The sequence below is a fragment of the Streptomyces sp. NPDC059875 genome (genome assembly GCF_042731085.1).
Taxonomy (GTDB): domain Bacteria; phylum Actinomycetota; class Actinomycetes; order Streptomycetales; family Streptomycetaceae; genus Streptomyces.
In genome coordinates, this window is record NZ_JBHWJZ010000001.1 from 291,658 (window position 1) to 407,000 (window position 115,343).

General features: G+C 71.5%; 80 protein-coding genes, 1 tRNA gene and 4 pseudogenes (2 of these 85 only partly in view). 46 read left to right on the plus strand and 39 right to left on the minus strand.

The genetic code is table 11. From position 1 onward, the window contains the following. From ACFV9D_RS01170 to ACFV9D_RS01180, 3 genes are all read right to left on the minus strand, one after another. Nucleotides 1–133, minus strand: the beginning of a protein-coding gene (locus ACFV9D_RS01170; protein ID WP_385138975.1) for a WecB/TagA/CpsF family glycosyltransferase. 638 nt of this gene lie to the left of the window's left edge; only the first 133 of its 771 coding nucleotides appear in the window; the start codon lies at nucleotides 131–133; its stop codon lies off the left edge, out of view. 59 nt (nucleotides 134–192) lie between these two features. Further along, nucleotides 193–837: a hypothetical protein gene (locus tag ACFV9D_RS01175; RefSeq protein ID WP_385138979.1), complete on the minus strand. Its 645-nt coding sequence runs from the start codon at nucleotides 835–837 to the stop codon at nucleotides 193–195. Between the two features lie 158 nt (nucleotides 838–995). Further along, a complete protein-coding gene (locus tag ACFV9D_RS01180; protein ID WP_385138982.1) occupies nucleotides 996–1,934 on the minus strand; it encodes a glycosyltransferase in 939 nt (312 codons plus the stop codon). A 535-nt stretch (nucleotides 1,935–2,469) separates the two neighbouring features. On the opposite strand from ACFV9D_RS01180, the gene ACFV9D_RS01185 reads away from it, so the two are divergent. From ACFV9D_RS01185 to ACFV9D_RS01195, 3 genes are all read left to right on the plus strand, one after another. After that, nucleotides 2,470–5,085, plus strand: coding sequence for an AAA family ATPase (locus ACFV9D_RS01185; protein WP_385138985.1), 2,616 nt, complete (start codon nucleotides 2,470–2,472; stop codon nucleotides 5,083–5,085). A gap of 170 nt (nucleotides 5,086–5,255) precedes the next feature. Beyond that, nucleotides 5,256–6,395: a non-hydrolyzing UDP-N-acetylglucosamine 2-epimerase gene (gene wecB, locus ACFV9D_RS01190; RefSeq protein WP_385138988.1), complete on the plus strand. Its 1,140-nt coding sequence runs from the start codon at nucleotides 5,256–5,258 to the stop codon at nucleotides 6,393–6,395. Continuing rightward, entirely contained in the window at nucleotides 6,392–7,531 is a 1,140-nt protein-coding gene (locus tag ACFV9D_RS01195; RefSeq protein WP_385138991.1) for a hypothetical protein, read from the plus strand. The genes wecB and ACFV9D_RS01195 overlap by 4 nt, the downstream gene beginning before the upstream one ends. Nucleotides 7,532–7,572: 41 nt before the next feature. Here the strand turns inward: ACFV9D_RS01195 and ACFV9D_RS01200 are convergent, their stop codons facing one another. Further along, nucleotides 7,573–8,295, minus strand: a complete 723-nt coding sequence (locus ACFV9D_RS01200) for a sugar transferase (protein ID WP_385138994.1) — start codon at nucleotides 8,293–8,295, stop codon at nucleotides 7,573–7,575. A 318-nt stretch (nucleotides 8,296–8,613) separates the two neighbouring features. On the opposite strand from ACFV9D_RS01200, the gene ACFV9D_RS01205 reads away from it, so the two are divergent. The 5 genes from ACFV9D_RS01205 to ACFV9D_RS01225 are packed head-to-tail and all read left to right on the plus strand — an operon-like array spanning nucleotide 8,614 to nucleotide 23,607. Further along, entirely contained in the window at nucleotides 8,614–10,065 is a 1,452-nt protein-coding gene (locus ACFV9D_RS01205) for a hypothetical protein (protein ID WP_385138997.1), read from the plus strand. A 4-nt stretch (nucleotides 10,066–10,069) separates the two neighbouring features. Next, nucleotides 10,070–14,143 carry an ATP-binding protein gene (locus ACFV9D_RS01210; protein WP_385139000.1) on the plus strand — a complete coding sequence of 1,358 codons (4,074 nt, stop codon included), beginning with the start codon at nucleotides 10,070–10,072 and terminating at the stop codon, nucleotides 14,141–14,143. After that, nucleotides 14,136–17,759, plus strand: a complete 3,624-nt coding sequence (locus ACFV9D_RS01215; RefSeq protein ID WP_385139003.1) for an AAA domain-containing protein — start codon at nucleotides 14,136–14,138, stop codon at nucleotides 17,757–17,759. Before ACFV9D_RS01210 ends, ACFV9D_RS01215 begins: the two co-directional genes overlap by 8 nt. Then, nucleotides 17,756–20,989, plus strand: a complete 3,234-nt coding sequence (locus tag ACFV9D_RS01220; protein ID WP_385139006.1) for a hypothetical protein — start codon at nucleotides 17,756–17,758, stop codon at nucleotides 20,987–20,989. Before ACFV9D_RS01215 ends, ACFV9D_RS01220 begins: the two co-directional genes overlap by 4 nt. Then, nucleotides 20,986–23,607, plus strand: a complete 2,622-nt coding sequence (locus tag ACFV9D_RS01225; protein WP_385139008.1) for an ATP-binding protein — start codon at nucleotides 20,986–20,988, stop codon at nucleotides 23,605–23,607. The genes ACFV9D_RS01220 and ACFV9D_RS01225 overlap by 4 nt, the downstream gene beginning before the upstream one ends. A 32-nt stretch (nucleotides 23,608–23,639) precedes the next feature. Here the strand turns inward: ACFV9D_RS01225 and ACFV9D_RS01230 are convergent, their stop codons facing one another. Next, nucleotides 23,640–24,194: a DoxX family membrane protein gene (locus ACFV9D_RS01230; RefSeq protein ID WP_385139011.1), complete on the minus strand. Its 555-nt coding sequence runs from the start codon at nucleotides 24,192–24,194 to the stop codon at nucleotides 23,640–23,642. Between the two features lie 175 nt (nucleotides 24,195–24,369). Here ACFV9D_RS01230 and ACFV9D_RS01235 point away from each other — a divergent pair, with 175 nt between their 5' ends. The 3 genes from ACFV9D_RS01235 (at nucleotide 24,370) to ACFV9D_RS01245 (ending at nucleotide 26,916) form a co-directional block, all read left to right on the plus strand. Further along, entirely contained in the window at nucleotides 24,370–25,767 is a 1,398-nt protein-coding gene (locus ACFV9D_RS01235) for a dipeptidase (RefSeq protein ID WP_385139014.1), read from the plus strand. Next, nucleotides 25,764–26,375: an HdeD family acid-resistance protein gene (locus ACFV9D_RS01240; protein WP_385139017.1), complete on the plus strand. Its 612-nt coding sequence runs from the start codon at nucleotides 25,764–25,766 to the stop codon at nucleotides 26,373–26,375. The genes ACFV9D_RS01235 and ACFV9D_RS01240 overlap by 4 nt, the downstream gene beginning before the upstream one ends. A 118-nt stretch (nucleotides 26,376–26,493) precedes the next feature. Continuing rightward, nucleotides 26,494–26,916 carry a DUF350 domain-containing protein gene (locus ACFV9D_RS01245; RefSeq protein WP_385139020.1) on the plus strand — a complete coding sequence of 141 codons (423 nt, stop codon included), beginning with the start codon at nucleotides 26,494–26,496 and terminating at the stop codon, nucleotides 26,914–26,916. Between the two features lie 5 nt (nucleotides 26,917–26,921). Here the strand turns inward: ACFV9D_RS01245 and ACFV9D_RS01250 are convergent, their stop codons facing one another. After that, nucleotides 26,922–27,395 (minus strand): hypothetical protein, encoded by a 474-nt coding sequence (locus ACFV9D_RS01250; protein ID WP_385139022.1) that lies wholly within the window; start codon nucleotides 27,393–27,395, stop codon nucleotides 26,922–26,924. Between the two features lie 229 nt (nucleotides 27,396–27,624). Here ACFV9D_RS01250 and ACFV9D_RS01255 point away from each other — a divergent pair, with 229 nt between their 5' ends. Continuing rightward, entirely contained in the window at nucleotides 27,625–29,643 is a 2,019-nt protein-coding gene (locus ACFV9D_RS01255) for a sigma-70 family RNA polymerase sigma factor (RefSeq protein ID WP_385139025.1), read from the plus strand. A gap of 10 nt (nucleotides 29,644–29,653) precedes the next feature. On the opposite strand, the gene ACFV9D_RS01260 is transcribed toward ACFV9D_RS01255, so the two are convergent. Beyond that, a complete protein-coding gene (locus ACFV9D_RS01260; RefSeq protein ID WP_385139028.1) occupies nucleotides 29,654–31,177 on the minus strand; it encodes a glycoside hydrolase family 71 protein in 1,524 nt (507 codons plus the stop codon). A gap of 592 nt (nucleotides 31,178–31,769) precedes the next feature. Here ACFV9D_RS01260 and ACFV9D_RS01265 point away from each other — a divergent pair. Beyond that, the gene (locus ACFV9D_RS01265; RefSeq protein WP_385139031.1) at nucleotides 31,770–33,245 is read left to right on the plus strand and encodes a sugar transferase; all 1,476 of its coding nucleotides are present in this window, start codon (nucleotides 31,770–31,772) and stop codon (nucleotides 33,243–33,245) included. 18 nt (nucleotides 33,246–33,263) lie between these two features. Here ACFV9D_RS01265 and ACFV9D_RS01270 read toward each other — a convergent pair whose 3' ends face one another. After that, the gene (locus ACFV9D_RS01270) at nucleotides 33,264–34,229 is read right to left on the minus strand and encodes a GDP-L-fucose synthase family protein (protein WP_385139034.1); all 966 of its coding nucleotides are present in this window, start codon (nucleotides 34,227–34,229) and stop codon (nucleotides 33,264–33,266) included. Nucleotides 34,230–34,354: 125 nt separating this feature from the next. Here ACFV9D_RS01270 and gmd point away from each other — a divergent pair, with 125 nt between their 5' ends. From gmd to ACFV9D_RS01285, 3 genes are all read left to right on the plus strand, one after another. Next, on the plus strand, nucleotides 34,355–35,368 hold the full coding sequence (gene gmd / locus ACFV9D_RS01275; RefSeq protein ID WP_385139037.1) for a GDP-mannose 4,6-dehydratase: 1,014 nt from the start codon (nucleotides 34,355–34,357) through the stop codon (nucleotides 35,366–35,368). 222 nt (nucleotides 35,369–35,590) lie between these two features. After that, a complete protein-coding gene (locus ACFV9D_RS01280; RefSeq protein ID WP_385139040.1) occupies nucleotides 35,591–38,311 on the plus strand; it encodes a LamG-like jellyroll fold domain-containing protein in 2,721 nt (906 codons plus the stop codon). 81 nt (nucleotides 38,312–38,392) lie between these two features. Beyond that, complete coding sequence (locus ACFV9D_RS01285) at nucleotides 38,393–39,073, plus strand: hypothetical protein (RefSeq protein ID WP_385139043.1); 681 nt, start codon at nucleotides 38,393–38,395, stop codon at nucleotides 39,071–39,073. Here the strand turns inward: ACFV9D_RS01285 and ACFV9D_RS01290 are convergent. Together ACFV9D_RS01290 and ACFV9D_RS01295 are read right to left on the minus strand one after the other, a co-directional pair. Continuing rightward, on the minus strand, nucleotides 39,052–40,185 hold the full coding sequence (locus ACFV9D_RS01290; protein ID WP_385139418.1) for a glycosyltransferase: 1,134 nt from the start codon (nucleotides 40,183–40,185) through the stop codon (nucleotides 39,052–39,054). The genes ACFV9D_RS01285 and ACFV9D_RS01290 overlap by 22 nt on opposite strands. A 5-nt stretch (nucleotides 40,186–40,190) precedes the next feature. Then, on the minus strand, nucleotides 40,191–40,727 hold the full coding sequence (locus tag ACFV9D_RS01295; RefSeq protein WP_385139046.1) for a WcaF family extracellular polysaccharide biosynthesis acetyltransferase: 537 nt from the start codon (nucleotides 40,725–40,727) through the stop codon (nucleotides 40,191–40,193). Between the two features lie 157 nt (nucleotides 40,728–40,884). Between ACFV9D_RS01295 and ACFV9D_RS01300 the strand changes: the two genes are divergently transcribed. Beyond that, on the plus strand, nucleotides 40,885–42,393 hold the full coding sequence (locus ACFV9D_RS01300) for a hypothetical protein (RefSeq protein ID WP_385139049.1): 1,509 nt from the start codon (nucleotides 40,885–40,887) through the stop codon (nucleotides 42,391–42,393). On the opposite strand, the gene ACFV9D_RS01305 is transcribed toward ACFV9D_RS01300, so the two are convergent. From ACFV9D_RS01305 to ACFV9D_RS01315, 3 genes are read right to left on the minus strand one after another with little or no spacing between them, the layout of a single operon-like run. Then, nucleotides 42,366–43,610 carry a hypothetical protein gene (locus ACFV9D_RS01305; protein WP_385139051.1) on the minus strand — a complete coding sequence of 415 codons (1,245 nt, stop codon included), beginning with the start codon at nucleotides 43,608–43,610 and terminating at the stop codon, nucleotides 42,366–42,368. The genes ACFV9D_RS01300 and ACFV9D_RS01305 overlap by 28 nt on opposite strands. Continuing rightward, nucleotides 43,607–45,337: a lipopolysaccharide biosynthesis protein gene (locus ACFV9D_RS01310; RefSeq protein ID WP_385139053.1), complete on the minus strand. Its 1,731-nt coding sequence runs from the start codon at nucleotides 45,335–45,337 to the stop codon at nucleotides 43,607–43,609. Before ACFV9D_RS01310 ends, ACFV9D_RS01305 begins: the two co-directional genes overlap by 4 nt. Then, complete coding sequence (locus ACFV9D_RS01315; RefSeq protein WP_385139421.1) at nucleotides 45,334–46,539, minus strand: glycosyltransferase family 4 protein; 1,206 nt, start codon at nucleotides 46,537–46,539, stop codon at nucleotides 45,334–45,336. Before ACFV9D_RS01315 ends, ACFV9D_RS01310 begins: the two co-directional genes overlap by 4 nt. A 195-nt stretch (nucleotides 46,540–46,734) precedes the next feature. Here ACFV9D_RS01315 and ACFV9D_RS01320 point away from each other — a divergent pair, with 195 nt between their 5' ends. Next, a complete protein-coding gene (locus ACFV9D_RS01320; protein WP_385139056.1) occupies nucleotides 46,735–47,217 on the plus strand; it encodes an adenylyltransferase/cytidyltransferase family protein in 483 nt (160 codons plus the stop codon). Here the strand turns inward: ACFV9D_RS01320 and ACFV9D_RS01325 are convergent. The 4 genes from ACFV9D_RS01325 to ACFV9D_RS01340 all read right to left on the minus strand — a co-directional run bounded on the left by ACFV9D_RS01325 (nucleotide 47,198) and on the right by ACFV9D_RS01340 (nucleotide 51,758). After that, nucleotides 47,198–47,920, minus strand: a complete 723-nt coding sequence (locus tag ACFV9D_RS01325) for a CDP-alcohol phosphatidyltransferase family protein (protein ID WP_385139058.1) — start codon at nucleotides 47,918–47,920, stop codon at nucleotides 47,198–47,200. The genes ACFV9D_RS01320 and ACFV9D_RS01325 overlap by 20 nt on opposite strands. An 89-nt stretch (nucleotides 47,921–48,009) precedes the next feature. Beyond that, the gene (locus ACFV9D_RS01330) at nucleotides 48,010–48,708 is read right to left on the minus strand and encodes an ABC transporter ATP-binding protein (RefSeq protein ID WP_385139060.1); all 699 of its coding nucleotides are present in this window, start codon (nucleotides 48,706–48,708) and stop codon (nucleotides 48,010–48,012) included. 41 nt (nucleotides 48,709–48,749) lie between these two features. After that, nucleotides 48,750–50,228, minus strand: a complete 1,479-nt coding sequence (locus tag ACFV9D_RS01335; protein WP_385139063.1) for an ABC transporter permease — start codon at nucleotides 50,226–50,228, stop codon at nucleotides 48,750–48,752. A 264-nt stretch (nucleotides 50,229–50,492) separates the two neighbouring features. Continuing rightward, the gene (locus ACFV9D_RS01340; protein ID WP_385139066.1) at nucleotides 50,493–51,758 is read right to left on the minus strand and encodes an ROK family protein; all 1,266 of its coding nucleotides are present in this window, start codon (nucleotides 51,756–51,758) and stop codon (nucleotides 50,493–50,495) included. 67 nt (nucleotides 51,759–51,825) lie between these two features. On the opposite strand from ACFV9D_RS01340, the gene ACFV9D_RS01345 reads away from it, so the two are divergent. After that, on the plus strand, nucleotides 51,826–52,389 hold the full coding sequence (locus ACFV9D_RS01345) for a winged helix-turn-helix transcriptional regulator (RefSeq protein ID WP_385139068.1): 564 nt from the start codon (nucleotides 51,826–51,828) through the stop codon (nucleotides 52,387–52,389). Beyond that, nucleotides 52,386–53,306 (plus strand): ketopantoate reductase family protein, encoded by a 921-nt coding sequence (locus tag ACFV9D_RS01350; RefSeq protein ID WP_385139071.1) that lies wholly within the window; start codon nucleotides 52,386–52,388, stop codon nucleotides 53,304–53,306. The genes ACFV9D_RS01345 and ACFV9D_RS01350 overlap by 4 nt, the downstream gene beginning before the upstream one ends. 23 nt (nucleotides 53,307–53,329) lie before the next feature. Here the strand turns inward: ACFV9D_RS01350 and ACFV9D_RS01355 are convergent, their stop codons facing one another. From ACFV9D_RS01355 to ACFV9D_RS01370, 4 genes are all read right to left on the minus strand, one after another. Beyond that, on the minus strand, nucleotides 53,330–54,607 hold the full coding sequence (locus ACFV9D_RS01355; protein ID WP_385139073.1) for a sugar ABC transporter permease: 1,278 nt from the start codon (nucleotides 54,605–54,607) through the stop codon (nucleotides 53,330–53,332). Continuing rightward, on the minus strand, nucleotides 54,604–55,383 hold the full coding sequence (locus ACFV9D_RS01360; RefSeq protein ID WP_385139076.1) for an ATP-binding cassette domain-containing protein: 780 nt from the start codon (nucleotides 55,381–55,383) through the stop codon (nucleotides 54,604–54,606). The genes ACFV9D_RS01355 and ACFV9D_RS01360 overlap by 4 nt, the downstream gene beginning before the upstream one ends. Nucleotides 55,384–55,425: 42 nt before the next feature. Next, nucleotides 55,426–56,511 carry a substrate-binding domain-containing protein gene (locus ACFV9D_RS01365; RefSeq protein ID WP_385139079.1) on the minus strand — a complete coding sequence of 362 codons (1,086 nt, stop codon included), beginning with the start codon at nucleotides 56,509–56,511 and terminating at the stop codon, nucleotides 55,426–55,428. A 151-nt stretch (nucleotides 56,512–56,662) separates the two neighbouring features. Beyond that, nucleotides 56,663–57,112, minus strand: coding sequence for a MarR family winged helix-turn-helix transcriptional regulator (locus ACFV9D_RS01370; protein WP_385139082.1), 450 nt, complete (start codon nucleotides 57,110–57,112; stop codon nucleotides 56,663–56,665). A 137-nt stretch (nucleotides 57,113–57,249) separates the two neighbouring features. Between ACFV9D_RS01370 and ACFV9D_RS01375 the strand changes: the two genes are divergently transcribed. The 3 genes from ACFV9D_RS01375 to ACFV9D_RS01385 all read left to right on the plus strand — a co-directional run bounded on the left by ACFV9D_RS01375 (nucleotide 57,250) and on the right by ACFV9D_RS01385 (nucleotide 63,461). Then, entirely contained in the window at nucleotides 57,250–58,734 is a 1,485-nt protein-coding gene (locus ACFV9D_RS01375) for an MFS transporter (protein ID WP_385139084.1), read from the plus strand. Between the two features lie 180 nt (nucleotides 58,735–58,914). Beyond that, on the plus strand, nucleotides 58,915–61,029 hold the full coding sequence (locus tag ACFV9D_RS01380; RefSeq protein WP_385139087.1) for a SpoIIE family protein phosphatase: 2,115 nt from the start codon (nucleotides 58,915–58,917) through the stop codon (nucleotides 61,027–61,029). Further along, nucleotides 61,026–63,461 carry a SpoIIE family protein phosphatase gene (locus ACFV9D_RS01385; protein ID WP_385139090.1) on the plus strand — a complete coding sequence of 812 codons (2,436 nt, stop codon included), beginning with the start codon at nucleotides 61,026–61,028 and terminating at the stop codon, nucleotides 63,459–63,461. Before ACFV9D_RS01380 ends, ACFV9D_RS01385 begins: the two co-directional genes overlap by 4 nt. 1,112 nt (nucleotides 63,462–64,573) lie before the next feature. On the opposite strand, the gene ACFV9D_RS01390 is transcribed toward ACFV9D_RS01385, so the two are convergent. Further along, nucleotides 64,574–65,005: a hypothetical protein gene (locus tag ACFV9D_RS01390; protein ID WP_385139093.1), complete on the minus strand. Its 432-nt coding sequence runs from the start codon at nucleotides 65,003–65,005 to the stop codon at nucleotides 64,574–64,576. Nucleotides 65,006–65,084: 79 nt separating this feature from the next. Between ACFV9D_RS01390 and ACFV9D_RS01395 the strand changes: the two genes are divergently transcribed. Both ACFV9D_RS01395 and ACFV9D_RS01400 read left to right on the plus strand, forming a co-directional pair. After that, nucleotides 65,085–65,765 (plus strand): helix-turn-helix transcriptional regulator, encoded by a 681-nt coding sequence (locus ACFV9D_RS01395; RefSeq protein ID WP_385139096.1) that lies wholly within the window; start codon nucleotides 65,085–65,087, stop codon nucleotides 65,763–65,765. A gap of 277 nt (nucleotides 65,766–66,042) precedes the next feature. Then, on the plus strand, nucleotides 66,043–67,425 hold the full coding sequence (locus tag ACFV9D_RS01400) for an FAD-binding oxidoreductase (protein WP_385139099.1): 1,383 nt from the start codon (nucleotides 66,043–66,045) through the stop codon (nucleotides 67,423–67,425). Between the two features lie 20 nt (nucleotides 67,426–67,445). On the opposite strand, the gene ACFV9D_RS01405 is transcribed toward ACFV9D_RS01400, so the two are convergent. After that, nucleotides 67,446–67,808 (minus strand): TOBE domain-containing protein, encoded by a 363-nt coding sequence (locus ACFV9D_RS01405; protein WP_385139102.1) that lies wholly within the window; start codon nucleotides 67,806–67,808, stop codon nucleotides 67,446–67,448. Between ACFV9D_RS01405 and ACFV9D_RS01410 the strand changes: the two are divergent. Beyond that, a pseudogene (locus tag ACFV9D_RS01410) lies at nucleotides 67,808–68,116 on the plus strand (tyrosine-type recombinase/integrase); the annotation flags it as partial. The gene ACFV9D_RS01405 and the pseudogene ACFV9D_RS01410 overlap by 1 nt on opposite strands. A gap of 99 nt (nucleotides 68,117–68,215) precedes the next feature. Here ACFV9D_RS01410 and ACFV9D_RS01415 read toward each other — a convergent pair. Beyond that, nucleotides 68,216–68,289, minus strand: a tRNA-Pro gene (locus ACFV9D_RS01415). A gap of 173 nt (nucleotides 68,290–68,462) precedes the next feature. On the opposite strand from ACFV9D_RS01415, the gene ACFV9D_RS01420 reads away from it, so the two are divergent. Then, the gene (locus ACFV9D_RS01420) at nucleotides 68,463–68,933 is read left to right on the plus strand and encodes a DUF309 domain-containing protein (protein ID WP_385139105.1); all 471 of its coding nucleotides are present in this window, start codon (nucleotides 68,463–68,465) and stop codon (nucleotides 68,931–68,933) included. A 15-nt stretch (nucleotides 68,934–68,948) separates the two neighbouring features. Here the strand turns inward: ACFV9D_RS01420 and ACFV9D_RS01425 are convergent, their stop codons facing one another. The 3 genes from ACFV9D_RS01425 to ACFV9D_RS01435 form a co-directional block, all read right to left on the minus strand. Further along, on the minus strand, nucleotides 68,949–70,199 hold the full coding sequence (locus ACFV9D_RS01425; RefSeq protein WP_385139107.1) for a cytochrome P450: 1,251 nt from the start codon (nucleotides 70,197–70,199) through the stop codon (nucleotides 68,949–68,951). A 74-nt stretch (nucleotides 70,200–70,273) separates the two neighbouring features. Then, complete coding sequence (locus tag ACFV9D_RS01430) at nucleotides 70,274–70,648, minus strand: DUF488 domain-containing protein (RefSeq protein WP_385139110.1); 375 nt, start codon at nucleotides 70,646–70,648, stop codon at nucleotides 70,274–70,276. Between the two features lie 29 nt (nucleotides 70,649–70,677). After that, nucleotides 70,678–71,292 (minus strand): TetR/AcrR family transcriptional regulator, encoded by a 615-nt coding sequence (locus ACFV9D_RS01435; RefSeq protein WP_385139113.1) that lies wholly within the window; start codon nucleotides 71,290–71,292, stop codon nucleotides 70,678–70,680. Between the two features lie 149 nt (nucleotides 71,293–71,441). Between ACFV9D_RS01435 and ACFV9D_RS01440 the strand changes: the two genes are divergently transcribed. The 8 genes from ACFV9D_RS01440 (at nucleotide 71,442) to ACFV9D_RS01475 (ending at nucleotide 82,465) form a co-directional block, all read left to right on the plus strand. Further along, nucleotides 71,442–72,263 (plus strand): phosphatase PAP2 family protein, encoded by an 822-nt coding sequence (locus ACFV9D_RS01440; RefSeq protein WP_385139116.1) that lies wholly within the window; start codon nucleotides 71,442–71,444, stop codon nucleotides 72,261–72,263. Continuing rightward, nucleotides 72,260–73,378: a DMT family transporter gene (locus ACFV9D_RS01445; RefSeq protein ID WP_385139119.1), complete on the plus strand. Its 1,119-nt coding sequence runs from the start codon at nucleotides 72,260–72,262 to the stop codon at nucleotides 73,376–73,378. The genes ACFV9D_RS01440 and ACFV9D_RS01445 overlap by 4 nt, the downstream gene beginning before the upstream one ends. A 123-nt stretch (nucleotides 73,379–73,501) precedes the next feature. Then, on the plus strand, nucleotides 73,502–74,176 hold the full coding sequence (locus ACFV9D_RS01450; protein WP_385139122.1) for a MerR family transcriptional regulator: 675 nt from the start codon (nucleotides 73,502–73,504) through the stop codon (nucleotides 74,174–74,176). 52 nt (nucleotides 74,177–74,228) lie between these two features. Beyond that, nucleotides 74,229–75,239 carry an SPFH domain-containing protein gene (locus ACFV9D_RS01455; RefSeq protein WP_385139125.1) on the plus strand — a complete coding sequence of 337 codons (1,011 nt, stop codon included), beginning with the start codon at nucleotides 74,229–74,231 and terminating at the stop codon, nucleotides 75,237–75,239. After that, complete coding sequence (locus ACFV9D_RS01460) at nucleotides 75,236–76,129, plus strand: hypothetical protein (RefSeq protein WP_385139128.1); 894 nt, start codon at nucleotides 75,236–75,238, stop codon at nucleotides 76,127–76,129. The genes ACFV9D_RS01455 and ACFV9D_RS01460 overlap by 4 nt, the downstream gene beginning before the upstream one ends. Nucleotides 76,130–76,383: 254 nt before the next feature. Further along, a complete protein-coding gene (locus ACFV9D_RS01465; RefSeq protein ID WP_385139131.1) occupies nucleotides 76,384–77,250 on the plus strand; it encodes a GNAT family N-acetyltransferase in 867 nt (288 codons plus the stop codon). Nucleotides 77,251–77,704: 454 nt separating this feature from the next. Further along, a complete protein-coding gene (locus ACFV9D_RS01470) occupies nucleotides 77,705–79,402 on the plus strand; it encodes a S8 family serine peptidase (protein WP_385139424.1) in 1,698 nt (565 codons plus the stop codon). Nucleotides 79,403–79,606: 204 nt separating this feature from the next. Further along, complete coding sequence (locus ACFV9D_RS01475; protein ID WP_385139134.1) at nucleotides 79,607–82,465, plus strand: AAA family ATPase; 2,859 nt, start codon at nucleotides 79,607–79,609, stop codon at nucleotides 82,463–82,465. A 24-nt stretch (nucleotides 82,466–82,489) separates the two neighbouring features. On the opposite strand, the gene ACFV9D_RS01480 is transcribed toward ACFV9D_RS01475, so the two are convergent. After that, nucleotides 82,490–83,302, minus strand: a complete 813-nt coding sequence (locus ACFV9D_RS01480) for a caspase domain-containing protein (RefSeq protein WP_385139137.1) — start codon at nucleotides 83,300–83,302, stop codon at nucleotides 82,490–82,492. 105 nt (nucleotides 83,303–83,407) lie between these two features. Between ACFV9D_RS01480 and ACFV9D_RS01485 the strand changes: the two genes are divergently transcribed. From ACFV9D_RS01485 to ACFV9D_RS01495, 3 genes are all read left to right on the plus strand, one after another. Further along, the gene (locus ACFV9D_RS01485) at nucleotides 83,408–84,304 is read left to right on the plus strand and encodes a DNA/RNA non-specific endonuclease (protein WP_385139140.1); all 897 of its coding nucleotides are present in this window, start codon (nucleotides 83,408–83,410) and stop codon (nucleotides 84,302–84,304) included. Nucleotides 84,305–84,438: 134 nt separating this feature from the next. Next, nucleotides 84,439–89,652: a trypsin-like peptidase domain-containing protein gene (locus ACFV9D_RS01490; protein WP_385139143.1), complete on the plus strand. Its 5,214-nt coding sequence runs from the start codon at nucleotides 84,439–84,441 to the stop codon at nucleotides 89,650–89,652. A 25-nt stretch (nucleotides 89,653–89,677) separates the two neighbouring features. Further along, on the plus strand, nucleotides 89,678–90,739 hold the full coding sequence (locus ACFV9D_RS01495; protein WP_385139147.1) for a trypsin-like serine peptidase: 1,062 nt from the start codon (nucleotides 89,678–89,680) through the stop codon (nucleotides 90,737–90,739). 36 nt (nucleotides 90,740–90,775) lie between these two features. Here ACFV9D_RS01495 and ACFV9D_RS01500 read toward each other — a convergent pair whose 3' ends face one another. From ACFV9D_RS01500 to ACFV9D_RS01535, 8 genes are all read right to left on the minus strand, one after another. Further along, on the minus strand, nucleotides 90,776–92,596 hold the full coding sequence (locus ACFV9D_RS01500) for an ABC transporter ATP-binding protein (RefSeq protein WP_385139149.1): 1,821 nt from the start codon (nucleotides 92,594–92,596) through the stop codon (nucleotides 90,776–90,778). Nucleotides 92,597–92,676: 80 nt separating this feature from the next. Continuing rightward, complete coding sequence (locus ACFV9D_RS01505) at nucleotides 92,677–93,966, minus strand: cytochrome P450 (RefSeq protein ID WP_385139153.1); 1,290 nt, start codon at nucleotides 93,964–93,966, stop codon at nucleotides 92,677–92,679. A 134-nt stretch (nucleotides 93,967–94,100) separates the two neighbouring features. Continuing rightward, the gene (locus ACFV9D_RS01510; protein WP_385139155.1) at nucleotides 94,101–94,985 is read right to left on the minus strand and encodes a geranyl diphosphate 2-C-methyltransferase; all 885 of its coding nucleotides are present in this window, start codon (nucleotides 94,983–94,985) and stop codon (nucleotides 94,101–94,103) included. 14 nt (nucleotides 94,986–94,999) lie between these two features. Then, nucleotides 95,000–96,163, minus strand: coding sequence for a family 2 encapsulin nanocompartment cargo protein terpene cyclase (locus tag ACFV9D_RS01515; RefSeq protein WP_385139157.1), 1,164 nt, complete (start codon nucleotides 96,161–96,163; stop codon nucleotides 95,000–95,002). A gap of 74 nt (nucleotides 96,164–96,237) precedes the next feature. Continuing rightward, complete coding sequence (locus ACFV9D_RS01520; RefSeq protein ID WP_385139160.1) at nucleotides 96,238–97,647, minus strand: family 2B encapsulin nanocompartment shell protein; 1,410 nt, start codon at nucleotides 97,645–97,647, stop codon at nucleotides 96,238–96,240. Nucleotides 97,648–98,073: 426 nt separating this feature from the next. Further along, the gene (locus ACFV9D_RS01525; RefSeq protein WP_385139163.1) at nucleotides 98,074–100,827 is read right to left on the minus strand and encodes a S8 family serine peptidase; all 2,754 of its coding nucleotides are present in this window, start codon (nucleotides 100,825–100,827) and stop codon (nucleotides 98,074–98,076) included. Nucleotides 100,828–100,988: 161 nt separating this feature from the next. Further along, nucleotides 100,989–101,453: a hypothetical protein gene (locus ACFV9D_RS01530; RefSeq protein WP_385139165.1), complete on the minus strand. Its 465-nt coding sequence runs from the start codon at nucleotides 101,451–101,453 to the stop codon at nucleotides 100,989–100,991. A 222-nt stretch (nucleotides 101,454–101,675) separates the two neighbouring features. Continuing rightward, the gene (locus tag ACFV9D_RS01535) at nucleotides 101,676–102,341 is read right to left on the minus strand and encodes a TetR/AcrR family transcriptional regulator (RefSeq protein WP_385139168.1); all 666 of its coding nucleotides are present in this window, start codon (nucleotides 102,339–102,341) and stop codon (nucleotides 101,676–101,678) included. A 184-nt stretch (nucleotides 102,342–102,525) separates the two neighbouring features. Between ACFV9D_RS01535 and ACFV9D_RS01540 the strand changes: the two genes are divergently transcribed. The 3 genes from ACFV9D_RS01540 to ACFV9D_RS01550 all read left to right on the plus strand — a co-directional run bounded on the left by ACFV9D_RS01540 (nucleotide 102,526) and on the right by ACFV9D_RS01550 (nucleotide 108,051). Then, on the plus strand, nucleotides 102,526–104,385 hold the full coding sequence (locus ACFV9D_RS01540) for an ABC transporter ATP-binding protein (protein ID WP_385139171.1): 1,860 nt from the start codon (nucleotides 102,526–102,528) through the stop codon (nucleotides 104,383–104,385). Continuing rightward, nucleotides 104,382–106,070 (plus strand): ABC transporter ATP-binding protein, encoded by a 1,689-nt coding sequence (locus tag ACFV9D_RS01545; protein WP_385139174.1) that lies wholly within the window; start codon nucleotides 104,382–104,384, stop codon nucleotides 106,068–106,070. The genes ACFV9D_RS01540 and ACFV9D_RS01545 overlap by 4 nt, the downstream gene beginning before the upstream one ends. A gap of 133 nt (nucleotides 106,071–106,203) precedes the next feature. Beyond that, nucleotides 106,204–108,051 (plus strand): DUF6528 family protein, encoded by a 1,848-nt coding sequence (locus ACFV9D_RS01550; protein ID WP_385139178.1) that lies wholly within the window; start codon nucleotides 106,204–106,206, stop codon nucleotides 108,049–108,051. A gap of 96 nt (nucleotides 108,052–108,147) precedes the next feature. On the opposite strand, the gene ACFV9D_RS01555 is transcribed toward ACFV9D_RS01550, so the two are convergent. Beyond that, nucleotides 108,148–109,656: a DUF4246 domain-containing protein gene (locus ACFV9D_RS01555; protein WP_385139181.1), complete on the minus strand. Its 1,509-nt coding sequence runs from the start codon at nucleotides 109,654–109,656 to the stop codon at nucleotides 108,148–108,150. 87 nt (nucleotides 109,657–109,743) lie between these two features. Continuing rightward, a pseudogene (locus ACFV9D_RS01560) lies at nucleotides 109,744–109,998 on the minus strand (enolase C-terminal domain-like protein); the annotation flags it as partial. Nucleotides 109,999–110,967: 969 nt separating this feature from the next. Between ACFV9D_RS01560 and ACFV9D_RS01565 the strand changes: the two are divergent. Further along, nucleotides 110,968–113,544 carry a SpoIIE family protein phosphatase gene (locus ACFV9D_RS01565; RefSeq protein ID WP_385139183.1) on the plus strand — a complete coding sequence of 859 codons (2,577 nt, stop codon included), beginning with the start codon at nucleotides 110,968–110,970 and terminating at the stop codon, nucleotides 113,542–113,544. Between the two features lie 161 nt (nucleotides 113,545–113,705). Here the strand turns inward: ACFV9D_RS01565 and ACFV9D_RS01570 are convergent. Continuing rightward, a pseudogene (locus ACFV9D_RS01570) lies at nucleotides 113,706–113,831 on the minus strand (IS256 family transposase); the annotation flags it as partial. 74 nt (nucleotides 113,832–113,905) lie between these two features. Between ACFV9D_RS01570 and ACFV9D_RS01575 the strand changes: the two are divergent. The 4 genes and pseudogenes from ACFV9D_RS01575 to ACFV9D_RS01590 form a co-directional block, all read left to right on the plus strand. Further along, nucleotides 113,906–114,235 (plus strand): annotated as a pseudogene (locus ACFV9D_RS01575) (MFS transporter); the annotation flags it as partial. 73 nt (nucleotides 114,236–114,308) lie between these two features. Continuing rightward, complete coding sequence (locus ACFV9D_RS01580) at nucleotides 114,309–114,539, plus strand: hypothetical protein (protein WP_385139186.1); 231 nt, start codon at nucleotides 114,309–114,311, stop codon at nucleotides 114,537–114,539. A 59-nt stretch (nucleotides 114,540–114,598) separates the two neighbouring features. Continuing rightward, complete coding sequence (locus tag ACFV9D_RS01585) at nucleotides 114,599–114,727, plus strand: hypothetical protein (protein WP_385139189.1); 129 nt, start codon at nucleotides 114,599–114,601, stop codon at nucleotides 114,725–114,727. A gap of 280 nt (nucleotides 114,728–115,007) precedes the next feature. Then, on the plus strand, nucleotides 115,008–115,343 hold the start of the coding sequence (locus ACFV9D_RS01590; protein WP_385139192.1) for a LysR family transcriptional regulator. 552 nt of this gene lie beyond the right edge of the window; only the first 336 of its 888 coding nucleotides appear in the window; the start codon lies at nucleotides 115,008–115,010; its stop codon lies beyond the right edge, outside the window.

The following is a 115,343-nucleotide window of genomic DNA, read 5'->3' on the forward strand; positions in this document are numbered from 1 at the left end:
GCAGGTCCGGCGAGCGCCGGTACTGCCGCAAGATCTCGATGTTCGGCGTCAGCACTGTCCCGCCCCGGCCGTCCGCCAAGCTGTCGAACACCTGGTCGACGGCCTCGTCCAGCGTCACTGCATGGATGGGCATGCCCATGAGACGTGGGATCCGCCGGAGCGGCGGCGATCCAGGAGGCAACGACATCGGATTCACCTCCTCAGGATTTTCGGTGAGGACACCGAGAGCTCGCGTCCGTCGACCGCGAGGTCGTCGCTCTGCGTGCGGCGCCTGAATCGCTCGACCCCGAAGGCCGCGAGGATGCCGACGAACATCCCACCGAGTCCCGCCATGCCGATCGTCACGACCGCGGGCATCTCCTTGACGCGCACCGGCGGACTGGTCGACTCGATTCCCACGGTGGGGTCCGCGCCGGACTCGCGGACGAATTTGAGCAGTTGCAGCTTCCGTGACTCCTCCCCGGTGTTCGGATCGGCGGCGGTGTTCTTGGCCGCGAAGGCGATGCGGCGGTCCAGTTCGGCGGAGACCGTCTGCCACCGATCCTTCAGAGCCGTCTCCGCGAACGTCTGCGCCAGGCGGACCGCCTGGCCCGGGTCGGCCGCTCGGGCGGTGATCCCGATCAGGTTCGTTTCGCCGACCGGCGCGACGTCGACGGCGTCGCGGACGGATTCGGGCGTCCAGCGTCCTCCGAGGGACTGGGCGGTCGCGGCCGCGACGCGGTGGGAGTCCAGCAGTTGCGCCGCCATGGAGGAGGTACGGGTGGCATCGCCCGCATCACGGATGAGGCCGGTTCCGAGGAACGTCTCGTCCGATTGCGCGAGCGGCGTCAGCGGCATCCTCGTGGTCGCGCTGTAGGAGGGGGCTCGTACACCCAAGGCCACCAGGCTCGCCACGAGGGCGACGAGCGTGGTGAGCGCCACCAGTGGCCACCAGCGCGCAACGACGCCGTCCGTCGGCGTGGAGGGCCCGGGGACGAGGCGAGACCAAAGCCTGGTCATGGCGACTGCCCGTATGCGCGAAGGTGCACGGTGACCGCCAGGTTCTCGTCGAGGGACGGGTCGGGTGCCACGGTGCGGGCCAGCTGGGCATCGATGGCACGGTTGAGATCGTGCGGGTCGCCCGGCTCGAACGTCTGTGAGGCGAGTTCCCGCAGGCCACCCACGTTCGCCGCGGCGGTCGGGGTGCCCAGCTGACGGGCGACCGCGAGCACCCCGCTCTGGCTCGCCTTGTCATAGGGCAGGACGACGAGATCCGCCGCCGAGATCGCCGCCGAGAACTCCGCGAGTTCGAGGAACTCCACTCGTGCGGCGACGTCGACGCCGTAGGCCTCCGCGAGCTCCGCGCAGTGAACCCACCCGCCACGGTCTTCGCCCACGACGGCCAAGCGCCGATTCGCGGGCCAGTCGCGAGCACTCTCGATGAGCACGTCGAGCCGCTTCTCGGGTCGGATGCATCCCGCGAAGAGGACGACGGACACGTCCGAACCGGCCCGCCACTCGTTGCGCCACTTGAGCCGCTCATCGTCCGAGGCCTCGGGCACGAGTTGGACGAGTGGAGAACGGTGCGCCTCGAGACCACGGCGGCGAAGAACCTCGACGTCCGCATCGGAGTAGACGATGATCGCGTGCGGAACTCGCAGGGCGAGCCGCAGCAACGCGCCGTCCACCCGGCCTCGGCGCGAGAACGTGTCGTGCGGTGAGTAGATCACCAGGCGATCCCTGAACCGCGCAACGCTCAGTGCGAGAAGGGTCAGTGCCCCCGCCGCGGCGATCCCCTCCACGTGAAGGACCGCGCCGCGTGGCACCGTGGCGTGAAGGTGCGGCAGCGTATGGCTGACGAACCTGCGGGCGATGGCGCCGGAGCGGCGAGCGCCGGCATCACGATGACGTGGCCACCAGGAGCACGGGCACAGGTCGACGCCCTCCAGGCGCACCTCCTCGTGCTCGTGCCCGGTGTGGAGCACCACACGCCGGCCGGACTGGCCGAGGAGCTGACCGAGGCGGCAGGCGTGTTGGAAGACCCCGGCGTATCCCGAAGGTTCGAACAGGTGGATCTCGGGGCGGGCGGACGTGGTCGAGCCCTCACGGCCGGGGACGTCCTCCGGCTTCCGTTGCGGATCGGACGGTCCGGCCGGGGCCGGCTTCCGAGCCCTCTGCGTCGTGACGGCGACATCGCCGTTCATGGCTGCGCGGTAGGACGGACCCTCTGGGGTGGTTCGGTCGGGTTCGGGGCGCATGCAAGCAGTCTGCGGTGGGGCCGAGGCGGGTTCATCGGCAACCGGACCCAATTTTTCGCGGCGGAATACCCAGATACGCCGAGCGACGACGCGGTCACTCGGAGCCCGGTCGCCGGGACGTGCCGGGTGGTGCAGGACGCGACCGGCGCACTGGAGTGGGCGTGAAAGCGTTCCCGCCCGAAGATCCTTAGACTGAAGGTGGATACACGACGCATCCACGCTGGGGACAGCCGTGACCGACCTTCTCGAACGCGACGCCGTACTGCAGAATCTCGCGGACTGCCTGGAGCGGGCTGAACACGGCCACGGACAGTTGGTGCTGTTGCGCGGTGAGGCGGGTATCGGCAAGACCGCGGTGGTGCGACGCTTCGCGGAGGAGCGGGGCGGTACCGGGCGCGCCCGGGTACTGCTCGGGGCCTGCGACCCGCTCTCCGCGCCGCGCCCCCTGGGTCCTTTGATGGACATCGCCGCGCTGCTCGACCCGCCGGTGTCCCAGGCCCTGGAGGCGGGCCTGCGTCGGCGTACCGACCCGGTCGGAACCTTCGGCGGAGTGCTCACCGCGCTCGGCGGCCAGGCGGGAGGGCAGCCGACGCTGCTGGTGATCGAGGACCTGAACTGGGCCGATCAGGCCACTTTGGACCTGGTCCGCTTTCTGGCCCGGCGGATCGACCGGATCCCCCTCCTGCTCCTGGCCACCTATCGCGACGACGAGGTCGGCCCCACGCACCCCCTGGCGGCGGTACTGGGCGACCTCGCCGCTTTCGCCGCGGTCCACCGCTGCACACTGGAGCCGCTGAGCCGCCGAGCGGTCGCCGATCTGACCGCCGCGGCCGGGGACCCCGTGGACGCCCACGAGCTGTTCTGCAACACGCATGGAAACCCGTTCTACGTCACGGAAGTCCTGGCAGCCCGCACCCCCGGCGTCCCCACCACGGTGCGTGAAGCGGTACTGGGCCGCATGGCCCAGCTCCCGGACCGGGCCCGGCAAGCGGCGGAGACGGTGGCCGTCATCGGGCCCCGCGCCACCGAACCGTTGATCGCCGCCGTATCACCGGACGCCGCCACGGGGCTGGAGGATTGCCTGGCAGCGGGTGTGCTGCGCCCGGACGGTCCGGCGCTGTGCTTCCGCAACGAGCTGGCACGCCGGGCCGTCTGGGAGTCGCTCCCGGCCTACCGGCGCGCCAGGTTGCACGGCCGCGTCCTGGCGGCCCTGCGCTCCGGCCCGGTCGATCCGGTCGATCTCGCGCAGCTCGCCTTCCACGCCGAGCAGGCCGGGGATGAAGCGGCCGTGGCCGAGTACGCCCCGCGGGCAGCCGCCTACGCCGCGGCGCTCGGCTCGCACCGGGAGGCCGCCGAGCTGTACGGGCGCGCCGTGCGCAACCCGGCTGCCGCACCGCCCGCACAACGCGTCGAACTGCTCGAAGCCCAGGCGCACGAGAGCTACGTGACCGGGAGCCTTCCGGAGGCGATCGAGGCCTGGGACGAAGCGGTCCGACTGCGCCACGAGCAGGGCGACCGGCGCGGCGAGGCAGAGGACCTGCGCCGGCTCTCCCACATGCACTGGCTGGCGGTCCACGCGACCGACGCCTGGCGAGCGGGCCTGGACGCCGTTCGGGTGCTGGAAGGCGAAGGCGCGACGCGGGAACTCGCCTGGGCCTACGCCAACCTCGCCCAACTGGCCTGCCTCGGCTACGACCCCGCGACGACGGCCGACTACGCGGGCAAGGCCGCCGAACTCGGGCTGAGCCTGGGCGAACCCGCGCTGAAGACCCATGCGCGTCTCTACGAGGCCCTGGTGAACGTGGCCGGCCGCGAGCAAGGCTGGCAGGATCTCGAGGACGCCTGGCAGGCGGCCATGGCCGAGGACGGCATGACGGACGACGCCTGCAAGATCGGAGCGGTGGCCTGCTGGACCGCGGCACTCCACCACGATCTGCCGCGCCTCGATCGACTGACCGTCCGCACCTGCGCGTACTGCCGCGAACACGAACTCCCGACGTTCCTCGTGCTGGCCCTCGGAGCGGCCGGCCTGGGCATGCTGCACCGGGGCCAGTGGGCACGGGCCGCCCAGAAGGCGGGCGACGTGCTCGACCGGAACCCCCAACCGCTGCACCGGCTGCTGCCCTTGGTGACGTCAGCGCTGGTCAGGGCCCGCCGAGGCGAACCGGGGGTGTGGCCGCTGCTGGACGAGGCACTCTCGTACGGCGAAGAGGCGGATCTCCTCCTTGCGGGTCCGGTGTGGGCCGCCCGCGCTGAGGCGGCCTGGCTCGAAGGGGACGACGGCCTCGCCGTGGCGGAGGCCGAACACGGCATGAAGGCGGTCACCATCGACAGCGACCCCTGGCTCGTCGGCGCGATGCTGCGCTGGTCCCGCCTGGCAGGCGGCGAGCTCTCGCAGACGCGGGTGGCTGAGCCGTACGCCCTGGAACTGGCCGGGCAGTGGCGGGAGGCGGTGCGCGTGTGGGAGGAGCTCGGCTGCCCGTACGACGCGGCGCTGGCCGGTCTCGGCGGTGACGTGCCCGCCATGCGGCAGTCCCTGGAGACCTTCCGCTCCCTGAGGGCCCGACCCGCTGCGGACCGCGCCTGGGAACGCCTGCGGGCGGCCGGGGTGCGGCGCACCCCGTACGGCAAGCGCGCCTCGACGCGCGCCAACCCGTACGGCCTGACCAAGCGGGAGCGGGAGGTCCAGCGCCTGCTGTGCGAGGGACTCACCAACAGGGAGATCGCCGCCCGGCTCTACATCACCCCCAAGACCGCCGCACATCACGTGGCCGCCGTGCTCGCGAAACTCGGCGTGCACACACGCGAGGAGGCCGCGATCCCGCTTGACGACGACGCCTCACGGTGAGCCGCGGGCAGTGAGTCACGCGATATCTGGGCATCCCGTCGCGAAAAATTGGGTCCGGTTACCGATGAACCGGCCCCGACACCACCGCAGACTGGACGCACCGTGAGCCTGAAGGCACGCAACGCCTCAGGCGCGCGGCACAGAGCTGAGCAAGTCCTCAGAGGTGGCACATGTCGAGACGCATCCGCGTGGTCACGTTCGTCGGGACACGGCCCGAGGTCATCAAGATGTATTCGCCCATTCGGGCGCTGCGCGACCAGGATTCGACCTTCGAGACGATCGTGTGCTCCAGCGGCCAGCATTCAGAGCTGTTGTCCGATGCTCTCACGACGTTCGGGATGAGCGCCGACTACGAGTTGGCGGTGATGCGAAAGAACCAACGGCCTGCCGAGGTGGCGTGGAAGGTGGCCCAATGGGCCGCCGACATCTGTGACCGGCTACGGCCGGACGTTGTCATGGTTCAGGGCGACACCACGACCACGATGGCCGCCGGCGTCGCGGCTTTTCATTCCTCCACGAGAGTGGCTCACGTCGAAGCCGGGCTGCGGACCTATGACAACAGTGCGCCTTGGCCTGAAGAGGGCCACCGGCGGATCGTCGGCGCGATCGCGGATCTGCACTTCGCCCCCAGCGAGACGGCCGCGGACAACCTCGTACGCGAGGGGGTGGCACCGGACCGGATCCACCTCACCGGGAACACCGGCATCGACGCGCTCTACTGGGCCCGCTCGCAGCCGCGTCAAACGGCCGCGCCCCCCGAAGGCCAACGCCGAATTGTGATCACCGCGCACCGGCGCGAGAGCATACCCGACGGGATCAGATCAATTTTCGGCGCTGTCCGGCAGCTGGCGAGTCTCTACCCCGACGTGCAATTCCAATTGGTGCGTCACCCGTCTCCGCCGGTCATCCGGATGATCCAACAGACCCTGAACGGAGCCTGTCCCCGGAACGTCGACGTGCTGGCGCCATGCAGCTACATCCCCTTCACGCACATGCTCGCCGACTCCTATCTGATACTGACGGATTCGGGCGGCATCCAGGAGGAAGCACCGGCCTTGGGTAAACCGCTTCTCGTGGTCAACCGTCGTACGGAACGTGAGGAGCCCCTCAGGGCTGGGACATCCAACCTTGTCGGAACCGATGAGAACGACATCGTCGCAGCGGTGGCCGCACTGCTCGAGGACCCCGTCCGCTATGCACGCATGGCCACGTGCCATGACCCCTATGGGGACGGCCTCGCCGGCGAGCGGATCGTGAAGATCCTCGGAGAGGTGATCGCGCCAGCGGCAGGAACGGAGTCCCGGCCATGACGGAGACGTACCCGATCACCGGTACCGGGTTGTCTCCCGAGACAGCGGAGGCTGCCCTGCGCATCGAGCGATGGTTGCTGGAGAGCGGGGTTCAGATCGAGGAGGGCGCCCAGCGCGGAGCGGTCGCCGGATGGCTGGATCGGGAGGGGCAACCAGAGTTCGTATACCTCGAGATCACCGGCTACTACCTGACCACGATGGCCTGGTTGGCGTCGGGCGCGGCGAGCTCTCCGGACCGTGCCGCGGAGGCGCACGAGCACGGTCGGCAGGCGTTGGGATGGATCACCCGCACCGTGTCGGAACAGGGAGTTCCACCGACGCGGCTGTACCTGTCGGCCGGTCGCTCCGACTGGCGGAACGCCGGCGTGTTCACGTTCGACCTGGCGATGGCCGCGCGGGGAGTCGCCTGTTTCGGGGAGGTCGACCGGCACGGCGCATGGGAGAACCTTGCCGCCGGCCTCTGCACCACCATCGAAAGCATTGGTTCGGGAGCTGCCGTTCTGCAGTCCCATGACGCGGTCGACGGCGCGCCACTTCCCGACCGTTGGTCGACGCAACCGGGTCCGCACCACCTGAAGGCGGCTGCGGCCTTGCTCCGGATGCCTGATGGCGTGCTCAGGACCCCTCTCAGCCGGGTCTGCCACCGGACCTGCGAGCATTGGAAGGCGGTGTTGGAGGAAGCCTGGCCGTGCCGCGAGCTGCACCCGCTCCTCTACGGGATCGAGGGCCTGCTCATCGGGGCGCTCCACACGGAAGACGAAGCGCTGGAGGTCATCGAGAGGGTCTACGCCCGCCTCATGGGACTCCAGTCCGTTGACGGAACCCTTGCGGAGACCACGGGAGGGGGGATCGTGCGTTCCGACGTTCTCGCCCAGGCCTTGCGCATCGGCCTCCTGCTGCGCGGCCGTGGATACCTGCGGGGGAACCACTGGGCCGGACGTCTGGAGGGGCTGACTCGAGCGCTGCTCGGCTTCGTGCGACCGGACGGCGGAGTTCTCTTCTCAGGCCATCAGGACATCGCCAACGTCTGGTGTGCGATGTTCGCCCATCAGGCACTGCTCCTTCACTCCCGCAGCGACTCCCGCAGCGCCGAGCGGGCCCCCCTGACCGCAGAGTTCTCGGAACTGTTGGTATGAGCACAACTGGTGGTATGAGCACAACTGGTATGAGCACAACCTCAATAGGCGCCGCGGTGCTCGAGCACGGCCGGTACCGTTCTGATCAGCAGCCGGATGTCCATCACGAGGTCCCAGTTGGCGATGTAGTCCAGATCCATCCGCACCTGTTCGGCGAACGCGACATCGGAACGGCCGCTGACTTGCCAGATGCAGGTGATTCCGGGCTTCACGAGCAAACGCTGCCGCTCCCGCGGACCGTACTGCTCACACTCCTCCGGAAGAGGGGGTCGCGGGCCGACGAGACTCATCTCGCCGTGTATGACGTTCAACAACTGTGGCAGCTCATCGATGCTCCACTTGCGAAGAACGTGCCCCACCGGGGTAACCCTCGGGTCGTGACGAATCTTGAAGAGGGGACCAGCGCATTCGTTCAGGTCCAGATACGCCGACCGCTGACGCTCCGCATCCCGACGCATCGAACGAAACTTGAGCATCCTGAAAGGCTTCCCGTCGCGGCCGACGCGCTCTTGCAGGTAAAGGACCGGCCCTGCGGAAGACACCTTGATCGCGCATGCCGTCACCAGAAGTATCGGCGACAGCAGGATCAGTGCCAGCAGGGCGAGAACAATGTCAAGAACACGCTTCCCGAGCAGTTGGCGGCCGCTTGCTGCAAGAAGGCCGCGATCGGGGACAGCCTTTTGCATCGTGACGGCGACATCGCCGTTCGTGGTTGTGCGGCGGGACGGACCCTCTGGGTTGCTTTGGCCGAGTTCGGGACCCATGCAGGCAGTTTGCGGTGGTGCAGAGGCAGGTTCATCGGCAACCGGACCCAATTTTTCTCGGCGGGATACCCAGATACGCCGAGCGACGACGCCGCTACTCGACTCCGGGTTCCGGGCTGACAGACAGCCGTCGGCCACTGGCCCTCTCCGCGGCGGGGCGCACGGGGGCGCAAGGTGGAACTGCCGTGCTCCAAAGGGCTCATGGCCTGCGGTGCAAGCCACGGTGACCTTTGTTTTTCCTCTGCTAGCCTCGTGGCCCACCACGGCGAGTGACGCAAGGGGGAGCAGCATGGGGCGGCGACTCGAGGGGCGTGGAGCATGAGTGGGCGACGGGTGGCCGAGCGGCTGCTGCACGATGCCGTGATCATCGTGCCGGGCATCATGGGGAGTGCGCTCAGGGACGTCGAGAGCGGCAAGCAACTGTGGGGCGTCAAACGGCTCTTCGAGTACTCCGCGCGCATGCACGCCGATCGGCTGCGCGCGCTCGGTGTCACCGAGGAAGAACGCACGGAGGCCACGGGGCGGGTCGAGCCGACCGGCGTGCTGAACGTCGCCGAGTGGATGCCCGGGCTCGGTTCGGCGCAGCCCTACAACCACCTGGTGAGCGAGTTACGTCACGAGGCCCTGCACCGCAGCGCCGTCCACCCGTTCCCCTACGACTGGCGGCTCTCGGTCGAACACAACGGAGCGCTGCTCGCGACCGCGGCCCGTCGGCACCTCGAAGCCTGGCGCGAGCACGCCGCCCACCGCCACTACCTCGGCCTGCATCCCGAGGCCGGCCCGGCCCGGATCGTCTTCGTCGCCCACTCCCTGGGCGGGCTCCTCGTACGCGAACTCGTCCACCGCGGCGACCTCGGGCCCGACATCCGCGCCGTACTGACCGTCGGCACCCCCTTCAGCGGATCGGTCAAGGCGGCCGTGATGCTCGACTCCGGCAAGGGGGCGCCGCTTCCGCTCCCCCGCACCGTCCTGCGGGACGCCGCCCGGACCATGCCGGGTGTGTACGACCTGCTCCCCGGCTACCGTGCGCTCGACCTCGGCCTCGACTCGCGGGTACCGAACGCCGACGACCTCGTCGCGCTGGGCGGCCGGCGCGAGCTGGTCCTGGAGTCCATGCGGTGGCGCGACAGCAGGCAGGGCCTCACGCTGCCCGACCACAGGATGGTGGTCGGTCTCGGCAAGCGCACGTTGCAGAGCTATCGCATGACGGCGGACGGCGTCGTGGGCCAGGATTCGATCCTCGAACGGGATCCCTCCGACGACCGTGTGCTCTTCCATCCCGATGGCCGGCCGCGACGCGAGAACCGCGAGGGCGACGGCACGGTGTACCAGTTCGCCGCGCATCTGCCGGGCGCCCGTGAGAAGGCGATCACGGTCTACCAGGAACACGGCGCGCTCGCCCGCAGTCGGACCGTCGTCGACCTGGCGCGCGGCATGCTGCGCGGCCTGCGTCACCCCGACGAGCTCGGAGCCATGCTGGGGGACGGATCCTTCGATCTGGACGTGCCGGAATGGGTCGAGCCCGGCTCTCCCCTGACCATCGAGGTGTCCGGCTGGGACGGCGTCTTCGACCTCCACTGCACCGCCAAGGAGGTCAGCGGTCTCGACGAGGTCCTGTACCCGGAGCTGAAGCCGGTGCCCGACCGGGACGGAACGCTGGTGGCGACCTGTGTGGCCACCCGGCCCGGGCTGTACGAGATCGAGGTGGTGGGCGGCAGCGAGCCGGTGACACGGCTCGTGCTCGTGGTGGCATCGGAGCGGCACGTCTGACGCCATGGCCTCTGATTTCGACGACATGGGGGCCGATGTCGCGGACTCGTTCGCCGTCCACGCGATTCCGGTGGGACCGGTGGCCGGGTTCCCGGACGCGGACACGGTCGACGAGGCCGCGCGTACCGTGGCCGTACTGCGGCGGATGGGCGGGCAGGCCGTCGATCCCGTCTTCGCCGGCGACGCGGTGGAGTCGCTGACCGACGCCGACGAGGCGCTCGCGCACTGGGCCGGGGAGCGGCGTGGCGACGACGAGTCCCGCCCGTCCGCGCTGCTGTGGTTCGGCCACGGCCGCGCGGCGGCGATGGGTGCCGTGCTGCTCGTGCCCGGCTCCAAGGACCGTGGGGACGCCCGGGTGACGCCCGACATGGTCGCCCACTACGTCCATGCCGAGCAGCGCAGGCGTGGGCAGGACGAGAGCCACTGGGCGCTCGTGATGATCGAGGCGTGCAACTCGACGCGCTTCGTCCAGGACGTGGCCCACAGGTTCAACGGCAGCGGTCAGGCCGGCGTGCGCTCCCTGCTGATGGTCGCCACCGGACAGCCCGAGGCACAGGGCTATCTGGGCACGTTCCGCGACGTGCTGGAGCGGTACCTGGACGCGAAGACCTCCAACGACGAGGTCTTCAGCCTGCGTGACCTGCAGGGCCACTTCAACCGCCACCGCATCCACGCGGAGCTCGTCGGCGGCGAGACGGGCGCCGAACTCCGTCTCGTCCTGCGCGACAGGGTTCCGCTCGCCGGGGCGACCACGGTGGCCGACCAGCGCCGGCTGCAGAGCCGCTTCGACGACACACCCGACGCACTTCCACACATGCCGGCTTCGGACAAGGTGGGGTTCCTCGAAGTGGTCCACGACTTCACCGGCCGGGCGGAGGACCTGCGTACCGTCGCCGCCTGGTGCGCCGATCCCGCCGGAGCGGCCGTGCTTGCGGTCACGGGCGCGCCCGGCGCGGGCAAGTCCGCGCTGCTGGGCGAGAGTCTGCTGCGGTGGTCCCGGCCCGAAGGAGAGGGGCGGGAGACCGCGCGTTCCCCCCGGATCGTGGCAGTACTGCCACTGACGGGCAGCACCCCCGCGGATGTGGTCCGGCAGCTGGCCGACAAACTCGACGCGTACCCGGGTGATGACGCGCACTCCGGTGGTCCCGGGCCGGCCGGCGTCCTCGGGGGTGGCGAGGCACTCGACACCGTACGCCGCCGTCTTGCCGAACTCACCGGCGGCACCCACGCGGCGGCGGGAGCGCCGACACCGGCCCTGATAGTCGCCGACGCCCTCGACGAGGCCAGGGATCCCGTCCGGATCGCCGCCCTGTTACGGGACCTCGTGACCGTTCCGGGTGTACGGCTCCTCATAGGCACCCGGACTTCCCCGTACGCCGCCGTCTCGGGCGCCGGCCGGCCGGCGGAGGGGAGCGGACACGTCGACCTTCTGGAGGTTCTCGGTTCGACCACCGGACACGCCCGGGTGCTGTCCCTCGAACCGGATCCGTCGGCGGCCCGCGACTACGCCGAGCGCAACGTACGCGCGATCCTGGGCGAGCGTCCCGCCGGTGACGCGGACTGGCACGAGACGGTCACCCGCACCGTGGCGGATGCCGTGGAATCCCATGTCCGCACCGGATCCTGGCAGTTCCTCCAGGCCGCCCTGGTGGTCCAGGAGATCGAGCAGCGGCCCACCGTGCTGTCCCCCGGCGCCGGCGGGCGGACCGCACTGGCCCAGATGCTGGAGCGCGACCAGAGCGGACTCTTCGGGGCCGCCGTCCAGCGGATCACCGCGGGACTGCCCACGGCCGAGCCGCTGCTGCGGGCCCTTGCCTACGCCCACGGCCGTGGGCTGCCTCTCGCGGACGGCATCTGGGCGTGCGCCGCCGCGGGCATCGCCGGGGCCGATGTTCCTTTCGACGACGAGCAGTTGGAGCTGTTCCTGAACCGGGCCGCGGCCTACGTCCTCGTGGACGGGGAGGACCGGCGCAGCGTGTACCGGTTGGCGCACCGCACCCACACCGAGCAGCTGCTCGGCGACGGCACGCCGGACCGCAGGTACGAGATGTTCCTCGCCCTGCTCGACCTCGCGGCCGCGCAGGCCGGTGAAGGACAGCCGCTCAGCCCGCATCTGGCCGGCCGGCTCGCGGAGTACGCGGCCGACTGCGGTGCGGCGGGCTGGGCCGCGCTCGCCGGGCGGCCCGCCGTCGTCGACCGGCTGCCGCCCGCGTCGCTCAGCGCTCTGGCCCTCACCCCGGGACCGGGTACGGGTACCGCTCCCACCGATCTGCCCATCGAGGTCCTGGGCACGGTCGCGTCGGCGCATCTGATCAAGGAGTCCGAGCAGGGCGACCGACCGGGTCTGCGCCAGCTCGGCGGGCTCCGGGCGACCGGCCGGACGCACGACGGGGGCCCCGACGCCGCCTGGGAGGTCGCTTGGGGGCGGTTGCGCCGCGTGCCGCTGCATCTGCAACTCGGCGGCGCCGACACCGTGGTCACCACCCTCGTCACGCGCCCGGACGCCACCTGGCTGGTCACCGGTTCCGTGGACGGGTCCGTGATGGCCTGGGAGCCGTGGCGGGAGCACCACCCCACCCTGTTGCTGAGCGGGTGCGCCAGCCCGGTGAGCGCGCTCGCCGCTCACGGCTCGGCCACACCTCGGCCGGACGGCGGCGACGCCGAGGGCGAGGAGTCGGGCGGCGAGGGCGCGCAGGACGCGCGAGCGGGCGAGGGGCGAGCGGACGGCGAGGGCGTCGGGCCGGGCCTGTTGGCCGTCGCCCACGACGACCGGACCCTCCAGCTCTGGGACACGGACGCCACCACTACCGCAACCGGCACCGCCGCCGGCGAGCGCCCGGAGCCGCGCACCACGTCGTCGGTCGAGGTGGTCCGCGTGATGGTCGCCCTCCCCGACAGCACCCGACGGTTCGTCGTCGCGGGCGAGGCCGGCTACCTCGCTCTCCTCGGCCCGGACGGGACGCTGTCGACGCCCGCCGTGGGCGTCTCCGGAGGGGACGTGGTGGGTCTGGTCTCCCTCTCGGGCCCGGACGACGTTCCGCTCGTGGTGGCGGCCTACCGGTCCGGCCTCCTGGGGCTGTGGTCGGTCGGCGGCAGAGTGCCCTCCCTGGTGGACCGGTTGAGCGCGCGGACGGCGCTGGCCGGTCTCGTGGGTGTACCGGGCCCCGCGGGGAGCGGCCGGCTGATCACCGTCTCCGACGAGGGCCGCCTCGCGCTCTGGCGGGTGAGCGAAGGTGAGGGCGGCCCGGCGATCGTGGCCGAGGCAGAGGGGCCCCTCACCGGCGTGCAGAGCAGCGGCAATCCGGTCCTGGCTGCCCTGCCGTCGACCGGGCAGGGCGTGGTGCCGGTGGTCGGCGACAAGCGGGGCATCGTACGGGTCGTGGGTCCGGCCACCTCCTCCGGTCGTCCCGCACTCCTGGAGACGTCGACCGGAAGCAGAGCGATCACGGCGATCGGCGCGCTGCGCGGGCCTCAGGGCGGGAGCGTCCTGGTCACGGCGGCGGAGCGGGATTCCCGGGTGCACTTCTGGGACCCTTCGGCCACGGCGCGCGCCGGCGTCGCGTCGGTGGGCCGTGCCTCCTCGATCCGCGACCTGCGACGGCACGTGTCGGCGGACGGCACGGAGACGCTGGTCGTGACGGAGCGGTGCGCCGGGCACTCGACGGTGCGGGTTCTGCGCGCGTCGGACGGTGCCGAGCTGGACGTACCGGCTCCAGCCGACGCAGCCGACCCGGAGCAGGAACCGCTGCCCGCGGGGGCGGACGACGAGCACACGCGCACGATCGGCTGCGTCGCCCTCGACGCACCGGTCGCCCTCGACGCACCCGACGCCCGCCTCCACCCGGCCCGGCTGCGGGCGACCGCCGGGCGCGAAGGAACCGTCGTGGTGTGGCGCGAGGAACGGACGTCCGGCTGGCGGCCGGTGCGCCGAATACCGCTGGGATCACCGTGCACCCGGCTCACGCCACTCTCGTCGGGACGGCTGGCGATCGCCGCCGACGACGGATTCGTGGTGCTCAGGCTCAATCCCGTCGCGTGCGGTGGCGACGGCGGGGGAACGGAGGAGACGCATGGATGACGAGCTGGCGCCCGAGTACGTCGAGGACCTGCTGGACGACCTGTTCACGGGGAAACAGGCCCGGCACGGCCGGTACCGCTTGGTGGGCGGTTACCAGGAGCTGATCAGGGAGCGTCTGCTCCACTTCGTCCTGCGGAGCCTGGACCACCCCACGGACGTGCGCGAGGTGGCGCTGTTCCTCAACGTCGAGCAGGCGGGAGGGGACCTCTGGGACCACGAGGTACGCAATCTGTTACGTCTGAAGATGCTCGGCCATCCGGCGTTGCCGGAGATCGTGGAGGGCAGGTTCGACCGGAGCTGCCGTGTCGCGTTCATCATGACGCGCCAGGAGGGGCAGCCGCTCGCCCAGGACTGGCGGTCCGTGGTGAACGAGTGGGCGACGGCCTTCCCCGTGGTGGCGTTCGAGCAGTTCAGTCTGCTGGTGGACGCGTTGGGCCAGCTGCACGGCACACGGATCGTGCACCGGAACCTGACGTTGGCCGCCGTCCGCGTCAACCCCGCGCCGCACAATCCGGGCCGGACGACGCTGGCCCTGGCGCGGTTCGAGCTGAGTGCCCTGCTGAACAACCTGCTGCAGTCGGTCCACGGTCCGAGCAGCAAGGCACAGTACGACGAGGCCGTGAAGGCGCTGTTCCTCACTCCGCCGCCCGGTGTCGCCAAGGCCCACCACCTGGCCTACCTGGCACCGGAGAACCATCCCTCCGTCTTCTGCGACATCCGGCTGCGTCACCTGGACCACGGCAGCACCGACGTCTTCGGACTCGGTGTCCTCGGGTGGGAGTTGTTCGTCGGCTCCCTGACGGACAAGCTGCCCGGCGAGTGCGCCGCCGTCGAGGCGGCCGAGGGCGAGGAACTGCCCGCGGCGCTGGCCCGCCTCCACCGCGCGATGCGCCGTGAGCTCAACCTCTCCCTCAAACTCCCCCGCCCGCTCCGCCAGGCGCTGCTCGACATGCTCGACCCGTCGCCCACGGGCCGCAGCTCCTCGTTCGAGGCGTCGGCCGCGCTGCAGCGCAACTGGTCGGGCATCTGCCTGGCCCTCGATCCGGCGCCGACCGGAGCGCGACCGCGGCTGCTGGCCTTCATGCCCGACCAGTCCGTGGTGACGATCCACACGAGCCGGGGCTGGACCGACCACAGTCCCGACACCCCTCAGGGCTGCCAGGAACTCCAGGCCTTCCTGGAGGAGGAGTTGCGCGAAGCGGAGCTGGTGCACTGGCACGGCGGCGCGGTCGGTTTCGTGGACGGCGACCACCGCTCGCTCAGTGAGGCCCAGTGGGTGCTCATCGGGCAACAGGCCGTGTGGTTCTGCGCGTTCCTGTACGAGTACGACGCGATGGGCCGCCGCACGGTGACGCGCACCGACACGCTGGTCATCAAGTACCTCGTGGACAGACGCTTCGCGTCGGAGATCCTGTCGGTCAGGCCCAAACGGCGCATCGGCAAGGTGGATCTGGTGCCGTTCCGGCTGGGGCAGCCGCTGGAGGACGAGCGGGCCGACCGCCCGTCGTGGGAGGAGCTGACGGAAGCGGTCCGGAACACGGAGCAGAGCGCGCAGGGTTCCGACGTCCAGGAGATGCTGCGGGCCGTGTCCTTCATGCTGGACTACCAGGGCGCGGTGCTCCGGGCCCGGCAGTACCCGTACACGCTCAGCGAAACGGGCGACGGCCGACTCGTGCTGACGCATGACAGGGGCAGGGAACGCAAGTGGATGCACGGCGACGAGCTGCTCACCGCCTACTGCGCCGATCCCCGGCACCGGCCGGCGCTCGGCGACTTCGCCAAGGGCCTTCTCGCCGAGGACGACCGGGCGTCGGTCTCCGTGGTGTACGACCGGCACAGCCCGTACTTCGGCAGCGGCTCCGTCTCGTTCCGGTTGAAGGAGCGCCTGGACGCGGAGTCCATCGTGGTCGAGCAGGCGCCGGGTAAGGAGCTTCCGGTCAAGGGGTGGCTCAGGCCCGACACCGACCTCGGCACGGAGGTCCAACTCCGGCGGGAGGCACGAGGGTTGGCGTCGCTGCGCCAGAAGGCCGGTCTGGCGCGCGTCCTGCACACGCCCACGTCCATCGAACTGCGCGGGCGGCGGGACGCGACGCTGGAGATTCCGGCGCCGGTCGGCGAGAAACCTCTGCGGGGCAAGGCTGCCCGGATCATCGCAGACATGCTGCGACTCCATCCCTTCTACGCCCTCCAGGGGCCCCCGGGCACGGGCAAGAGCACCGTGGTCTCGCACGCGCTGCGCGACTTCCTCAGGACGGAGCACGGCGCCCGTGTGCTGGTGAGCGCGCAGTCGAACGACGCGCTGGACGAGTTGGCCGGCAAGTGCGTCGAGCTGCTCCGGCCGGTGATCGACACCCAGTCGGTGCTGATGCTCCGGGAGCTGTCCCGCAAGATGGACCCCTCCGATCTGCGTCCGGAGTTGCGCCGGTTCACGGCGGAGGCGATCGCCGAGGATCTGGTCACGCGGATCCGCGAGCGGGTCGCGAACGGCCACCACGGGGCCCGCAACGCGTCCGAGGAGAAGGTGATGTTGCGGTGGGCCGATGTGGCCCAGGAGAACATGGTGGAGTTGACCGAGCGCATCCGGGCGAGCGCCGACGTCGTGCTGGCGACGTGCTCGATCGCGGGCACGCTCACCGACGACGTGCGGGATCCGTCCGACGTCTTCGACTGGGTGATCATCGAGGAGGCGGCCAAGGCCTGGCCGACGGAGATCATCATGCCGCTGGTCCTGGGCGTGCGCTGGACCCTGGTGGGCGACCATCTGCAGCTCGGCCCGCACCGGGCCCAGGACGTCAAGACGTTTCTCGACAGCCTGTCGTCGCACCCCGACGAGCGCATCAGGCTGCACTACGCGGCGCGCGAGAGCTATCTGAGGTTCGTCCAGATGTTCGGCCGCTTCTTCGAGGGACGGGACTCGACCCAGCGCGCCGAGACCACGAGCCCGATGGACACCCTCGACACGCAGTTCCGTATGCACCCGGCCATCGCCCAGCCCTTCGCCCGGGCCTTCTACCCCGACGGCGACGGCGGCACGTTCCTCGCGCCGGACCCGGAGATCGACGAGTTCCATTCCGCCACCAAGCCGGAGTACGTGAAGGGCGCGCCCTTGATCTGGCTGGACACGTCCCAGCACACGAGCTGCGAGGACCTCGGGTACTGGTGGAACCCCGGCGAGATCGAGCTCGTGGAGGGCCTGGTGCGCGAGCTGGGGCTCGATGCCCAGAACGACCCCCGGAAGCTGACCGTACTGACGCCGTACCGCAGACAACTGCGGGAACTGGAGCGCGGGTTCCTCAAGGGGCGGGTGCACACGGTCCACTCCTTCCAGGGCGGTCAGGCGAAGACCGTGATCGTCTCGCTGGTCCGCAGCTCGGAACGGGGCACGGACTCGCGGCAGAACGTGGGGCACACCGCTCAGGCCGACGTGATCAACGTGATGCTGTCGCGGGCGCAGCAGTTGCTCGTGGTCGTCGGGAACCTGCCGCATTTCGAGCGCCATGGCGGAAGCGCCTGGCAGTCGGTGATCAAGACCTTCCGTGAGGTCGGAAGGATCGTCGACGCCTCGACGGGAGAGATCGTCGTGGACGCCGCGGCGGGAACGGGGGACAACCGATGACCGAGACCGCTCTTGTCGCGATCCCCTGCCGTGTCATCACCCTGCGGATGGAGCTCGGCGCCGAGGAGGGCGCCTCCACGCTGGAGGAGCTGGTGCTCCGGGCCGTGGCCGCGGGACGCACCACCGTACGGGACCTGGGGCAGCTGTTCTCCCTGCCGAACCGGCTCATGCTGGACGTGGTGCACGGCCTGTGGAGCAGGGGGTTCCTGGCCGTCGACTTCTCCACGAACACGCTGGAGAACACCCAGGCGGCCCAGACGGTCCTCGGCGATCACGACGGGGACCGGCCGGTGTCGTCGAAGGTGCAGGCGCGCAAGTTCCTGTTCGACCCGGTGACGGCGGCCGTGCTGCTGCACCGCAAGGGCATGGACCGGGTCCCCTACGGGGCCATCGCGATGCCCCTCGCGCGCGGGATCTCCGAGACCGACATCCCGCAGACCGAACTCCTGCGCGCGGTCCGGGAGGCCGTCCGCACCGACCGCAGGCAGCGCGGGGTGCGCCAGCGCGTGCTGAACGTGTCGTTCGCCAACCCGATGCTGAGCCCTCCGGAGGCCGTCCACTGGAACACGGTGGAGGTCGTGGTCAACCGGGATCCCGTGACCGGGACGGTGACCGCCACCCCCGTCCAGATGCCGCCGGGCTGGGGCAGGCGCGCGCTGCAGCTCTTCCAGGCCAGGGTCAGCGACCTGGTGCGCAACCGGCCGGACAGCCGGTTCGCCCAGCAACTCCGGTCCCGCCAGGTCCTGGAGGTGGTACCGCCCGACAACCTCCGCTCCCTGCTGGTCGGTCTGGACCGACTGGCCGAGGGTCTGGGCACCATCCCGCCGGAGCAGCTCCCGGCTCGCCATCACGAGCTGCGCGCCAAGGCGACGCGGGTGCTGGAGCAGCTGGCGGAGGCGCGCCGTGGGCGATGCTCGCTCCAGCGGGTGGCCCCGGGTGCCGGCGTCGAGTGGGTGGTCCAGGACCTGATCGAGCAGGCGGCGCACCAGCTCGTCCTGGCAGTGCCGCGGATCACGTACGAAGCCCTGCATCCGGTGCTGCCCTCGCTGGAACTCGCCGCGAAGCGAGGCGTCACGCTCGTGTTCCTGTGGGGCGGCACGCCGTCCGCCAAACTGGAGGGCAAGGTCGCCACCGCCCTGTACGACCTCCAGAGCCGCTTTCCGGAGAACGTGCTGCTCGAACAGCGCAGCAGCAGCAGTTCGGCGTCCGCGGTCGTCTGCGACGACCTGTACGCGTACGTGGGCTCGCGGAGCCCGCTGGCCGAGGACACCGGGGCGGGTGTCCTCGTACAGCCGGCCGAGGGCACGGACGAGCCGCCGGGCTGTGTCACGGACCTGCTGAGCTGGGCCCGGCGGACCTATCCGTACTGGGAGGCGGGGCAGAGCATCGCCCTGCTGCCGGCGGACTTCGGGAGGCGGCGGGGCGCGGACCACTCCCCGCCGGACGCGGGCACCGAGTGGCGCGGTGTCTCCCTGCCGGACCTCGCGGAGACGTGGGCCGAGGACGAGGTCGGGTACCGCGCGAAGTGGTCGGCCCGCTGGGGCCGGGTGCTGAGGGAGCTCGTCGACGCGGTGGAGGAGGTGTACCGGGGCGATCCGGTGGTGCGAGCGGTGTGGGACGGCATGTACGTCGACCTCGTCCAGCGCTCCGTCGACGGCGCCTCCGAACGGCTGGCCGTCACCGACGACTCCGCGGAGGGCGAGGCCTGCACGGACGCGCTCGGGCGCCGGCTGCTGGGGCTGAGGGACCGGGGCGTCGTGGTCCATCTTCAGCACCCGCCGCTCAAGGACGGGCGGCGCACCGCCCGCGGCTATGCCGAACTGCAGCAGCGCCTCGGCGCCGATCGGACACTGCGGAGCACCAAGGCACGGGCGCGCGCGGTGCTGTCCGACCACGAGACCGTCATCGGCAGCTACCGTCCGCTCGGCAACCGGTCCGTGAACCCCGCACAGGGTCCCGCCCCGAGCGAGCTCGGTCTGCACATCATGAGCACCGGTTTCACGGCCGAGTTCGCCGAGGAGCTGGGCATTCGGGACTGGTTCGGGGACGCCGGGGACGACCCCGGCGCCGGTGGCCGGCACGAGTATCTGCCGCCGCTGCCCTCGCTCGCCTCGGTCCCTGTCGACGCCGACGACTGGAAGGTGCTCGACGACCGCCTCGAGGCCGGAACCGCGTCCGAGCGACTGCGCTGCGACTCCGCGGCGTTGCTCTTCGGCTCGACGGGAGACGAGGAGCAACGCCGGCGATGGGGTCGCTGGATCCTTCACGACGCATGGCAGCGTCATGCCTTCATGGAGGCCTACCTGCTGGCCCCGCGGCTCGGCGACGCGGAGACCATGCCGCCGCAGCTGGCGGCCGTGGCCGTACCGCTGGAGCACGGTCCGCTCGGCGAGCAGCTGTACTTCAGCGCGATGGAGCTGGCCGAGGCCCCGCCGGAGCACCGCACCGTGGCCCTGGTGGGGGCGATCGCCGAGATGCTGCTGCACGGTGGTGACATCGGCCTCATGGTCTGCGAGTCGCTGGCCTCTCCCGGCAGCGCGGCGGCGTCGGGCGTGCCTGCCGCCTGGCTCCGTCTGGCGCGGGAGGCCGCGAGCTGCTTCGCCGTGACACGGGCTCCGGTGCCGCTCCAGGACATCAACGCCTGGGCCGAGCAGCAGAAACGGACGGCGGACGTACGGGACGGCTGGCGTCGCCTCGTCGCCGAAGTGAACGATCTGGAACGGTCCGACCAGCATTTCAAGTTCCTCGACGGGCGGGCGATGCATCGAGCGATGTTCCGGCTGCCCGACGGTCTGTTCGTCCGGGTCCTCGCCATGGCGAGCCCCGACGCGACCGCCGAGTTCAGGACGGGCACCGCCGCCGAACTGCCGGGCACCGCTCTGGAAGCGCGGCTCCACATGGACCAGCTCGCGACGGATCTGGGCGTCAGGAAGGTCGAATGGAGCAACCACTTGGCGTACGCGCGACGGGTCGCCGACGTGATGGCCGAGGCGCGCCGGCTCGCGGTGCTGCCCGCGACCGAGGCCGAACAGGAGACGGCGGCCTCCGGATCGGCCGCGCTGCTCCCGACGCTCGCCCCTGAACAGCATGCGTTCGCGCGGCTCCTCGACAGCACATGGCACACGCTCCTCGAGGAGGCCGACGGGCTGGGAGAGCCGGCCCGTCATCCGGCGAAGGCGCTCCTGAGCGCTCTCGTCTCTCTGCCGGTGATCGGAAAGGACGACAGGTGACCGGAGTTCCACGCGCGCTGTTGGAGACATGGCCGGGCCGTGTCCGGTTCCCCGGTGTGCTGATCGCCCTGGCCGAGCAGGGCCGCCCCGCGGAGGAAGGAGAGCACGACGGCCCGTCGCCGACGGGCGGCGCGGCCGAGCTGGACGGCGGCATGCTCGCCGAAGCGGTCCTCGCCCACGCGGGGGGCATGTCACCGCGCGCCACGTTCGAGGCGCTGCTGGACCAGGGGGAGCACGACGCCGCCGAGCGGCTGCTCCTGGGCGACGCGGTCCTTGACGAGCACCAGGCCGAGCTGCTGGCGCGGAGGCTGGACGCCGCACGCGAGGCCGCCACGGAGTCGGTACGCCAGCGCGTATCGGAGCTGACCAGGCGCGCGGAAGCGGCGGGAGTCGCCTTCGAGCAGCCGGAGATGGCGGCGTTGGTCGAGAGCGCTCGATCGCGCAGTGCGGCCGCCGAAGCAGTGCTGTCCGAGCACGAGGGCGAGCTCGGTGCGCGGGTGGGCGCCGTCGCCGAGGAGTTGGAGCGGCTGGTCGCGGAACAGGAGCAGGCAGCCGCCGGCGGCGCGGATCAGGCCGGCCCGCACCAGGACGGCGACTTCGCCGTGGGCAGGGTGCGGGCACTGCTCCGGGCGGGCGAACTGGTCACCGCCCAGGCGCTGCTGAACCGGGAGCCTCTGGGTGTGCCCGTACCGGAGGCGCTGGCACCGCTTCCGGTGTGGGACAGGGACTGGACGCCCGACACCCTCCTGGAGTACCAGCTGAATCCGGCGATGCGCAGGCCGCCGGAGTTCGCCGCGTGGAAGGCCGCCGACGACGACGCCGCACGGCTGCTCGCCGCCTTCGACCGCTTGAACCGGGAATCGTCCCCGGAAGCGGCCGAGGGTTTCGCGAACGCGCTCGGGCGGTTTCTCGGCGGGCCGGGCGAAGGGGCCGTGGCGCACCGCATCGACGGCGGCTTCTTCACCTTCTTCGACGGCTTGTTCAGCGCCGAACCGCTGACGGGCCTGCATCCGACGGGCCGGGTCGACCTCTACGTCGCCGAGCCGGGAACCGCCGCGCCACCGGCGGAACTCGCCGCGCACGGTCCGCATGTCGCGGTCGGCCCGGGCCTGGTGTCCACCGGGTACACCGACCGTGCGGCTACTGCCGTGCTGAGCCTGCGCGACCTTCTCGGACTGGCCGTGCTGCCGGCGGACCGGGCGGCCCGCACCCTGGGCATCCTCGCGCCGCAGTGGCCCGTCGAGGCCCTCATCGGCGACAGTCCGGCGGTGCTCGGCCGGATCCTCGGTCCGGTCCCCGACGCGGCCTGGCGGACCCTGCGGTGGATCACCCACATGTCGTTGCGGGGAGGAACCGCCACGGTGCAGGCGATGGAGCGCTGCACCGGCATGGATCCCGGGCTCCTCTGGGTGATGCTCCGCTATGCCCAGAGCGTGGACGACCGCTCCGCCCGTGGCGACCTCTGGGCGGCGGAGACCGGTGGCTGGCGGAAGGACAAGGCGCTCGTCCACACGTTGCGGGCCGAACTGCTGGCCCGCTGCGGCGAGCCGGCGGCCCGGGCCGCGTGGTGGGCGGCCCTCTCGGTCTGCGATCCCGAGGACGGACGTCTCGCCCTGGGGGACCTCGGAGACTGGGCCGAGATCTGTTCCGGCCGGCCGGGTGCCAGGGCTCGGGTCCTGGCGGCCACCGACACGCTCGTGGCCCGCGGTCTGCTCGTAGGGGCGCGGCTGACCACCGACCGGGTGCCCGCACCACGGGCGGAGGGGGTGCCTGCACCGGGAGCGGGAGCGGACGGGGAGGCGTCCTTGCGGGTACCGCTGTGCGGGGCCGTGCGGGCCCTCCGTCCCTCGGCCGACACCGAACTGACCGTCCTGCTGGCGGAGATGGAACGCGCCGGCGATCTCGAGGACGGGGCGGACGACACCGCGTCGGTCACGGCGGATGCCGGGGCGGTTCCCACCGGCTGGACCGCGTGGCACCGCAACCGCTTCGCCCCGGCGCCGTCGTACGCCCGGTACGTGGAAGCGGAGCAGCGGGGTGCCGATGCCGAGGAGCTGGCCGCCCTCGCGGCCCTCGCGGGCGGCGAGCTGCTGGAGCACTCCCCCGACGACCTGGTCGAGCAGGCGGTACCGCGGGTCGCGGACCTGGGGGCGGTCCTGTCGGATCTGACGGCCCGGTGCCAGGAGCAGTACCGGGAGGTCCGTGTCGACCTCCGCTGTCCCCCGTCCCTGTGGGTGGACGTTCCCGAGCCCGTGCTGCGTGCGGTGCTGTACGAGGTGTTGGACAACGCCGCTGAGGCGCTCACGGGCCTCGGCGCGGCTCTGGTGCAGGTCTCCGTGTCGCAGGAGAGCCCGGAGGTGCTCGTGGAGGTGCAGGACAACGGCCCGGGGCTGCCGGCCGAGGCGCGGGGCCGGAGGGTGTTCCAGCCCGAGTGGAGCACCCGTGGCGCGGATCGGGGATGGGGGCTGCACCGCGTACGGAAGTTCCTGCGGGCGCTGCCCACACCGGCGGTGGAGGCCGAGGCGGAGGTCTTCCGTTCCTCGCATCCGGCGCTGACGGGTGCCGCGCTGCGGCTCGTCCTTCCGGAGCTCGAGACCGTCACGCCGGCGGGTGTCTGACCCCTGCGTCCGCTCGGGCGTCCGAGCCCGGGCTACGCGTCGTCCTCGGACGGCTCGGGGGTGTCGCTCGGCTCGGGGGTGTCGCTCTGGGACTGGGCGCGGCGGCCGACCACGGCCGCCGCGGCCAGGGCGCTCGCGAGGAAGGCGGTGGCGACGACCCAGGGGCGGTCGACGACGTGTCCGGTGGCGTGGTCGAGGGAGTAGCGGCCGGCACCCGCGACGCCGATGGCGGCCGCGGTGAAGCCGAGGAAGGCCGGGTACTCGTAGCCGCCCGCAGCGGCGAAGAAGCCCGCGGGCAGATGGACGGCGACCGCGCCCGCCATGGCTCCGGCCGCGGCGGCGCCGGCCGCCGGGGTGGCCAGGCCCAGGGCGAGCAGGGCGCCGCCGCCGGCCTCGCCGAGGCCCGCGGCGATCGCGCTCTCACGGGGCGGGGAGAAGCCCATCGCCTCCATCCCGCGTGCCGTGGCCTCCAGGCCACCGCCGCCGAACCAGCCGAAGAGCTTCTGGGTGCCGTGCGCGGCGAGGACGGCACCGGTGCCGACCCGGAGCACGAGGAGTCCGAGGTCGCGTCGGTTCAGGGTGGTCATCTGAGGTCTCCCGGGACAGGCCGATGGTTCGGACACCTCCCACTCTCACCGCCGCGCGGTCCGGGGCCGCAGCGTTGCTGCTCCACCCGGGTCATCTTTTGCGGCGTTTGTCCGGTCCTGCTTGAGTGGGAGGGCTTCTGCCGCTCGGGGGTTGGCCGCAAGGAAGTGGGTACGCATGTCCGCCGAGTCCACCGAGACCGCCGCGCTCCGCGCGAGGATCCGGGAGCTGATGCCCCGGGCCAAGGAGGACCTGACCGAGCTGGTGGCGATGCGATCGGTCGCCGACCCGCGTCAGTTCCCGCCCGAGGAGTGCGCCAAGGCCGCCGACTTCCTGGTCCGCGCCTTCACGGAGGCGGGTCTGAAGGACATGCGGCGCGTCACCACCCCGGACGGCACCGACGCGGTCGTCGGCCACGCGCAGGGCCCGGAGGGCTCCCCGACCGTACTGCTCTACTGCCACTACGACGTCCAGCCGCCGCTCGACGACGCCGCCTGGACCACCCCGCCCTTCGAGCTGACGGAGCGCGACGGGCGCTGGTACGGACGCGGCACCGCCGACTGCAAGGGCAACATCGCCATGCATCTCACCGCCCTGCGCGCCCTGGGCGGCGGCGACGGGCGCGGGTTCCCGGTCTCGCTCAAGTTCGTCGCCGAGGGCTCCGAGGAGCAGGGCACCGGCGGCCTGGAGCAGTTGGTGCCGCAGCGGCCCGAACTCTTCGCCGCCGACTGCCTGTTGATATGCGACACCGGCAACTTCGCGCTCGGATTGCCCACCGCGACGACCTCGCTGCGCGGACTGACCGACGTCGTCGTCACCGTCTCCACGCTCAAGGGCGAGATGCACTCGGGGATGTTCGGCGGTCCCGCCCCCGACGCGCTGGCCGCGCTCGTGCGGATCCTCGACAGCCTGCGCGACGAGCACGGCAACACCACGATCAAGGGCCTGGACGGTGAGGGCGTCTGGGACGGCGTGGACTACCCGGTCGAGCAGTTCCGTACCGACGTGGGCGCGCTGGACGGCGTCTCGCTCCTGGGCACGGGCTCGGTGGCCGACGAGTTGTGGGCCCGGCCCGCCGTCACGGTGCTCGGCATCGACTGTCCTCCTGTGGTGGGTTCGTCCGCCGCCGTGCAGGCGAGGGTACGGGCCCGGGTCAGCCTGCGTGTCCCGCCGGGCATGGACGCGGAGGAGGCGCTGCGCGCGCTCACGGACCATCTGACGTCGGCCGCGCCGTGGGGCGCCCGGGTCGAGGTGGAGGCGGGGAGCGCCGGGCAGCCGTTCCGGGCCCGCACCACCGGACCGGCCTATCGGGCCCTGGGCTCGGCGATGCGCCGGGCGTACGGCAGGGACATGGTCCAGTCGGGGCAGGGCGGTTCGATCCCGCTCTGCAATGTGCTGGCCGGGCACTTCCCGGACGCGGAGATCGCCCTCATCGGCGTGGAGGAGCCGGGCTGTCTCATCCACGCCCCCGACGAGAGCGTGGATCCGTCCGAGATCGAGCACATGGCGCTGACGGAGGCGCTCTTCCTCAGCACGTACGCGATCCCGCTCCGACCGGACTGGAGAGTTCCATGACGCAGACACATGAACGCCCGGACGCCGATCCGGATGGGGGTGTTCCGCCCGGGCCGCTCGGCCTGCTGGCCGGGGTCGCCTGGCAGGCACTGCTCGTCGCCGGAATCGCCTCCCTGGTCCTGGGCGTCCTGGTGCTCATCTGGCCGGGCGCCTCACTGTTCGTCGCCGGCGTGCTGTTCGGTCTCTATCTGCTGTTCAGCGGCGTGATGCAGCTGGTCGCCGCCTTCGGTACGCACGCCTCGACGGCGCTGCGCGTGATGGCCTTCATCAGCGGCGCCCTGTCGATCCTGCTGGGTCTGTTCTGCTTCAAGGGCGAGACGCAGTCGACTCTGCTGCTCGCGCTGTGGATCGGCATCGGCTGGCTCTTCCGCGGGATCACCCAGACCGTCGCGGCCACCTCCGACCCGGCCATGCCGGCCCGTGGTTGGCAGATCTTCCTCGGAATCGTCAGCGCGCTGGCGGGTGTGGTGCTCATCGTGTCGCCGCTCGAATCGGCCGCGGTGCTGACCGTGCTCGCCGGCGTCTGGCTGCTCGTCGTGGGTGTGGTCGAGATCGCCACCGCGTTCATGGTGCGGACGCGGGCGAAGGACCTGCCGCCGGGCATCTGAACCGTACGACCTTCGAGGGACCCGGCCGCCCGGCCGGGTCCCTCGACGCATGCGCTACATTTTGCCGGTCCTTGACCGCGATCATTCACGATCCCTCTCTTCTCGGAGCCAGCAACCCATGAGCGACATCGTCAACGGCCTCGGCCGGGCCACCGCCTACGGCGCACTCGGCGTGGTGCTGCTGATCCTCGGCATCGTCCTGGTGGACCTGCTGACGCCGGGGAAGCTGGGCCGGCAGATCTGGGAGGAGCGCAACCGCAACGCCGCGACCCTGCTCAGCTCCGCCCTGCTCGGCATCGGCGGGATCGTCTTCACCTCGATCTGGACGACCTACCACGACTTCGGCAAGGGTCTCGCCTCCACGGCCGCGTTCGGCCTCCTGGGCCTCGTGATGATGGCCGTGGCCTTCCTGGTCGTGGACCTGGTCACGCCCGGCAAGCTGGGCGCCACCCTCGTCGACCCCCAGCCGCACCCGGCGGTCTGGGTGACGGCCTCCTGCAACATAGCGGTCTCCGCGATCGTCTCCGCGTCCATCGCCTGAGCCGGTCAGCGAACCATCGGCTCGACCTCCAGGAACCGCCTGCGGCGCGGCCCCCGGTACAGCAGCGCCTCCCAGCCGAGCCGCTCCAGGACGGGCACGCAGGCGGCGAGCGCGGACTCCTCCTCCCCCGCGGCCCCACCGCCGGGCGGCCCCACCCACTCCACCACGGCGGTGCCGGGCCGTTCGCCGGCCGTGACCCGGTAGCCGGTCGCAACCCGGACTCCGGTGGCGTCGACCGCCGAGGGCGCCGTCCGTGCCGCCTCCAGGGCGAGGGACACCGCCCGGACCGGCTGTCTTCGCTCCCACTCCGCGGGCACCTCACCCGGGTCACCGCCGACCTGCCGGTTGGCCAGCCGCCTGATCTGGAGCAGCCCTTCAAAAGCCGCCCGCACCTCCCGGGACCGCTGCTCCGCCTCTCCCTCCGGCAGCGGCGGCCCGTCCCCCGTGGCCGCCTCGAAGGTCCCCCGTCGCGTCGTCATGCCCGAAACCGTAGGGCCCGCCTCTGACAACCGCCCGCCGCAACCGGGGTCGGGCGTAGGCTCCCGGGCTTCGGGCGGGTATCGTCTCGGCCGCTCGGTCAGCAGGCTCGAGCCCGCATCGAAGACGTGCCGCAGAATTTTCGGCGTTTCCTGTTATCCGGGGGATGCCCTGCGGTCTCCCAGCTGCCGGGCATCGACGACAGGCGGGACAGGCAGAGTGAATCAGGGCATGGATACACAGCACGGTACGGAGCTGGTGAGGGCTGCGCAGAGCGGGGACCTGTGGGCGCAGGACCAGCTCATCGCCGCCTATCTGCCCCTGGTGTACAACATCGTGGGCCGGGCCATGAACGGCCACCACGACGTCGACGACGTCGTGCAGGAGACGATGCTGCGGGCGCTCGACGGGCTCGGAAGCCTGCGCGCCCCGGACAGTTTCCGGTCCTGGCTGGTGGCGATCGCCATGAACGGGATCCGCAGCCACTGGCACAAGCAGCAGTCCGGTCTCCACACGAGCGTCCTCGACGATGCCCGTGACCTTGCTCACCCCGGCGCGGATTTCGTGGACCTGGCCGTCGTCAAGCTGCACCTGTCCGGGCAGCGGCGCGAGACCGCCGAGGCGACCCGCTGGATGGAGCCGGACGACAGCGCGCTGCTGTCGCTGTGGTGGCTGGAGTGCGCCGGTGAGCTGACCCGCTACGAGGTGGCGGCGGCCCTTGAGCTGTCCACGCAGCACACCGCGGTCCGGGTGCAGCGGATGAAGGCCCAGCTCGACACAGCCCGCGTCGTCGTACGGGCCCTGGCGGAGAACCCGCTCTGCCCCACCCTCCGGTCCGAGCTGGGCACGTGGGACGGCCGCCCCTCCGCTCTGTGGCGCAAGCGCATAGCCCGGCACGCCCGCGGCTGCGCGCACTGCGCCGGCCTCTGGAGCAACCTGGTCCCCGCCGAGGGTCTGCTGGCCGGCCTGCTCCTGGTGCCCCCGTCGGCGCTGCTCCTCGCCGCCGTCCAGGGAGGCGCCGGCTTCGGCCTCACGGCGGCGACCGCGGCGACCGCCGCGTTCCCGGCAGCGCAGCCGTACGGCTACGACACCGCCTACGGGGCTTCGGCGCCGTACGAGGCGACGGGAACCTACGAGGCGCCGGGCGCGTACGGGGCGCAGGGGCCGTATGAGACGCCGGGTCTGTACGAGACGGCGGGGTCGTACTCCATACCGACGCCGTACGACGGGTCACCGTACGGGACACCCACCCCGCACGAGACGACCGCGCCGTACGGCATACCGACGCAGGCACCGTACGAGAGCCCGGCACCGTACGGGACGGACCGGCAGGACTGGCAGGACTGGCAGGGCGAGCCGGCCGAGCCGATGGCCGCGTACCAACCGGACGCACCACAGAACGAACCCGTCACGCCGTACGGGACCCAGAGCACCGTCAGCCCCGTCGGGGCGGGCCCCCGCAGCTCGCGCAGTGCCCGGCGGCGGAGGGAGCAGGAACGGCGGCGCGGTCGCCGCAGGGCCGTCGTCGCCGCCGGCATGGCTGTGGTGGCGGTCACCGGCGGCTCCTTCTACCTGAGCACCGGACCCGACGGGGACGGTGAGGCGCTGGAGGCGAACCGCGCCGCGGCTCCCGGTCCGGACACGCCCCTCGCGCAGAAGCCGACCACCCTCCTGGTGACGCCCTCCCCCTCGGCGTCGACATCGGCCAGTGCCACCGCGACCCCGTCCGCCCGTCCGAGCCGGACCGTGAAGGCAACGCCGTCGAAGACGGCCGCCCCCCGTACCTCGTCGCCCGCGCCCAAGCCGAAGCCCACCGCCGGCTCCGGCTCGGACACGGGCTCGGGCTCGGGCTCGCAGGGCGGATCCGGCTCGGAATCCACCGCCGACCAGGTGATCAGTCTGGTCAACGCCGAGCGTGCCAAGGCGGGTTGTGGCCCGCTGACGGCGAACTCGCAGCTGACCAGGGCGGCGCAAGGGCACTCCGACGACATGGCCGCGCGGGACTTCTTCGACCACACCAACCCCGACGGCAAGGGCCCCGGCGAGCGCGTCACGGCCACCGGGTACCCCTGGTCGACGTACGGCGAGAACATCGCCATGGGGCAGAGCAGCGCGGAACAGGTGATGGAGTCCTGGATGAACAGCCCGGGCCACCGCGCGAACATCCTCAACTGCTCCTTCAAGGAGATCGGGATCGGCATCCATAACGAGGGCGGCCCCTACTGGACCCAGGTCTTCGGCGCGCGCTGACGACGGGGCCTCAGCGCTGGCTGCGGCCGCTCGTCACCGCGTAGTACTGCAGGTCCTGCTTGTCGACGGGCCGCCGCACCGGGTGGCGGCTCGTGACCGTCGTCGTGGTCTTCCCGGCCCGTACGGCGGTCGCGGAGCTGTGCCCGGTGCGCAGCGGCAGGAGACGCGCGTACACCCCGGCAGGCGCCTGATGGCTGCCGTCGGTGGAGCCGGTCGTCGTACGCACCTGGGCGGGTGCGGTGAGGAAGGAGAGCACCTCCACGGTGTCCCGGGGCGTGGCCGTGCCCTTGCGGGGCTCTATCACCCGCGGTTGGCGCGAGGCGGGCGGGGTGTCGTCGACGAACTGGACGCGTGAGGTCAGATAGAGCGTGTCGCGGACGATCCTCGGCCAGGCGCCGGTCTTGAACCGGGTCAGGTAGTAGGAGGAGAGGTCCAGGTAGGCATAGCCGTTGTGCACCGAGGGCGCGAAGTGGGTGCCTTCGGAGTAGTCGTTCCAGGTGGTGAGCTGGACCCAGTCGGCGCCGGAGGTGATGGCGGCTCCCCAACTCGCCCGCAGGGTCTCGGTGTTGCCCGCCTCGTCGTAGACACCCTGGTTGGGGCGGGCGTCCTGGACGGAGACCGGCTGCATCCAGATCTTGCCGAGCCGGTGGGCGCGGTCGGCGTCGGCGCCGTCCTGCCGGTTGGCGCTGCGGGCGCCCCACTCGGAGAAGCCGTGGCTGATGGCCGCGTACCGCTCGCGTTCCGGGGTGAAGTCGAGGAAGAGGGGGACGAGGGCCGTGCGGATGCCGTGCCGGGTCTCCAGCTCGCGCATCATCGCCCGCCACCAGTCGGGGTCCTGCTCCTCGGCCTTGAAGGGGGAGACGACGAGCCGGCCGTCGGGCAGGCGGTGGGCCGCGGGATGGCGGGCCAGCCCCGCGAGCGTGTCGGCGAGGGAGGCGGGGGTGGTGCTCAGCGAGGTCATGTCGGGCATGAGCTGGATCCGGAAGCCGGGGTCCTCCTCGTGGGCGGCCCGCAGCAGCAGTTCGGCGCGGTCCCGGTTGCGTCCGCTCTCGGAGAGCAGGTCGAGCGTGAAGCCGTCGAGCCCGGCGTCCCGCGCGGTGCGGATCTCCTGGCGCAGATGGGCCAGTTCCCAGTTCCCGGTCTCGGGCGCGGCGGGCAGCGGACGGTCGCGCAGCAGCCCTCCGTACGCGCGGTGCTTGCCCTTCTCGCCGTCCGGGGTCAGGTAGTTGCGGCTGTAGTAGTCGCGATCCGCGGGCTCGTTGTCCAGGGACAGCGGATACGGCGTGAAGTAGTGGGCGAAGACGAGCTTGCCCGAGCGGCGCAGTTCACGGGTCGGAGGAAGGTCGAAGGGGAGGGCGGTGCTGTACGCCGGCGGGGGCGCCGCGGCCGGCTCCGCCGGGGCGTCGGCGCGGAGCACGTCGGCCGTACCGATGCCGGCCCAGGTGCCGAGCAGCAACACGCCCAGCGCGAGTCCCGGGAGCAGCCGACGGCGGCCCGGTGCCCGATGGGTCCGGGCTGGGGGCTTGTCCGCCATGGGCTTCCTCACGGTCGTGCGTAGGTGGATCGGGGCTGCCGCGGGCGTGCGGGTTGGCTGTAGTAGAACCGATCGCGGGCAGCGGAACAACCACCGTCGGGCGCGTGGCGAACGGGCCGCGGAGACCCACCGCGTACCGCTTCCGGGAAGGTCGGTGCGGTGACCGGCGACGCAGTGGGACACGGCGGCGTTCCGCATCGCGACCCTCAGCACGTGGGAATTTCCTGCGGCAGCGGGAGCGCCCAACTGGCCGCGTTTCGGGCTCACTCGGCGACCGCGGGGGTGTGCTTTCGGCCACAGCCGTGGCACCCTCCCCCACGCCGACCTCGCCGCCCCTCGTGCACGCTCCCGCCCCATCGCCCACGGCTTCACGTGCACCAACTCCCTTCGCACGGACGTATCATGCGTCCCGCCGTGTCCACACCGGCCCCGATGCCACGGGATGAATACGTCGTCACCTTCTGAGGTCGTTCGCGTGAACAGCAGCGGACGTGCGGGTGTTTGTCGTACTGTTCCGGCGTTGCGACGCTTGTTCTTCGATCAGGGGGTCGACGAACGGGGTGTCGCACGCTGACACGTGCCTGGGGGGTACATGTGGCATGCCCGCACCACTGAGACCAACTCTGCCGGAACGAAATCCGGTTCGACGGCGACTCCGCCGCATCCACGCGCCAAGGCGCGCTGGTACCCGATCGTCGCGCTGACCGTCGACATCCTCGGCGTGGGGCTGCCCACGGCACTGATCCTGGGTGTCGAGCGTCAGCCGTACGCCTACCTCAGCGCCCTGGTCGCGGCGTTGACGTGGGCCGGGGTCCGCGCGCTCCGAAGACGGTACGCGCGGCGGGAACTCGGCGAGTCGCGGGGCAGTCTGCCCGTCCTGCACGACTGGCTGATCCTCCTCGGGGTACTCGCCGTGCTGCGCGCCGCCGCGGATCTGCACCATCCGGCGCTGCTCTGCCTCGCGGCGCTCGTGCCCTCACCCGTACTCACCCTGACCTGCTCGAAACTGACGTGGCATCACCTGGTGGCGGCCCGCCGCGAGGCCCAGGTCGTCACCCGGGTGCTCGTCCTCGGCGAGCCCACAGCCGCCGGCGATGTCGCCGAGCACCTCGCCGGACGCACCGAGCACCCGTACGTGGTGGTCGGAGTCGTCGCGATCGGGGAGGACCCGGTCGGCACCGGCGCGCCCGTGGCCGCCCGGCTCGGCGTCCTGATGCCGGAGGCGGCCGATGGGGACACCACACCCGTCCTGGCGGCCGCCCGTGAGCTGGAGGCGGATGTCGTCCTCGTCGCGGCCGGCCCCCGGATGGCGGGCGAACGGCTGCGGCGTCTCTCCTGGGGGCTGCACGACGCCGGCACCGAACTCGCCCTGGCTCCCGGCCTGGTGGAGTTCGCCGTGAAGCGCCTGGAGACCACGTCGGCCGCCGGCATGGCGCTGGTCCGGGTCGCGCCACCGCTGCGCGGGGGTGTGCAGCAGGTCCTGAAGTCCGTGATGGACCGCGCCGGAGCGACCTTGGGCCTGCTCGCCCTGTCACCGGTGTTCCTCGCGATCGGCGCCGCCGTGCGGCTCACCTCGCCCGGGCCGGTGTTCTACAAGCAGGTGCGGATCGGGCAGGGGCGGAACCCGTTCGTGATGTGGAAGTTCCGCACGATGTTCCTCGACGCCGATGCCCGCAAGGCGGAGCTGTCGCAGGCCAACGAGCACGACGGGCTGATGTTCAAGATGCGCCGCGATCCCCGGGTGACCCGGGTGGGACGGCTGCTGCGCCGCACCTCGCTGGACGAACTACCGCAGCTGATCAATGTGTTTCTCGGTTCCATGTCCCTGGTCGGGCCTCGCCCGCCGCTGCCGGAGGAAGTGGCGCGGTACGGGGACGTGGAGCTGCGCCGGCTGGCCGTACGGCCCGGGATGACCGGGCTGTGGCAGATCAGCGGCCGCTCCGACCTGTCGTGGGACGAGACGGTGGAGCTCGATCTGCATTACGTGGACAACTGGTCGTTCACCAGCGATGTCGATGTCATGGCCCGTACGTTCCGCGCCGTCGTCGACGGTCGCGGAGCGTACTGACGGGCCGGCCGCATGACGTCAGTTCTGTTCCCGCCACCAGGCGTAGGTGGCGGCGATGCCGTCGGGCAGCGCGACGGCGGGCTTCCAGCCGAGTCCGGTCAGCCGGGACACGTCGAGGAGCTTGCGCGGCGTTCCGTCGGGCTTGCTCGTGTCCCAGGCGATCCTGCCCTGATATCCCGTCACCTCGGCGACGGTCTCGGCGAGTTCGCGAATGGTGAGGTCCTCGCCGCAGCCGATGTTGACCGGCTCGTCGCCGTCGTAGCTCCGCAGCAGTACGGCGCAGGCGGCGGCCAGGTCGTCGACGTGCAGGAATTCCCGGCGGGGAGTCCCGGAGCCCCAGAGCACGATCTCCTCGCGACCCTCCTCACGGGCCTCGTGGAAGCGGCGGATCAGCGCCGGCAGGACGTGCGAGGTCTCCAGGTCGAAGTTGTCGCCGGGCCCGTAGAGGTTCGTGGGCATCGCGGAGACGTAGGCGGCGCCGTACTGCTTCCGGTACGACTGGACCTGCACGATTCCGGCGATCTTGGCCAGTGCGTAGGCCTCGTTGGTGGGCTCCAGCGGGCCGGTGAGGAGGGCGTCCTCGGGGATCGGCTGGGGCGCGAGCCTCGGGTAGATGCAGGAGGACCCGAGGAAGAGCAGGCGCTCCACCCCTGCGACGTGCGCACCGGCGACGACCGCGAGCTGGATCTGGAGGTTCTCCTCCAGGAACTGCACGGGGTAGGTGCTGTTCGCCATGATGCCGCCCACTTTCGCGGCGGCGAGCACGACGGCGTCGGGGCGGGTCTCGGCGAGGAAGGCCGCGGTCCGTGCCGCGTCGCGCAGATCGAGCTCGGCGCGGGTCCGGGTGATCACTTCGTGCCCGTCCGCGGTCAGCCTGCGGGCGATCGCGGAGCCGACGAGGCCGCGGTGTCCCGCGACGAATATCCGGGCCCGCTCGGGCAGATACGACGGGGCTTCCGCCGGGACGGTCGTCGATTCAGTCATGGCCCGGATCATGCCAGGCCGGGAGGGACCGCAGTACACCAGATCCGGGTTTTCTGCCCGAATCACAATATATCCGCAAGATACGGACCGGCTGGGGGCCGGACCGTTCGGGAGGGGCACCACGCATGAGCAAGACCGCACTCATCACCGGCGTCACGGGGCAGGACGGCTCGTACCTGGCCGAACTACTGCTGTCGAAGGGCTACACGGTGCACGGCCTCGTCCGTCGCTCGTCCAGCTTCAACACCGAGCGGATCGACCACGTCTACCAGGATCCGCAGCAGGCGAACCGCTCGTTCGTGCTGCACCACGCGGATCTCTCGGACGGCGTGGCGCTGGTGAACCTGCTCCGCGACATCCGCCCCGACGAGGTCTACAACCTCGGCGCGCAGTCGCATGTGCGGGTCTCCTTCGACGCCCCGATGTACACGGGCGACGTGACGGGGCTGGGCGCCCTGCGGCTCCTGGAGGCGATCCGGGCGAGCGGGGTCGAGACCCGGATCTACCAGGCGTCCTCCTCCGAGATGTTCGGCGCCACACCGCCGCCGCAGAACGAGCAGACGCCGTTCCACCCGCGCAGCCCGTACGGCGCCGCCAAGGTCTTCGCCTACTGGACCACGGTCAACTACCGTGAGGCGTACGACATGTTCGCCGTGAACGGCATCCTGTTCAACCACGAGTCGCCACGCAGGGGCGAGACCTTCGTGACCCGCAAGGTGACCCGGGCCGTGGCCCGGATCAAGGCCGGGCTGCAGGACCGGCTGTACCTCGGCAACCTCGACGCCGTACGCGACTGGGGGTACGCCCCCGAGTACGTCGACGCGATGTGGCGGATGCTCCAGCGCGAGGAGCCGACCGACTACGTGGTGGCGACCGGAGTCCCGGCGACCGTACGGCAGTTCGTGGAGACGGCCTTCTCGCACGCGGGGCTCGACTGGGCGGAGTACGTCCGTTACGACCCCAAGTACGAGCGCCCCAGCGAGGTCGACGCCCTGATCGGCGACGCGAGCAAGGCGCGGGAGCTGCTTGGCTGGAAGCCCTCGGTTCAGGTGGAGGAGCTGGCGCGGATCATGGTCGACGCCGATGTCCGGCTCGTCGAGGACCAGTTGGCCGGCGCCACGGTGCGTATCGACCGCTGACCTGCGGCCTTTACGCGCGCGGCCGTCCCGGGGCGTCACGCCGGGGCGGCCGCGCCCGCGTGACGTAGGGGCCCGCTCCCGTGTGACGCAGAGACGCGGGAGATACCGGATTGGCCAAATAAGCTTTCCCGCTTGTCACTTCGTCGTACAGTTCGCATTCATCACATGGCAGTTGCACCACTTCTCGCCACATTGACTGGGCTATCACGCCTGGGGGGGAACATGCGTAGATCCTGGGGGCTCACTGCTGCCCTCGTCCTCACCGTCGCAGCCGGAGCCGGGGGCTCTCTGGCCCCGACGGCCGCGGCCCTGACGCCGCCGGTGGCCTTCACCGCGGACGATCTGCCGACCTGGCAGACCAACGGCATCGTCTGGGCGCTGGCCGAGGCGAACGACACCGTCTTCGTGGGCGGCACCTTCTCCGAGGTGCGCCCGCCCGAAGGCGGCACCGGCACTCCGAAGGGGGCCGTCAACTTCGCGGCGCTGGACGCGGCGACGGGCGCGCCCACCGACTGCACCCTCTCCTTCACCGTCGGCAGCGGCACGGCGACCGTGCGGGCCCTGGTGGTCTCGCCGGACAAGAAGACGCTGTACGCGGGGGGTTACTTCGGCGCCGTCAACGGCACGCCGGTCTCCAGCCTCGCCGCGATCGACATCGCCACCTGCACGCCGAAGGCGGCCTTCACCCCGAGCTTCCCCGCCACCGTGCGGGCGCTCGCCGTCACCGACACCACCGTCTACGCGGCCGGCGACTTCGGCACGGTGGAGGGACAGACGCGCCAGCGGTTCGCCGCCGTCACCACCGCCGGCGCCCTGCTGCCGTTCACCGCCGACGCGGACGAGCCCGGCCGGGCCATCGAGGTCACCCCGGACGGCCAGCACGTCCTGCTCGGCGGCGACTTCTTCACCGTCAACGGGGCCAACTCGCACGCGCTCGCCGTGGTGAACGCCACGAGCGGCGCCGTGACCAAGGCGTACCCCAACGGCTGGATCCCGCAGAACTCCGTCGTCAAGGACATCGAGACGGACGCGACGGGCTTCTACACCGGCAACGAGGGCACGGGCGGCGGCGTCTTCGACGGCCGTATCGCCCTGAACCTCTCCGACTTCGAGCAGCGCTGGCGCGACACCTGCCTCGGCGCCACCCAGGCGGTCCGCTCCTACGAGGGCGTGCTGTACAGCGCCTCGCACGCCCACGACTGCTCCAGCGTCGGCGAGTTCCCCGACGGCCGCCGCTACCACCTGCTGGCCCAGCCGACGACGTCGACCGGCAAGCTCGGCTGGTTCCCGGACACCAACGACGGTATCGGCGAGGGCATCGGCCCGCGCGCCTTCACCATCTCGGGCACCGGAACGACCAAGTACCTGTGGGTGGGCGGCGAGTTCACCACCACCAACGGCGCCCCGGCGCAGGGTCTCACCCGCTTCGCCTCCGGACCCGACACCGGCGCGCCGACCGTCCCGGTCGTGAGCGCCGCGGCGGTCACCCCGAACGCGGTGCAGGTCCGCTGGCGCTCCAGCCTCGACCTGGACGACTCGAAGCTGACGTACAAGGTCTACCGCAACGGCTCCGCGACCCCGCTCGCGACCGTCCAGGGCGACTCGCTGCACTGGTCGCGCCCGCAGGTCTCGTTCAAGGACACCTCCGTGACCCCGGGCCAGACCTACACCTACCGGGTGACGGCCGGCGACGCGGACGGCAACACCAGCGCCCTCTCCGCGACGTCCACGGTGACGGTCCCGACCTCGCCGGAGCCGTACGCCTCCCAGGTGATCGCCGACGGCGCCGGGCTGTACTGGCGCTTCGACGAGTCCACCACGCCGTACGCCGCCGACTCCTCCGACGGGAACAACAGCGGTCTGTACGTCAACGCGCCCGCCCTGCGCCAGACGCCGGGCTCGGTCAGCGGTGCGTCCACCGCCGTCGCGCTCAACGGCACGGACGAGCAGGCCCACAGCGACCGCCGCCAGGCGGTCACGGGAGCCTTCACCATCGAGACCTGGTTCAAGACGACCACGACCCGTGGTGGCAAGCTGATCGGCTTCGGCAACAACACGACGCGGAACAGTGGTAGTTACGACAAGCACCTCTACATGACGAACACCGGCAACGTGGTGTTCGGCGTCTACACCGGCTCGACCCGGACCCTGACGTCGCTGGGCTCGTACAACAACGGTGCCTGGCACCACGCGGTGGGCACGCAGGGTCCTGACGGCATGAAGCTGTACGTCGACGGCAAGCTGCTGGCCTCCAACACCGTCACCACCAACCAGCAGTACCCCGGCTACTGGCACGTCGGCGCGGACAACCTCTCGGGCTGGCCGCTGCGTCCGACGAGCACCTTCTTCGCCGGCCAGCTCGACGAGGCGGCCGTCTACCCGACGGCGCTGACCGCCGCGCAGGTCGCCAAGCACCACAGCCTGGCCTCCGCTCCGGCCGACTCGGTCACCACGGTCACCGCGTCGGAGGACACGTACGCCAACGCCGGTGCCCCCGGCACCAATTACGGCACGTCCAGCTCGCTGGCCGTGCGCGGTACGGCGGCGTACGAGTCGTACCTGCGGTTCACGCTGCCGGCCGCCCCCGCGGGCACCGTCCTCAAGAGCGCCCGGCTCGCGGTGAAGACCACCACGATGGCGGGCGCGGGTTCGGCGGACAGCCAGTCCGTCGTGCCGGTCACCGGCGCGTGGACCGAGACCGGCCTGACGTACACCAACCGTCCGGCGCTCGCCGGCGCTCCGATCGGGACGCTCAGCGGTGCCACCGACGGCTCGGCGATCTACTCGGCCGCGCTGGACACCTCGGCGATCACGGCGGCGCTCGGCAGCTCGTACAGCGTCGCGCTGACCAGCACCGGGACCGACCCGCTGTGGCTCTGGTCGTCCGAGGCGACGGCCGCGGAGGGCACTCCGCAGCTGGTGCTGACCTTCGGCGCCCCGTAGCCGGTGCGCTGAACCGTCCATCCCAGGATGCGGGGCCCGGCCTGCCGGGCCCCGCATCCGACGTACCACGGGAGTTCCCTCATGCGTCGTCCTCTTCACCGCCGCCCGGCAGCCGCGGCGGCCGTGCTGACGGCCCTGCTCACCCTCGCCGCCTGCTCCTCGGGGAGCGAGGGCTCCGACGGTGCGCCGAAGGCCGCCGCACCCACACGCTCGGCGGCCGTGCCCGACCGGCAGGCAGAGGCGGAGCCGACCGGCCCCACGCCCTCCCCGACGAGGGGACCTGTCGTCCCCGACGCCGAACTCACGCCGGTCACCGGCTCGTTCACCAAGGAACAGAAGCAGTACCTGAGCGGACGGGTGCCGAAGGACACGGACCCGGCCGCCGTGCTCCAGACCGGCGAGGAGTCCTGCCAGCGTCTGGAGCGCACCGCCAAACGCGACAAGGACGCGGCGGTGGGGGCCCTCGTCGCCGGAGACATCCCGGACGCCGAGGCCGCCGTGAACCATCTGTGCCCCGCACAGAAGCCGCTGCTCGCCACGGCCCGGACCGGGTTCCCCGACGGCACGACCAAGCAGCCGAAGCCGGGCACGTACCGTGCGCTCACCACCGCCCCGTCGTGCACCTGGCGGGCGCTGGGCAGCGACGGGAAGGTGCTCGCCTCGGGTCCGGCGCTCGGTGCCGAGGGGCCCGTGAGGGCCGCCGTCCCCGCGGGGACGGCGGAGTTCGTCTCCTCGGCCTGCTACGCCTGGCTGCCGGCCTGACCCTCGCGGACGGACTCGTACACCCCGAGCAGGGTGTCGAGGACGGCCTCCATCGAGAACGCCTCCGTGGCCAGCTTGCGGGCCGCCACGGAGGCGCTGTCGTTCGCGTGGCGGTCGAGCAGCCCGATGACGGCCGGCGCGAGGCCCGCTGCGTCCGTGATCACACGTCCCGCGCCGGCCTCCTCGATGTCGCGGGCGAGACCGTTGGAGGCGGTGACGACGGCCGGCGTGCCGACCGACAGCGACTCCAGTACGGACATGGGGAACGGCTCGTCGACCGACGGCAGGACGTAGACGTGCGCCCGGCGCAGTTGCTCGAGCATCCGCTCGGCGGACAGCGGTCCCGGCCGGTCCACCCGGTCACCGACGCCCAGCTCGGCGACGAGCGCGTCCACGGCGGCCCGCTCGCCCTCGTCCGGTCCGGCGAGGACGAACGTGGCGTCGGGGTGGTGGCGCAGGATCTCCGGGACGGCCGCGACGAAGTCCGTGGGGCGTTTACGGGACTGCAGCCGGGCCGCGTACAGGATGCGGGGCGGACCGGCCGGCGCCGGGCGCGGATCCTGTGCGGGTACGCCGTTGACGAGCCGTACCGCTCGGGAGAGCGGACCGCCGACCACGGCGTCCAGGTCCTTGCGCTCGCGGCCCGTCAGGTGGAGGACGGCGGAGGCGCCCCGCAGCACGCGCCGGACGGCGACCGCGTCGAGCACCTTGGCCAGGAGCTTCTCACTGGGGTCGACCATGCCGTGCGTCTGGAGCACGAGCGGCCGGCCGGCCCGGAGCGCGGCCAGTGCCACGGGCAGGGTCACCAGGTCCCGGGCGAGGTGGACATGGACCACGTCCGCGTCCCCGACCAGCGTCCCGGCCCCGGCGAGCAGAGCGGGTGAGGTGATGCCGCTGAAGCCGAGCGGGAGGATCGAGCGGGCCCGGTAGAGGCGGGCGGGCACGCCGTCGACCTCGGTCGGAAGCCGCTCGCCGAATCCGTCGCCGAGGGCCACCAGGCGTGCCTGGTGGCCTCGTTCGGCCAGTCCGCGGCAGAGGTTGACCGCGACTCTGACCGGACCGCCGAAGGCGTGAGTGGGGCTGTGCAGGGTGACCGCGTGCAGGACGCGCAGGCCGCTCACGCGGGCACCGGGACAGGGCGGCGGCCCTCGGCCGTGTGCAGAGTGAGCTCGGGAAGGTCCTTGTGCAGTGTCGTGCCGGCGGCGACGATCGCGTGACGGCCGACGGTGACCCCCGCGAGAACGGTGGCGCGGGCCGCGACCCAGGCACCGTCCTCGACGGTGATCGGGGCGTTGCGGTAGCGGAAGTCGGCGGCCCGGTGGTCATGGCTGCCCGTGCACAGCAGCGCCTCCTGGGAGACGCAGACGTGCGCGCCGAGGGTGACGGGCTCCAGGTTGAGCAGCCAGGCCCCCTCGCCGATCCAGGTGTGGTCGCCGACGGTCAGCTTCCACGGCCACAGGATCCTGACCCGGTGCCGTATGAGCACGCCGTCGCCTATGGTCGCGCCGAAGGCCCGCAGCAGCGCGACCCGAAGCCGGGCCGGGCAGAACCACGCCATGAAGACCGTGTTCATCACCGCGAACCAGAGAGCCTGCACGAGCTTGCCGCGGCCCTTGTCGTAACCGGCCAGCGTGAAGGCCGGGAGATTCCGCATGAGTTCACCCCCAACGGCGCCTCCCCAGGCACCGAGGCGTTCAGACTAACGGTTGACACGAGGTGACAGGGGGGCGTCGGTAGACTGCCGCGAAGTGACGTTCCGGGGTGGCGCATGAGTGCCGGGGGCCGGAACTCCGGGGATTCCAGGGGGCGGGATGACGACCGATGTGCGCGGTACGGCGGAACCACGCTCCCCCGGGCCCGCGGCGCCCGCCGCGCCCCTGCTCCTCGCCCCTCCGGTGTCCCCACGGACGCTGCTCTCGCGGGCCCTGTCGATCCCGCTGGTGCTGGGCTTCACGGTGTTCCTGCCGCTCCTGGTCGCGATCCAGCCGGGCGCCGGGGTCCACGACGCCGCGTACTACCTCCAGATCGCGTTGACCATGTACGCCGGGGCCCGGCTCTCGGCGATGATCCTCACCCGTCGACGCAAGCTGCTGCAGGGCTCGTTCTGGCTCTTCGTCTACATGGCGATGGGCGTGGCGCCGCTCGCGCAGGCCGTGCTGGGCCGCGTGCCGACACCGGTGGTGGGCCCGCGCTCCGATCTGACGACGGCGGTGGCCCTGGTCCTGGTCGGCTGCGCCGCGTTCGACCTGGGGTCGCTGCTCGCCCGCGGCCGGCCGGGGGGCTCGGGGCGGGGCGAGGAGCGCCCGGCGCTGGTGCACCGGCGGCGGCTGTATCTGCTGGTGCTGCTCGCCTTCGCGTGCAGCGGTCTGTTCGTCGTCAAGCTCGGCGGTCCTGCGGTGTTCTTCTCCAGCCGTCAGGAGATCATCGCCGGTATCGAGGAGGCGGGCGTCTCGCAGGCCGACTCGCAGGCCGGGCAGGCGTTCCTGCGCGGCTTCGGCACGGTCCCCGCGCTCTTCGCGCTCCTGGTGTACTGCCGCTGGCTGGTCACCTCGCGACGGGCCCGGCGGCGCCCCATGGTGATCGCGGTCTTCCTGGGTCTCGTGCTGCTCAACTGCGTGGTGAACAACCCGATTTCGAATCCCCGGTACTGGTTCCTCACGGTGATGTTCTCGCTGTTGTTCACCGTGTTCCCGGTGAGCGCCGCGATGTACCGGTCGGCGCTGAGTCTGGGGGTGGTGATGGCGCTGATCGTCTTCCCGTTCTCCGACCGCTTCCGGTACGACGAGAAGAACTACCGTCCGGTCGAGACGACGTCGGTCCTGGAGCCGCTGGCGCTCAAGGACTACGACCAGGTCGGCATGTTCGCCAACACCATCACGCTGGTGAACTCGGGCAGCAGACACCGCTACGGCCGTCAGCTGGCCGGGTCCGTGCTCTTCGCGGTGCCCCGCTCGGTGTGGCCGGGCAAGCCGCGCGACACGGGCGTGATGGTGGGCCAGTGGATGGGGACGGTGAACACCAATCTCTCCTCCCCCGTCTGGGCCGAGCTCTGGATCGACTTCGGGGCCGTGGGCATGGGCGCCGGGATGATGGGGATGGGCTATGCGGCCGCGCGGGTGGACGGGCGGTTCGCCCGTCGGGGCACGCGGCGGGCGCCCCCGGGCAGTCTGATCTCCCTGGTGGTGCCGCTCGTCGCGGGCTACTCCTTCATCCTGCTGCGCGGTCCGCTGCTCCAGGCATCGGGCCGGGTGGCGATCGCGTTGATCTGCGTCGCCCTGGTCACCACCTGGCGTCAGGACAAGGGAGCGGCGCTGCGCTGACCGTCCTGCCGCGGGGTGGTGGGCTCGGGGCGGGTCCGGGACACGCGGATCCACGCGGCGACGGCCTTCAGCGCGGAGCCGGCGGCCAGACCCCAGGCGACGCCGACGGCCCCGCCGAGGACGTAGCCGCCACCGAGCATCAGGGCGACCGAGAGCAGCGAGAAGACCACCTGTACGGAGAGCGTGGCGCGCGGCCGGAGAACGCGCAGGGTCACCAGAGCGCAGGTTCCCGCCGCCATCACCGCGTACTGGCTGCCCGTGGCGGGCAGCAGCTCGGCGGCGGACTGCCAGGTGGCGCCGAGGAGTTGACGTCCGACGCGGTCCGGCAGGGCGTACAGGACTGCGGCCCAGCCGATCGCGACGAGGGCGAGGACGGCGGCGAGCCCGACGGCGGCCCGTACCGTCGCGCGGCGGGAACCGGCCCTGCCGAGCAGGGGAGGGCCGAAGGCGTTGACCGAGGTGAAGAGCGTGTTGAGCGGGCCGAAGAGGGTGGTCGCGCCACGCAGCGCGCCGACGAGCAGCGGGCTCGCGAGGAGTCCGAGCGCGAGGACGGCGAGCTGGCTGGAGCCGTTGCCGACGGCGAACTCGATCGCGAAGCGCCGGCCGAGGTGGTCCTTGCGCAGGAAGCGGCGAGGATCGCCCGGCCGGTTCCGCACGAACGGCCGGAGCAGCACGAGTCCGAGGAGTACGGCGGGCAGCGCCGACAGGCCCCAGACGAGGACGAGGCGGGCCGGTGAGGAGCCGTGCGGCTGGAGCAGGAGGGCCGGTACGGCGGAGGCGAGCCGGAGGGTGTCGGCGGCGAGCGCCCGGTGCGGCTGCCGCAGCGCGGAGAAGGCGTACCGCAGCCCGTCCTGGACGAGGACGACGGGCAGGACGGCGCCCAGGGCGAGCAGCGCGGTACCGGTGGCGCCGCCGAGGACGGCGCCGGCGGCGAGCAGCGGGGCCGCGGCGGCCGCCGAGGCGGCGGCGGTGAAGGTGACGGCGGACCGGGCGGCCGCGCCGACCTCGTGCTCCTCGCCCTTCTCCAGGACGACGCTCTGTCCGACGTACGCCGCGCTGAGGCCGAGCAGCACGGTGAAGGCGATGTAGACCATCGAGAAGGCCGCGAAGCCGTCCGCGGTGGACGCCCGCGCCGCGATCACGAGGACGGCGATGTTCGTGAGACTGGCCGCCGCCTGGTCCAGGACCGAGGCGGCGACGGTGACGGCACGTCTCAACGGTCGCCCGCGCGGATGTCACCGGCGCGCAGGTCCTCGGCGCGCAGCGAGCGCAGGGTGACGGTGTCGGAGCCGTCGCCCAGGATCACCTGCTCGGGCTCGACGGCGAACTCCTCGCCCCCGGCGGACGCGGGGGCCTGCTGCCTGCCCCGCGCGCCCCCGCCCCGCCGGCCGCCCGACTGCTTGGCGGCGCGGCGCCGACCGCCCGCGGTGTGGACGACGGCGCCCAGGACCGTGCCGCCGGCGCCCGCTATGAGCTCGCGGATGCGCTGGAGGTCCGTACGGTGGACGCCGCGCGGGTCGCAGACGATGAGGACGCCGTCGACGCGGTCGACGAGGGCGAGCGCGTCCGCGTAGTTGAGGACGGGCGGCGCGAGGACGACGACGGTCGAGTTGGGCGAGTCGGCTTCGGCGATGAGCCGGGAGACTCTGGGGGCGGTCAGCGCTCGGGCCACGTTGCGCACCCGCTCGCCCGGCACCAGGCCGAAGGAGCCGGACTCGCCCGCGTCGACGGAGAGTTGGCGCCTGCTGGGCCAGCCGTTCTCGTCGCTTTCCACCGGGTTGCTCCACCGGGGTGCGGCCGCCGCGTGGGCGCGCAGTCGTCCGGCGAGCGTGGGGTTGCGCAGGTCGGCCTCGATGAGCAGGACGTCCTTGCCGGTCTCGGCGAAGGAGGCGGCGAGGTGCGAGGCGACGGCGACGGAGGCGTCGTTGGAGCCGCGCGGGGCGACGACGAGGAGCCGTCGGCGGTCGGCGAAGCGCTGGTCGTAGGCGAGCCGGAAGGCGACGGAGCGGTACTCCTCGGCGACCCGGGCGTCCGTGTGGTCGTCGGCGAGCAGGACGTCGGTCGCCCCGCGCGGGAGGGTGCCGAGGACGGGGGCGCGCACGGCGCGGGCGACGTCGCCGGCGGAGCGCGGCGCGGGGTCGAAGACGAGCCGGACCCAGGCGGCGAGCAGGCCCAGCGCCACGCCGACGAGGGCGCCGAGTCCGAGACTCATGGGGAGACCGGGGCCGTCGGAGAATCCGGGGGCGGTGGCGGTACGGATGACGGTGCCGGGCGACATGTCGAGCGACTTGAGCTGGCTGATCCGCGCGTCGAGTTCGTTGATCCGGTTGAGCAGGTTGGTCTTGACGCCGTACTCGGCGTCGCGGGCCGCCCCGTCGGGCATCCGGTCGAGTTCCTTGGCCTTCTGGTCGTGCTTCTTGGCGACCTCGTCGAGCTGCCTCTGCTGGCCTTCGAGCATCGTGGCCCGCAGATCGGTCCACTGCTTCTTGCGCAGGTCGAGGTAGGCCTTGGTGACCGCGTTCGCCCGGTCGGCCGCGGCCTGCGGCGAGTCGGCGGTGTAGGTGAACTGGAGCACCTGGCTCTGGGGCGGGTTGGTGACCTGGAGGTCCTTCTGCAGCTTGCCGATCGTGCCGGTCCAGCCGAGCTTCTTGGCGGCCTGCTCGACGACGCTGCTGCTGAGGGCGGTCTGCCGTTCGGACCCCATGTTGAGGGTCTTGTCCTGCGAAATGCTCGGGTTGAAGGGGTCGTTGACGGGGGCGCGGAGCACTACCTGGCTGGTGGCGACATAGGTGTCGGCGTTGGACAGGCCGAACCAGACGCCGCCGAGGAGGCCGATCCCGATGCCGGCGCCGATGATCGCGCGGTAGCGCAGGAGCTGGCGGAACTGGTCGCGCAGCAGCTCCGGTTCGTCGTCCTCGACCGCGGTGACGTGCGTGTGTGTCACGTGCTCGGACCCCCCAGAGCCTCGTCGATCAGTGCGTCGATCCGGGCCAGTCCGGCCGCCCGGGTCAGATGGGCCTCGACATGACGGGGCCCCTGGGCGCCGAGCGCTTCGGCGGCCGCCGGATCGTCGCCGAGTCTACGGATCTCGGCCAGGAGTGCGTCGGGATCCTCCGGCGGTACGAGCACGCCGGCACCGGAGCGCAACACCTCGAGGGCGGTGCCGCCCTCGGCGGCCACGGAGGCGACGACGGGGCGTCCGGCCGCGAAGTACGAGGTCAGCTTGGACGGCACGCTCATGTCGAGGACGGATGCCCGCTGGGTGACGGCGAGGACGTCCGCCGCGGCGAGGGTGTCGGGGAACTCGTCGTCGCCGACCGGTGCCATGAAGTCCAGGTTGGGAATTCCGGAGCCCAACTCCTCGAGGTGGGCACGCTGGTTGCCGTCTCCGAGGAGCACGACACGGATCTTCGGGTCGCGCCGGGCCGCCTCCACGAGCACCTCGAGCCCCTGCTTGAGGCCCATGTTCCCGGAGTGCAGGACGACCGTCTCGCCGTCGCCCCAGCCCAGCCGCCGGCGGGTCTCGGCGCGGGGCGCCGAAGGGACCGCCACGTGCGACCAGTTGGGGACGAGCCTGATGCGTCCCGGGTCGACTCCCATGGCCGCGACCTTGTCCACGAAGGTCTCGTGGATGACGCCGACGAGCGCGGCCCTCGTCAGGGCGTACGTCTCCGCCCGGGCGGCGAGCGCGGCGGCCCGGTCGCCGCCGCGGATACCGCTCTGCGCGGCCGCGGCGCCCATCAGGTCCTGGACGACGGGAACGTACGGAACGCGCCAACGGGCCGCGAGGCGGGCGCCGATGATGCCGCCGGCGAGGCTGGGCATCTGGGCGAGGACCGCGTCGGGCCGGGCCATGGAGGGCGGTGCGAGCAGACCGTGGGCGAGGACGGTTGCCTCGAACATGGCACGTTTCAGGGCGGTTTGGCGGGGTGGGACGGTGTGGCGCCTGCGGTACACGACGACTCCGGCGCGCTCCTCGGTACGGCGCCAGGCCCCCGCGTACGCCGGGTCCACCGACCAGGAGGGGTAGTGCGGCATCCCGGCGAGTACGTGGGTCTCGTGGCCGCACGCCGCCCAGTGCTCGGCTATCTGCGTGGCGTAGGGACCGATCCCGGCGTGCTCCGGCGCGTAGTTGGTGGACACCATCAACATGCGCCGTCGTATGACCGGCGTACCCCCACCGCTGTTCACTGCCGCCACTTCCCCCACGCGACCGTCCCTCTCCCCCGTACGTGAACCCGCCCTCACCCTAGTCGTTCACCCTCTCTCAACGGAACGTGCACGCTATCGTCGGAACTCCTTCGCGCTGGGGAGCGCGAACGCACCTGGGGGGTTTCACACATGACCACAGGCAGGCCGTACCGGGTCGGCTACGCGCCGGGCGCCTACGACCTCTTCCACATCGGCCATCTCAACATCCTTCGCCACGCGCGCAGTCAGTGCGACTACCTGGTGGCCGGGGTGGTCTCGGACGAGATGGCGGAGCTGGCCAAGGGACGGCGCCCGGTGATTCCGCTCGTCGAGCGGCTGGAGATCGTGCGCAACGTCAAGTACGTCGACGCGGCCTTCGTGGAGACCGTGCCGGACAAGCTGGAGACGTGGAAGCAGGTCCGGTTCGATGTGCTGTTCAAGGGCGACGACTGGCGCGGTACGCCCAAGGGGGACCGTCTGGAGCGGGACTTCGCCGGGGTGGGGGTGGAGATCGTCTACTTCCCGTACACGATGCACACGTCCAGCACCCAACTCCGGCGCGCGCTCGACCTCCTGACACAGGAGGCCGAGCCGGGCACCGGGATCGGCGGGGTCAGCGAGGGGCTGCGCTGAGTTCGCGGAACCACTTGGCGAGGAAGGCCAGGAGGAACACCGCGCTCGCGGCGCCGAGCGCGGTGTAGGTCCAGCGGAACGCGGAACCGCCGCCGAGCAGCAGGAAGACCAGGCAGAAGACGCCGTGGTCGACGGGGAGCAGCGCCACCGCCCGCAGGGTGGAGGGCTGGGGCGCGGGTGCGCCGGGGGCGGGGCGCGGCTTGAGCTTCTCGGTCAGCAGGCCGCCGAAGAAGGTGACGACGGCGGCGAGTTGGAAGCCGAGGGGGACGAGCAGCCAGCCGTCCGCGGTCGTGCCGAAGTGCTCGGGGTGCCGGTAGAACGCGATCAGCACGGCGAGGTGCACGGCGGTGATCTTCGCGCAGTCCACGACGTGGTCGAGCCACTCCCCCGCAGGGCTGCCGCCGCCGCGCAGACGGGCGAGCTGTCCGTCGGCGGAGTCGAAGGCGAAACCGACGGCGAGGCCGAGCCAGATCAGCAGGCCGAGCCCCCAGGACGGCGCCCCGAGGGCCACCCCCGCGACCGCCGCGAAACTGAACACCGCGCTGATTACGGTGACTTGATTGGGTGTCAGTCCTGCGGCGTACGAGGCGGCCGCGAGGTACCGCCCCACCGGACGGTTGACGAACCGCGAGTACAGCGAGACCCCCTTCGCCGACTTCTGCGCGGATCTCAGCTCGGTCAGCGCGGTCCCGATCGTTCCCACGAACCCCCCCGGGTCATTGTACGACTGTCGTACTTTCGTACGCGATGGCGCACATCATGGCATCACCGGGGGGTCCGGGGTGACCGGTCCTACGCCTCCACCGCCTCCGCGTGGCGGTTCTCCTTGATCGTGATCCGGCCCTTGCGGATGGTCGCCAGGCGCGGGGCGCGGCGGGCGATGGCGCTGTCGTGGGTGACCATGACGAAGGTCAGTCCGTGCTCCTTCCAGAGACCTTCGAGCAGTTCCACGATCTCGTCGCGCATCGACTCGTCGAGGTTGCCGGTCGGCTCGTCGGCGAGGAGCACCTTGGGCCGCTTCACCAGGGCCCGGGCGATCGCGACGCGCTGCTGCTGGCCGCCGGAGAGTTCGGACGGAAGGTGCGCGCTGCGCTCGCCGAGACCGACGGACTCCAGCGCTTCCGCCGCCAGACCGCGCCGCTCGCCCGCCTTGAGGCCCATGGGGACGAGCGCGGTCTCCACGTTCTCCTGAGCGGTGAGCGTGGGGATGAGGTTGAAGGACTGGAAGACGAAGCCGATGTTCTGGCTGCGTACGGCCGTCAGCCGGCTCTCCGGCAGCTTGGCCAGATCGACGCCGTCGAGCATCACGCTGCCGGACGTGGGCCGGTCGAGACCGCCCAGCATCTGCAGCAGCGTGGACTTGCCGCCGCCGGTGGGGCCCTGGATGACCAGACGGTCGCCCTCCCTGATGGTGAGGTCGACCCCGGCGAGGGCATCGACTCTCTCCTGGCCCCTGCGGTACTGCTTGGTGACGCCTGTGAGTTCGTACATGGTGCAACTCCTGCGATACGTGAAGGGGTTCGGGGTACCGGCTACTCGACGCGGCGCAGCGCGTCCGCCGGGCGCAGCCGGGAGGCGCGCCAGGCGCCGAAGCCGCCGGCGACGAGGCCGCCGCCGAGGGCGAGGACCACGGCGAGACCGACCGTGGTGACGCTCACGGGGGCGGTCAGGGCGATGTCGAGGGTGTTGCCGGCGCCGCCGTCGCGGACCGCGGTCATGCCGGGGCCGCCGAGCATCCGGGCTCCGCCGCCGGGGCCGCCGCTGTTCAGCGCGCCGGCGCCGAGTTCGGCGGTGAGGGTGGGGCTGATGGCGGTCACGAGGTAGGCGCCGCCGAGGCCCACGGCGATACCGAGCGCGCCGCCGAGCAGGCCGTTGACGAGCGCCTCGCCCATCACCTGCCGGGTGACCCGGCCGCTCTTCCAGCCGAGCGCCTTGAGCGTGCCGAACTCGCGGACCCGGCGGCTGACCGCGGAGGAGGTGAGCAGACCTGCGACCAGGACGGCGGCGACGAGGACGGCGTACGAGAGCCACTTGCCCACGTTGGTGGCGAGGTTGGCGGCGGTGTCGAGGGAGCCGGAGACGGTCTCGGCGAGATCGGCGGAGGTGGTGACCGTGGTGCCGGAGACGTTCTTCTGGATGGCGGACTTGACCGCCTCGATCTTCGTCGAGTCGGTCGCCTTCACATAGACGGTGGTGATCTTGTCCTTGGAGTCCGACAGGGTCTGCGCCTGCTTCAGCGGCAGATAGACCTGGGCGGCGGCCTGTCCACTGTCGGCGGTGGCGATGCCGATGATCTCGAACTTCACGCCCTTGACCGTCAGCGTCTTGCCGACGTCGAGGCCTTCCTGCTTGGCGTAGGCACTGTCGACGACCACGACCTCGGCGTCGGTCTCGGAGGTCTTGAAGGTACGGCCCTTGGAGAGGGTCGAGGTGGTGAGGGGGCCGAGGTCGGGGGCGGCTACGTCGGTGCCGTAGAGGGTGAAGGAGTTGACGTCGAAGGCGGCGCCACCGCCTTCGACGCGGCCTGCGCCGCCGCTGCCGCCGTTGCCACCGCCGCCCGGGTTGCCGGGCTGGGCGGGCTGCGTCTGCTTGAACTCGCCGCGCTCGAACTCGCCGTCGATCTTGAGGTTGGTGAGGCTGAGACCGCCGACGGCCTGGGCGACGCCGGTCTGCTTCGCGACGGTGGAGACGGTGGAGGCGGGCAGGGTCTGGAACCCCTGGACCATCAGCCGGTCGCTGCTCTGCTCCTCACCGTCCTCCTTGGCGTCGAACTCGAACCGCGGCCGCTGCGCCTGCTCGCCCGCCTTCGGTTCCTCGCGGGCCTTGGTGACGGTCAGGTCGGTGCCGAGTCCGTAGAGGGACTCGAGGACCTGGGTCTGCGCCTGCTTCATCCCGGAGGCAACGGAGTTGACGACGATGACCAACGCGATCCCGAGCGCGAGCCCGGAGGCGACGACGAGCGCCGCCTTTCTGCGACGGCGCAGTTCGCGCCGGAGGTAGGTGAAGAACATGGGCGCGAAGTTAGGCGCGTGCGGTGATGGCCGGATAAGGCCCACGTGAGAGTGGGATGAGAGTCGGGCGGGGAGGGTGCCGCGGCTGCGGGCCCGGGCCTTGGTGGTCGCCCGATCGACGGCGCCGGGTGCCGCGGTCGCGGGCCGGGCCTTGGTGGCCGCCCGATCGACGGCGCCGGGTGCCGCGGTCGCGGGCCGGGCCTTGGTGGCCGCCCGATCAACGGCAGGCGCACCGTCCCGACGGCGACCGGATCGTGCCAGCGGTCAACGTCCGTACGACAGGGGGTCCGCCAGGACTTCGCGGATGGCGACGGCCGCAGCTCCGCGGGCCGCGTCCGCCGAGGTGGAGGCCGGGCGCAGGCGGCCCGCGGAGGGGGTCCAGAGGCCGGAGACGACGCGGCGGGCGAGTTCGGCGTCGACGGCGGGCCCCAGGCGGGGCATCAGGCGCGGGTAGATCCCGCCGAGGACGACGACCTCGGGATCGAGCAGGTTCACCGCGCCGGAGAGCGCGAGCCCGAGCATCCGGCCGCCCTCTTCGACGGCGGCCACCGCCCGCGGTTCCCCCGCCTCCGCGCGCCGCGCCAACTCCTCGACGCCCGAGGCCTCCCCGGGGTCGGCCGCACCGGCCACCCCCTCCTCCTCGAGCCCCGCCGCCCGCAGGAGCGCCGACTGGCCGGCGTACTGCTCCAGGCAGCCGCGCGAGCCGCAGCGGCACAGCGGCCCGTCCGCGTCGACGGCCATGTGGCCGATCTCGCCGGCGAACCCGTGCGCGCCGCGCAGCAGCTCGCCGTTGACGACGATCGCGCCGCCGACGCCGATCTCGCCGGTGAGGTGGAGGAAGCTCCGTACGTCGCCGAGCGCGCCGAACCACAGCTCGGCCAGTGCCGCGACGTTCGCCTCGTTGTCCGAGGCGACCGGCAACTCCGGCCGCCCCGGGCGCAGGGCGGTGAGCGCCGCGGCGAAGATCCGGTCGGCCTCGACCCGGTTCCAGCCGAGGTTCGGCGCCTGGTGGACGGTCCCCGCGGAGACGAGGCCGGGCAGGGCGAGCCGTACGCCCGTCGGGTGGAGTTCCCGTTCCTCCGCGCGCTCGAGGACGCGCGCCGCGATCCGGGCCGCGCGCCCCAGGACTTCGGCGGCACCGGCCGTGCGACCGTCGAGGCGTTCGGTGCTCCGGAGCCGGTCGGTTCCCGCCAGGTCGACGACGCACACGGACACGTAGTCGACGTTGATCTCGACGCCGAGCCCGGCGGGGCCGGTGTCGGCCGCCTTCAGAACCGTCCCCGGCCGTCCCGCCTGCCCGCTGAACGTCTTGCCCGACTCCACCAGGAACCCCTGCTCGAGCAGGTGCTCGACCAGCGAGGAGACGGCGGCGCGGGTCAGCCCGACGCGCGCGGCGACCGCCGCACGGGTCGTCTCGCCCGCCTCGTGCACGGTCCGCAGGACGAGGCTGAGGTTGTGCCGTCGCACGCTCGCCTTGTCGGCCTTGGGTTCCGCCGGGTGCGCGTCCCCGGTTCCCGGAGTCTTCATCATCGTGCGCCGAGCCTAACCCCGGCGAAATCAGTTCAACCACCGAACTCTTTACGCTACTGTCTGCGCCGTGCCCCTTCCGCGCGACTACAGCGGTCAGACCTGTGCCCTCGCCCGCTCGATGGAGATCATCGGCGAGCGCTGGACGCTGCTGATCGTGCGCGACGCCTTCTACGGGGTCCGCCGCTTCGGCGAGTTCGCCGCCCATCTGCGCCTCCCTCGGGCCGTCCTCGCCGACCGGCTGGCCACCCTCACCGAGGCCGGTGTCCTGCGGCGCCTGCCGGACACCGGGCGCCGTGAGGTCTACGGCCTGACCCCCAAGGGCGTGGCGCTCTGGCCCGCCGTCCGCGCGCTCACCTCCTGGGGCGACGAGTTCTACGTGGCGGACGGCGGCCCGCGCCGCGTCTTCCGTCATGCCGACGACGACGCCCCGATCGACGGGGACGGCCGCTGTACGGGGTGCGGGGCCCCGGTCCCGGTCGGCGACATCCTCGTGACCCCCGGCCCCGGGCTCGCCCCCGCGGCCGAGGACGACGACCCGGTGACGACGGCCCTCGCCCGCCCGCACCGCCTGCTCCAGCCCCTGCTCATACCGTCCACGACGCAACGCCCCACGAGAGGTCCGCACTCATGAAGATCCTGGTCGTCGGCGCCGGAGCCACCGGAGGCTACTTCGGGTCCCTGCTGGCCCGTTCAGGACAGGACGTCACCTTCCTGGTCCGTCCGCAGCGCGCCGCCGCACTGGCCGAGCGCGGGCTGCGCATCACCGGCCGCGGCGAGGAATGGTCCCTGGAGCCCCGGCTGCTCACGGCCGACGAGCTGACCGCCCCGTACGACCTCGTCCTCCTCTCGGTGAAGTCCACCGCCCTGGAGCAGGCGATCGAGGACATCGCCCCGGCCGTCGGGCCGGACACGGCGATCGTGCCGCTGCTCAACGGTCTGGCCCACATCGACGCCCTGAACGCCCGATTCGGCGCCGCGCCGGTCCTCGGCGGAGTCGCCAAGGTGGTCACCACCCTGAGCGACGAGGGGGACATCGTCCGCCTCGCGCCGATAGCCCATCTGACGATCGGTGAGCAGGACGGTTCCTCCTCACCCCGCGTGGAGAAGATCCGGGCCGTTCTGGAGGAGGCCGGCATCGACGTCCTGGTGCCGCAGGACGTGATGGCCGCCATGTGGCACAAGTGGGTGTTCATCACCACCTTCGGCGCGGTGACCAGCCTGATGCGTGGAACGGTCGGGGAGGTCGCCGCCGTCCCGGGCGGTGCGGAACTGGGCCCGGCGATCCTGGCGGAGGCGGCCACGGTGTCGGCCGCGGCGGGCCATCCCGTACCGCAGTCGGAGCGGACCGCGACGCTGGACCTCGTGACCGCCACCGGTTCGTCGATGGTCCCCTCCCTCTACCGCGATCTGGTGGCCGGACGGCCGACCGAGGTCGAGCACCTCTTCGGGGACCTCGTGGCCCGGGCCCGTGTCTTCTCGGTGCCCACTCCGCTCCTCGACCTGGCGACCCTTCACCTGCGCGTCCACCAGGGACGGGTCGCGAGTTGAGGCCCTGACCCCGGGGACGGGGCTCAGGCGCGGCCCGCGGCCTTCTGGCTCCTGCGGGACAGGGAGTCGACGACCACGGCGGCGAGCAGGACCGATCCGGTGATCATGAACTGGACGGCGTTGCTGACGCCCATGATGTTCATCCCGGACTGGATGGACCCGATCACCAGGGCGCCCAGCAGCGCGGACCAGACCGAGCCGCGTCCGCCGAACAGACTCGTGCCGCCGATGACGGCCGCCGCGATGACGTTCATCAGGAGGTTGCCGCCGCCGGACGTCTGGCTCGCGGACTGGATCTGTCCGGCCAGGAAGAGGCCGCCGACCGCCGCCATGGTGCCCGAGATCGAGAAGACGGTCATCCGGACGAAGGGCACGCTGATGCCGGCTCGACGCGCGCCCTCGATGTTGCCGCCGACCGCGAAGATCCGCCGCCCGTACGACGTGCGACGCAGGACGAAGTCCAGGACCACCAGCAGGATGAGGAAGATCAGCAGCGCGAGCGGCAGGCCCTGGTACTGGTTGAGGATGTAGGCCGCGACGAACGCGATCGCGGCGATGACGACCGTACGCAGCACGATCTCGGCGACCGGCCGGAACGGCACGCGGGCCGCCTGGCGGCGCCTGGCGTCCAGGAGCGAGGCGGCGAGGAAGAGCCCGACCCCGACGGCCGCTGTCACATAGGCGGCGGCGCTGCTGTGGAAGATGGTCGAGTAGAGCTCGGAGACGATGCTCTCGCTGGGGATGTTGACCGTGCCGCTGGTGCCGAGCACCTGGAGCATGAGGCCGTTCCAGGCGAGGTTGCCCGCGAGGGTGACGACGAACGCCGGCACACCGACCTTGGCGAAGAAGAAGCCCTGGATGAGCCCGACGGCCGCGCCGCCCGCGATGGCGACGAGGAGCGCCAGCCACTCGTTCATGCCGTTCAGGACGTTGAGCACGGCGAAGATGGCCGCGCACAGGCCGCTGACGGAGCCGACGGAAAGGTCGATCTCGCCGAGCAGCAGGACGAAGACGACACCGACGGCGATCATGCCGGTGCCGACGATCTGCTGACTGAGGTCGGAGAGGTTCTGCGCCGAGAGGAACGCGCTGTCGAGACTGCCGAACACCGTCCAGATGATGATCACGGCGATGACGACGGGCAGCGACCCGAGCTCCCCGCTGCGCAGCTTGCGCCGGAACTCCCCGAGGTACCCCTTCAGGCCCTCCTCGCGGACGAGCAGACGGGTGTCGACGGCGGGCATGGCCTCCGGTGCCGGTTCCTGGGCGGAATTGCCGTCGGGTCCTCGGTCCCGTCTCATCGCTCCTCCTCCCGCTTGCGGGCCTGGCGGCGGGTGACGGCGCTGTCGGAGGCGCCGGTGATGGCGGAGATGATCTCCTCGGTGGTGGTGGAGCGCTTGTCGAAGAACCCGTTGTTGCGGCCGAGGCGCAGGACGGCGATGCGGTCGGCGACCGCCATCACGTCCACCATGTTGTGGCTGATCAGGATGGTTCCGAGACCGTGGTCGCGGAGTCGTTCGACCAGGTCGAGGACTTGGGCGGTCTGCTCCACACCGAGGGCGGCGGTGGGCTCGTCCAGGATGACGACCTGCGGTTCGCCGATCAGGGACCGGGCGATCGCGACGGTCTGCCGCTGTCCGCCGGAGAGGGAGGCGACGGGGATCCGGACACTGGGGATGCGGATCGACAGGGTGTTGAGCAGCTCCCGCGAACGCTGCTCCATCCGGACCTCGTCGAGCACGCCGAAGCGGCGCAGTTCGCGGCCGAGGAAGAGATTGCCGACCACGTCGAGGTTGTCGCAGAGCGCGAGGTCCTGGTAGACGGTGGCGATGCCGAGGTTCTGGGCGTCGTGGGGCCGGTTGATGGTGACGGGACGGCCCTGCCATTCGATGACGCCCTCGTCGGGCGGGTTCACCCCGGCGATCGCCTTGACGGCGGTGGACTTCCCGGCGCCGTTGTCGCCGACGAGGGCGACGACCTCACCGGGGTGGACCTCCAGATCGAAGGCCGACAGCGCCTGGACGGCGCCGAACCGCTTGGAGATCCCCCGCAGCGTGAGCACAGGTGCTTCCGGCAACTTCAACCGCCTCCTCCGCACACCCCCGATGGGCTGCTACGGCTACTGGAGTCCGGCCTCCTTGCAGGCTGCGGCGTAGGTGGGAGTGCAGATCTCGTCGACCGTGTACAGACCGTCCTTGACGACCGTGTCGTTGATGTTGTTCTTGTCGACCACGATCGGGGTCAGCAGATTGGCCGGGACCTTCTCGCCACTGCCGCTGGTGACGGTGGTGGGCGTCAGGGAGTCGGGGAGTTCCTTGCCCTCGGCGAGATCGACGGCCATGGTGGCGGCGATGTCTGCCTCCGGCTTGTACGGCTTCTCGACAGTGATCGTCTGCGTACCGAGGAGGATCCGCTGGATCGCGTCGAGTTGGGCGTCCTGGCCGGTCAGCGGCACGTTGATGCCGGCCGCCTTGAGGGCGGTGGCGATGCCGGCGGCCAGTCCGTCGTTGGCCGAGTAGACGCCGACGATGTTCTCCTTGCCCAGGGCGCTGATGGCGCCGGACATCTGCTGGTTGGCGTTGTTCGGGTCCCAGTTGGGGGTGTCGTACTCCTTGCCGATCTTCACCTTGCCGTCGAGGACGGAGTGGGCGCCGGCCTTGAACTCGGCCGCGTTCGGGTCGGTCGGCGAGCCGTTGTGCATCACGATCTGGCCGGTGTCGGCCTTGTCACCGAGCGCGTCGAGCAGTGCCTTACCCTGCAACTCGCCGACCTTGCGGTTGTCGTACGAGACGTAGGCGTCGACGGGGCCCTGCGCGAGGCGGTCGTACGCGACGACCTTCACACCCGCGTCACGGGCCTTCTGCACGGAGGACTGGATGGACTTGGCGTCCACCGCGTCCAGGATCAGCACCTGGTCGCCCTTGGCGAGTGCGGTGTTGACCTGCTGTTGCTGGGTGGTGGCGCTCTCGGCGGCGTTGTAGTAGTCGATCTGGGCGTCGGGCGCCAGTTCCTTGATCTTCTGCTCGATGTACGGCCGGTCGAACTTCTCGTACCGCGTGGTCTTGCTCTCGGGCAGCAGCAGACCGATCTTGATCTCGTCCTGTTTCGCCTCGCCCGGCTGGGCCGCGCCGCTGGTCGCGACGGCTCCGAGCGAGAGGGCGGCGGCCCCGACCAGGGCTATCGCGCCGCGCAATGTGCGGGACATGGGGGCTCCTTCCCTACGCCCCCCTTCCCTTCACCGACAGAGCGCGGGAACGAGGGTGCAGATATGGCCTTAATACGACATTAGCCGCAACCCAGGCACCGGCAAGCGGGTGATGTCACCCCACGCACTGCCTTCGGACCGGCCTTTCGCGTCAGGCGTGCTTCTCCATGCCCGGACGCAGGCGTTCCAGCAGGGCGTACAGGGTGGCACTGTCCTGTGCACCGAGGGTGTCGAGCGCGCCATGGGTCGCCTGCATCTCCTCACGGACACGCAGGATGACCTCCCTGCCCTCGTCCGTCACCACGACGTTCTTGACGCGGCGGTCGGCGGGGTCCGGCTCACGGCGCACCAGCCCGCGGGCCTCCAGGCGGTCCACGATCCCGGTGACGTTCGACGCGTCGCACACGAGCAGGGTGGCGAGCGCGCGCATCGGCATCGGGCCGTCGAGCTGGGCGAGGACCTTGCCCTGCATCGACGTCAGGCCGTGATGGGCCGCGGCGGCGGCGAAGTCACGCCACTGGGCCGAGCCGATGGCGGCCAGGAGCTCCAGCAGCTGGAGCTTGGTGGGTGCCTTAGGGGTCTCAAGTGTCGTCGCGCTCACCCTTCGAGCGTACTCAAGATCCTTGACATTATCAATTGTTTACTTGACCGCCTGAACTATCCACGTCTACCGTCGACCGAGTTACTTGATGACATCAAACATCTACACCCTGAAGCACTGGGAAGGTCCTCCCCGACATGAGCCCCTCCACTCCCCCGCCCACCGCCGGGCCCCGCCGCGAGACGGTCGTCATCCTCGCGCTGAGCCTCGCAGCCATGGTCGTGTCGATGATGCAGACCCTGCCGGTCCCGATCCTGGGCCTCATCCGTGACGACCTCGGCGCCTCGACCGCCGACGTGAGCTGGGTGACCACCGCCACCCTGCTCTCCGCCGCCGTCTTCACCCCGCTGCTCGGCCGCTTCGGCGACCAGCACGGCAAGAAGCCCACACTCGTGGCCGTCCTCGGTGTGATGGTGGTCGGCTCTGTCATCGCCGCCCTGGCGACCTCGCTCCCGCTGCTGGTCCTGGGCCGAGTGCTCCAGGGTGCCGCCACCGCGATCTTCCCCCTCGCCCTGTCCGTCCTTCGCGAGGAGGTGCGTCCGCAGAAGCTGCCCGGCGCGATGGCTCTCGTCAGCGGCACCCTCGCCTTCGGCAGCGGCCTGGCACTCGTCGCCACCGGCCTGCTCACCTCCGGCTCCGACGCCGACTACCGCAGCGCCTTCTGGATGGCGACCGGCTTCGCCGCACTCGCCCTGCTCGCGGTGGTCCTCCTGGTCCCCGCGACCCGCCACAAGACCGGCGGCCGCACCGACGTCCTCGGCGCGCTGACGCTCGGCCTCACCCTCCTGCTGCTCCTGCTGCCCATCTCCCAGGGCCAGGAGTGGGGCTGGACCTCCGGCCGCACGCTCGGGAGCTTCGCCGGCGCCGCCGTCATGACCGTTGTCTGGGTGCTCACCGAGCTCAAGGTCCGCGAACCGCTGGTGGACATGCGGATGTTCGTCCACCGACCGGTGCTCATGGCCAACCTGGCCGGCGTCCTCGTCGGATTCGGCATGTTCGCGAACTTCCTCGGCGTCTCCTACCTCGTCCAGATGCCCGAGGCCCTGACCGGCTACGGCTTCGACGCGTCCGTCCTGCGCGCCTCCGTCCAGTTCCTGCTGCCCGGCGCGATCGCCTCCCTGCTCGCCTCGCCGATCGGCGGCCGGCTGGTCCGCCACCGCGGTCCGCGCACGGCGCTGATCCTGGCCGCCGGCCTCGGCGCCGTGGGCTTCGGCTGGCTCGCCCTCGACCACGTCCACACCGCCTCGGTGATCGGCGCGGGCGTGGTGGTCGGCGCGGCCGTCAGCTTCGGCTACGCGGCCATGCCCGCCGTCATCATGTCGAGCGTCCCGCCCCACCAGAGCGGCATCGCCAACGGCATCAACTCCATCTCCCGCTCCACCGGCAGCGCGATCGGCAGCGCCGTGGTCACCACGATCCTGGCCTCGCAGACCATCGAGCTCCCCGCCGGCGCTCCGGCCCTGCCCGCCGAGTCCGGCTTCACCCTCACCTTCTGGATCGGGGCCGCGGCCTTCGCCCTCGTCGCGGTCATCGGCCGGGTGGGACTGCGCGGCCGGCAGGCACCTCGCACCACGACGGTGAGCCTGCCCGCCACCGAGAAGACGGCCGCCGCCGCGGCCTGACCTCCGGCGGGGTGGTCGTCGCGCATGACGACCGGCGGTCGACGACTGGCGGTCGACGACTGGCGGTCGACGACTGGCGGTCCGCTCCCGCGGCGGGATGATGGAGAGGACCCGTGCTCCGCTCCGTGGACGTGCAGCGGTGACGAGGTGGCTGCGGGGTGGAGGAGGGATGCGGTCTGGATGAGCGCGGCGGCCTTTCCACCTGCCGGCCCGGACCCGGCGAGCGGTGAGCTCGCCGTGGCGCCCGGCGGACTCCTCGACGTACTCGGGGTGGCCGCCGTCGTCGTGGACGCGACGGGGCGGATCGTCCTCTGGAGCCCCCAGGCGGAAGCGATCTTCGGATACCCGGCGGCCGAGGCGCTGGGCCGGCCGGTCGCCCCGCTTCTGGTCGCGGAGCACGATCGGAACCAGGCGCTGTCCCAGTTCGAGCGGGTCATCTCGGGCGGCGGGCCCTGGGCCGGTGTCTTCTCGGTACGCCACAAGGACGGCCGCACGATCCCGGTCGAGTTCCGCAACACCCGGCTCCAGGACGACCAAGGGAGTCCCTACGTGCTCGGGCTGGCCACGGACGCGGCCACCGCGAGACGGGTGGAACAGGACCTCGCCCTGTCCTCCCGGCTGGTCGCCCACTCCCCCATCGGCCTGGCCGTGCTGGACCCCGACCTCCGGTTCGTCCTGGTCAATCCGGCGCTGGAACGGATCGACGGCCGCACCGCCGCCAGCTATCTGGGCCGCACGTTCCGCCAGGCGGTGACGTCCCCGGACGCCGACACACTGGAGGTGGCGCTCCGCGAAGTTCTGGAGACGGGGGTTCCCGTCCTCTCCAGGAACGTGCGGGGTGTCGTCCGCTCCGACGGGAAGGAGCAGATCTGGTCGATGTCGCTGTACCGCCTGGAGACCTCGGGGCACCGCGTCGTCGGGGTCGCCGCCTCGGTCGTGGACATCACCGACCAGCACCATGCCGCCAGGGCGGCCGCACGGGCCAGGCGTCGCCTCGCGGTGATCGCGGACGCCTCCGAGCGCGTGGGCACCACGCTCGACCTGGACCTGACCGCTCACGAACTGGCGGATCTGGTGGTGCCGGAGTTCGCCGACATCGCGGCGGTCGACGTCCTGGAGGACATCCTGACCGGTCCGCACCCCGGGGGAACGAGGGCCTCGGGGCCGGCCGTGTTCCGCGCCCTTGCGGTGAAGGCCGCGTATCCCACCCCGGCGGAGGAGGCCGCCGACCCGGTCGGCAGACCGGCGCGCTACGGCATCGAGCGGCTGGTCACCCAGTGCGCCCGTACCGGCCGCCCGGTTCTCGTCGAGCACGTCACGGACACCGACCTGCCCCGCATCGCCCGGGCCGGCTCCGCCGCCGGACTTCTGCGGCAGGCGGGCCTCCACTCCTACCTCGCCGTCCCCCTTCGCGCCCGTGGCGTCGTCCTCGGCGTGCTCGACCTCAAGCGCGCCCGGAACTCCGTGCCGTTCGACCGCGACGACGTCCTGCTGGCCGGCGAGCTGGCGGCCCGTGCGGCGGTGGCCATCGACAACGCCCGCTGGTACCGGCACCAGAGCCAGGCCGCCCTGGCCCTCCAACGCCATCTGCTGCCGCACGGTCCCGCGCGGTTGAACGGGCTCGACGTGGCCTATCGCTATCAGCCCGCCTCCGCGGCGGTCGAGGTCGGCGGGGACTGGTTCGACGCGATCCCGCTGCCGGACGGCAAGACGGCCCTGGTCGTGGGCGATGTGATGGGCAGCGGAATCAACGCCGCCGCGACCATGGGGCAGGTGCGCACAGCGGCCCGCACGCTCGCCGGGCTCGGTGTGTCACCTTCCGTGGTCCTGACCCATCTCGACCGCACCGTCGCCGATCTGGACGACGCGATGGCCACCTGCGTGTACGTCGTGTACGACCCCGACGAGGGGAGCTGCCGCATCTCCAACGCCGGCCATCCTCCCCCCGTGCACGTCCCCACGGGTCGGCCACCCCGCCTGCTCGACCTTCCCACGGGTGCGCCCCTGGGCGTCGGCGGCGTCCCCTTCGAGACCGTGGAGATCCCGTTCGCGGCGGGCGACGAACTGGTGCTGTACACCGACGGCCTGGTGGAGACCCGTGACCAGGACATCGATGTCCGGCTCGCGGCCCTCACCGACCTGCTCGGCCAGTCCGCCCTCCCCTTGGAGGAGACCTGTGACCTGCTCCTGGGCGCGCTGCGAGGCCCCGACGACCACGACGACGTCGCCCTTCTGATCGCTCGGGCCCGGCCTCCGTCCCGTTCCGAGAACGGCCGAGAGGAGGAGGCGCCGTGAACGACACGCCCTTCCCGGGTGACAGCCTCCTGCCCGTCCCCGAGGGCACCGCGGGTGCCCTGCTCGACCGCCGGGGGCGGATCAGCGGCTGGACACGGGAGGCCCGGGCACTGCTCGGCCGGCCCGCCTCCGACGTCGTCGGCCGTCCGGCGCGCGCCCTCCTCGCGAACCCCGCGACCTGGCCCGCACTCGTGGAGGCGTACGCGCGGGGGGCCAGAGGCGCCGAGGCGGTGCTGCGCACGGCCGGAGGCGAGGACCTGCCGGTCGTCCTCCAGGCGTTCCCTCTCACCGACGACGGCGAACGGGACGGTACGGCGGGTGAAGAGGACGGTACGACGGGTTCGGGAGCGGAATGCCTCGTCCTGGCCGCCCCGGCGACACTGGCCGCCCGCTGGCATCAGGACCGGGCGTTCATCAGGGAGCTGTTCCTCCAGGACCGTGTGGGTCTCGCCGTCTTCGACGCGGAGCTACGGCTCCTGAGGACCAACACCCACCTCCTGCCGTACACCGGCGTGCCGGCCGATCTGCGAGGCCGACGGCTGCGCGACTTCCTCTGGTCCAACGACGCGGAGGCGGTCGAGGAGAAGCTGCGCCAGGTCCTGCGCACGGGCCGGCCGCTGATCCGGGCGGAGGAGCTCCTGCGGACCATCGAGGATCCCGCCGGCGGGGTGGTCATCACGATCTCGGCGTTCCGCTTGCAGGCACCCGACGGGCAGGTCCTGGGGGTCACGGCCCTCTTCACCGACGTGACCGAGCTGCACCGTTCGAGCGAGCGCCTGGCGCTGCTGCACCGGGCCACGGCCCGCGTCGGCGGTTCGCTGTCGGTCAAGGACACGGGCAGGGAACTGGCCACCGCGTTGGTACCCGGCCTCGGCGATCTCGCCGTCGTGGAGATCGCGGACGCGGTGTCCCTGGGCGAGGAGCCGGCCCCTGACCAGGAGGGGCGGCTGCTGCTCCGCCGTACCGCCGTCGCGGGCCGGCCCGCGGCCGAGGGCGGCCCCTCCGCGGCGGACGTCGGCCTCGGCGCCGTCGACGCCGACACCGCCGCGGACACCGGTGGCTACCCGATGACCATGACGGCCCCCCTGCGCGCCCGGGGAATGGTACTCGGCCGCGTGTCCCTGGGCCGGCACGCAGACCGCGGCGCGTACGAATCGGCCGACCGGGACCTGCTGCGCGAGATCGCCGACCGTGCGGCCCTCGCTCTCGACAACGCCCGGCGCTTCACCCGCGAGCGCCGCGCGGCCGTCGGTCTCCAGCGCAGCATGCTGCCGCCCACGCGGACGGAGACGGCCGCGGCGATCACGTCGGGCGCCTACCTCCCCGCCGACACCACGACGGGTGTCGGCGGAGACTGGTTCGACGTGATTCCGCTGTCCTCCGCGCGTGTCGCCCTGGTCGTGGGGGATGTCGTCGGCCACGGCCTCGCGGCCACAGCCACCATGGGCAGGCTGCGCACGGCCGTGCGTACCCTCGCGGATCTCGACCTCGAACCCGACGAGCTGCTCGCCCACCTCGACGACCTGGTCACCCAGCTGCTCGCCGAGCCCGGGGAGACGGAGAGCGAGGACGACGAGGGCAGTCACGGAGGTGAGGCGAGCGACGCCGACGACGACGGCTGGCACATCGGCAACCCGTCGTCCCCCACCGGCGCGACCTGCGTGTACGCGGTCTACGACCCGGTCTCACTGCGGTGCACGGTCGCGTCCGCCGGCCATCCACCGCCCGCCGTGGCGGACCCGGAAGGCAAGGTGTCGTACCTTCCGGTCGACCCGGGCCCCCCGCTGGGGGTCGGCGGTCTGCCCTTCGAGGCGACGGAGGTCGACCTGGCCCCCGGAAGCGTCCTCGCCCTGTACAGCGACGGACTGATCGAGGGACGGGACGGCGACCTGGACGTGGGCATGAGCGACCTCGCCGGTCATCTGTCCCGGCCCGGGGCCCTCGCGGGTCCCTTGCGCGAGCTCGGCCGCGAGATCGTTGCCCGCCGCCCCGCCGACGGCCTCGGGGACGACGTCACCCTGCTGCTCGCCCGCACCCGAGCCGTACCGGCCGAGGATGCGGTCTCATGGCGGATCGAGGCCGAGCCGGCGGCCGTCGGAACCGTGCGGGAGGCCGCCACGACGCAGCTGCGCGCGTGGGGGCTCGAGGAGCTCGTCTTCACCACCGAGTTGGTACTGAGCGAACTGGTCACCAACGCCATCCGGTACGCCGGAGGGCCGATCGACGTGCGACTGATCCGCGCGGGCCGACTGATCTGCGAGGTCTCGGACCCCAGCGCCACCCACCCTCGGATGCGCCGCGCACGCCTGACCGACGAGGGCGGCCGCGGCCTCTACCTGGTGGCCCAACTCACCACCCGCTGGGGCAGCCGCTACAGCCGCCGCGGGAAGACCATCTGGGCGGAACAGGAGTTCCCGCCCACGTCCGGCTGACGCCCCGAAAACGATCAAGGGGGCGTTTCAGATTGCTCTGAAACGGCCCCTTGATCTACGACTCTTTCGAGTCGGGACGACAGGATTTGAACCTGCGACCCCTTGACCCCCAGGAGTGAGGGTCGGGGGTATTTTCCGGACACAACAGACCTAACGGGGGTGCAAGTTGTGTGCAATGGCTCCCGCCGTGCGCCATCGCGCACACCGTGTGGTCCCCAACTGGCCCCCAAGCACGGTGCCTACTTGCCGCCGCGTGAGTCCGGCCCCTTACGTGGGCGGCCACCTTTCCAGCGCCGCAACCAGATGCCGTCGAGGACCCGGGGCAGGCGGAGAGCATCACGCTGCCACCAACAAGATCAAGGCGGGCCCAACCGGCGCCGGCACCTCACGGTATGGCGGGGGCTCGTCCACACCGCCCGCAGACGAGCCCGCAATCAGTCGAGAAGGCTGAGGTTGATCTCGGTCCAGCAGTACGGGCACGCCATGACACGCCCGGCGGGCAGGAGGTCGCGGGCCTGGTCACGCGCGAGGGGCTGGGGGTGGCGGCTGGCCTGCGGCAGTCACCACGGTGGACGCTGTCCGCGACAAGTTGGCCGCCTGGCGGAAGTTTGGACAGCACCCCGGTTGTACCCTGCGGCTGAACACGGGCGGGCCTGATCACCGCTTCACGCTGTTCGACGTCGGCGGTCTTCGCCCGGTCGTCACGCGAGATCACCTTCGCGAATCGCTCCAGGAACACCTGCGTGAGGTCGGCCGGAAGGTCGAACACCATGTCACACAAGGGGCAGGGGCGCTAGCGCTCCAGAGGGCTTCTTCAGGAGCCCGGCCACCTCGATCCGATGCTCTTTGCGCAGCGGCTGCTCTGGAGTAGACGCTGCGTTGCGAAGCGGATGTCGACGATCGACGCAGCTCGGCAGCGGGCCTGCCCGCTTCACTAGGAACAACGGCGCGGGGTAGTCGCTGGATCGATCGTCTAGCACCGCACCAAACGCCGTCGGCGAGGCCCTTCCCGGCCGGCGACGATCTGCTCCAGGACAGCGACGACACGGCGGGTGGCGCCACCAGGCGTCACCCGCCGGAAGCGGTTCGCTCGCAATCCCCGCCTGTTCACATCATGGGCGCTTGGCGTGATAGCGCTGGGCGAGGCGTGCGAGCGCGACGGCACCGAGGAGCAGTCCGAAGTCGCGCAGTGCGACGTCGTAGTGACCCGGGATGGTCAGCAGGTTGACGATGATGCCCGCCAGCCAGCCGGCCACGAGCCAGCCCCCGAAGCGGGGAGCCAGCGCCACGACGATGCCGGCGACGATCTCGATCACGCCGACCGCATACATGGCCGCTTGGGCGCTGCCGGGAACGATGTCGTCGATCCACGGCGCGAGGTAGGTGGGCCAGTCCGTCAACAGGTTGGCGAACTTGTCCAGCCCGAACAGGATCGGCGCCACCGTGAATCCGGTACGGAGGATCACGAACGCCTGGTAGCCGGGATCAGTGAGCGCCTCGCGCCGCCGGGCGGCGGAGCTGGTGCTTGTGGTGACGGAGGACATGGCCCCTCCTTCTATCGGCAAGGTTCATTTCCTATAGAAGCCCTCTCCCGCTCTATAGTCAATGGCTGCGGGTTTTACAATGGGGTTCGTGGACACCCCGAAGGAAGTACGCGACCCGGACGTCTCCGCCATCGCCGCTCTCGACGAGCCGACCCGCAGGAGGCTGTACGACCACGTGGTGCGCCAGTCGAGCCCCGTGAGCCGGGACGAGGCCGCCGCCGCCATGGGACTGGCCCGCAAGACCGCGGCGTTCCACCTGGACCGGCTGGCCGACGAATCCCTGCTCGACGTCGTCTACGAACGCCGCAGCGGACGCACCGGTCCGGGTGCGGGAAGGCCGGCGAAGCTCTACCGACGCTCGACGAAGCAGGTCGCCGTCAGCTTCCCCGACCGCCGCTACGAGCTCGCCGGACGGCTACTCGCCCAGGCCGTGGAGGAATCCGACGCGACCGGCGAGCCGGTACGGACGGCGCTGCACCGCAAGGCCGAGGAGCTCGGCACACAGCTGGGCGAGCAGAACCGGACCGACGTCTTCGAGCTGCTCGAGAGGTACGGCTTCGAGCCGCGCCACGAGGACGACGCCATCGTCCTGGGCAACTGCCCCTTCCACGCCCTGGCCAAGGCGCACACCCAAACGGTGTGCGGCATGAACCTCCACCTGCTGCGCGGCGTCCTCGAAGGCATCGACGAGACCGGGATCGAGGCGTGCCTGGCGCCCGGCCCCGGACACTGCTGCGTCCGACTCCAGCCGGCCGTCTGACGGGACGCGGGCCCGCGGGCGTCACTGTCAGTCATGACCAAGCCATCGGTGCGATGGATACCGGGATTCCCACCGAGCATCCGTGCCACCCAGCCCCATCCCGCGCAGGGCGGCATGGGCCGACTTGCCCAAATGGCCTACTCATGGGTGCGGGCGGATACTGACGGTAAACGGCAGGCGGCTGGTGCGCGCCGGCCGGGCCGGGCTGTGCCCGCGCCACTGGTCAAACAGTCTCGGTCGCCGCCGTCGCCCTCGACGGCTCACAGGGACCACCGCCATGACCAGCACACAACCCTTCGCCCGTATCCCGGACTTCAAGGGCGAGCTCATCGGGCCCGCCAACCCGGACTACGACGACGTCCGCCGGTGTTTCAACCGGGACCACGACCAGCATCCCGCCCTGGTCGCCCGCTGCACGAGCCCCGAGGACGTGCGCGCCGCCATCGCCCACGCCCGAGAGCAGGGACTCGGGGTCGCAGTGCGCGGAGGCGGGCACGCGACCGCCGGGTTCGCCTCCTGCGAGGGCGGCCTGGTCGTCGACACCAGCCCGATGAAGCACGTCGAGATCGACGCGGAGGCACGTACCGGCCGCTTCGGGGCCGGCCTGACCTGGGGCGAACTGGACGCCGCGACCCAGGAGTTCGGTCTGGCCGTGACCGGCGGACGGGTGTCGGACACCGGGGTCGCCGGCCTGACGCTCGGCAGCGGCTCCGGCTGGCTGGAGCGGATGTACGGGCCGTCCGCCTGGAATCTGACGTCCACCCAGGTGGTCACCGCCGACGGACGGATCCTCCGCGCCGACGAGGACGAGAACGCCGACCTATTCTGGGGCCTGCGGGGCGGCGGCGGCAACTTCGGCATCGTGACCGAGTTCGGTTTCCGACTGCATCCCGTCGGACCGCTTCTGTACGCCGGGATGCTGCTGCACCGGCGCTCGGTCGCCGGACCGCTCGCGCGCCTCTACCGGGACTTCATGGAGCGGGCACCCGACGAGGTCACCGGGGCCCTCGCCCTGATCACCGCGCCGCCGGCGGACTTCGTGCCGGAGGAGGCCCGGGGCGAGCCCGCCGTCGGCGTGATCGTCGCGTACGTCGGCGACATCACGCGGGGCGAGGAGGTCCTGAAGCCCCTGGTCGAGTGGGGCGAGCCCTGGGTCCGGAAGGTCCAGCCCATGCCGTACACCGCCGTGCAGCAGATGCTGGACGGCGGGACCCCGACGGGCGTCAGCGAGTACTTCAAGATCGACTACCTGCCCGAGCTGCCGGACGAGGCGCTCGACACGGCGATCGAGCAGGCCGAGGCGGTCAGCTCGCCGATGACCCAGACCATCTTCTGCCCGCTGGGTGGAGCGATGGACCGCCTGGACGGCGACTCCATGGCCCTCGCCACCCCGCCGACGAAATGGGTGTACTTCTGCCTGTCCATCTGGTGGGGCGACGAAGGGCGGGAGCGGCACATCGACTGGGCGCGCGGCTTCCACGCGGCCATGCGGCCGTGGACGACCGGCACTTCGGTACCCAACTTCATCTCCACGGACGAGGGCGCCCGGCTGCGCGCCTCGTACGGCCCGGAGAAGTACGCCCGCCTCGTCGCCCTGAAGGACCGCTACGACCCCGGGAACGTCTTCGCCCTCAACCAGAACATCCCGCCCAGCCGGTAGGGGCGCCTCGCCGGACTCGTTCAGGCCGTGCCGGGGTGCAAGGTGGCCTCGCCGGTGAGGCGGACGCCGACCCTCCGGCCCGGCTCCACCCGCAGCGGAGCCGCGGTACGGATGTCGACCGGCTCGTCCAGGCCGGCGACGGCGACCGTGACCAGGGCGTCGTGGCCGAAGAAGCGGACATCGGTCACGACGCCTTCGGCGTCGGCGCCGTCCGGCTCCGCGAGCCGGAGCTGCTCGGGCCTCAGGAAGACCAGACCCTCGCGCCGACCCGCCGGAGCGGCGGCCAGCGGGATGCGCCCCAGCGCGGTCGTGGCCACGTCCTTGTCGGCGGTGCCGGGCACGAAGACGGCGTCCCCGACGAACGAGGCCAGCCACGGATCCACCGGCCGGTGGTAGATCCACCGCGGTCCTGCGCGACGCGACCCACTGGGACGACGTCGTCATGAAGCTCGGCCACGAGCACCTTCGGCGCCACGACCTCCGGCACACCGGACTCACCTGGTTCGCCGATGCGGGCGTCCAGGTGCACGTTCTGCGCAAGATCGCCGGCCATGGCTCTCTGACCACCACCCAGCGGTACCTGCACCCCGACGTGCACAAGATCACCGCCGCCGGCGCCGCGCTCTCGGCGCACCTCAGCGTGCTGCGCGCACCGCGGTCCCTGCCGAGCCCGATCGTGGTCGCCCGCTGACCCGGTCAAGGCGAGTTGGTCCCCAACTGGTCCCCAAGAACGGGTCAGGGGCCGTTTCAGATTGCTCTGAAACGGCCCCTGACCTGCGACTCTTTCGAGTCGGGACGACAGGATTTGAACCTGCGACCCCTTGACCCCCAGTCAAGTGCGCTACCAAGCTGCGCCACGTCCCGATGCCCGTCCCCCGGGGGTTTGTCCCCGGCGGCTGCGTGCAGGAGAACATTACCTCACTCCGCGGGTCGGATGGACGCACCCCCGCCCGGACGGTGAGTGGCATACCCGCAGGCCGGGCCGCCGCCGGGCCGTCGCCAGGCCGTCGAAGGCCGCTGAAGGGGAGAATGGGCGGGTGGACACGACGCCGAGGGACCGGGACGAGGAGGGGCGGGCGCGCAGTGCGCGGCCGCGGGACGGGCTCGGACGGCCGTTGCCGTACGGGGTCGAGGGGGTGCCCCGGCAGCCCGAAGGGGTGGTGCGGACGCCCGCGCAGACGCTCCGTGAGGCGCAGCGGCTGCTCGACGCGGGGATGCCGTTCCATGCGCACGAGGTCTTCGAGGACGCCTGGAAGAGCGGTCCCGCCGAGGAGCGGGACCTGTGGCAGGGGCTCGCCCAGTTGGCGGTGGGGCTGACCCACGCCGCGCGGGGCAACGCGGCGGGCGGGGCGCGGCTGTTGCTGCGCGGCGCCGCACGGATCTCCGGGCAGCCCGATCCGTACGGCATCGACATCGGTGGACTCGTGGGCTGGGCCCGGGAGTTGGCGGCGCACGCGGACTCCGTGACGGACGCGTCCGCCGAGGCGCCGCGCCTGCTCCCCGAGTAGCGCGGCGCCCGGTGGTCACCAGGTGAGGTGGAGCTCCAGGGGCGAGCGGTGGATCAGGGTCGGCCGCATCACCACCTCCCGGTCCTGAGCCAGCCGGAGTCCGGGGAAGCGGCGGACGAACAGCTCCAGAGTGAGGCGGAGTTGGGTGCGGGCGAGCTGGGAGCCGGGGCAGCCGTGGGCGCCGTGGCCGAAGCTGACGTGGCGGGTGGGGGTCGGTGGCCGCGTGATGTCGAAGACGTCGGCGTCCTCGTGGCGCGCCTCGTCGCGGTTGGCGGAGCCGTACGCGACGAAGACGGTGGCCCCGGCGGGCAGTTCGGTGCCGGCCAGGACGACGGGCCGGGTCGTGGTGCGACGGAATCCCTGGACGGCGGTGTCGAAGCGGGCGGCTTCCTCCACCGCCCCGGGTATGAGTTCGGGCCGGGCACGGAGCAGCTCCCACTGGTCGCGCCGGCGCAGCAGATGGAAGAGCGCGGTGCCGATCAGGGCCGTGGTGGTGAGGTGCCCGGCGATGAGGAAGTTCTGCAGGTTGGAGACGAGTTCGCTGCGCTGGTCCTCGGTGAGCTCGCGGGTGCCGGGCCCGAGTCCGGTGTCCGGGGCCAGGGCGGCGACCATGGCCGAGCACAGGTCGTCGCGGGGGTGGGCGCGCCGCTCGCGGGCGTAGCGGTCGAGGAGGTGCTCGAGGGCTACCACGTCCTCGGCCGCGGCGATCTGTTCGTCCTCGGCCATGGGCCGGAAGAGGAGCTGCTCGGCGCGGTGTCCTCCGTGCACCGCGGCGGGCACGTCCGCCGGCTCGAAGCCGATGAGGCGACCGATGACGGCGCCGGGCAGCTTGCGGGCGTAGGAGGACATCAGCTCCGTGTGGCCGTCGGCTGCGAAGCCGTCGACGAGGGCGGTGGCGACCTCGGCGGCGTACGGCGTGAGGGCCGCGACGCGCGCCGCGGAGAGGCCGCTGTTGATCGGGGCGCGGTGGCGGCGGTGTGCGGCGCCGTCGGTGGAGACGACGGTGGGCCGTTTGCCGAAGCCGCGGGCGAGGACGCCGAAGACGGCGGCTGTGGGCATGACGTCGGGGCGCAGGGCCTGGGCGGAGGAGAAGTCCTCCGGCCGCAGCAGCACTTCGCGGACGTCGGCGTCCCGGGCGACCAGCCAGGCGTCGAGTTCGGGGACGAAGGTCAGACCGTCGGTCTGTCGCGCACGGGCGTAGAGGGGGTACGGGTCGCGCTGCAACGCGTCGAGCAGTTCGTGACGTGCGTACGTCGTCGGGTCCACGCGGCGCCTCCGGAAGGGGAAGGTGCGGAACTCGGTGCGGTCCGGCCATGGTGACCGGCGCCGCGTGCTCCTGGCTACGCCTGGGATTCGGACAGCGCGCGTACGAGTACGGAGGTGTGGCTGACGGACGGGTCCTTCGCGGCGGTGAGGAGGGTGACGGTGCCCTGGGCGGCGAGGGCGCGCAGACGGTCGAGGGCCTCGGCCGCGGCGGGTTCGGCGAGCTCGTCCTCGTACCGTCGGCAGAACTCCCCGTACTCGCCGTCCGGACCGTGGTACCAACGCCGCAGTTCGGTGGAGGGGGTGAGGGCCTTGGGCCACTCGTCGATGCGGGCGTCGGTCTTGGCGAGGCCGCGCGGCCAGAGGCGGTCGACGAGGACCCGTACTCCGTCGTCGGGTGACGGGGACTCGTAGATCCGGCGGACGCGTACGTCGGGAGCTGCGGCTGGCATGGCTCCAGGGTGCCGGAGCCGCGCGGTGGTCACACCTCGACGCGCCCCGCGGGCTGCAGCGCGGGCAGCAGGACCGAGTCGACGAAGACGCGCATCGTCGACGCGTCGGCGAAACGCTCCTCGAAGAGCCGCTCGATGCGGAGCATCCCGAGGAAGCAGGGGGCGACGAAGCCGATCGCCGGGTTGTCCGCGGAGATCTCGCCGCGCTCGACGGCCCGCCGCAGGATCGTGTCGAGCGCCGCGACCTCCGGGCTGATGACGGTCTCGCGGAGCGCCTCGCACAGTTCGGGGTACTGGACGTACGCCTGGCTGACGGCCTCCATCAGCTCGGCGTCGCGGTCGCGGCTGGTCGCGGCCAGGTGGGCCGCCGCACGGAGGTCGCCGACGAGTGATCCGGTGTCGATGCCGCCGAAGAACACGCAGCGCTGTTTGGCGAGGGCAGCCGTCACCAGCTGGTGCTTGGTCCCCCACTGGCGGTAGAGGGTCGCCTTGCCGCACTTGGTGAGGGCCGCGACGCCCTCCATGGTCACCGCGTCGTAGCCGCCCTCGCGGAGCAGGCGGAGGACGGCCTCGTAGAGCTCGCTCTCCCGCTCCGGCGTGATCTTGCTGCGACGGGCGGCGGCGGTCGCGGCCTCTGTGGACATCCCATACCTCCCGGACAGCTCTCTGCACATACGAGAGTAGGGGGTGCACAATCGAGACGCAAACGTATCGAGACGCTTGCGTCTCGATGAATTCGGATCTAGGCTTCCCCCGTTTGCTGACGATTTGACGGAAAAAAGGGGCCGCGCCAATGGCTGCCGGGATACGCGGGACACGGGGGACTCGTCCCGCGGGACCGGAGCCGACCGCTACCCGGAGACCGCCTCTGGTGCGCGAGCTGCTGCTCGTCACCGCGCTGTTCCTCGTGTACAAGTGCGGCCGGCTGTTCGCGAACGGCCACGAAGTGCGGGCCTTCCACAACGCCGACCGGATATGGAACGCGGAGCGGGCCGTCCATCTGCCCGGCGAGGGTTCCGTACAGGCCCTCCTCATGCACGGCGAGCCGCTCGTCCGGGCCGCGAACACGTACTACGCGGCCGTGCACTTCCCGGCCACGATCGCCTTCCTCGGCTGGCTCTACTGGCGCCGCCCGGAGCACTACCTCTGGTCCCGACGCGTCCTTGCGCTCCTGACCGCCGCCGCGCTCGCCCTGCATCTGCTGATGCCGCTGGCGCCGCCCCGGATGCTCGCCGCGTCCGGACTCGTCGACACCGCGCGGATCTACGGCCCGTCGGTGTACGGCGCGAGCCCCGAGACGGACTCGATGGCCAACCAGTTCGCCGCGATGCCCTCGTTGCACTTCGGCTGGGCGGTGATGGTCGCCATCGGCCTGATCGTCGCGACCCGAGGGCGGTGGCGGTGGCTCTGGCTGCTCCACCCACTGCTGACGCTCCTGGTGATCGTCGGCACGGCCAACCACTACTGGTTCGACGCCCTCGCGGCGGCGACGCTGCTCGCTCTCGCGCTCGCGGCCGTACGGGCACCCGGCGCCGGCCCGGCCGACCCCGACCCGCTCGCCCCCGACCCGCTCCCGCGCGCCGCCGCGCCCCGTCCGGCGGAGGCCCTCCGATGACCACCCCCGACGGCATCGTCCTCGCCGTACTCCTGTCCCTGGTCTCCGCCGCCGGGTACGCCCTCGCCGCCGTCGCCCAGTCCCGGCTCGCCTCGTCCTCCGACGGGGGACGCGGCGCGCTGCGCGCGCTGCTCGCGCGCGGCCAGTGGTGGTGGGCGGTAGGCCTGAACGCGGCGGGCGCGCTCGCCCATGTGGCCGCGTTGCACTACGGCCCGCTGACGCTCGTTCAGCCGCTGGGCGCGCTCACCCTGGTGGCGGCGCTGCCGCTCGGGGCGTACTGCGCCCGTCGGCGGGTGACCCGGGCGGAGTGGCGCGGGGCGCTCTGGACGCTGGCGGGCCTCGTCGGCCTGATCTCGGTGACCGGCCCGGCGACGCCGGGCGACGCGCTGAGTCTGCGCGAGTCCCTGATCGTCGCGGCGGCGACGGCGCTGCTGATCGCGGTGCTCGCCTCGGGAGGGCGGTACGGAGGGCGGTACGGAGGGCGGCGTGAAAGCGGCGGCTCGCGGGCGCGGGCGCACGTGGGCACGGGCTCGCGGGGCGGCCTCGGTGCGGGCACAGCCTCGCAGGCCGGTGCGGGCACGACCCCGCGGGCACGGGCCGGTGCGGCGCGTGGGCGGGGGCTCGGGCACGCGACAGCTTCCGGGATCGCCTCCGGGGTCGGCTCAGCGCTGACGCAGACGCTCACCGCCGCGCTCGCGCGCGAGCTGCCCGGCGGCGCGACGGCCCGGTGGCAGACGGCCCTGATCGCGGTGCTGATCTCCGCCTTCGCGGTGGGCGGACTGCTGCTCTCGCAGACCGCCTACCGGGGCGGCCTCGCCGCGCCGCTGGCCGTCGTGAACCTCTCCAACCCGGCCGCCGCGGCGGTCATCGGCGTGGCGCTGCTCGGCGAGACGTTCCGCGCAGGGGTGTGGGGCTGGCTGATCGCGGCCGCCGCTTCGGTGGTGGCGGCACGCGGGGTGGTGCTCCTGACGACGGGGGCGGGAACATCCCCCGTGACACCGCCCCCGTCCTCTTCCTCACCGCCGTCCCCCTCCCAGGTCGTGGCCTCCGGGCAGCCGCAGCCGCTCCCCCTGCCCCGCACCGACGAGCCGGCCACCGCGCCGCTCGCGGGGTGACCGCGCCTCACCTCCCTCACCCGTGCACCCACCCTCCCCTTCTTGGATAGCCGACCTATCCTTGGAGGGCGGAGTAGAACTCCCCGATATCCGTGTCGAGACGATGGGAACGGTGAAACGCATTTGCGCCTCTCCGAGTTGAGCGCCCGCGGCGGCGTGTCCGTGGCCACCGTGAAGTACTACCTGCGCGAGGGACTCCTGCCTCCGGGGACGCCCGTCACCGCGCGGCAGTCGGAGTACGGCGAGGAGCACCTGCGCAGGCTGCGCCTGCTCCGGGCGCTCCTCACGGTCGGCGGGATGACGATCCAGCAGGCCCGGGACGTTCTGGCGGTGGCGCACGACCCCACCTTCGACCGCCACGATCGCGTCGGCGTCGCCGCTCACATGCTGGGCCCGCAGATCCCCCCGCCCGACGCCTCCGATCCCGAGCGCCCGCTGTGGGACGAGGTCTTCGCCGAGATGCGCGGGCTGCTCACCGAGATGGGCTGGCAGGTGTACGACGAGGCACCCGCGCTCGCCGCGCTGACCCGGGCGGTCCTGACGCTCCGCACGCTGGGCTACCGGGGCCGCACCGACGACATCCGGCGGTACGCCGAGGTGATGCACCCGATCGCCGCCGAGGAGTACGCAGTGATGGAGGAGTACCCGGTCCTGGAGGAGGCGATCGAGGCGGCGGTCGCGTACACGGTGCTGTACGAGCCGATCCTGCTGGCCCTGCGCCGCCTGGCCCACGAGGATGTTTCCGCCCACCTGCACAGGTTCCCCCCGCCTCCCGAACCCCCCATTTCATCATCTTGACGAAAAGAGCCCGGAACTCCTATCGTCAACATGACGACAAGGGGGAGTTTCCATGGCCGACATCACCCGCCGCGCCGGCTGGCGCCATCTGCGGTCCGCACCCACCGCTCACATCCGCCACCACCGGCGCGGACGCCTGGTCCACGACGGGACGGGGCTCAGCTTCTGGTACCGCTCACTCTCCGCCGCGCTCTCCGAAGTGCCGGTGAACGACCGGGAGCTGGCGATGGCGTTCCACGCCAGGACCGCCGACTTCCAGGACGTGAGCGTGCAGTCCACCGTCACGTACCGGATCGGCGAGCCGGACGCCGCGGCCACCCGGCTCGACTTCTCGATCGATCCGGACACGGGCGCGTGGCGCGGCGCTCCGCTGGAGCAGATCGCCACGCTGCTGACCGAGACCGCGCAGCAGCACGCCCTCGACGTATTGGCGCGCACCCCGCTGGCGGCGGCGCTTGTCGACGGTGTGGCCGCGGTACGGGACCGGATCGCGGACGGGCTCGCGGCCGAGCCGCGGCTCCCGGCGACCGGTATCGAGGTGGTGGCGGTGCGGGTGGTGGCGATCCGCCCGGAGCCGGAGGTCGAGCGGGCGCTGCGCACGCCCGCCCGCGAGCAGATCCAGCAGGAGGCGGACCGGGCCACGTACGAGCGGCGGGCGGTGGCGGTCGAGCGTGAGCGGACCATCGCCGAGAACGAGCTGGCCAGCAAGATCGAACTGGCCCGCCAGGAGGAGCGGCTGGTCGACCAGCGCGGCACCAACGCACGCCGCGAGGCGGAGGAGAGCGCCGCCGCCGACTCCGTACGGGCGGAGGCGGAGGCGGTACGGAAGGTCCGGCTCGCGCGGGCCGAGGCGGAGGCGGCGCGCGAGGTCGGCGAGGCGCGGGCGGCGGCGCAGGCGGCCTGGCTCAGGGTGCACGGGGAGGTCGACACGGCGACGCTGCACGCGTTGGCGGCGACCCGGGCGGCGGAGAACCTCCCCCGGATCGAGCACCTGACGCTCTCGCCCGACGTGCTGACCGGACTTCTGGCGAAGCTCGGCAGCGGCGGCGGGACCGTGTCGTGAGCCTGGCGCCTCGCGCGGTGCTCGTGCACCGCACCACGGAGTACGAGGAGCTGCTCGCCCGGCACGGTACGCACGGGCAGGCCGCGTTCTTCCTGTCCAGCCGGGGTCGGGGCATCGAGGACGTACGGGGGCGGCACGAGCGGAACCGGCGGGCGCTCGCGGAGGTGGCGGCGGCGGTGCCGCTCTCGTGGCGGCAGGCCCGGGTGGAGCGGGCGGATCTGGACCGTTTCCTGTTCGGCCCCGAGGACGTGGTCGTCGTGGTCGGGCAGGACGGTCTGGTGGCCAACGCGGCGAAGTACCTGTCCGGGCAGCCCGTCATCGGGATCGACACCGATCCGGGTCGGAACGCGGGGGTCCTGGTACGGCACCGGGCGGCGGACGCGCGGGCGTTGCTGCCGGCCGCGGCGGAGACCGCGGCCGACGAGCTCACGATGGTGGAGGCGGTCACGGACGACGCGCAACGGCTCCTCGCCCTCAACGAGATCTACCTCGGCCCGCCCGGCCACCAGACGGCTCGCTACACGCTCACCGTGGAGGACCCGGAACCGTCGCCCGAACCCCAGGCGTCCTCGGGCGTCCTGGTCGGCACGGGCACGGGCGCGACGGGCTGGCTCCGCTCGCTCTGGCAGCAACGCTCCAGCCGTCTGCGCCTCCCGACTCCGACGGACCCGCGCCTCGCCTGGTTCGTCCGCGAGGCCTGGCCGTCCCCGACGACGGGCACGACGCGGGTGGAGGGCGTGCTGGACTCCGCCCAGTCCCTCCACCTCACGGTCGAGTCGGACCGCCTGGTCGCTTTCGGCGACGGCATGGAATCGGACGCACTGGACCTGACCTGGGGCCAGACGGTACGGGTGGGAGTGGCAGGAACAGCGCTCCGTCTGGTGGGTTGAGGCCCGGTCCGCCCGGTCTGCCCGGCGCGAGCGGCCCGGCGCCGTCCGACGCAGTCCGGGCGCCGTCCCACGCCGTCCCGGCGCCATCCGAGGCAGTCCCGGCGCCGTCCAGCACGGTGCCGGTCCCGTCCCGCGTCGGCCGCGGCTGGATACCGTCGTACCGCTCCGCCGGCCTTCCGCGAACTCGCTATGCTCGGGCCGCTTCGCCCGAATCGCCCCCGTCCGTCGCCCCATCGGCCGCCGAAGGAACCGTCATGGCCCACCCCGCCACCGGCCCTCTCAGCATCCACGTCGCCTCCCTCCAGGACTGGGCGGTCGTGCGCGGCTGGGCCGCGGCCGAGGGGTGGAATCCGGGGGTTGCCGACGCGGCCGCGTTCTTCGCTCAGGACTCCGAGGGGTTCTTCCTCGGGCGGATCGACGGGGAGCCCGTCTCCGCCATCTCAGTCGTCAACTACAGCGACCGGTACGCCTTCCTCGGCTTCTACCTCGTCCGCCCCGACCAGCGCGGTCTCGGCCACGGCCTCGCGACCTGGCGCGCCGCGCTCGCGCACGCCGGCGAGCGGACGGTCGGCCTCGACGGTGTGCCTGACCAGCAGGACAACTACCGCCGCTCCGGCTTCACCACCGCCTACCGCACGGCGCGGTACGTCGGCGAGGTACACCCTCCGGCCGCGCCCGCCCCTGACGTCGTCCCCGCCCACCGCGTCGACCCCGCCACGCTCGCCGCGTACGACAGCGCCTGCCTTCCCGCCGACCGCCCGCGGTTCCTCGCGCCGTGGCTGACCACTCCCGGCCATCGCGCGCTCGTCCGGGTCGTCGACGGACGCCCCACGGGGTACGGCGTGGTGCGGCCGGCGCAGGAAGAGGCCCGCGTCGGGCCCCTGTTCGCGGACACGCCCGCCGACGCCGCCGTACTCCTCGACGCGCTCGCGGCAGAGGCCCGGGCGTTCGGCTCGGCGCGGATCGCGGTCGACATGCCGGAGCAGAATCCGGCGGCGGCCCGCCTCGCCCTCGAACGGGGCCTGGAGGCGACGTTCGAGACGGCGCGGATGTACACCGGGCCGATCAGGCCGCACGCGCGGGAGCGGGTCTTCGGCGTCACCACCCTCGAGCTCGGCTGACCACCCTCACCCCCACGTCCCACCCCTCCCCCACCCCCCTCGGGGGGTGACAAGGGTTTTCCCCGTATCGGGTTCATCTCGCCGTTCCCTACTGTCTGCCGCACCGGCAGATCCCATCCCCCGAACCGCGCCTGTCAGGTGCATGTGGAGAGGTGGGTGGTGTCCGCCGGTGACGGCCTTGACCCGGGCCGTCGCGCCGGTGGCGGCGCACGGGCCCCCCAAGCCCAGGGACCGGTGGACCGCGACCCCACTTCGCACCCTGTTCCCGCGCCGCCGCCACTGCTCCGCACCTACGTCGTGCTTGAAAGGGAACACCTTGAACAGTTCCAGGCGGAGAGTCATATCCGTCGTGGTCGCGAGCGCCGCGATCCTCGGCGCCGCTGCCACCTCCACCGGGGCGATCGCCGCCGCCCCGGCCGCTTCGACCCCGAAGCCGGCTCCGGCTTCGCAGACGATGGCCGCGCTGCCCAGCGCCCCGGTCGAGAAGGTCATCGTCACCTACAAGTCCAAGACCGCCGAGGCCGGTTCGAACGCCGCCGCCAAGAGCGACGCGGCCGCCAAGGGCGCCGAGACGGGCGAGGCCCTCTCCTTCGAGCGCCGCCTCGCCGGCGGCGCCGCGCTGGTCGACCTGGGCGACAGCGCCACGAAGCAGGACGTCACCGAGGTCATGGACGCCTTCCGCGCCGACCCGCAGGTCGCCTCGGTCGAGCCCGACATCCGCGCGTACGCGATGGCGGTCACCCCGAACGACACGGACTACGCCAAGCAGTGGGACCTCTTCGAGGCCACCGGCGGCATGAACGTCCCGCCCGCCTGGGACAAGACGACCGGCTCCGGTGTCACCGTCGCCGTGATCGACACCGGCTACGCGGCCCACTCGGACCTGGCGACCAACGTCGTGTCCGGCTACGACTTCATCTCCACCTCCGCCGACGCCCGCGACGGCAACGGCCGTGACGCGGACGCCAAGGACGAGGGCGACTGGAACGCCACCGACAACGAGTGCGGCGTCGGCTCCAAGGCCTCCAACTCCTCCTGGCACGGCACCCACGTGGCCGGCACCATCGGCGCGGTCACCAACAACACCAAGGGCATCGCGGGCATCGCGTACAACGCGAAGATCCAGCCCGTGCGCGTCCTCGGCAAGTGCGGCGGCTCCTCCGCGGACATCGCCGACGCCATCACCTGGGCCTCCGGCGGCACCGTGCCGGGCGTCGCGGCCAACCCGACCCCGGCGAAGGTCATCAACCTGAGCCTGGGCGGCGCCAGCTCCACCTGCCCGAGCGTCTACCAGACCGCGATCAACGGCGCCGTCTCGCGCGGTACCACCGTCGTCGTCGCCGCGGGCAACAGCAACGCCAACACCTCCGGCTTCACCCCCGCGAACTGCTCGAACGTCATCACCGTGGCGTCGACCAGCCGCGAGGGCAACCGTTCGTTCTACTCGAACTTCGGCTCCATCGTGGACGTGGCGGCCCCGGGCGGCGAGACCCGTCGCGGCACCGACACCCCGGGCACCATCACCACCCCCGAGAACGGCATCTACTCCACGCTGAACTCGGGCACGACCACCCAGTCGGCCGAGAACTACAAGCCCTACCAGGGCACCTCGATGGCCGCGCCGCACATCGCCGGCCTGGCCGCCCTGCTGAAGTCGGCCAAGAGCAGCCTCACCCCGGCCGAGATCGAGTCCGCGATCAAGGCCAACGCCCGCCCGCTGCCCGGCACCTGCACCGGTGGCTGCGGCACCGGCATCGCCGACACCGAGAAGACCGTGAACGCCGTCACCACCACCACCCCGCCGGCGGGCAACGTCTTCACCAACGCGACCGATGTCACGATCTCCGACAACACCACCGTGTCGTCCTCGATCGCCGTCACCGGCCGCACCGGCAACGCCCCCGCCGCCCTCAAGGTCGGCGTGGACATCAAGCACACCTGGCGCGGGGACCTGGTCATCGACCTGATCGCCCCCGACGGCACGGTGCGCAACCTGAAGGCGTCCAGCGGCTCGGACAGCGCCGACAACGTCGTGACCACGTACACGGTCGACGCGTCGAGCGAGGTCGCCAACGGCACCTGGAAGCTGCAGGTCCGCGATGTGGCCTCGGGTGACACCGGCTACATCGACTCGTGGAACCTCACCTTCTAGGTCCCACCCGAACCACCCCCCACATCAGCATCATTGCTGGTCAGCGACGCGCTCGTGGTCTATACCACGGGCGCGTCCTGGCGTGCTGCCCGGCAGCCGCTGTCCGTATGTCGGACAAGGGGCCTGGACTGCGCCGGTACGCTCCGTATTCTCTGCCCCACAGGGCTCAGGGGACGGGCCCGAGCGCCGGAGGGTGGTGGAGACGTGACGACAGCGAACCTCCCGCCACGCCCTGGGGGCGTAGGGGGACTCCCGGCGCCGGTCGGCAGGGAGGACCTGCTCTCCCGTCTCGAACGCGTCCTGCAGACCCGGGGCCGCGCCCTGCTCACCGGACCCGCTGGCGTCGGCAAGACCGAGGTCGCCCTGGCGGAGGCGCATCGCGCGGAGTCCCGCGGCGAGACCGTCCTGTGGCTGGCGACCCTACCGGCCGATCGCGACATCCCGGGCGCGGTGGCCGCCGCACTCGTGGCCTCCGTGGCCTCGACGGTGGCATGGCCGGGGGTGGCTGCCCCCGGTACGGTGCTCCCGCCCGGCGGATCGGCCGGCGGCGCCACCGCCTCCGGGATCTTCGACGGGCTGCCCGGGCCCCAGCGCACCGCCGTCGCCATGCTCTGCCGCGAGGCGCCGCTGCTCGACGGCGGCTGGGACCCGATCGCCCTGCGCCTCGGCATCGCCCGGATCCTGCGCGCCCTCACCGCCCGCGGCCCCGCCCTGCTCGTCGTCGACGGTGTGCAGCACATCGACGCGGACAGCGCCGACCTGCTGCGCTTCGCCCTGCATCTCGCCCCGGCCGCGCTGCGGGTCGTGGCCGTCGAGACCCCGGAGGCGTACGGCTCCGAGGACGTCCACGACACCCACCTGTGGGTGCCCTCGGAAGCCGACGTCCTGCTCGTGCCGCCGCTGCACGCCGACGAGATCGCCGCGCTGCTCATCCACCACCGGCTGCCGTCCCGGATGGCCGGCCGCATCCACAAGGCGAGCGGCGGAAACCCCCGCCTCGCACTCGCGGTGGGCCGCTCCCTGGCCGACGCGCGCACCCCCGTGCACCACGCCGAGGCGCTCACCCTGTCCGGGCGGGCCCGTGATCTGGCCCGGCAACTCCTCGGCACGGCGCCGCCCGACGTCCGCGAGACGCTGCTCTTCGCCGCGCTCGCGCTGCGCCCGACCGCGGCGCTGATACGCCGGGCCGGGCGGCCGAACGCGGAGGCGGACCTCGCGGCCGCCGAGCGCGCCGACCTGGTCTCGCTCGCCGAGGACGGCACGGTCGCCTTCACCGCCGGGCTGCTCCCCTCCACCCTGGTCCACGACGCCTGCTGGGCCGAGCGCAGCGCCGGGCACGCCGCGCTCGCCGGGGTCGTCGACGACTCCGTCGAGGCGGTGCGGCACCGGGCGCTGGCCACCGACATCCCCGACGAGGCCCTCGCCGCGGAGGTCGCCGCGGCCGCCGATCTCGCGCGGCGCCGCGGCAACAGCGCGCTCGCCGCCGAACTGGCCCTGCTCGCCGCCGAGTCGACGCCGGTGCAGCACGGGGCGCAGCGGATCGAGCGGCTCGTCGACGCCGCCGAGGAGGCCGCCCGTGCGGCCCGTGCCGACTTCGCGATGCGGGCGGCGACCGATCTGCTGGCCCGGGACGCGGCCCCGTCCGACCGGGTACGGGCCCGGCTCGCCGTCCTCGACACCGCGGGCCAGGGACTGACCGGGCTCGACGAGATGTACGTGCACGCCATGGAGGACTCCGAGGGCGACACCGCGCTGCGGGCGGGCGTGCTGCTCCGACTGGCCGTCAAGTACGTGCTGGCGGACGGCGATCCGCTGCGCTCGCGGGCCGCGGCCGTCGAATCCGCCGCGCTGGCCGCCTCGATGGGCGATCCCCGGACGGCCGCGCAGGCGCTGACCGTACAGGCGCGGATGGACCGGGCGCTCGGGGCCTCGGACGCGGAGTCCGTGCTCGCCCAGGCGCGTGGCCTCGAGATGGCCGAGCGCCCGCTCGGGATCCGCAACGCCGCCCAGATCCTGACGATCCGTCACGCGCTCTTCGACGACCGGCTGATCGACGCCCGCGACCAGGTGAACGCGCTGCTTCCGCTGGTGCAGCGGCGCGGTTCGGTCGAGGACACCATCGAACTGATCCACACCCTCGCGGCGATCGAGTCGCGGATCGGCGCGTGCCCGGCGGCGCTCGTCCACGCGGGCCAGTCCCTCGCGCTGACCCTCGAGGCGGGTCTCTCCCCCGGCCCCGCCTGGTACACGCTGGCGCTCGCGGAGACGTCCGGCGGCAGTTTCGGGCGGGCCGCGAGCTACGCCCGGCGCAGCGTCCAGGCGTCGGAGGAGGAGGGCGACCGGGTCTTCCTCTCCCGCAGCCTCTACGCGCTCGGCCGCGTCCAGCTGGTCAACGGGGACGTCGCCTCGGCCCTGGAGACCCTGCGACGGGTGCAGGCCAACGAGCGGGCCCAGTCGACCGTCGACCCGTCGATGCTGCGCTGGCACGAGGAGCTGGCCGAGGCGCTGCTCGCCAACGACGCGGCGCGGGAGGCGGCGGACCTGCTGGCCGAGGTGCGTCCGGTCGCGGAGCGCCTGGGCCGGACGACCGTGCTCCTGGGCTGCGACCGGGCGTACGCGCTGTATCTGGCCGCCTGCGGGAAGACCGACGAGGCGGCGGAGCTGCTCGCCCGCACCGCCGAGCGGTTCGCCGATGCCGGGCTGCCGCTGGAGCACGGCCGTGCGCTGATCGCACTGGCCCGGGTGGAGCGGCGGCGCCGTCGCCGGTCGGCGGCGCAGAGCGCGCTCCAGTCGGCGGCGGTCGTGTTCGAGCGTGCCGGGGCGACGCCCTGGCTTGCCCTGACGAGCGAGACACCGGCGGGCGAGGACGCCCTGCCGGCGCTCTCCTCTCTGACGGACGCGGAGCTGCGGCTGGCCCATCTGGTCGGCCAGGGTGCCAGCAACCAGGAGGCGGCGGCCAAGCTGTATCTCAGCGTGAAGACGGTCGAGGCCCGCCTCACCCGGATCTACCAGAAGCTGGACGTCCGCTCGCGGGCGCAGCTGGCGACCGCGCTGCGCGGCTGATCGCGGTTCGGCGGTCGAGCACGGTCACACGGTGAACGGCTTCTGGCGGAGGAACGCGGGCGCCGGGCTTCCCGTCGTGTACAGGTTCGGGCTCTGGGTGGCGGGCAGCCGGCTCTGGATCGCGCGGTGGAAGGGGCGGTAGCCGCCGCGGAAGGCGCCCTCGTCCCAGACCTCCAGCAGGGCTTCCGTGAAGGCGCCGTTGACCGCACCGTCGGAGGCGAACTGGTTGTCCTGGCAGCCCGAGATGAGGATCGCCCCGGGCTCCTGCGCCCCGCCGTCGGGGGACGCCTTCTTCAGGGAGCGCTGCAGCTCCTGGAAGAAGCCCTGGTCCCGCTCGAAGATCTGCTGCTGCTTCCATACGGGCATCAGCCGGACGCCGGTCTCGGGCGTCGCCGCGCCGGGCACCTCGATGGCGGTGCCACTGTGGCAGCAGTCGAGCAGGGCGAGGATCCGCACGCCGTCGGCGAAGCCGCGGAACTCCTGGTGCACCTCGTCGTCGAGGAACTGCCGGTCGTACAGCACGAGGGTCTCGTCGAGTTCGTCCGGTTCGTCGTCCGGCCCGGTGACGTCGGGGACCTGCCCGCCGTGACCCGAGTAGGTGAAGAGCAGGATGTCGTCGGGGGCGAGCTTTCCCGCCGCCTGGCGCAGCGCCGCGGTCACGTTCTCGACGGTGCACTCGGCGGTCAGCAGGACGGTGTCGGAGAAGCCCCGTGCGCGGGCGAGCCGGGCCATGTCGCGAGCATCGTTCTCGCAGGCCACGAGCTCGCCGTCCCAGCCGTCGTAACGGTCGGGGTCGACCTTGTTGAGTCCTACGTGGATGGACAGTCCGGCGGCCATGGGGTGCCTCCTTGGGAGTGAGGGAGGGAGGCTCCGGGGGCGGCTGATCGAGTGGCCTGCGGCCCGGCGCCGAGCGCGACCCTTCATGCGCGGTACCTACATCGTATGGAACAGACCGATCCCCCGTCCTCTCCACCGCCCCCGCGGGCGGGCGGGCCGCGCCGAGACTCGCTGGCCGACCGGGCCGGTTACGACGAGGCCTTCCTCGGCCCCGTCGTACCGCTGCCGCTGCCCGTCCGCGCCTCGGTGGAGACGGTGATCCTGCCGTACACCCACTTCAGCGTGGCCTTCCGGCCGGACCGGCGGCTCGCCGCCTCTACCGCGGTCTGCATCGAAGGCGGCCAACTGGCTGAGGACGTACCCCGGGACGACGTCTGGGAGTACGATCCGCGGCTGCCCGAGGAGCAGCAGGCCGGCAACGACATCTACCGGAACAACAGTCTCGACCGGGGGCATCTGGTGCGCCGGCTCGATCCGGTGTGGGGCACCGCGGCGGTGGCGGGACGCGCCAACACCGATACGTTCCACTACACGAACGCCGCCCCTCAGTCGGATGTGTTCAACCAGGGAAAGCAGATCTGGCAGGGCCTGGAGAACTACCTCCTCGACCACGCGGCCGAGTTCGACCGGAAGCTGACGGTGCTCACCGGGCCGGTGCTCCAGGACTCGGACCCGCCCTACCGCGGTGTGCAGGTGCCGCTGCGGTTCTGGAAGGTGGCCGCGTTCATGCAGGACGGGGCGCTGGCGGCGACCGCGTACGTCCTCGACCAGAGCCCCGACCTGAGCCGGGACGCCGAGCGCGCGCTCGCCGGGGCGAAGGCGGGCGCGCCGCCGCCTCTCGGCCCGTTCCGGACGTACCAGGTGCCGGTCTCGGACGTCGCGGAGATCACCGAGCTGGAGTTCGGGCCGCTGCCCGACGTCGATCTGATGCCGCCTTCGCGGGCGCCGGAGGATCGCTGGCGACGCCTGGAGTCGTACGACGACATCGCGATGCAGGGCTGAACCGGCCGTCGGCCGACCCCGCGGATCGCCCGTTTGCCACGGTCCCTGGCCGGTGAAACCATTGTCCTGACAGGTTTCAGTCAGTCAGTCAGTCCGTCCCAGGCTCCCCAGCGGGACGGCCGGGCAGGTGCGGTATGCCGCTCACCGAAACGGAATGGGGACTCGTCACCAGCTGGGTGCGGGAGTACCTCCTCGACACCCCCGATCCGCTCACCCGGCTCGAGCACAGCGGGCTCTCGCAGGATTTCGTGGCGGATCTCGTGCTCACCCCCGACCGCGACGAGAACGCGCGCCTGGTCGTGCGTGCGGCGCGCCGGGACATCGCCCACCAGCGCCGGCTGCTCGACGTGCTGGCCGGGCTCGACGGGCTCACGGGCGCGGGCAACGCCGAGGCGAGGATCCTGCTGACGCGGCTGCGGGAGGACGAGGCGGTGCTGCCCTCCGCGCGGGACCCCTTCCGCACGCTCGTCCTCGCGAACGGCACCGAGGTGTTCATCGACCGGGAGGGGCTGCGCGAGAAGCTCCGCGGTTTCGTCGCCGACCCGGAGCAGACGGTGCTGGTCGTGGACGGCGAGCCCGACAGCGGGCGCTCGTACTCGTACCGCCTCATCCGCCATCTCGGGCAGCACTGCGGCTTCCGTCCGGTACGGGTGACCCTCTCGCGCACCTCGACGGCCGCCCGCCTGGTGGAGCGCCTCGAGGACTTCGTGGCGGGTCCCGGAGTGGACCGGGCGCCGTTGAACCCCACACAGTTGAACGATCCACTGCCCGCGATCGACGACGCCGTGCACCGGATCGTCAGCCGGGCGACCGCTGCCGAGGACCGGTTCTGGCTGGTGCTCGACGAGTGCGACAAGCTCGATCCGAACGCGGACGTCTGGGACTGCATCGGCAAGCTGGCGCTCGCCATCTATGAGCACACCCCGGTACGGGAGGAGGCCGTGCCGCGGCTCGTCCTGCTCGGCTACTCGCCCACGATGCGCCAACTCCCCTACGACATACGCAAGAACGAGTGCCGGGACACGGCCCGTGTCGTCGGGGAGGACGATCTGCGGGAGTTCTTCCGGGAGTTCTTCACCCAGGAGCACGCCGCGTCGGACGGCGCAGCGGTGCCGGCGCTGGTGGAGGTGGCGGTGGCCGAGGTGCTGCGGGCGGTCGACGCCCCTGGTTCCACGGACAGTTACATGCGCCGGGTGTGCACAGCGGTGGAGGAGACGGTACGACTCTCCCGTTCCCTCGCACCGGGCGGCGACCTCACCGGAGTGCTCCAAGGGGCCGTGCGGGACACGGCCGGGGCGCCCCCGCCCGTGCTCCCCGAGCTCCGCACGGCCTACCGCGAAGCGGCCTGCCTCCTCGACGAGTTCGACCCCGCACGGCTGCGGCTGCCGGACGAGAGCCGGGCCACGGGGCGGGCCGCCCTCGCCCTCGTCGACGACTGCACGGCGCTGCCCCCGCACCCCTCCCCGTCCTGGGCCCTCAAGCCTGAGGTCCGGGAGCTGACCCTGAGCGGCCTCGCGGGCCCGGAGGCCGCCCGGCGCGCCCTGGCGGCCAACATCGAGCTCGTCCCGGAGGGGCCCGGCGCCGAGCGCACCGCGCTTCTTCTGCTGTCCGGCGCCGCTCCCGACCCCGGGCAGCAGGACGTGGCAGCGCTCGCGGACACGCTCCAGGCCGTGCTGTGGCTGAACCGGATCCCGGGCACGACCGGGCTGCCCGATGTCGCGGACGTCCAGCACCGCCTGGAACGGGCACGGCTGCTCCAGCCGCTGGAGCGGCTGATCAAGGGAACCTTCCACGGCCGGCAGCGCGAACTCGACTCCCTGCGCGCCTACACCGCCCTGCCGACCGAGCCGGCCGAGCCGCCGGTCCTCATCCACGGAGTGGGCGGCGTCGGCAAGAGCACCCTGCTCGCCAAGTTCCTCGTCGAGAGCCTGCGCGACACGCCCGACGGATTCCCCTTCGCCGCCATCGACTTCGAACGCCCGACGCTCTCCTTCCACGAACCCGCCACCGTGATCGCCGAGATCGCCCGCCAGCTCGGCATCCAGTACCCGCACCACCGCGCCGCGTTCGACGCCCTCGCCGACGAGTGCGAGGAGACCGCCGCCTCGCAGCGGGGTGAACGGAACCAGCTGGACGAGCTGTTCCAGCTCTCCGCCACCCGCGCGACCCTCGGCCGCGACTACTCCGCCGGGTTCCACGCCCGGGCCAGCGCCCGCGAGCAGGAGCTCGCCGGGAAGGTCGCCCAGCTCGTCGCCGAGGCGGTGCACCGCCCGGACGGCGGGATGGACCCTCCGCTGGTGATCGCCTTCGACTCCTTCGAGGAGGCCCAGTACCGCGGTTCGCCGGTTCTCTCCCGCATGTGGGCGATCTGGACCGCGCTGCGCGCCGCCTATCCACGGCTGCGGTACATCGTCGCGGGTCGTGCCCCCATCGACCACCCCGCCAGAGTGCTCACGCCCCGCACCATGGAACTCGGCGAACTGGACCAGCAGGCCGCCGTGGACCTGCTGATGTCCAACGGGGTGGAGGACGAGGTGATCGCCCGGGACCTCGCCGACCGGGTGGGAGGCCATCCGCTCAGCCTGAAGCTGGCGGCCCGGACGGCCGTGATCCTGGGCGCGCGGTCCGAGTCGCTCGGCGATCTCCTGACGAGCCTGCCCTCGCGCAGGCGCTGGTTCCACGACCAGGTCGACCAGATGCTCATCCAGGGCACGCTGTACGACCGCATCCTCAAGCACATCGCGGACGACGGGGTCCGCTCCCTGGTGCAGGCGGGGCTGGCCCTGCGGGTCATCACCCCGGAGCTGATCCAGGAGGTCCTCGCCGAGCCGGCCGGACTCGTCGTCGCCTCGCCGCAGGAGGCCCGCTCCCTGTTCGGGCGACTGTTCTCGCGGCTCGACCTGATCGAGTCGGCGGGGCCGCAGGCCGTCCGGCACCGGGCGGACCTGCGCTCGATCATGCTGCGGCTCTCCGACAGTGCGCGTACGGATCTGATGCGGGCCGTCGACCATCGCGCGGTGGAGTACTACTCCCTCCGCGAAGGGCCCGAGGCGCGCGCCGAGGAGATCTACCACCGACTGCGCCTCGGCCAGAACCCCCGTGCGGTGGAACGGCGTTGGCAGTCCGGCGTCGCCACACACCTGATCGGCGCCGACCGGGACATGCCCGGCCGTTCGGCCGCCTTCCTGCTCGGGAAGATCGGCGGACACGTACCGGACCGGATCATGGCCGAGGCCGACCAGGAGGACTGGGAGCGGATCGCCGCCCGCGAGGTCGAGGACCTGCTCACCCAGGGGTACGTGGAGGCCGCGGCGGAGCGGCTGGCCGAGCGCCGGCCGTGGACGCCGTGCAGCAGGCTGCACGGGCTCCTGGTGGAGACGCTCGCCAGGTCGGGGCGGGCCGCCGAGGCGCGGGAGACCGCCGAGCGGGCGGTGGACCGGGCGGGCGAGGCGGGGTGCTTGGAGATGCAGCTGGAACTGCTCCAGCTGTCGGCCCGGCTCGCCCAGGACGAGGGCGACTTCGCGGACGCCGACCGCGATCTGCAGGAGGCGGAGGACCTGGCGGCCGGGCTCGGCCTCACCCACGAGTCGATGGGTGTCCTGGTGGCCCGCTCGCGGCTGGCCGTGCTCTCCCACGAGGGCTCGGCCGAGACGGACGCCCGCCTCGCCGGCACCCTGCGCGCCATGCCGGACGAGGAGCTCGCCCGCCAGCCGGCCCTGGCACGCGCCGCGGCGGCCACGGCGTCCCGGGTCGATCCGCAGCTCCTCGAGCACACCCTGCGGCTCGTAGGGCTCCCCGCCGACGACGAGGGGGTGGTCGACGCCCTCGCCCGCTGGATCGAGACCGCCATGGCGGACGAGCCGCCCCTGCGCGAACCGCTGACGCGGCTCCTGGAGTCGGCGGCGGGGACAGCCCGGCCGGACCCCCCGCCGGGCGCCGTGGGCGCACCCGCGATGACGTACGCCGAGGTGGCGGAGGCCCTCGGGGAGGCGCGCAGCCGCGGCACGCTGGACAGCCTCGCCTGGCGGTCGCTCATGCTCCGCGACCGGAGCGGCGACCTGGTCGAGGGCGTGGCGGCCGCCATGGACGCGGGCTCCCCGGCACGCGGCCCCCTCACCGAACCGGGCACGGGCGGGGCGGGCACGGGGCTGTGGTCGCAACCGCCGCCGGACTCGGCGGAGGGAGCGGTGCGCAGCGAGCCGTACCTCTCCCCCGAGGACGTCGTACGGGTCCGCAACGCCGCCCTGGACGCGGGGCTCGCCGAGAACGCCGTCCGGCCGCTGCTCTTCGCGGGCACGACCGCCCACTTCCGCGCGAGTCTGCCGACGATGGACACGCCGCTGCGGCAGCTCCACTCCGACCTGCACACGATGAACCAGGTCGAGCGGCTGATCGACGGCACGGTGCCGCTGGAGGTCTGGCTGCGCAACGCCATCGCCCAGACCGTCGAGGCGGGCCCGGTCACCGTCCTGCAGCGCGCCCTCGACGACGTCGCGCGTGACGCCGCGGGAGAGCCGGACCTGCCGCCGGAGATGATGCCCGGCGAGACCAAGGAGGAGATCATCTTCCGGGACGACACCGTCCCCTTCGAGTTCCTGCACGGCGGCGTCCTGGCCGGTGCGTCGGTCGCCCGGCTGAAGGTCCCGCCGTACGAGTCCGGTCGGCCGCAGCAGCCCGCGTACCCGCATGCCGGGACCGGCTGGCTCATCGCCCCGGGGCTGCTGATCACCAACCACCACGTGGTGAACGCCCGTACGCGCTCGCCCGGGGCGCGTCCGCGGGTGGCCGAGGAGGATCTCCGGCTCCAGGTGGCGAACTCCCGTTCCCGCTTCGACTTCGGCGCCGACGAGACGGAGACCGAGGAGGTGACGGCGGGCGCGCTGGTCGCCTGGGACGAGGCGCTCGACTTCGCGGTCCTGCGGCTGTCGGCGGGGCTGCCGCCCCGGCCGGTGCTGCGGATCGCGACCGCGCCGCTGCTGCTGACCGGCACCGATCCGGTGGCGGTGAACATCATCCAGCACCCGGGCGGGCAGCCCAAGCGCGTGGCGCTGCGCAACAACCTCGTCTACCAGGCGGACGAGCGCGACGTCCGCTACTTCACCGACACCCGCAGCGGATCCTCCGGTTCACCGGTCTTCACCGACGACTGGACGGTGGTGGCGCTGCACCGCGGCACCCGCCGGATGGAGGAGGTCCACTTCCAGGGCAGGACGACGGCGTTCGTGAACGTCGGCACGCAGATGAGCCGGATCCTGGCCCATCTCGAGGAGAACAGCCCCGACGTGTACGAGGAGATCACAGGGGCGCAGTCGGCGCAGGCCCCGCAGGACCACGAGTGGGCCGCTTGACGTACTGAGGTGGAGGTGGCGGGAGATGCGGTACGGATCACCGGTCGCGACCGATCCCGAGCGGGTCTTCGACGACCTGCGGGGCGTCGCCGCACGGGTGCGCGGGCACCTGGAGGCGGAGATCTCCGAGTCGGTGGAGGATCTGCCGGCGGACGAGGCTCCGGCGGGCCAGATCTCCCGCTTCGCGCACGAGGAACGGTCCCGGGTCCTGGAGGCCGGCGTCGCCGGTCTGGAGAAGCTGGCCGGTGGCCGCGCGGACGAGATCGACGAGGACGAGTACTTCGGCGTGGAGGCGATCGTCCTCCTGGAGGGCAGGCCCGCGATCCTGGTGCAGGGTCAGGACTTCGCCACGCAGGAGGGCGACTGGGCCGTGCTCGACGCCGGCCGGGCGGCGATCCGCGAGTCGATCGCGCGCGTGGGCCGGGTCGAGGTGACCGGCCACCCGAGCCTGGACTGGGTCGGCACCGCGTTCCTGGTGGGGCCGGAGACGGTGATGACCAACCGGCACGTGGCCGTGGAGTTCAGCCGCACCGAAGCCGCCGGCTGGTCCTTCCAGCAGGGCATGTCCGCGCGCGTCGACCCGGGCGAGGAGCTGTCCGCGACGCCGGCGGCGGCCGCCGGCCCGCCCCCGTACGAGGTCACCGAGGTGATCGGCATCCACCCGGACGTCGACATGGCGCTGCTGCGGGTCGCCCCGCCCGACGGGGGCGCGCTGCCCACCCCGCTCGCGGTGGCCGCCGACGCGCCGGCGAGCCTGCCGGGCCGGCCGGTGTACGTGATCGGCTACCCCGCCTGGGACGGCCGCCGCAACGAACCCGAGTCGATGCGGCGGATCTTCATGGACGTCTACAACGTGAAGCGTCTGCAGCCGGGCACGGCGACCGAGTTCACCCCCGGTGGCCTGGTGATGAAGCACGACTGCTCGACCCTGGGCGGCAACAGCGGCTCCCCGGTCTTCGACCTGACGGACCACCGGGTGCTCGGTCTGCACTTCGGCGGCCGCTACCGGCTCGGCAACTTCGCCGTGCCGCTGTGGGATCTGGTCGACGATCCCCTGCTGGCTCGGGCGGAGGTCAACTGGGTCTGAGCGCCCCGTCGCGGCGGACGTGGCGCCCGGTTCGGTTCAGTGCAGGTCGGCCCGTGGCACGGGAGTGTCCTCGAGGAATCCGCCCGACTGGTGCTGCCACAGCTTCGCGTACGCGCCGTCCACGGCGAGCAGCTCCTGGTGCGTGCCCTGTTCGACGATCCGTCCGCGATCGAGGACCACGAGCTGGTCCATGGTGGCGACCGTGCTCAGCCGGTGCGCCACCACGAGCGCCGTCCGCCCGTCCATCAGCCGCCAGAGCGCGTCCTGGACGAGGATCTCGCTCTCGGAGTCCAGGGCGCTGGTCGCCTCGTCGAGCAGGAGGATCGGAGCGTCGCGCAGGATCGCCCTGGCGAGGGCGACCCGCTGGCGCTGTCCGCCGGAGAGCTTCACCCCGCGCTCGCCCACCATGGTGTCGAAGCCGTCCGGAAGGGCGTCGGCGAACTCCGTGACGTGCGCCGCCTCGGCCGCGCGGCGGATCTCGGCGTCGGTGGCGTCCGGTCGGGCGAAGGCGATGTTGTCCCGCAGCGTGCGGTGGAACATCGCCGGATCCTGCGGCACGTAGGCGATCAGGCTGCGCAGGTCGGCCTGGCACAGCTTGCTGATGTCCTGCCCCCCGATCATGATCCGTCCGGCGTCGATGTCCGTCATCCGCAGCAGCAGCCGGGTGAGCGTGGTCTTGCCCCCGCCGGACCTGCCGACGAGACCGAGCTTCGCCCCGCTGGGCACGGCCAGGTCGAGGCCGTCGAAGAGCGGCTTGCCGCCCCCGTGGGCGAAGGTCACCTGCTCGAAGCGCACGTCGGCGGCCTGGGACCGCAGCGGCTCCGGGGCCACCGGGTCGAGCACGGTGGCCGGTTCCAGCAGCAGTTCGGTGAACTGCGCGGCCTCCGTCATCGAGCTCTCCAGGCGCCGGTAGATCTGGTTGAACTCGAACATGATCCGCGTCGCGCTGGCGTAGTAGGTGAAGGCGACGATGACCGCCTCCACGCCGTGCTGTCCCGCGCCGAGCGCGACGGCGAGCAGCAGACCCAGCACGTTGGTGAGCACGGACATCGGCGCGACCAGTGTGTCGATGCGCAGGTTGCCGTAGTCCCACGAGCGCAGCGTGAGCCGCCGCGACTCCGCGACCCGCGACCGGTGCTCGGCGGCCTCGCGCTTCTCGGCGGCGAAGGCCCGGACGGTGTCCATGTTCATGAGGCTGTCGGCGACGTGGCCGGACACCCGGGCGATCGCCTCTTCGCGCTGGGCGACGAGCGCCTGGCGACGGCGGATCAGGGGTGTCACGCAGAACCCGGTGAACGTGATCATCGTCAGGAGCCCGATCACGAGGAGCGGGTCGTACTGCCACAGCACCACGGAGGCGAACAGGAGCGGCACGAAGCTGCCCATGACCGAGAAGGTCAGCGTGTCGACGAACTCCTCGAAGCGGGAGGCGAAGCTCAGGACCCGCTTGGTCAGCGACCCGGCGAAGTTGTCGTGGAAGAACGCGGCGTCCTTGGCGAACAGTTCGTCCATGCCGATCACGTACAGCTGCTCGATGCCCCGCGCGTCGAGGCGGTTGAGGCAGTGCAGTCCGATGCGCCACAGCAACTCCGCGAGCAGCAGCGCACCGGCGAAGCCGAGGACGTACGGCAGCGTGGAGCCGATGTCGGTACCGGCGCCGTCCCCGGCGATCCGTCCGACGAGCTTCGCGACGATCAAGGGCGCGATGTAGTTGATGCCGATGTTGCCCAGCGCCGGGAGCAGCATCGCGGGCACCGTCAGCCGGCGGAGCCGGGCCAACTCCCGTCCGTAGTAACGCAGCGCGAGGAGCACCGGGCCCTTTCCCGGCGAACCTTTGCGCGATTCAGGCATTCCCATCCCAACCCTGCTTTGTCGGACCAGTAGGACAGGGTTGGAAGTGTCCCGTGGCTGCGCCCGCGCCGTCCAAGCGTTTTTCGCTACACCAGGGTTGCGGGCGTCGGGCCGTCGGGGCGGACGGTGATGCTGTACGCGGCCTTGGCCGGCGTGGAGTGGAAGCGCGGGACGTGGGTGGGCAGGAGGTGCTCGAGCAGGACGGTCGACTCCCGGAGAGCGAACTGCAGGCCCAGGCAGGCCCGGGGTCCGATGCCGAACGGGAGGTAGCTCCCCGGGTGCGTGGGGCGCCGTCCGGGCGTGGTGAAGCGCCCCGGATCGAACTGCCCGGGGTTCTCCCAGAGCCCCGGGTCCCGGTGCGTGAGGTAGGGGCACACCAGGACGTCGGTGCCGGCCTCGATCTCGTAGCCGACGAGGGTGTCGTCCTCCGCCGCACAGCGCGGCAGTATCCAGGCGGACGGGTAGAGGCGCAGCGTCTCGTGGACCAGCGCCTGGACGGCCTGCCGCCGTTCGGGTGAACCCTCGCCGCCCGCGGCGAGGGCCTGCTCCCGCGCCTGAGGGTTGCGGTCCAACAGGAGGTGGAGCCAGGTGAGGGTGGTGGCGGTGGTCTCGTGACCGGCGACCAGCAGGGTGACCAGCTCGTCGCGGATCAGCCGATCGGTGTACTCGGGGCGCGTTCCGGCCGCGTCGAGCAGGACGTGCAACAGGCCCGGGCCGTCGGGCCCGACCGCGCCGTCACGGGCGGCGGCGATGGCTTTGTTCGCCACGGCGTCGATCCTGGCCAGGTCGGCGGCGACGGCGCCTTGGGCGGCGGTGACGTCGGCGGGCAGGCTGGGCAGGGCGGCCACCACGGCGGGCACGGCGGCCAGTTCGCGCTCCGTGTCGGCGTCGAGGGGGTGTCCGGTCAGGGACCGCCAGATGGTGTCCAGGCCGAAGCGACGCATCTCGTCGCCGACGTCGAGGACCTGCCCGGCGCGGGCGTACGCGTCCCAGCGCGCCGCGGCGGTCCTGGCGGCCGCGCCGATCCGCTGCTCGTAGCGGCGCATGCCTCGGCCGGTGAACTGGGACTGCAGCAGCCGCCGTTGCCGCTGCCACGCCTCTCCCGTCGCGGCCAGGACGCCGTCGCCGATCAGCAGTCGCGCGCGGTGCGAGCGCTTCACGTACCGGTCGGGGTGGAGCGCGAGCACGTGCTGCACGGCCAGGGGGTCGGCGACCAGGACGGTGGGGTGCGGACCGAGCCGGAACGCGGCGACGCCGCCGAGCCGTTCGTGCGCCTGGGCGAAGAGGTCGACGAGTTCCCCTCCCCCGGCCTGCCACTGCCCGACGAGGGCGGGTTCCAGTTCGGGGACGGAGCCTGGGCGGGCGGTGGTGGCCACGGGGCTGCTCCTGTTCGGCGGCTGTACGTCGTCACGGACCGGTGCGGGGCGGGTGGACATCACGCACTGTAGGGGAGCGGGCGCGATGGGCGACAGACCACCTCGCCCGCTCTCCGTCAGACGCGTCCGAGGCGTCAGACGCGGTCGGCCGCGATCAGGAGGTACTGGAAGGAGCCGTCCTTGTACGAGTTGATGAACGCCTCTTCGATGCCGGTGACCAGCGACGACGTGGCCCGCAGCTCCCAGTAGGGGAGGGTCGCGGCCGTCAGGTCGACGACGGCCTGCGGGACGAGACGGTTGTCGGCCATGGCGCGCAGGTACTCCCGGCGGGAGTGGATGTTGCACTCGAAGTGCGCGTTGATCTGGGAGACCCACTTCGAGGGCTGTCCGTAGCGCGGGTTCCAGCAGCCGGTGATGGTCACGTAGCGGCCGCCGACCGCGAGGACGCGGGAGTGCTCGGCGAAGAGGTCCTGCAGGTCGACGTACATGCTCGACTCGTTGTTCCACGAGCCCGCGGCCTGCCCCGTCTCGAAGGGCGTGTCGAGCATGTTGCACACCTGGGCGCGGACGTGGTCGTCGATGCCGAGTTCGTGGGCGCGCCGGTTCGCGAAATCGGCCTGCTTGGCCGAGAGGGTGACGCCCTCCACCTTGCAGCCGAATCGCTGGTGGGCCATGACCATCGAACCGCCTCGGCCGCAGCCGGCGTCCACGAGCGTGTCGTCACGCCCGATCGAGCCGAGGTGGTCCAGGAGGACCTCGGCCTGCGCCGACTCCAGGCGGTGGAGCTCGGTGATCAGCTTCTTCTCGTACTCGCTGTCCTCGGTGTCCCCGAGGGCGGCGTGGTCGACGTCACCGATGCCGTAGTGGTGGTGGTACAGGCCGTCGACGTCACCGAGACGCAGGTTCACGGGCCTGGCCTCGTCGTTCCAGTAACGGGCGATGTCTCCCTGGTACGGCGTCGCCGGTGCGGGGACGAACGCGGAGGTGCCGTTGACGGTGGGGAGCTCGGTGTTGGTCACAGATGAATCCGTTCTTACCAGAAATCGGGCAGGCTGTAGCGGTAGGTGTTGGTCTGGTGCCAGTAGTGGTTGCCGTCGACCCACGTGGCCACGCCGCGCAGGAAGCGCAGGACGTTCGGGACGGGGCAGGCGGCGGCGAGGTCGGCGGCCGCGGCCTCGAAGTCGTGCATGAGGTCGTTGTGGACCTCGACCGCCTTCAGGTACGCGTCGCGCTCGGCGCACTCCTCGCGCTCGGCGATCACCACGGGCAGGTTCAGGTGCCGTCCGGGGCTGGCGAGTTCCTTGGTGTACGAGTACAGGTCGTTGACGATGGTGGTCGCGTTCCCGGCGAGCGCGATGACCCGTTGCATGGCGGGCTGGGCGTGCAGGTCCGCCGGGAGTTCGTAGCCGCCGACGGCGTCGGTGATGGTGGGGCAGGGGCGGAAGTTGTTGAACTGCCGCATCGCCAGGTACTCCCACACCTCCGGGACGTGGTCGGTCTCGGCCCAGGCGGCCTCGGCGAGGTACCCCATGTGGAGCCGGGCCATGTCGTGCCGGAACCGGTCGGCCTGGGAGGGGGTGGACTGGTTGACGAAGTACTCCATGGCGGAGCGGTACGCGCGCCGGGGGGCGTCCGAGCCGAGCGACGCCACCCACCCCGGCGCGTACTCCTGCGTCGTGTGGAGGGGGTCGAGGGCGGTGTGCGCCAGGAGAAGGCGTCCGCCGAGGCCGATGGGCGAGCCGCCGTGGTCCTCGCAGTAGCAGTCGTCGACTGCGTTCTCGGCGACCATCAGCCGGGTGGCGAGCATCAGATGGTCGACGGTCGGGGCGTCCGGGTGACAGGCGACCATGTAGCGCCCGACGGAGAAGCCGTCGAACTGGCCCTCCCACTCCTCGGGGTACAGCTCGACCTCGTCCACCGCCCAGTCCTTGATCCTGCGACTGACCTCCTCCACCCGCGCCGCGTCGGGCTCCGGCACGGGGTGGTGGTAGAGGCCGGGGATCGGCGTGCCCTCCGCCGATGCCTCGGACGCCGGCGCCTCGGACGCCGGCGGCTCCTCGCGCGGGCTCAGGTAGAGGCCCGATGTGCCCAGACCGGTGGGGCCGCGCAGGATCCGTTCCAGGGCGGGCAGGGCGTCGTAGGGGTCCGCAGCGGCGGGCGGGCTCGACTGCAGAGGGGAAGGCCCGGGGTCGGGCATCCGTGACTCCTTGGTGAGGTGGGGGCTTCCCGGCCGGGGAAGGTCCGGGCTTTCGTGGCCGTCGGACGGGTCCGCTAGTCGCGCCTGCGGGCGATCTGCACGTTCTCCAGCACGCCGAGCGCGTTGGGCACCAGAATCGCGGCGGAGTAATACGTGGTGACGAGGTACGACATGATCGCCTGCTCGCTGATGCCCATGAAGCGCACCGACAGGCCCGGCTCGTACTCCTCCGACAGGCCGGTCTGACGCAGACCGATGACGCCCTGGTTGTCCTCTCCGAGGCGCATGGCGAGGATCGAGCTGGTGTTGTCCTTGCTGATGGGGATCTTGTCGCAGGGCAGGATCGGGACCCCGCGCCAGGCGTGCACCTGATGCCCGTCGAGCTCGAGGGTGTCCGGGTAGAGCCCGCAGGCGTTCCACTCGCGCCCGATCGCCGCGATCGTCCGGGGGTGGGCGAGGAAGAGCTTGGTGCCGCGGCGGCGGCACAGCAGTTCGTCGAGGTCGTCCGGGGTGGGCGGACCGGAGTGGGGCTGGATCCGCTGCTTGAAGTCGGCGTTGTGGAGCAGGCCGAACTCCCGGTTGTTGATCAGCTCGTGCTCCTGGCGCTCGCGCAGCGCCTCGATGGTGAGCCTGAGCTGCTCCTCGGTCTGGTTCATCGGCCCGTTGTAGAGGTCGGCGACCCTCGTGTGGACCTTGAGAACGGTCTGGGCGACGGAGAGTTCGTACTCGCGCGGCCCCAGCTCGTAGTCCACGAAGGCGCCCGGGAGCGCGACTTCGCCGGTGTGGCCGGCGGACATCGCGATCTCGGCCTCGCCGTGCCGGTTCTGCCGCTGGTGCGGCAGCGAGCTGAACGCCTGGATGTGGGCCTGGAGAGTCGGCGCCGAGGCCAGCACGGCGTCGAAGTCGGCGCGGGACAGGCTGAGCAGGGTGCCCGCGGTCTCGGCGGTGGCGGTGCTGTCCCACCTGCCCTCGCCGTCGAGGAGAGCGTGCTCGCCGAACCGGTCGCCGTCGGCGAGCACGGCGACGCCGATCTGGTCGCCGTACTTGCCGACGGAGGTCTGGTTGATCCGGCCGCGGGCGATCAGGTGGATCTGGTGGGCGGGGGTGCCGCGCTCGACCAGCACCTCACCGGCGCGGAAGTCGCGTTGGACGCACCGATCCGCGATCGCGCTCAGCACCTCCATGTCGTCGAAGCCGCGCAGCAGGGGCAGTTCGCCGAGCTCCCGGGGGATCACCCGGACGTCGGCACCGTCCTGGACGAACTCGATGCGCCCGTCGCCGACGGTGTAGCTGAGCCGACGGTTCACCCGGTAGGCGCCGCCCTTGGTCTCGACCCAGGGGAGCATCCGCAGCAGCCAGCGAGAGGTGATCTCCTGCATCTGCGGGGCGGACTTGGTCGTGGTGGCGAGGTTGCGGGCAGCCGCGGTGCTCAGGCTGGACTGCGGCGGCGCCTGCTGTGCGTCCGGGCCGGTCTCGACGCTCATCGGGGTGAGCTCTCCTTCGCGGGGCTGGTTGATCGGCGCGCGCGGGCACGCCGAACAGGAAAGAGGAAGAAGTGGGTGAATCCCTGGGATTCCGTCCAGGTCCGGATGAACAGTAACGGGCGATATGCCCAGGTCACTGCATGAAGCCGAGGGCATTACCTCGATGAAGTGACCTTGCTCCGCAGAGGGTTTATCCGGGCGACCGATGACATTCGAGCCACCTGACCAAGAGCCGACTCACTGAAGCGGCCGCATGTCCTGGCTTGCTCAGGGGGTGGGCCGCGCTCTGCCGATTGCGGCACCAGCCCCCCCGGGACGCGCGAAAGGCCGCTCTCTCACGAGCGGACATGGGTGAGGCCCCGGAGGAAGATCCTCCGGGGCCTCACCTTTCAGGCGTGTCCGGTCATGGCCGGATCGCTCGCGCGATCAGCCGATGGCCCAGCCGAATCCCGCGCCCGTGGCCGGAAGGCCGTTCTGGCCCGGCTGGTACGTGGAGACCGTGCCGGTCGTGCCGGTGCGGCCGCCGGTGGCGTTGCTCCACGGCAGGGCGTACGCGGCGCCGTACGGAGCGGTGTTCGGCGCACCGATGTAGAGCCTGGTGGCCGTGGCTCCGAGGTGGTTGCCGATGGTCTGGCCGGCCGTCGGGGTGCCGCCCAGGCCGGAGGCGTTGCCGGCCTCCATCCAGTAGTCGGTGTCCCCGGGGGCGCCGAACGGATAGAAGCTCTGGACCGCGCCCGCGTCCGTGGTGGTGCCGACGTCCTCACCCGGGATGCCGACCGCGAGGACGAGGGTGGTGGCCGCGCCGGGGGCGCGCGGCGCCAGGTTGGCGAGGGCGACCTTCTGGCCGAACGTGTCGCCGGCCTCGGCCGCGCCCTGTACGTTCTCGACTTCCGCGTGGAAGTTGGCGGCCTGGGTCACCACACCGGCGCCCGTGACGCGGAGGCTCTGGACGGCGCCGGCCTGAGTGACGGTGCTGGTGCCGACCGCCAGGGCCTCACCCGGGGAACCCACCGCGAAGACCGTGTCGGTCGCGGCGGCCGTGGTCGAGGGTCGGTAGGCGACGGCGGCCAGGGACACGCCGAACTGGTCGCCCGCCTCGGCCGCGCCGGACACGAAGTCGTCGTCCTGGCTGATGCCCTGGATCGGAGTCGGGATGCCGTCGGCGCTCAGACCGTGCTTGAGGATCTGGACACCGCCCGCGTTGGCCAGGGTGCCGATCGCCTCGCCCGGCGAGCCGATCACGATGTGGTTCGCCGAGGCCGCGACGGCGGAGCCGAACGTGTCACCGGCCTCTGCGGTACCTCCCATGCCCGGCTTGTCCTGGTGGACGGCGACGTTGACGCTGCCGCGCAGATAGTGGGAGCTGCCGGCGTCGGCGACGGTGCCCAGGTCCTCGCCGGGCACGCCGATCACCAGGTACGGCTCGCCACCGGTGGTGTGGCCGGCGGCGACGGAGTGACCGAAGCGGTCGCCGGCCTCGGCGGCCGAGGTCAGGATCGAGCCCGCGCCCGTTCCCTGGACGAGGTCGAGGGTAGCCTTGCCGGTGGCCAGGCCGCCGGCGGCGCCGTAGAAGACCTGGACGGAACCGGCGTCCGTCTGCGTGTCGACGTCCTCGGCCGGGGCACCCACGACGAGGTCGGTGCAGCCGTCCTTGTCGTGGTCGAAGGTGGCCAGGTTCTCGCCGAACCAGTCGTTGGGCTCGGCTCCGCCCGAGACGGCGCCGAGGTCCTGGCTGATCTCGGCGGTGCCCTTGCCGCCGCCGTGGACCACCTGTACGACACCGGCGTTGGCGTCGCCGCCCACGGTCGCCTTCGGGTCGCCGACGACGGTGTCCTCCACGCCGTCGCAGTTGAAGTCCGTGAGACGCGGCGACAGGTCGAGCTGGATGCGCGGAGTGCTGGCGCCCGTGTAGCTGATTGTCTTCCCGCCGGACTCCAGGATCGTCTCGAGCTCCGCGACGCCCGCCCGGGGGTACGCCTGCCGGAGAACCGCGAAGGCGCCCGCCACATGGGGAGCGGCCATGGACGTGCCGTTCTTCGAGCCGAAGCCGCCGTGCGGAACCGAGGAGACGATGTTGCTGCCAGGGGCGAACACGTCGAGCAGCGGGCCCCGGTTGGTGAAGGAGGACAGCTGGTCGTCGTCCATGGTGCTGCCCACCGTGATGGCCGAGGATATGCAGCCCGGGGCGCCCACCGCGTTGGTGTACGCGTTGTTCCCGGCGGAGATCACCGTGGCGACACCGGCGGTGCGCAGGTTGTCGATGACCACCTTGCGGGAGTCCGTGTCACAGGCCGCCGTGTACTGGCCGCCGCCCAGGCTCATGTTGGCCGCCACGACCGGCGTCCCGGACTGCCGCAGCTGCAGGACCTTCTCCAGGCCCGCGAGCTGGTCGCTGCTGTAGCTCCGCACGCACGGCGCCGCGCCGACCCCGCAGTCCTCCTCGGAGCCGAACTTGCTGAACACCTGTATGGCGATGATGCCGGCGCCGGGGGCGACACCGGCCTTGGGGGCTCCGGTCACGCCCTGCCCGTTGCCCGCGGCGATCCCGGCCACGTGGGTTCCGTGGTCACACAGGCCGCTCGTCGCGCAGGGGCCGCTGTCCGCGTCGGCCGCGCCCGTTCCCTCCTGCTGCTCGGTGCCGTTGGGGCACAGGCTGGTGATGGAGGAGGCGGGGTCGTTGGTCGAGAAGCACGCCTCGGCGATCACCCGATTGCCCAGGAAGGGATGCTTGGTGGCGACGCCGGTGTCGAGGATGGCCACCGCGCTGCCGGCGCCCGTGTTCCCGGCGGCGGCGGTCTTGTCCGCGCCGATCACGGGAATGCTCGAATCCAGGGTGGGCGGTACCGCCACGTCCTCGGTGACGCTCACGACACCCGGCTGGCCGGCCAGCTTCTCCAGCCCGGCCTTGTCCACGCGCAGGGTGGTCACGGGCAGCGTGGACAGGGTCTTCAGCGTCTTGCCGACGCGGGCCGCACCGGGCAGGTCCGCACGGTTCCTGGTGACGACGTTGACCCTGACGGTGCCACCGCCGTCGACCCGGTCCTCGAGGGCGGGGTCAACGGGGTCCGCTGCCGCGGGGGTCGCTGCTTCGGCGCTCGCCGGAGCGGCGTAGGCGGGTATCGCGCCGAGAGTCACGGCCATCACCGCCGTGACGACCGTGGACCATATAGGTCGTTTCATTTCACTCCATCAGGAAGCGGGCGTGGGGGAACGCCCGCATGGAACATGCGTGGGGGGGGTGCGCCACCGTATCGAACACTCTGACGAGGGCATGCAGCTGCCCCCCGGCCTGAGCCACGCCCGCAGAAGGGCCGCCGTTTCACCGGCGACTGGCGGGGCTGTCAGTGGGCGCGGGGTGTGGCGCTGCTGCTCGCCCCGTTGCCGCTTTGCCCCTCGATGTCACAGAAGCCGGAGTCCTTCAAAGCCTGGTTGATGACCTTGCCTTGGGCTTCTGTGATGGTGACGTCCCTGTAGGTGAAGTGTTGCGAGGCGAACCAGTCGGGCTTGTAGGCCCCGTGGTTGAGGGACTGGCACTGGTCACGTGCGGCTTCGACGGCCTCGTCCTCGTACCGGACGGTCTCGGGTGCGGCTTCACGGAGGGCGGCGAGAAGTTCGGCGCGCTGGGCCCCGGTGGGTTCTTCCGGCCTGCGGGAGGCGTCCCGCAGTACGTCTTCCCTGGCGGCTTCGGCCGCAGAGGCGGATGCCACGAGCTCTTCGATGCCGACCCGCTCGGGATCACTGGCGCAGGCGGTGACGGTAAGAAGAGCGGCGGCGACGAGGCCGGCCGCGACGGCGCGGATGCGCATGGTCCCCCCAGGACGTTGCGTTGCTGAGGAACCCATCATGCAGCTCGTGGGACAGGAGGGAATGCGGTTTTTCCCGGCCGCCGTGACCAACGACCGCGGCCCCCAGCCGCTCCATCGGACGCTCCTCCGGAAGAGCGTTACTGCGGACCGGCCCCCCCAGATCCGCACCAGTGCCGCGCGCCGGCACGTCGCGCACCGGCGCTCGCCCCTGACGGCCCGCGCTCATCCGGCTTGTGCGAGCAGCCCGTCGACGAACGTGCGGAGTCCTTGGGGGTAGATGTCCCGTGCGGCCAGCGCGGCCCATCGGACGCCGATGGCGGCCAGGTGGGGCACCTGGGCCGGGTCCAGGTCGTCTCGGTAGGCGAAGGGCCGACCTTCGTCCCGTCGGCGGGCGGAGTGGGCGCGGACCAGGACCTCGCCGACGGTGAAGTACCAGATGCTGCGGAAGACGTCGACGCTCTGCTCCGGTGTGCATCCGTGGTCGCCGGCTCCGGCCACGATGGCTTCGACCATCCACATCGCCGATTCGTCGAGGAGGCCGACGAAGCCGTCGGCCGAGAGGACCTCCGCGGCCCATGGCCAGGCCGCGAGGGCGTCGTGCATCGCGGTGGCGGCCGTGACGATGCGCTCCCGTGGGTCACTGGGCAGTTGGGGGCGTTCGATCTGCTCGATGTGGTGATTGAGCAGGAGAAGCAGCAGGTCGTCCTTGTTCCGGATGTGGTGGTACAGGGTCGTCGCCCCGACGCCGATCTCGGCGGCCAGGCGGCGGATCGTCAGCTTCTCCCAGCCGTCCTGGTCGATGAGCCGACGGGCGGCCACCAGGATCTGCGCGCGGGAGGTCAGGGGTGGCCGGCCGGTGCGGCCGTGCGGTGCGGGCGCTCGGGACATCGTCCCATCATGCCGCCCCTCCGCCCTCCGCCTCGCAATGGGTGCGGTTCGGCTTTCGTGTTCACGGCGGCCTGCCTCATGCTACTTTCGGAACGCGTTCGGAAAGTCAAAAGGCAGCGTGGAGAAGGGAGTTCGTGGAGCCCCTCCACCGCCAACGGTCGAGCGGACCGACGGCAGGAGGACCATGACCACCACCGACCTCGCCAAGGCGAGGGAGCAGTCCACACCACCACCCGATGCCGAAGCCGATTCCGCGGCGGGACAGAACACGGCGGGGCAGAACATGGCGGGGCTGCTGCGCCCCTATTACGTCAGCTTCGCCGCCGTTGTGGCCCTGCAGGTCATCGGCGCCCTCGCGGGCCTGATGCCGCTGCTGGCGGTCGTCGAGCTGGGGCGCGCTCTGCTGGCGCCCGGCCCGATCGACCACGGTCATGTCCGGATCGTCGTGATCGCGGGTGCGGCCGGCTTGTTCCTCCGACTGCTGTTCACGGCCGCGTCCTCAGGAATCGGGCACGTCGTCGACGGTCAGGTGCAACTGACGTTCCGCCGACAACTGGCCGCGCAGCTGGGGCGCGTACCGATCGGCTGGTTCTCCCGGCGCGGGACCGGCGAGCTGGCAAAGGTGGTCGGGGAGGACGTCAGCGCCGTGCACCCGTTCATCGCCCACACCCCCGGCGAGCTCGTCTCCGCCTTCGTGGTGCCGCTGGCGTCGCTGATCTACCTGTTCACCATCGACTGGCGGCTCACACTGATCACGCTGATACCGGTCGTGCTGGCCGTGGCGCTGGTCCCCCTGATGATGACCCCGACCCGGCTGCGCGAACAGGAGGAGTTCGATGCCGGCATGGGGCGGATCGCGAGTTCGGTCGTCGAGTTCGTCCAGGGCATCTCGGTGGTGAAGGCGTTCGGCGGAAGTGAGCGCGTCCACCGTAGGTTCCTCACGGCCGTGGACGATTTCGTCGGCAGCTTCTTCCGGATGGTGCGCGGGCTCGCCGGGATCGCCGCCGGGATGCAGGTGGCCCTGTCACCGCCGTTCGTGCTGCTGGTCGTACTGATCGGCGGTACGGCTCTCATCACCACCGGTGACATGGCCGCGGCCGACCTGCTGCCCTTCCTGCTGCTCGGACTGGGCCTCACCGCTCCCGTGGCGGCCCTGGGCCACGGCTTCGACGACATGCAGGCCGCCCGGCGCGCGGTCGGCCGGATCCGGGACGTCCTCGAGGTGCGGCCGCTACCGGAGCCCACGCATCCGGCCACGCCCCAGGGGCACCGGGTGGAGCTGCGTGACGTCCGGTTCGGCTACGACGCCGATCACGAGGTGCTGCGCGGGATCGACCTGGTGCTCGAGCCGGGGACGGTCACCGCGATCGTCGGACCGTCGGGGAGCGGGAAGTCCACGCTGGTGCAGCTGTTGCCGCGTTTCTTCGACCCGACCCACGGTTCGGTATCCCTCGGCGGCGTCGACCTGCGCGAGCTCGGCAGCCGGGAGCTCTACCGGAAGGTTTCCTTCGTCTTCCAGGACGTCCGGCTCCTGCGCGCGTCGGTCGCGGACAACATCGCGCTGGCGGTGCCGCACGCCGGCCTCGACGAGGTGGTGCGCGCCGCCCGGCTGGCGCACATCCACGATCGGATTCTCGAGCTGCCCCGCGGATACGAGTCGGTGATCGGTGAGGATGCCGGACTGTCGGGTGGCGAGGCACAGCGAATCTCCCTCGCACGCGCACTGCTCGCCGACGCACCCGTTCTCGTGCTCGACGAGGCGACCGCCTTCGCCGACCCGCAGACCGAAGAGGCGGTGCGCCGTGCACTGGCGACGCTGGAGGGCACCCGGACGATCCTGGTCATCGCCCATCGCCTGGAGACGATCGCCGACGCCGACACCGTCGTGATGCTGGACAACGGGTCGATCGTCGAGCGCGGCAAGCCGGCCGAACTGCTGGCACGGAACGGACAGTTCGCCGCGTTCTGGCAAGCCCAGCGGTCGGCGATCGCCGACCGGACCGAAGCCCACGGTGGCGTACCGCAAGGAGATGAGCCCCGATGATTCGCATGCTGCTGCGCGTGCTGGGGCACGAGTACGCCCGCCCGGTGCGTCGCACCGTGGCCCTGATGACGACGACGGCCCTCGTCGAGGGTCTGTCCTTCGCACTACTGGTTCCCGTGCTGCGGGCACTGTTCGGGAGCACACCCGAAGACGCCTGGCCCTGGCTGATCGCGTTCGGGGCCGCGGTCGCCCTCTACGCGGTGCTGCGTTATGTCAGCGATCGGTCCGGTTTCCTGGCCGGGACCACGCTGTTGCGCGGCACGTACCACCGTCTCGGCGACCATCTGGCCCGACTGCCCATCGGCTGGTACGACGCAGGCCGCCTCGGGGAGGTGTCCGTCCTGGCCAGCCGTGGCGTCCTCCAGGCGATGAGCGTGATCGCGCATCTGCTGGCACCGTTCATCTCCGCCTGCGTGACCCCGCTGACGATCGTTGCCGTCATGCTGGCCTTCAACTGGCAGATGGGCCTGGCCGCGTTGGCCGCCGTACCGGTCGTGGCGGCGATCCAGCTCCGGACGGGACGCTCGATGGCCGCCACGGACACGGAGCGCCACGAACGCGACCACGAGGCCACCGGGCGAGTCATCGAGTACCTCCAGGCGCAGCCGGTGCTGCGGGCCGGCGGCCGGACCGTCGAGCGCTTCCGGGTGCTCGACGACTCGTTGGAAGAAGTCCAGCGCGCCTCCCGCCGAACGGCCCTGTCGGCGCTGCCCGGCGTGGTGGGTCTGGCACTCGCGGTGCAGACGATGTTCACCGTCGTGCTCGCCCTGGGCGCCTACCTCGCGCTCGGCGGGAACATCGGTGCGGCCGAGGTCTTGGCGATCCTGGTGCTGGCCGCCCGTTGCGCGGATCCGCTGCTGTCGCTGTCGGACATCAGCGGCCAACTCCGCGGCGCGCGTTACGAGCTGGCGCGGCTCGACACGGTCTTGCGCACCGAGCCGCTGCCGGAACCGGCCGAACCGATCCAGCCGGTACGCCATGACCTGGAGTTCGAGTCCGTCGCCTTTCGGCACGGCGACCACACGGTGATCGACAACGTGTCGCTGTCCTTGCCGCAAGGACAGCGGCTTGCCGTTGTCGGACCGTCGGGTTCCGGCAAGAGCACGTTGCTGCAGTTGCTGGCGCGGTTCTACGACGTGGACGCGGGCGCGGTGCGCGTGGGAGGGGTGGACGTGCGCGCGATCAACACGGAGGTATTGATGGCGCAGATCGCCATCGTCTTCCAGGACGTCTACCTCTTCGACGGCACGATCGAGGAGAACGTACGCCTGGGTCGTCCCGACGCCGCCGAAGCCGAGGTACGGGCGGCAGCCGCCGCGGCCCGGCTGGACGAGGTGATCGAGCGGCTGCCCGGCGGATGGTCGACGCATGTCGGCGAGGGCGGTGCCCTGCTGTCGGGCGGTGAACGCCAGCGTGTCTCGATCGCGCGAGCACTGCTGAAGAACGCGCCCATCGTGCTGATGGACGAGGTGACCTCCGCACTGGACCCGGTGAACGAGGCAGCCGTCCACGAGGGCATCGAGCGCCTGATGGCCGGCCGGACGGTGGTGATGGTCGCGCACCGGATGCGAACCGTCCGACGCGCCGATCGCGTCGTCTTCCTGGACGGCGGCCGGATCGTGGAGGAAGGCAGCCACGACGCACTGCTGCGCCGCGGCGGCCGCTACGCAGATTTCCAGAAGTGAGCTCTTCCAACCTCACGCTGACGCGATGGAGGACGAGAACGGCCTCGACGATCGCGGCGTTAGGATCCCGTTCGCGACACGAACATTATCCGTTCATTTCTTTCATACGTGCCTCCATCGGAAAGATTCCTGCATGATTCGCCACAAAGGCAGACTTCCTCGTCTGGCCTCGCTCCTGATCGGTGTCGGGCTGGCCGCCTCGCTGGTCACCGTGACCGCCGGCAACGGCACCGCCGCGCACGCCCCGGCCCCCGCGCCCGCCGCCTACTCCGTGACCCCCGCTGTCTCCCCGTTCGTCCAGAGCGGCCCGCGCAACATCGTCACCCGGGTGCAGGACACCTACATCACCAACGTGGACAACGCGGACCACTCCGCGGGGCACGCCCTGCACGTCGGCACGCCGGACAACGGCACGACCAAGTACCGCAGCTTCCTGCAGTTCGACGTCTCCAAGCTGCGCGGAGCGAACATCAAGAGCGCGAGCCTGCGGCTGTACAACTCCTTCACCGGCTCCTGCGACGGCTGGTGGATGTACGCCGACCCGGTCGCCGCCGCCTGGGGCCCGTCCACGATCACCTGGGCCAACCAGCCGGCCCTCAGCGCCGGCTACCAGAGCGCCGCGAACTTCGGCATCGGGCACCCGGACTGCCTGGACCAGCCGGTGGACTCCGACCCGGACACCTCGAACGGGATCAAGCGGCTCGACGTGACCGCGATGGTCAAGGCGTGGACGTCCGGGACGCTCGTCAACCACGGCCTGCGCCTGTCGGCAGGCGAGTCCAGCAGTGTGGCGTACAAGGACTTCTGCTCCATGAACCCCAACGCCACCGACTTCGCCTGCCACCTGGCGTACTACACGCCGACGCTGGAAGTGGAGTTCAACCCCGGCGCGCCGACCATCAGCGCGGGCGACGAGTACGCCGTGAACTACGGCGGCTACCCGGCCACGAGCTCGGCGTTGGAGTTCTACGACTCCAACAACCCCTCCCTGTGGCCGACGACGGGCCCTTACCAGCGGTGGGTCCCCGACGCGTACCACTCTTTCCAGGACCCCCACGACGACCTGCTCCGGGCCCCGTACGCAGGCGGGACGGAGCACCGGCTGCGCCCCGCGGGCGCGTACGCCGCGTCGGGACGCAGCGGGCAGCAGGTCCTGGTCGTCGGGGACGGGCAGAGCGGCCTCGTCGCCGTCGTCCCGTACCCGGCGCTGTCGGGTGCGCGCTTCGCGATCAACGTCGGCATCAACACCGTCACCAACCTGCACGGCGTGGAGCTCCTGCCGGACGGCAACGTGGCCGTGGCCCTGTCCAAGACGAACCAGGTGAAGGTCTACACCAAGGCCCAGGGCGCGATCGGCAACGCGCCGAGCGCTTACGCCACCGCCGCGGACACCGCGACGCTGGAGGACGCCCACAGCGTGCTGTACGACCCGGACACCAACTCGCTGTGGGCCATCGGGAAGACCCAGCTCGTCCGCTACCCCTACACGAGCGGCACCGGGAAGCTCGGAACCCCCGAGACCTTCGACCTGCCGCTGAACCCCAACGGGGTGTCCGCGGCCTTCGGCCACGACCTCGAGCCCGTCTACGGCGACCCCGACCGGATGTGGGTGTCGTCCAACGCGGGGATCGTCCAGTTCTCCAAGACCGGGGCCACGCCCTGCTACGTCTCGTCCCGGTGGCCGACCTCCGCGACGGCCGCCGATGGGAAGACCAACCGCTGGTGTACGGACTACAGTCGTGAATCGCTGGTCAACAAGGGTGGCATGGCCAAGAGCGTCGGCAACGACCCGGTCTCCGGCCGTGTGATCACGACCTGCGCGGGAGATCCCACCGCCTGCCACGCGCCCGTCGCGGGTGCCGACGCCTGGACGACGCCGGCTATCACCTTCGTGGATTCCTCCGGCCGCCATGAGGAGTTCTGGCGCGAGACCAACGCCCAGTACTACCGGGCGCGCTGGATGGTACCCAGCTACAACTGACGCCGAGCCGCCGTCCGTCCTCTGCGGGGGACGGACGGCGCCGGCGGCACCGTGCGCGTGCCCTACTGCGGCCGTCGGATCGAGGTGGGAAAGGGCTCAGTGCTCGCAGAGCGAGAATTCTCGTTCGTAGAGCTGCTCGTTGTGTTCGTCGACGAAGAACTTGCGTTCCTGCATGAGTTGTTCGCGATAGGTCTTGGCCTGTTCGAGCGTCATGGTCGAGGTCTCGGACCACGGTTGCTGCGGTGGCACATCGGATGTCGAGACGATCTTTTCCGACGGGTCGACCAGGAAGAACGCAAGAATTTTGCGGTGTCCCGGGCGGGTGGGGTCCGTGAGGCGGAATGAGCCGACGCGGTGTTGCAGGATGTTCGGGAACGCCAGGCAGCGGCCCGCTGGGGTCGATGTCGATCCCAACAGCTGGTTGAGTGCGTCTTCGTCCTCCAGGCCGTAGACCTCACGCAGACCGTTGTCGTCGTTCTGTTCGTAGTTCGGGTCGTCGAGTGCCGCCCGGAAACTCAGCCGACTTTCGGTGATGTTCTCGCTGTCCCAGTAGTAGATGCCGGTCGAGACGATCCGCTCGTTCAACATCCCCTCGACATGCCAGGAACCGCCTGAGTACTCGGGCTTGTCCGGGGTGAGATGAATGGTGGCGAGCTTGACGATGACCTGAAGACGGCGGCCGCGCAGGTCGACTCGGGCGGATTCATCGGGCAACTCGGGCGGGGTGAAGTCCGGGGCGTCCGGGATGACCGGGCGGCGGTTCTCCCACCAGTCGTCCTGGGCCGCTTCCCATGCACGGAGGGCTTCCGCGTAGGCCGCAGCATCCGTGTAGGAGGACTTGTTCGGATACTCCGGTTCCGAGTCGTACCACCCGTAAGGATCGGCCTCGATCCGCAGGGGCCGCGGATGGCGCAGATCGGTGAGCACGTTCTCCAGCAGCGGGCGCATACGCGCGAACAAGTCCGGGAGGACGGAGGCCAGTTCGTGATGCGTCTCGGGGTGGACGTTGTTCACGTACGAACGGAAGGCGACATCGCCGTCGTCACTGACGTCGACGTCCGTGGGCAGCCATTGGAACTTCTCCGAGAACTCGTACTTCGAGTAGCGGTCCGTCGGGTTCTGCCAAGCCCGCTCGGGCGCGCCGCTCACCTCTCTCACCAGGCAGAACAGTGAGGGATGAACCAGATCCAGTACCTGGCCGTCGGATCCGGGATGCCAGTCCCGTTCTGCTTCGGGGACCTGCTCCAGAACCCGAACCGCCTCGCGCAGCCGGGATCCGAGCTTGTCGTCGACCAGTGTGTCCGACTGCCACACCCCGTCGACGGCGGATACCTCGATGCCGGTTCGTCCGTCCCGCAGCGCGGAGTAGTGAGCGAGTTCGGCAAGCACGTAACGAACCTGCGCTTCGGTGAGACCCTGGGCGACCGCTTCTTGCGTCCACCTGGCGACGATGTCGGCGTCATTCATCTTGTCGAACCACCGCGGCTTCGCCCGAATGTGCGAGCTGCACTGCATCATCTGAAGTTCCCGCAGCGTTCGGGGTGTCGCGAACGATATGGAGCGGGAAGCGTGAAAGGGCAGCGGGAAAGCAGACAGGCCGTTCAATTCTCGTGGTCCCTACAGTCGGTGTGCGGTGGCGGGAAGGATAGCTCAGCAGACTGACACCACAGCCGTGGTCCCTGTCCGCTGGTGCGCGAGCTGGGCGTGCTGGACCATGTCGTCGGCGGCGAGGTGCTGTTCGATGAGCAGGAGGTCGAAGTCGTGCAGATTCGCGCGCTGTTGGGCGTCGACCAGCGTGCACGCGGCGCTGGCGTCGACCTGGAGGAGGACGTCTCCGAAGTGTTCGCGAACGGCGCGGACCGGTGCGACGTCCCAGCACGGTTCGGTCTTCAACTTGATCCGTACGTATCCCTCGGCCACGTATCCGTCCACGGCGTCCAGGAGCTCCGCTGAAGCGGCGCAGGACGTCCTGGGCCCGGCGACCACATCCACCGCTTCCGCGAAGCCCTCCACAAGCTCCGCTCCCCCGCACCGCCCGCCTCCAGCACCCTGGCGAACCGGCCCCAGGCCGGTCGTGCGACCACCACGACCCCAGACGCACGAAAGGCCGCCCTCTCATGGATGAGAGAACGGCCTCCGACCTGCGTTTCCGCATGTCCGGGACGACAGGATGAACCTGCGACCCCTTGACCCCCAGGAGTAGGGATCAAGGGGATTGTCACGACATAACGGACAAATTCTGGGCGCGAGTTGTGCTTGAACACCCGGGCCGTTCACCACCGCGCACACCGTGTGGTCCCCAACTGGTCCCCACGGCGGCGGTGCTGTTCCACCCATGGGAAGGGCATGGCATCCTGCCGCCAGGCTAGAACATGGGTGAGGAGCGCGAAGGCGGCCGAGGACCCCGTGCACGGTCCGTCTCGCCAGTCACACCGGCGAGCCGGTGTGACTGGCGTGGGCCCCCTCGCGCACCGTACTCACGGCCGGAGTCGAGGAACGAACCACGCGGGCGACTTATCGGTCTCCCCCGGCCGCGGCGACGACTCGGGCCGTGTCCACCTCTCGCTCGCCGGCCGCGGAAGAGGTTGCACCGCCCTGCTCCGCGCCTGGAGGCCGGACGTCACCGCCTTCCTGCGCTGGACCGAACGCATTGTCCCGCGGCCGAGAGAGCGAGCACCTCGACCTGGGCGCCCTCGTCTCCCAGATCATGGATCAACGCCCATCCCCCTGACCCGCAGCGGGGGGAACGTTGTGTCGTGGCCCTGATGCGTACCGTGAACGCCGTGAGCCCTGGCCGCGGGGAGATGTTACAACTGGGATTGTGAGCCCGTCTCGTCTCTCGTGCCCGGCGTACCGGTGTGGTCGAACCTAAGCAGAAGATTCGGAAGCGTCGCCGGACAGGTCTTCGTCCTTCAGGTGGCGATCGTGGTGCTGCTCGCCGCCGGGGCCCTGCTGGCCCTGGTGCTGCAGTCGCGGTACGACATCGACCGTGAAGCGCGCAACCGGTCGGTTTCCGTGGCTCAGACCTTCGCGAACTCCCTGGGCCTGCAGGCAGCGCTGAGGTCGCCGGACCCGTCCGCGATCCTGCAGCCCCTCGCCGAGGAGACACGCAAGGACGCAGGCGTGGACTTCATCGTGGTGATGGACACGAACGGCATCCGTTACAGCCACCCCCAGCCCGACCGCATCGGCGAGCGGTTCGTCGGCACGATCGAGCCCTCACTCGCCGGCCAGGTGCACACCGAGAGCGTGGAGGGGCCGCTCGGTAAGGAGATCCAGGCGATCGTCCCGGTCACCTCGCCCGAGGGTGAGGTTGTCGCCCTGGTCTCGGCAGGTCTGACGGTGGAGAGCGTGACCGGCATCGCCGACCGTCAGCTTCCGGTCATCCTCCTGGCCATCGCCATCGGTCTGGCTCTGGCCACCGTCGGCACGGCGCTGATCAGCCGAAGACTGCGCCGCCAGACCCACGGGCTCGGCACACAGGAGATGACCCGCATGTACGAGCACCACGACGCGGTGCTCCACTCCGTCCGCGAAGGGGTGCTGATCACGGACGGCGAAGGACGACTACTCCTGGCGAACGACGAGGCCGGACGGCTGCTCGGCCTGCCGGACGACGCCGAAGGACGCCCCGTCGACAAGATCGGCATGGATCGCCGAATGGCGGAACTGCTGCTGTCCGGCCGGGTGGCCACCGACGAGGTGCTGGAGGCCGGGGACCGGCTGCTCGTGGTCAATCAGCGGCCCACGCGCCCGCAGGGCTCGGCGGTCACCATCCGCGACTCCACCGAGATGCAGCTCCTGAGCAGCCGGGCGGAGACGGCCCGCAAGCGGCTCAAGCTGCTGTACGACGCCGGGGGTGACATCGGCACCACCCTCGACGTGGTCCGCACCGCGAAGGAACTGGCCGACGTCGCCGTTCCCCAGTTCGCGGACTTCGTCACGGTCGACCTGGCCGACCCGGTACTGAAGGGCGACGAGCCCGGCCCAGGCGCCGACATGCGGCGCACGGCGGTCAGCGGCATCCGCTCCGATCACCCGCTGTATCCGCTCGGTAGCCTGATCGAATTCCTGCCGTCCACGCCGCAGGCCCGCGGATACGGCACGGGCACAGCCGAACTCGTGCCCGATCTCCATGACGCGCCGGGCTGGCACGCCCAGGACGCGCCGCGGGCATCGGCGATCGTCGGCTACGGGATCCACTCGCTCATCGCGGCTCCGCTGAAGGCCAGGGGCGTCGTGCTCGGCGTGGTCAACTTCTGGCGGTCGCAGAAGCCGGAACCGTTCGACGAGGACGACCTGTCCCTGGCCGAGGAGCTCGTCGGCCGCGCCGCGGTCACCATGGACAACGCCCGCCGCTACACCCGCGAACACAATCTCGCCGTGACGCTCCAGCGCAGCCTGCTGCCGCAGGATCTGCCCGAGCAGAGCGCGGTGGACGTCGCGCACTTCTACCAGCCCGCCCAGTCGGGAGTAGGCGGGGACTGGTTCGACGTGATCCCGCTGCCGGGCAGCCGCGTCGGGCTCGTCGTCGGAGACGTCGTCGGGCACGGCCTGCACGCCGCGGCCACCATGGGGCGGCTGCGCACGGCCGTGCACAACTTTTCCTCCTTGGATCTGCCGCCCGACGAACTCCTCGCCCGTCTCGACAACCTCGTCCAGCGCATGGACCAGGAAGGCGACAGCGCGCCCTCGGACGGCGGTGTCCTGGGCGCGACCTGCCTGTACGCCGTCTACGACCCGGTCTCCCAGAACTGCACCATGGCGCGGGCAGGACACATGCCACCGCTTGTGGTCGCCCCGGACGGCACGACGACGATCTCGGAACTGCCGGCCGGCCCCCCGCTGGGGCTGGGAGGCATGCCGTTCGAGACCATGGAACTGCACCTGGCGGAAGGCAGTCAGCTCGTCCTGTACACCGACGGGCTGGTCGAGGAGCGGAGCCGGGACATTTCAGAGGGCGTGGAAAGGCTGCGCACGGCGCTGACCCACCCCGACCGAGACCCGCAAGACAGCCGCCGCGCCGTACTCGACGCCCTGCTCCCCGTCCGGCCGGCCGACGACATCGCGCTGCTCATCGCCCGGACACGGACTCTGGGCCCCGGCCGGGTCGCAGAGTGGGACGTACCGTTCGACCCGAGCGAGGTCGGCGCCATGCGCGGCCTCGCGGCCGAGCAACTCGAGGAGTGGGGCCTGCAGGAACTCGCCTTCACCACAGAACTGATCCTCAGCGAGCTCATCACCAACGCCATACGGTACGCCGCCGCGCCAGTTCGCGTGCGTCTGTTGCGCGATCGCACTCTGACCTGCGAGGTGTGGGACGGCAGCAGTACCGCCCCGCATCTGCGGTACGCCGCCACCACGGACGAGGGAGGCCGCGGACTGTTCCTGGTGGCCCAGCTCAGCGAGCACTGGGGCACCCGGTACACACCGGAAGGCAAGGTCATCTGGGCCGAACAGGTCCTGCCCGCCGCTGGCAGTGCCCTCTCCTAGACCGCAGTTGTGCTGCTGACCGCCGCCGCCTTCAGGGGCGGCCGCGCGAGCGTCCGGGCGGCGGCCAGGGGCGTGCGATGGACCGGACTGGCGGCGAGGAGGTCCTGGTGGCCGCCGGCAGTACGCGCCCGTCGGACAGGAAGACGATCGGGTCGGCGTGCTGCCCGAGTGCCGGTGCGGGAGTTGCCGCCGTTCTTCCCGACCGGGTTGCGCTTGTCATAGCCGACGTGGTCGGTGATCTTCCCCTCCAGGGCGGGCAGCCGCTTCGTCAGCTGCTGGAGCACACCCATGATCATCGCCGGCACCGCGGAAATACCCACCACATGCGCCGGCGAGCGGGTACCGCTCACTCGGCACCACCCTGCCGGTCTTCGCCCTGGTCGCCACCCTCGCCGCGGCCGGCGCCCAGGCGTTCCCCGCGACCCAGCAGGCCTTGATCGGCGAGCTCGCCCAGGGGGAGCACCGGGACCGGCTGATGGCACTCGGCCGGAGTGTGAACAACGCCGGCCTCGGCGCCGGAGGCCTGCTCGCCGCCGGACTGGCCCAACTGGGCCGTGACCGCGGCTTCCTGGCGGTCGCCTGGCTGAACGCGGCCACCTTCTTCGTCGCGGCACTGTTCGCGCTGTGGATCAGGACACCCCACCCAGTTCGCTCCGCGACCGGTCGGCAGCGGTCCGGCTACCGCGCGGTGCTGCGCGACCGCCCGTACGCCGGGCTCACCCCTGGCCAACTTCCTGATCGCCCTGGGTTATTCGGCGCTCAGCGTGCTGCTGCCCGTGTACGCCGTGAGCCAGTTCGACCTATCGGCCTCGGTGGCCGGTCCGCTGTTCGCGGTCAACACCGCGCTCTGCGCCTTCGACGGCGTGCCGGTCGGCACGCTCGGCCGGCGCTTCGCCCGACGCACCCGGGTGGCCGCGGTCGGCGCCCTGGTCTTCGCCGCCGCGTTCCTCGGCTACGCCCTGCCCTGGCGCCGTCACTGTTCACCGGGCTGCTGACGTTCGACGGCCGGCTGCCCTGGCTGGTGCTGTCGGCGAGCTCGACCGCGGGGGCCATCATGTTGATCGCCCTGGAGCGGCGACTGCCGGCGGAGGCGGTGTACACCACGACAGCCGAAGCCGTCCCGCCCACACGCGGCGAGGCCGCCGAGTCGGGGAAGCTCAGTCAAAGCCGCGTCAGCAGCTAGTACCCAGCAGCGTTTCGCCATCTGGCCTGGTCAAAAGCGCCGCGGGGAGTGCAGTCAGCTGGTGACGAGTCAAGGACGGCCGGGCCGGACAGTCTTCCGACGTCATCGATGAAACGGCGGAAGCCGTCCGGGGGCCGAGAACTCGATGGCCTCCTCCTGAGCTCCGTGCGGGGCCCGCTCGCTCACCCATCGTCCCTCGGGTGGCCGGAAGTTCGATCACCGTATACTTCTGCGGTTCGACAGCCTCGAGTTGTCGGCGAAGAAGTGACACGGGGGCGTCATGGAGCTGCGGGACATCGAGATCTTTCTGGTCCTGGCCGAGGAGTTGCACTTCGGCCGGAGCGCCGAGCGGCTCTTGGTCTCCCAAGCACGGGTCAGCCAGGCCATCAGAAAACAGGAACGGCGCATCGGCGCCGCGCTGTTCGAGCGCACCAGCCGCACCGTGCGCCTGACCAGCGTCGGACGCCAGCTGCGCGACGACCTGCAGCCGGTCTACGCGGGCCTGCACGAGTCCCTGGAACGCGCCCGGCAGGCGGCCCGCGGTGTCACCGGCCGGCTCCGCGTCGGCATGATGCCGTTCAACGTCGTCGACATGCACCCCTACTGGAAGACCTTC

Coding starts and splice junctions, on each gene's coding strand:
- ACFV9D_RS01525 (WP_385139163.1), bottom strand. CDS start 100,827: ATGAAACGACCTATATGGTCCACGGTCGTCACGGCGGTGATGGCCGTG.
- ACFV9D_RS01230 (WP_385139011.1), bottom strand. CDS start 24,194: ATGACCACCCTGAACCGACGCGACCTCGGACTCCTCGTGCTCCGGGTC.
- ACFV9D_RS01295 (WP_385139046.1), bottom strand. CDS start 40,727: ATGCGGAATCTCCCGGCCTTCACGCTGGCCGGTTACGACAAGGGCCGC.
- ACFV9D_RS01340 (WP_385139066.1), bottom strand. CDS start 51,758: ATGATGAAGACTCCGGGAACCGGGGACGCGCACCCGGCGGAACCCAAG.
- ACFV9D_RS01530 (WP_385139165.1), bottom strand. CDS start 101,453: ATGCGCATCCGCGCCGTCGCGGCCGGCCTCGTCGCCGCCGCTCTTCTT.
- ACFV9D_RS01330 (WP_385139060.1), bottom strand. CDS start 48,708: ATGTACGAACTCACAGGCGTCACCAAGCAGTACCGCAGGGGCCAGGAG.
- ACFV9D_RS01220 (WP_385139006.1), top strand. CDS start 17,756: ATGACCGAGACCGCTCTTGTCGCGATCCCCTGCCGTGTCATCACCCTG.
- ACFV9D_RS01355 (WP_385139073.1), bottom strand. CDS start 54,607: ATGAGACGGGACCGAGGACCCGACGGCAATTCCGCCCAGGAACCGGCA.
- ACFV9D_RS01365 (WP_385139079.1), bottom strand. CDS start 56,511: ATGTCCCGCACATTGCGCGGCGCGATAGCCCTGGTCGGGGCCGCCGCC.
- ACFV9D_RS01480 (WP_385139137.1), bottom strand. CDS start 83,302: ATGGCCGCCGGACTGTCCATCCACGTAGGACTCAACAAGGTCGACCCC.
- ACFV9D_RS01215 (WP_385139003.1), top strand. CDS start 14,136: ATGGATGACGAGCTGGCGCCCGAGTACGTCGAGGACCTGCTGGACGAC.
- ACFV9D_RS01400 (WP_385139099.1), top strand. CDS start 66,043: ATGACCAGCACACAACCCTTCGCCCGTATCCCGGACTTCAAGGGCGAG.
- ACFV9D_RS01300 (WP_385139049.1), top strand. CDS start 40,885: ATGACGACCGATGTGCGCGGTACGGCGGAACCACGCTCCCCCGGGCCC.
- ACFV9D_RS01285 (WP_385139043.1), top strand. CDS start 38,393: ATGCGTCGTCCTCTTCACCGCCGCCCGGCAGCCGCGGCGGCCGTGCTG.
- ACFV9D_RS01205 (WP_385138997.1), top strand. CDS start 8,614: ATGAGTGGGCGACGGGTGGCCGAGCGGCTGCTGCACGATGCCGTGATC.
- ACFV9D_RS01200 (WP_385138994.1), bottom strand. CDS start 8,295: ATGGGTCCCGAACTCGGCCAAAGCAACCCAGAGGGTCCGTCCCGCCGC.
- ACFV9D_RS01395 (WP_385139096.1), top strand. CDS start 65,085: ATGGGGTTCGTGGACACCCCGAAGGAAGTACGCGACCCGGACGTCTCC.
- ACFV9D_RS01390 (WP_385139093.1), bottom strand. CDS start 65,005: ATGTCCTCCGTCACCACAAGCACCAGCTCCGCCGCCCGGCGGCGCGAG.
- ACFV9D_RS01520 (WP_385139160.1), bottom strand. CDS start 97,647: ATGAGCGTCGAGACCGGCCCGGACGCACAGCAGGCGCCGCCGCAGTCC.
- ACFV9D_RS01495 (WP_385139147.1), top strand. CDS start 89,678: ATGCGGTACGGATCACCGGTCGCGACCGATCCCGAGCGGGTCTTCGAC.
- ACFV9D_RS01255 (WP_385139025.1), top strand. CDS start 27,625: ATGGATACACAGCACGGTACGGAGCTGGTGAGGGCTGCGCAGAGCGGG.
- ACFV9D_RS01270 (WP_385139034.1), bottom strand. CDS start 34,229: ATGACTGAATCGACGACCGTCCCGGCGGAAGCCCCGTCGTATCTGCCC.
- ACFV9D_RS01585 (WP_385139189.1), top strand. CDS start 114,599: ATGTTGATCGCCCTGGAGCGGCGACTGCCGGCGGAGGCGGTGTACACC.
- gmd (WP_385139037.1), top strand. CDS start 34,355: ATGAGCAAGACCGCACTCATCACCGGCGTCACGGGGCAGGACGGCTCG.
- ACFV9D_RS01440 (WP_385139116.1), top strand. CDS start 71,442: ATGGCTGCCGGGATACGCGGGACACGGGGGACTCGTCCCGCGGGACCG.
- ACFV9D_RS01465 (WP_385139131.1), top strand. CDS start 76,384: ATGGCCCACCCCGCCACCGGCCCTCTCAGCATCCACGTCGCCTCCCTC.
- ACFV9D_RS01175 (WP_385138979.1), bottom strand. CDS start 837: ATGCCGCTGACGCCGCTCGCGCAATCGGACGAGACGTTCCTCGGAACC.
- ACFV9D_RS01545 (WP_385139174.1), top strand. CDS start 104,382: ATGATTCGCATGCTGCTGCGCGTGCTGGGGCACGAGTACGCCCGCCCG.
- ACFV9D_RS01245 (WP_385139020.1), top strand. CDS start 26,494: ATGAGCGACATCGTCAACGGCCTCGGCCGGGCCACCGCCTACGGCGCA.
- ACFV9D_RS01485 (WP_385139140.1), top strand. CDS start 83,408: ATGGAACAGACCGATCCCCCGTCCTCTCCACCGCCCCCGCGGGCGGGC.
- ACFV9D_RS01500 (WP_385139149.1), bottom strand. CDS start 92,596: ATGGGAATGCCTGAATCGCGCAAAGGTTCGCCGGGAAAGGGCCCGGTG.
- ACFV9D_RS01250 (WP_385139022.1), bottom strand. CDS start 27,395: ATGACGACGCGACGGGGGACCTTCGAGGCGGCCACGGGGGACGGGCCG.
- ACFV9D_RS01515 (WP_385139157.1), bottom strand. CDS start 96,163: ATGCCCGACCCCGGGCCTTCCCCTCTGCAGTCGAGCCCGCCCGCCGCT.
- ACFV9D_RS01430 (WP_385139110.1), bottom strand. CDS start 70,648: ATGCCAGCCGCAGCTCCCGACGTACGCGTCCGCCGGATCTACGAGTCC.
- ACFV9D_RS01315 (WP_385139421.1), bottom strand. CDS start 46,539: ATGGTGTCCACCAACTACGCGCCGGAGCACGCCGGGATCGGTCCCTAC.
- ACFV9D_RS01435 (WP_385139113.1), bottom strand. CDS start 71,292: ATGTCCACAGAGGCCGCGACCGCCGCCGCCCGTCGCAGCAAGATCACG.
- ACFV9D_RS01490 (WP_385139143.1), top strand. CDS start 84,439: ATGCCGCTCACCGAAACGGAATGGGGACTCGTCACCAGCTGGGTGCGG.
- ACFV9D_RS01455 (WP_385139125.1), top strand. CDS start 74,229: ATGGCCGACATCACCCGCCGCGCCGGCTGGCGCCATCTGCGGTCCGCA.
- ACFV9D_RS01350 (WP_385139071.1), top strand. CDS start 52,386: ATGAAGATCCTGGTCGTCGGCGCCGGAGCCACCGGAGGCTACTTCGGG.
- ACFV9D_RS01470 (WP_385139424.1), top strand. CDS start 77,705: ATGGCCGCGCTGCCCAGCGCCCCGGTCGAGAAGGTCATCGTCACCTAC.
- ACFV9D_RS01320 (WP_385139056.1), top strand. CDS start 46,735: ATGACCACAGGCAGGCCGTACCGGGTCGGCTACGCGCCGGGCGCCTAC.
- ACFV9D_RS01195 (WP_385138991.1), top strand. CDS start 6,392: ATGACGGAGACGTACCCGATCACCGGTACCGGGTTGTCTCCCGAGACA.
- ACFV9D_RS01240 (WP_385139017.1), top strand. CDS start 25,764: ATGACGCAGACACATGAACGCCCGGACGCCGATCCGGATGGGGGTGTT.
- wecB (WP_385138988.1), top strand. CDS start 5,256: ATGTCGAGACGCATCCGCGTGGTCACGTTCGTCGGGACACGGCCCGAG.
- ACFV9D_RS01535 (WP_385139168.1), bottom strand. CDS start 102,341: ATGTCCCGAGCGCCCGCACCGCACGGCCGCACCGGCCGGCCACCCCTG.
- ACFV9D_RS01280 (WP_385139040.1), top strand. CDS start 35,591: ATGCGTAGATCCTGGGGGCTCACTGCTGCCCTCGTCCTCACCGTCGCA.
- ACFV9D_RS01380 (WP_385139087.1), top strand. CDS start 58,915: ATGAGCGCGGCGGCCTTTCCACCTGCCGGCCCGGACCCGGCGAGCGGT.
- ACFV9D_RS01375 (WP_385139084.1), top strand. CDS start 57,250: ATGAGCCCCTCCACTCCCCCGCCCACCGCCGGGCCCCGCCGCGAGACG.
- ACFV9D_RS01260 (WP_385139028.1), bottom strand. CDS start 31,177: ATGGCGGACAAGCCCCCAGCCCGGACCCATCGGGCACCGGGCCGCCGT.
- ACFV9D_RS01335 (WP_385139063.1), bottom strand. CDS start 50,228: ATGTTCTTCACCTACCTCCGGCGCGAACTGCGCCGTCGCAGAAAGGCG.
- ACFV9D_RS01540 (WP_385139171.1), top strand. CDS start 102,526: ATGACCACCACCGACCTCGCCAAGGCGAGGGAGCAGTCCACACCACCA.
- ACFV9D_RS01550 (WP_385139178.1), top strand. CDS start 106,204: ATGATTCGCCACAAAGGCAGACTTCCTCGTCTGGCCTCGCTCCTGATC.
- ACFV9D_RS01265 (WP_385139031.1), top strand. CDS start 31,770: ATGTGGCATGCCCGCACCACTGAGACCAACTCTGCCGGAACGAAATCC.
- ACFV9D_RS01445 (WP_385139119.1), top strand. CDS start 72,260: ATGACCACCCCCGACGGCATCGTCCTCGCCGTACTCCTGTCCCTGGTC.
- ACFV9D_RS01235 (WP_385139014.1), top strand. CDS start 24,370: ATGTCCGCCGAGTCCACCGAGACCGCCGCGCTCCGCGCGAGGATCCGG.
- ACFV9D_RS01210 (WP_385139000.1), top strand. CDS start 10,070: ATGGCCTCTGATTTCGACGACATGGGGGCCGATGTCGCGGACTCGTTC.